At 68.1% G+C, this 115,343-nt stretch carries 100 protein-coding genes, 2 pseudogenes and 2 riboswitches (1 of these 104 running past the window's edge); of the genes and pseudogenes, 59 read left to right on the plus strand and 43 right to left on the minus strand.

Going from position 1 to position 115,343, the window contains the following annotated elements; translation table 11 throughout:
• The first annotated feature begins 457 nt into the window (after positions 1-457).
• The 3 genes from NS6_RS02895 to NS6_RS02905 all read left to right on the plus strand — a co-directional run bounded on the left by NS6_RS02895 (position 458) and on the right by NS6_RS02905 (position 3,063).
• Positions 458-1,006: an HNH endonuclease gene (locus NS6_RS02895; RefSeq protein ID WP_068036145.1), complete on the plus strand. Its 549-nt coding sequence runs from the start codon at positions 458-460 to the stop codon at positions 1,004-1,006.
• A gap of 27 nt (positions 1,007-1,033) precedes the next feature.
• Complete coding sequence (locus tag NS6_RS02900; protein ID WP_068036146.1) at positions 1,034-1,282, plus strand: WhiB family transcriptional regulator; 249 nt, start codon at positions 1,034-1,036, stop codon at positions 1,280-1,282.
• A 113-nt stretch (positions 1,283-1,395) separates the two neighbouring features.
• The gene (locus NS6_RS02905; protein ID WP_218024245.1) at positions 1,396-3,063 is read left to right on the plus strand and encodes a VWA domain-containing protein; all 1,668 of its coding nucleotides are present in this window, start codon (positions 1,396-1,398) and stop codon (positions 3,061-3,063) included.
• A gap of 434 nt (positions 3,064-3,497) precedes the next feature.
• Here NS6_RS02905 and gcvP read toward each other — a convergent pair whose 3' ends face one another.
• From gcvP to NS6_RS02940, 7 genes are all read right to left on the minus strand, one after another.
• On the minus strand, positions 3,498-6,314 hold the full coding sequence (gene gcvP / locus NS6_RS02910; RefSeq protein WP_068037748.1) for an aminomethyl-transferring glycine dehydrogenase: 2,817 nt from the start codon (positions 6,312-6,314) through the stop codon (positions 3,498-3,500).
• A 44-nt stretch (positions 6,315-6,358) separates the two neighbouring features.
• A riboswitch (glycine riboswitch) is annotated at positions 6,359-6,464 on the minus strand.
• A 1-nt stretch (position 6,465) separates the two neighbouring features.
• A riboswitch (glycine riboswitch) is annotated at positions 6,466-6,565 on the minus strand.
• 103 nt (positions 6,566-6,668) lie between these two features.
• Complete coding sequence (locus NS6_RS02915) at positions 6,669-7,247, minus strand: MerR family transcriptional regulator (protein ID WP_068036148.1); 579 nt, start codon at positions 7,245-7,247, stop codon at positions 6,669-6,671.
• Positions 7,248-7,422: 175 nt separating this feature from the next.
• On the minus strand, positions 7,423-7,896 hold the full coding sequence (locus tag NS6_RS02920) for a bifunctional nuclease family protein (RefSeq protein WP_068037750.1): 474 nt from the start codon (positions 7,894-7,896) through the stop codon (positions 7,423-7,425).
• Between the two features lie 199 nt (positions 7,897-8,095).
• Positions 8,096-8,899, minus strand: coding sequence for a transcriptional regulator FtsR (gene ftsR / locus NS6_RS02925; protein ID WP_068036151.1), 804 nt, complete (start codon positions 8,897-8,899; stop codon positions 8,096-8,098).
• 62 nt (positions 8,900-8,961) lie between these two features.
• Positions 8,962-9,447, minus strand: a complete 486-nt coding sequence (gene odhI / locus NS6_RS02930; protein WP_063058115.1) for an oxoglutarate dehydrogenase inhibitor Odhl — start codon at positions 9,445-9,447, stop codon at positions 8,962-8,964.
• 150 nt (positions 9,448-9,597) lie between these two features.
• Positions 9,598-9,996, minus strand: coding sequence for a glycine cleavage system protein GcvH (gcvH, locus tag NS6_RS02935; RefSeq protein ID WP_068036153.1), 399 nt, complete (start codon positions 9,994-9,996; stop codon positions 9,598-9,600).
• Positions 9,997-10,038: 42 nt separating this feature from the next.
• Positions 10,039-10,671, minus strand: coding sequence for a CDP-alcohol phosphatidyltransferase family protein (locus tag NS6_RS02940; protein ID WP_068037753.1), 633 nt, complete (start codon positions 10,669-10,671; stop codon positions 10,039-10,041).
• Positions 10,672-11,313: 642 nt separating this feature from the next.
• Here NS6_RS02940 and NS6_RS02950 point away from each other — a divergent pair.
• The 3 genes from NS6_RS02950 to NS6_RS02960 all read left to right on the plus strand — a co-directional run bounded on the left by NS6_RS02950 (position 11,314) and on the right by NS6_RS02960 (position 14,481).
• Complete coding sequence (locus tag NS6_RS02950) at positions 11,314-12,672, plus strand: DUF2252 domain-containing protein (RefSeq protein ID WP_174552567.1); 1,359 nt, start codon at positions 11,314-11,316, stop codon at positions 12,670-12,672.
• Between the two features lie 64 nt (positions 12,673-12,736).
• Complete coding sequence (locus NS6_RS02955; protein ID WP_068036160.1) at positions 12,737-13,627, plus strand: hypothetical protein; 891 nt, start codon at positions 12,737-12,739, stop codon at positions 13,625-13,627.
• An 86-nt stretch (positions 13,628-13,713) separates the two neighbouring features.
• Positions 13,714-14,481, plus strand: a complete 768-nt coding sequence (locus tag NS6_RS02960) for a phosphatase PAP2 family protein (protein WP_068036162.1) — start codon at positions 13,714-13,716, stop codon at positions 14,479-14,481.
• Between the two features lie 128 nt (positions 14,482-14,609).
• Here the strand turns inward: NS6_RS02960 and NS6_RS02965 are convergent, their stop codons facing one another.
• Positions 14,610-16,541: an acyl-CoA dehydrogenase family protein gene (locus NS6_RS02965; protein ID WP_068036164.1), complete on the minus strand. Its 1,932-nt coding sequence runs from the start codon at positions 16,539-16,541 to the stop codon at positions 14,610-14,612.
• 444 nt (positions 16,542-16,985) lie between these two features.
• Here NS6_RS02965 and NS6_RS02970 point away from each other — a divergent pair.
• From NS6_RS02970 to NS6_RS02980, 3 genes and pseudogenes are all read left to right on the plus strand, one after another.
• A pseudogene (locus tag NS6_RS02970) lies at positions 16,986-18,386 on the plus strand (threonine/serine exporter family protein); the annotation flags it as partial.
• A gap of 737 nt (positions 18,387-19,123) precedes the next feature.
• On the plus strand, positions 19,124-19,807 hold the full coding sequence (locus NS6_RS02975) for a biliverdin-producing heme oxygenase (RefSeq protein ID WP_068036165.1): 684 nt from the start codon (positions 19,124-19,126) through the stop codon (positions 19,805-19,807).
• A 69-nt stretch (positions 19,808-19,876) separates the two neighbouring features.
• Positions 19,877-21,574, plus strand: coding sequence for an FAD-binding dehydrogenase (locus NS6_RS02980; protein WP_068036167.1), 1,698 nt, complete (start codon positions 19,877-19,879; stop codon positions 21,572-21,574).
• 104 nt (positions 21,575-21,678) lie between these two features.
• On the opposite strand, the gene NS6_RS02985 is transcribed toward NS6_RS02980, so the two are convergent.
• The 3 genes from NS6_RS02985 to NS6_RS02995 all read right to left on the minus strand — a co-directional run bounded on the left by NS6_RS02985 (position 21,679) and on the right by NS6_RS02995 (position 24,481).
• Positions 21,679-22,500 carry an IclR family transcriptional regulator gene (locus tag NS6_RS02985; RefSeq protein WP_068036169.1) on the minus strand — a complete coding sequence of 274 codons (822 nt, stop codon included), beginning with the start codon at positions 22,498-22,500 and terminating at the stop codon, positions 21,679-21,681.
• Positions 22,501-22,598: 98 nt separating this feature from the next.
• Entirely contained in the window at positions 22,599-24,032 is a 1,434-nt protein-coding gene (locus NS6_RS02990; protein ID WP_068036171.1) for a serine/threonine-protein kinase, read from the minus strand.
• Positions 24,029-24,481: a thioredoxin family protein gene (locus tag NS6_RS02995; protein ID WP_068036173.1), complete on the minus strand. Its 453-nt coding sequence runs from the start codon at positions 24,479-24,481 to the stop codon at positions 24,029-24,031. Before NS6_RS02995 ends, NS6_RS02990 begins: the two co-directional genes overlap by 4 nt.
• 221 nt (positions 24,482-24,702) lie before the next feature.
• On the opposite strand from NS6_RS02995, the gene NS6_RS03000 reads away from it, so the two are divergent.
• Positions 24,703-25,371 (plus strand): PaaI family thioesterase, encoded by a 669-nt coding sequence (locus tag NS6_RS03000; RefSeq protein ID WP_068036174.1) that lies wholly within the window; start codon positions 24,703-24,705, stop codon positions 25,369-25,371.
• Positions 25,372-25,566: 195 nt separating this feature from the next.
• Here NS6_RS03000 and NS6_RS03005 read toward each other — a convergent pair whose 3' ends face one another.
• The 3 genes from NS6_RS03005 to NS6_RS03015 are packed head-to-tail and all read right to left on the minus strand — an operon-like array spanning position 25,567 to position 28,691.
• Positions 25,567-26,739 carry a sulfotransferase family protein gene (locus tag NS6_RS03005; protein ID WP_068036177.1) on the minus strand — a complete coding sequence of 391 codons (1,173 nt, stop codon included), beginning with the start codon at positions 26,737-26,739 and terminating at the stop codon, positions 25,567-25,569.
• 12 nt (positions 26,740-26,751) lie between these two features.
• Positions 26,752-27,528, minus strand: a complete 777-nt coding sequence (locus NS6_RS03010; RefSeq protein WP_068036178.1) for an SDR family oxidoreductase — start codon at positions 27,526-27,528, stop codon at positions 26,752-26,754.
• On the minus strand, positions 27,528-28,691 hold the full coding sequence (locus tag NS6_RS03015) for a hypothetical protein (protein ID WP_068036180.1): 1,164 nt from the start codon (positions 28,689-28,691) through the stop codon (positions 27,528-27,530). The genes NS6_RS03010 and NS6_RS03015 overlap by 1 nt, the downstream gene beginning before the upstream one ends.
• An 81-nt stretch (positions 28,692-28,772) precedes the next feature.
• Between NS6_RS03015 and NS6_RS03020 the strand changes: the two genes are divergently transcribed.
• The 5 genes from NS6_RS03020 to NS6_RS03040 all read left to right on the plus strand — a co-directional run bounded on the left by NS6_RS03020 (position 28,773) and on the right by NS6_RS03040 (position 35,003).
• Positions 28,773-29,684, plus strand: coding sequence for a helix-turn-helix domain-containing protein (locus NS6_RS03020; RefSeq protein ID WP_068036183.1), 912 nt, complete (start codon positions 28,773-28,775; stop codon positions 29,682-29,684).
• Between the two features lie 32 nt (positions 29,685-29,716).
• The gene (cysD, locus tag NS6_RS03025) at positions 29,717-30,649 is read left to right on the plus strand and encodes a sulfate adenylyltransferase subunit CysD (protein WP_068036184.1); all 933 of its coding nucleotides are present in this window, start codon (positions 29,717-29,719) and stop codon (positions 30,647-30,649) included.
• Positions 30,649-32,487 carry an adenylyl-sulfate kinase gene (gene cysC / locus NS6_RS03030; RefSeq protein WP_068036186.1) on the plus strand — a complete coding sequence of 613 codons (1,839 nt, stop codon included), beginning with the start codon at positions 30,649-30,651 and terminating at the stop codon, positions 32,485-32,487. The genes cysD and cysC overlap by 1 nt, the downstream gene beginning before the upstream one ends.
• An 86-nt stretch (positions 32,488-32,573) precedes the next feature.
• Entirely contained in the window at positions 32,574-34,439 is a 1,866-nt protein-coding gene (locus NS6_RS03035; protein WP_068036188.1) for an acyl-CoA dehydrogenase, read from the plus strand.
• A gap of 45 nt (positions 34,440-34,484) precedes the next feature.
• On the plus strand, positions 34,485-35,003 hold the full coding sequence (locus tag NS6_RS03040; RefSeq protein WP_068036190.1) for a DinB family protein: 519 nt from the start codon (positions 34,485-34,487) through the stop codon (positions 35,001-35,003).
• Between the two features lie 67 nt (positions 35,004-35,070).
• On the opposite strand, the gene NS6_RS03045 is transcribed toward NS6_RS03040, so the two are convergent.
• Positions 35,071-36,834: a 2-isopropylmalate synthase gene (locus tag NS6_RS03045; protein ID WP_068036192.1), complete on the minus strand. Its 1,764-nt coding sequence runs from the start codon at positions 36,832-36,834 to the stop codon at positions 35,071-35,073.
• Positions 36,835-37,010: 176 nt separating this feature from the next.
• Here NS6_RS03045 and NS6_RS03050 point away from each other — a divergent pair, with 176 nt between their 5' ends.
• The 4 genes from NS6_RS03050 (at position 37,011) to NS6_RS03065 (ending at position 39,865) form a co-directional block, all read left to right on the plus strand.
• Positions 37,011-37,682: a FadR/GntR family transcriptional regulator gene (locus NS6_RS03050; protein ID WP_068036194.1), complete on the plus strand. Its 672-nt coding sequence runs from the start codon at positions 37,011-37,013 to the stop codon at positions 37,680-37,682.
• Positions 37,683-37,797: 115 nt separating this feature from the next.
• On the plus strand, positions 37,798-38,598 hold the full coding sequence (locus NS6_RS03055; protein ID WP_068036196.1) for an ABC transporter ATP-binding protein: 801 nt from the start codon (positions 37,798-37,800) through the stop codon (positions 38,596-38,598).
• Positions 38,599-38,673: 75 nt separating this feature from the next.
• Positions 38,674-39,279, plus strand: coding sequence for a TetR/AcrR family transcriptional regulator (locus NS6_RS03060; RefSeq protein WP_245669109.1), 606 nt, complete (start codon positions 38,674-38,676; stop codon positions 39,277-39,279).
• A gap of 13 nt (positions 39,280-39,292) precedes the next feature.
• Complete coding sequence (locus NS6_RS03065; RefSeq protein WP_084470575.1) at positions 39,293-39,865, plus strand: nucleotidyltransferase family protein; 573 nt, start codon at positions 39,293-39,295, stop codon at positions 39,863-39,865.
• Here NS6_RS03065 and NS6_RS03070 read toward each other — a convergent pair.
• Positions 39,796-40,944: an XdhC family protein gene (locus NS6_RS03070; RefSeq protein ID WP_068036199.1), complete on the minus strand. Its 1,149-nt coding sequence runs from the start codon at positions 40,942-40,944 to the stop codon at positions 39,796-39,798. The genes NS6_RS03065 and NS6_RS03070 overlap by 70 nt on opposite strands.
• A gap of 336 nt (positions 40,945-41,280) precedes the next feature.
• On the opposite strand from NS6_RS03070, the gene NS6_RS03075 reads away from it, so the two are divergent.
• The 6 genes from NS6_RS03075 to NS6_RS03100 all read left to right on the plus strand — a co-directional run bounded on the left by NS6_RS03075 (position 41,281) and on the right by NS6_RS03100 (position 46,983).
• The gene (locus NS6_RS03075; RefSeq protein ID WP_068037761.1) at positions 41,281-43,626 is read left to right on the plus strand and encodes a xanthine dehydrogenase family protein molybdopterin-binding subunit; all 2,346 of its coding nucleotides are present in this window, start codon (positions 41,281-41,283) and stop codon (positions 43,624-43,626) included.
• The gene (locus tag NS6_RS03080) at positions 43,623-44,498 is read left to right on the plus strand and encodes an FAD binding domain-containing protein (RefSeq protein ID WP_068036201.1); all 876 of its coding nucleotides are present in this window, start codon (positions 43,623-43,625) and stop codon (positions 44,496-44,498) included. The genes NS6_RS03075 and NS6_RS03080 overlap by 4 nt, the downstream gene beginning before the upstream one ends.
• On the plus strand, positions 44,491-44,991 hold the full coding sequence (locus NS6_RS03085) for a (2Fe-2S)-binding protein (RefSeq protein ID WP_068036203.1): 501 nt from the start codon (positions 44,491-44,493) through the stop codon (positions 44,989-44,991). The genes NS6_RS03080 and NS6_RS03085 overlap by 8 nt, the downstream gene beginning before the upstream one ends.
• Positions 44,992-45,019: 28 nt before the next feature.
• Positions 45,020-45,769 carry an SRPBCC family protein gene (locus tag NS6_RS03090; protein ID WP_068036205.1) on the plus strand — a complete coding sequence of 250 codons (750 nt, stop codon included), beginning with the start codon at positions 45,020-45,022 and terminating at the stop codon, positions 45,767-45,769.
• Between the two features lie 339 nt (positions 45,770-46,108).
• Positions 46,109-46,432, plus strand: coding sequence for a DMT family transporter (locus NS6_RS03095; protein ID WP_068037764.1), 324 nt, complete (start codon positions 46,109-46,111; stop codon positions 46,430-46,432).
• On the plus strand, positions 46,429-46,983 hold the full coding sequence (locus NS6_RS03100) for a TetR/AcrR family transcriptional regulator (protein WP_068036207.1): 555 nt from the start codon (positions 46,429-46,431) through the stop codon (positions 46,981-46,983). The genes NS6_RS03095 and NS6_RS03100 overlap by 4 nt, the downstream gene beginning before the upstream one ends.
• 436 nt (positions 46,984-47,419) lie before the next feature.
• Here NS6_RS03100 and NS6_RS03105 read toward each other — a convergent pair whose 3' ends face one another.
• From NS6_RS03105 to NS6_RS03120, 4 genes are all read right to left on the minus strand, one after another.
• Positions 47,420-47,734 carry a hypothetical protein gene (locus NS6_RS03105; RefSeq protein WP_068036209.1) on the minus strand — a complete coding sequence of 105 codons (315 nt, stop codon included), beginning with the start codon at positions 47,732-47,734 and terminating at the stop codon, positions 47,420-47,422.
• Positions 47,735-48,092: 358 nt separating this feature from the next.
• On the minus strand, positions 48,093-48,341 hold the full coding sequence (locus NS6_RS03110; RefSeq protein WP_068036211.1) for an acyl carrier protein: 249 nt from the start codon (positions 48,339-48,341) through the stop codon (positions 48,093-48,095).
• A gap of 156 nt (positions 48,342-48,497) precedes the next feature.
• Positions 48,498-49,586 (minus strand): NAD(P)-dependent alcohol dehydrogenase, encoded by a 1,089-nt coding sequence (locus tag NS6_RS03115; RefSeq protein WP_068036213.1) that lies wholly within the window; start codon positions 49,584-49,586, stop codon positions 48,498-48,500.
• 2 nt (positions 49,587-49,588) lie between these two features.
• Positions 49,589-50,056, minus strand: a complete 468-nt coding sequence (locus tag NS6_RS03120; protein WP_068036215.1) for a DUF4334 domain-containing protein — start codon at positions 50,054-50,056, stop codon at positions 49,589-49,591.
• Positions 50,057-50,146: 90 nt separating this feature from the next.
• Between NS6_RS03120 and NS6_RS03125 the strand changes: the two genes are divergently transcribed.
• Positions 50,147-50,704 (plus strand): TetR/AcrR family transcriptional regulator, encoded by a 558-nt coding sequence (locus tag NS6_RS03125; protein ID WP_068036217.1) that lies wholly within the window; start codon positions 50,147-50,149, stop codon positions 50,702-50,704.
• A gap of 14 nt (positions 50,705-50,718) precedes the next feature.
• On the opposite strand, the gene NS6_RS03130 is transcribed toward NS6_RS03125, so the two are convergent.
• Positions 50,719-51,369: a TetR/AcrR family transcriptional regulator gene (locus NS6_RS03130; protein WP_068036218.1), complete on the minus strand. Its 651-nt coding sequence runs from the start codon at positions 51,367-51,369 to the stop codon at positions 50,719-50,721.
• 245 nt (positions 51,370-51,614) lie between these two features.
• On the opposite strand from NS6_RS03130, the gene NS6_RS03135 reads away from it, so the two are divergent.
• The 4 genes from NS6_RS03135 to NS6_RS03150 all read left to right on the plus strand — a co-directional run bounded on the left by NS6_RS03135 (position 51,615) and on the right by NS6_RS03150 (position 56,807).
• Positions 51,615-52,985, plus strand: a complete 1,371-nt coding sequence (locus NS6_RS03135) for an NAD(P)/FAD-dependent oxidoreductase (protein WP_084470689.1) — start codon at positions 51,615-51,617, stop codon at positions 52,983-52,985.
• A 13-nt stretch (positions 52,986-52,998) separates the two neighbouring features.
• Positions 52,999-54,792, plus strand: coding sequence for a hydroxysqualene dehydroxylase (locus NS6_RS03140; RefSeq protein ID WP_068036222.1), 1,794 nt, complete (start codon positions 52,999-53,001; stop codon positions 54,790-54,792).
• A gap of 221 nt (positions 54,793-55,013) precedes the next feature.
• Complete coding sequence (locus NS6_RS03145; RefSeq protein WP_068037767.1) at positions 55,014-55,565, plus strand: DUF8020 domain-containing protein; 552 nt, start codon at positions 55,014-55,016, stop codon at positions 55,563-55,565.
• Between the two features lie 255 nt (positions 55,566-55,820).
• On the plus strand, positions 55,821-56,807 hold the full coding sequence (locus NS6_RS03150; protein WP_157112602.1) for a hypothetical protein: 987 nt from the start codon (positions 55,821-55,823) through the stop codon (positions 56,805-56,807).
• 19 nt (positions 56,808-56,826) lie between these two features.
• Here the strand turns inward: NS6_RS03150 and NS6_RS03155 are convergent, their stop codons facing one another.
• Positions 56,827-58,239, minus strand: a complete 1,413-nt coding sequence (locus NS6_RS03155) for an MDR family MFS transporter (protein ID WP_068036226.1) — start codon at positions 58,237-58,239, stop codon at positions 56,827-56,829.
• Between the two features lie 411 nt (positions 58,240-58,650).
• On the opposite strand from NS6_RS03155, the gene NS6_RS34510 reads away from it, so the two are divergent.
• Positions 58,651-58,818, plus strand: coding sequence for a hypothetical protein (locus NS6_RS34510; protein WP_157112603.1), 168 nt, complete (start codon positions 58,651-58,653; stop codon positions 58,816-58,818).
• Positions 58,819-59,081: 263 nt separating this feature from the next.
• Positions 59,082-60,299 (plus strand): PucR family transcriptional regulator, encoded by a 1,218-nt coding sequence (locus tag NS6_RS03160; protein WP_068036228.1) that lies wholly within the window; start codon positions 59,082-59,084, stop codon positions 60,297-60,299.
• A 5-nt stretch (positions 60,300-60,304) separates the two neighbouring features.
• Here the strand turns inward: NS6_RS03160 and NS6_RS03165 are convergent, their stop codons facing one another.
• On the minus strand, positions 60,305-60,769 hold the full coding sequence (locus NS6_RS03165; protein ID WP_157112604.1) for an RsbRD N-terminal domain-containing protein: 465 nt from the start codon (positions 60,767-60,769) through the stop codon (positions 60,305-60,307).
• A 238-nt stretch (positions 60,770-61,007) separates the two neighbouring features.
• Here NS6_RS03165 and NS6_RS03170 point away from each other — a divergent pair, with 238 nt between their 5' ends.
• Entirely contained in the window at positions 61,008-61,784 is a 777-nt protein-coding gene (locus NS6_RS03170) for a M50 family metallopeptidase (RefSeq protein ID WP_068036231.1), read from the plus strand.
• Positions 61,785-61,796: 12 nt separating this feature from the next.
• Here the strand turns inward: NS6_RS03170 and NS6_RS03175 are convergent, their stop codons facing one another.
• Positions 61,797-62,573 (minus strand): siderophore-interacting protein, encoded by a 777-nt coding sequence (locus tag NS6_RS03175; RefSeq protein ID WP_068036234.1) that lies wholly within the window; start codon positions 62,571-62,573, stop codon positions 61,797-61,799.
• A 148-nt stretch (positions 62,574-62,721) separates the two neighbouring features.
• On the opposite strand from NS6_RS03175, the gene NS6_RS03180 reads away from it, so the two are divergent.
• On the plus strand, positions 62,722-63,963 hold the full coding sequence (locus tag NS6_RS03180) for a phthiocerol/phthiodiolone dimycocerosyl transferase family protein (protein WP_068036235.1): 1,242 nt from the start codon (positions 62,722-62,724) through the stop codon (positions 63,961-63,963).
• A gap of 27 nt (positions 63,964-63,990) precedes the next feature.
• On the opposite strand, the gene NS6_RS03185 is transcribed toward NS6_RS03180, so the two are convergent.
• Together NS6_RS03185 and NS6_RS03190 are read right to left on the minus strand one after the other, a co-directional pair.
• Positions 63,991-65,316, minus strand: a complete 1,326-nt coding sequence (locus NS6_RS03185) for a metallophosphoesterase (protein WP_068036236.1) — start codon at positions 65,314-65,316, stop codon at positions 63,991-63,993.
• A gap of 193 nt (positions 65,317-65,509) precedes the next feature.
• Complete coding sequence (locus NS6_RS03190; RefSeq protein ID WP_084470692.1) at positions 65,510-67,558, minus strand: AMP-binding protein; 2,049 nt, start codon at positions 67,556-67,558, stop codon at positions 65,510-65,512.
• Between the two features lie 380 nt (positions 67,559-67,938).
• Here NS6_RS03190 and NS6_RS03195 point away from each other — a divergent pair, with 380 nt between their 5' ends.
• Complete coding sequence (locus NS6_RS03195; protein ID WP_068036237.1) at positions 67,939-68,166, plus strand: hypothetical protein; 228 nt, start codon at positions 67,939-67,941, stop codon at positions 68,164-68,166.
• A gap of 69 nt (positions 68,167-68,235) precedes the next feature.
• The gene (locus NS6_RS03200; protein ID WP_068036238.1) at positions 68,236-69,156 is read left to right on the plus strand and encodes an LLM class F420-dependent oxidoreductase; all 921 of its coding nucleotides are present in this window, start codon (positions 68,236-68,238) and stop codon (positions 69,154-69,156) included.
• Positions 69,157-69,196: 40 nt separating this feature from the next.
• Here the strand turns inward: NS6_RS03200 and NS6_RS03205 are convergent, their stop codons facing one another.
• From NS6_RS03205 to NS6_RS03215, 3 genes are all read right to left on the minus strand, one after another.
• The gene (locus NS6_RS03205; RefSeq protein ID WP_245669110.1) at positions 69,197-70,645 is read right to left on the minus strand and encodes a three-helix bundle dimerization domain-containing protein; all 1,449 of its coding nucleotides are present in this window, start codon (positions 70,643-70,645) and stop codon (positions 69,197-69,199) included.
• 131 nt (positions 70,646-70,776) lie between these two features.
• Entirely contained in the window at positions 70,777-72,357 is a 1,581-nt protein-coding gene (locus NS6_RS03210) for a phytoene desaturase family protein (protein ID WP_068036239.1), read from the minus strand.
• Between the two features lie 333 nt (positions 72,358-72,690).
• The gene (locus tag NS6_RS03215) at positions 72,691-74,238 is read right to left on the minus strand and encodes an AIM24 family protein (RefSeq protein WP_068036240.1); all 1,548 of its coding nucleotides are present in this window, start codon (positions 74,236-74,238) and stop codon (positions 72,691-72,693) included.
• 284 nt (positions 74,239-74,522) lie between these two features.
• Between NS6_RS03215 and NS6_RS03220 the strand changes: the two genes are divergently transcribed.
• On the plus strand, positions 74,523-74,873 hold the full coding sequence (locus NS6_RS03220; RefSeq protein ID WP_068036242.1) for a hypothetical protein: 351 nt from the start codon (positions 74,523-74,525) through the stop codon (positions 74,871-74,873).
• Positions 74,874-75,016: 143 nt separating this feature from the next.
• On the opposite strand, the gene NS6_RS03225 is transcribed toward NS6_RS03220, so the two are convergent.
• From NS6_RS03225 to NS6_RS03235, 3 genes are all read right to left on the minus strand, one after another.
• Entirely contained in the window at positions 75,017-76,210 is a 1,194-nt protein-coding gene (locus tag NS6_RS03225; protein ID WP_068036244.1) for a cation:proton antiporter, read from the minus strand.
• 10 nt (positions 76,211-76,220) lie between these two features.
• Positions 76,221-76,703, minus strand: a complete 483-nt coding sequence (locus NS6_RS03230; protein WP_068036246.1) for a cation:proton antiporter regulatory subunit — start codon at positions 76,701-76,703, stop codon at positions 76,221-76,223.
• 110 nt (positions 76,704-76,813) lie between these two features.
• Entirely contained in the window at positions 76,814-77,689 is an 876-nt protein-coding gene (locus tag NS6_RS03235) for a bifunctional 5,10-methylenetetrahydrofolate dehydrogenase/5,10-methenyltetrahydrofolate cyclohydrolase (protein ID WP_068037772.1), read from the minus strand.
• 257 nt (positions 77,690-77,946) lie between these two features.
• Here NS6_RS03235 and NS6_RS03240 point away from each other — a divergent pair, with 257 nt between their 5' ends.
• Positions 77,947-78,822: a YdcF family protein gene (locus NS6_RS03240; RefSeq protein ID WP_245669111.1), complete on the plus strand. Its 876-nt coding sequence runs from the start codon at positions 77,947-77,949 to the stop codon at positions 78,820-78,822.
• Here the strand turns inward: NS6_RS03240 and galT are convergent.
• Complete coding sequence (galT, locus tag NS6_RS03245; protein WP_068036248.1) at positions 78,806-79,945, minus strand: galactose-1-phosphate uridylyltransferase; 1,140 nt, start codon at positions 79,943-79,945, stop codon at positions 78,806-78,808. The genes NS6_RS03240 and galT overlap by 17 nt on opposite strands.
• Positions 79,946-80,089: 144 nt before the next feature.
• Between galT and NS6_RS03250 the strand changes: the two genes are divergently transcribed.
• Complete coding sequence (locus tag NS6_RS03250) at positions 80,090-80,713, plus strand: DNA hydrolase (protein ID WP_084470697.1); 624 nt, start codon at positions 80,090-80,092, stop codon at positions 80,711-80,713.
• 143 nt (positions 80,714-80,856) lie between these two features.
• Here NS6_RS03250 and NS6_RS03255 read toward each other — a convergent pair whose 3' ends face one another.
• A complete protein-coding gene (locus tag NS6_RS03255; protein ID WP_068037778.1) occupies positions 80,857-81,678 on the minus strand; it encodes an SDR family NAD(P)-dependent oxidoreductase in 822 nt (273 codons plus the stop codon).
• Between the two features lie 117 nt (positions 81,679-81,795).
• On the opposite strand from NS6_RS03255, the gene NS6_RS03260 reads away from it, so the two are divergent.
• Entirely contained in the window at positions 81,796-82,395 is a 600-nt protein-coding gene (locus tag NS6_RS03260; RefSeq protein WP_068036251.1) for a TetR/AcrR family transcriptional regulator, read from the plus strand.
• A gap of 74 nt (positions 82,396-82,469) precedes the next feature.
• The gene (locus NS6_RS03265; protein ID WP_068036253.1) at positions 82,470-83,285 is read left to right on the plus strand and encodes a putative protein N(5)-glutamine methyltransferase; all 816 of its coding nucleotides are present in this window, start codon (positions 82,470-82,472) and stop codon (positions 83,283-83,285) included.
• Here the strand turns inward: NS6_RS03265 and NS6_RS03270 are convergent.
• Together NS6_RS03270 and NS6_RS03275 are read right to left on the minus strand one after the other, a co-directional pair.
• The gene (locus NS6_RS03270) at positions 83,269-84,096 is read right to left on the minus strand and encodes an SDR family NAD(P)-dependent oxidoreductase (protein WP_068036255.1); all 828 of its coding nucleotides are present in this window, start codon (positions 84,094-84,096) and stop codon (positions 83,269-83,271) included. The genes NS6_RS03265 and NS6_RS03270 overlap by 17 nt on opposite strands.
• A gap of 59 nt (positions 84,097-84,155) precedes the next feature.
• Entirely contained in the window at positions 84,156-85,727 is a 1,572-nt protein-coding gene (locus NS6_RS03275; protein ID WP_068037781.1) for a succinic semialdehyde dehydrogenase, read from the minus strand.
• 177 nt (positions 85,728-85,904) lie between these two features.
• On the opposite strand from NS6_RS03275, the gene NS6_RS03280 reads away from it, so the two are divergent.
• Positions 85,905-86,684, plus strand: coding sequence for a TetR/AcrR family transcriptional regulator (locus NS6_RS03280; RefSeq protein ID WP_307647159.1), 780 nt, complete (start codon positions 85,905-85,907; stop codon positions 86,682-86,684).
• On the opposite strand, the gene recD is transcribed toward NS6_RS03280, so the two are convergent.
• From recD to recC, 3 genes are read right to left on the minus strand one after another with little or no spacing between them, the layout of a single operon-like run.
• Positions 86,672-88,579, minus strand: a complete 1,908-nt coding sequence (gene recD, locus NS6_RS03285; RefSeq protein WP_068036257.1) for an exodeoxyribonuclease V subunit alpha — start codon at positions 88,577-88,579, stop codon at positions 86,672-86,674. The genes NS6_RS03280 and recD overlap by 13 nt on opposite strands.
• Positions 88,576-91,935: a UvrD-helicase domain-containing protein gene (locus NS6_RS03290; protein WP_084470577.1), complete on the minus strand. Its 3,360-nt coding sequence runs from the start codon at positions 91,933-91,935 to the stop codon at positions 88,576-88,578. The genes recD and NS6_RS03290 overlap by 4 nt, the downstream gene beginning before the upstream one ends.
• Before the next feature lie 34 nt (positions 91,936-91,969).
• Positions 91,970-95,458 (minus strand): exodeoxyribonuclease V subunit gamma, encoded by a 3,489-nt coding sequence (gene recC, locus NS6_RS03295; RefSeq protein ID WP_068036258.1) that lies wholly within the window; start codon positions 95,456-95,458, stop codon positions 91,970-91,972.
• Between the two features lie 327 nt (positions 95,459-95,785).
• On the opposite strand from recC, the gene NS6_RS03300 reads away from it, so the two are divergent.
• Both NS6_RS03300 and NS6_RS03305 read left to right on the plus strand, forming a co-directional pair.
• A complete protein-coding gene (locus NS6_RS03300; protein ID WP_068036261.1) occupies positions 95,786-95,998 on the plus strand; it encodes a hypothetical protein in 213 nt (70 codons plus the stop codon).
• 52 nt (positions 95,999-96,050) lie between these two features.
• Complete coding sequence (locus tag NS6_RS03305; RefSeq protein ID WP_245669112.1) at positions 96,051-96,929, plus strand: serine hydrolase; 879 nt, start codon at positions 96,051-96,053, stop codon at positions 96,927-96,929.
• A gap of 84 nt (positions 96,930-97,013) precedes the next feature.
• Here NS6_RS03305 and NS6_RS03310 read toward each other — a convergent pair whose 3' ends face one another.
• Positions 97,014-98,498, minus strand: a complete 1,485-nt coding sequence (locus tag NS6_RS03310; protein WP_068036262.1) for a cytochrome P450 — start codon at positions 98,496-98,498, stop codon at positions 97,014-97,016.
• Positions 98,499-98,748: 250 nt separating this feature from the next.
• On the opposite strand from NS6_RS03310, the gene NS6_RS03315 reads away from it, so the two are divergent.
• The 5 genes from NS6_RS03315 (at position 98,749) to ku (ending at position 105,071) form a co-directional block, all read left to right on the plus strand.
• Positions 98,749-100,218 carry an NAD(P)/FAD-dependent oxidoreductase gene (locus NS6_RS03315; protein WP_068036264.1) on the plus strand — a complete coding sequence of 490 codons (1,470 nt, stop codon included), beginning with the start codon at positions 98,749-98,751 and terminating at the stop codon, positions 100,216-100,218.
• A 76-nt stretch (positions 100,219-100,294) separates the two neighbouring features.
• Positions 100,295-101,398: a hypothetical protein gene (locus NS6_RS03320; protein ID WP_068036266.1), complete on the plus strand. Its 1,104-nt coding sequence runs from the start codon at positions 100,295-100,297 to the stop codon at positions 101,396-101,398.
• 442 nt (positions 101,399-101,840) lie between these two features.
• Positions 101,841-102,704, plus strand: a complete 864-nt coding sequence (locus tag NS6_RS33625) for a hypothetical protein (protein WP_157112605.1) — start codon at positions 101,841-101,843, stop codon at positions 102,702-102,704.
• 334 nt (positions 102,705-103,038) lie between these two features.
• Positions 103,039-104,145: a lycopene cyclase family protein gene (locus tag NS6_RS03330; protein ID WP_245669113.1), complete on the plus strand. Its 1,107-nt coding sequence runs from the start codon at positions 103,039-103,041 to the stop codon at positions 104,143-104,145.
• Complete coding sequence (gene ku / locus NS6_RS03335) at positions 104,145-105,071, plus strand: non-homologous end joining protein Ku (RefSeq protein WP_068036268.1); 927 nt, start codon at positions 104,145-104,147, stop codon at positions 105,069-105,071. The genes NS6_RS03330 and ku overlap by 1 nt, the downstream gene beginning before the upstream one ends.
• Positions 105,072-105,079: 8 nt before the next feature.
• Here the strand turns inward: ku and NS6_RS03340 are convergent, their stop codons facing one another.
• Complete coding sequence (locus tag NS6_RS03340) at positions 105,080-105,577, minus strand: GNAT family N-acetyltransferase (protein ID WP_068037797.1); 498 nt, start codon at positions 105,575-105,577, stop codon at positions 105,080-105,082.
• 176 nt (positions 105,578-105,753) lie between these two features.
• On the opposite strand from NS6_RS03340, the gene NS6_RS03345 reads away from it, so the two are divergent.
• On the plus strand, positions 105,754-106,659 hold the full coding sequence (locus NS6_RS03345) for a universal stress protein (RefSeq protein ID WP_068036270.1): 906 nt from the start codon (positions 105,754-105,756) through the stop codon (positions 106,657-106,659).
• 21 nt (positions 106,660-106,680) lie between these two features.
• Here the strand turns inward: NS6_RS03345 and NS6_RS03350 are convergent, their stop codons facing one another.
• On the minus strand, positions 106,681-107,592 hold the full coding sequence (locus tag NS6_RS03350; protein WP_068036272.1) for an LLM class F420-dependent oxidoreductase: 912 nt from the start codon (positions 107,590-107,592) through the stop codon (positions 106,681-106,683).
• A gap of 199 nt (positions 107,593-107,791) precedes the next feature.
• Between NS6_RS03350 and NS6_RS03355 the strand changes: the two genes are divergently transcribed.
• The 9 genes and pseudogenes from NS6_RS03355 to NS6_RS35600 form a co-directional block, all read left to right on the plus strand.
• The gene (locus tag NS6_RS03355) at positions 107,792-108,682 is read left to right on the plus strand and encodes an alpha/beta fold hydrolase (RefSeq protein ID WP_068036274.1); all 891 of its coding nucleotides are present in this window, start codon (positions 107,792-107,794) and stop codon (positions 108,680-108,682) included.
• A gap of 142 nt (positions 108,683-108,824) precedes the next feature.
• On the plus strand, positions 108,825-109,712 hold the full coding sequence (locus tag NS6_RS03360; protein WP_068036276.1) for an alpha/beta fold hydrolase: 888 nt from the start codon (positions 108,825-108,827) through the stop codon (positions 109,710-109,712).
• 174 nt (positions 109,713-109,886) lie between these two features.
• Positions 109,887-110,222 (plus strand): histone-like nucleoid-structuring protein Lsr2, encoded by a 336-nt coding sequence (locus NS6_RS03365; RefSeq protein ID WP_068036277.1) that lies wholly within the window; start codon positions 109,887-109,889, stop codon positions 110,220-110,222.
• Between the two features lie 238 nt (positions 110,223-110,460).
• Positions 110,461-111,528 (plus strand): alpha/beta hydrolase, encoded by a 1,068-nt coding sequence (locus NS6_RS03370; protein WP_084470579.1) that lies wholly within the window; start codon positions 110,461-110,463, stop codon positions 111,526-111,528.
• Between the two features lie 95 nt (positions 111,529-111,623).
• Positions 111,624-112,679, plus strand: a complete 1,056-nt coding sequence (locus NS6_RS03375; RefSeq protein ID WP_068036280.1) for a fused (3R)-hydroxyacyl-ACP dehydratase subunits HadA/HadB — start codon at positions 111,624-111,626, stop codon at positions 112,677-112,679.
• Positions 112,680-112,756: 77 nt separating this feature from the next.
• Entirely contained in the window at positions 112,757-113,206 is a 450-nt protein-coding gene (locus tag NS6_RS03380; RefSeq protein WP_068036282.1) for an SgcJ/EcaC family oxidoreductase, read from the plus strand.
• 62 nt (positions 113,207-113,268) lie between these two features.
• A complete protein-coding gene (locus NS6_RS03385) occupies positions 113,269-113,571 on the plus strand; it encodes a hypothetical protein (RefSeq protein ID WP_068036284.1) in 303 nt (100 codons plus the stop codon).
• On the plus strand, positions 113,561-113,890 hold the full coding sequence (locus tag NS6_RS35595; protein ID WP_068036286.1) for a hypothetical protein: 330 nt from the start codon (positions 113,561-113,563) through the stop codon (positions 113,888-113,890). Before NS6_RS03385 ends, NS6_RS35595 begins: the two co-directional genes overlap by 11 nt.
• Positions 113,891-113,994: 104 nt before the next feature.
• Positions 113,995-114,438: pseudogene (locus NS6_RS35600) on the plus strand (hypothetical protein); the annotation flags it as partial.
• A gap of 104 nt (positions 114,439-114,542) precedes the next feature.
• Here the strand turns inward: NS6_RS35600 and NS6_RS03395 are convergent.
• Positions 114,543-115,343, minus strand: partial view of a catalase gene (locus NS6_RS03395; protein ID WP_371859298.1) — the 3' portion only. It continues 1,353 nt past the right edge of the window; only the last 801 of its 2,154 coding nucleotides appear in the window; the start codon falls outside the window, past its right edge; its stop codon occupies positions 114,543-114,545.

The raw sequence follows: 115,343 nt of genomic DNA on the forward strand, positions 1-115,343 counted from the left end.
TCCGACCATGAAGGTCGGCCGAACAATAACGCCGGGCCCATCTGGCCTGTGCAGACCCACCAACCGGTAGGTCTGCGCACCAAGGCGGGGCGCCGAGGTCTGGTAACAGCGCCGATCCCCGAAAAATGAGCCGACAACCACTACTCCCCTGTGCCACCATGTATTCCACACGGCCACCACCGGGCGGCCGACGTTTCTCAGAAGGGAGGAGTGGTCTTGTATCCCATCGCACCGGCCGAGAACATCGGTTCGAGCACAGCGCCCGGGCGTTGCCCCCGGATGCCGTCGAGCCAATACGCCCGCGTAGCGGCCCGGCCGAGGAACGCCGAACAGTCACGTCGGCCGAAATACGTGAACGATTTCGTGATCGACCGTCTCCTCCCACGCCGGCGCTGAGTCGCCCGCACTCTCCCCTGTCGAATTCCGGGCCCCCGGCCGTCGAAACCTGGTGATTCCCATGCCGAATTCCGCTGTCGCCGTATCGGTGACCCTCACGCCGGACAATTGGATACACAGTCGCGTGCTGGTGCTCAATGCCAGCTACGAGGCACTGGACCAGGTCACCGCCGACCGGGCGGTAGTTCTGCTGACCGGCGGGACCGCCGAATCGGTCGTGGTCCGCCGGCCGCATTTCCCGATCCGCTCCCGGCATACCGAGATCCTGTTGCCCGAGACCATCCGGCTCGTACGCTACCGGCACCTGGCCCATATCACCGTCCGGTCGCCCGGCAGCCGGGCCACTCACGCCGCAGTGCTGCGGCGCGACGGTAACCGGTGCGGGTACTGCGGTGGCTGGGCCCCGACTGTCGATCACATCCGGCCGCGCAGCCGGGGCGGACCCAACACCTGGGAAAACCTGATCGCCTGCTGTGTGCCCTGCAATACCGGCAAGGCCGACCGCACTCCCGGAGAAGCGGGAATGCGGCTGCTCTGGGAACCCCGGGCACCGCAACCGCTGGCCCGTGAACAGCGGCGGGTGTGGAAGCACCTGGCTGCGACCCCCTGAGCCGATCCGCGAGAGGAGGGGATCGATATGACCGTCGAAGTGCTGGCAGATCTGCTGCCCATATCCGACAGCCACGGCTGGCATCGCGCCGCGTGCCGCGGCGACCCGAACCACGAGGCGTGGTTTCCGTATCCATCGCAGGACTTCGAGTACGCGCGTACGGTATGCGGCCGGTGCCCGATCCGGCCGGATTGCCTCGGCTTCGCCGAACGGACCGGCCAGTCCGGGGTGTGGGGCGGGCACGAATTCGACCGGGGAAAGATGATCCGCGAGTAGCCGGTGCGATGCCGGAGGTGGTGCCGAGTGCACCGCCTCCGGCATCGTCAGGTGGCGGCTCCCTCTCGGCTCGGTACTGCCAGTTCCCGGACACACTCTTAGACTGGCTGGCCGTGGGTACCCATCGCAGCACCGGCTCTTCCCGGGAAATCAGCAAGGGGCCGGTGATCACCGCGGTGGTGGTCGTGGCCCTGCTCGCAGTCGTTGCCGGCTGGTGGCAATTACGCCCGGATTCGGCGGGCGGCACCACGGCCGGTGGCACCTGCACGGAAGGCACGGCAATCCTCGACGTCACCGTCGACCCGGAGATCGCCGACCCGGTCCGCACCATCGCGGCCCGGTACAACGAGACCCGGCCGGTGGTCGTGGATCATTGTGCAGAAGTGGTGGTCACCGAACGGCCGGCCACGGATATGGTCGCCGCTTTCACGTCCGGCGTCACCTGGAATCCGGTGCTCGGACCCCGCCCGGCACTGTGGATTCCGGTGTCCAGCAGGCAGGTCGAGTCGATGCGGGTGCCCGGTCTCATCGAGGGCACGCCACGCTCCATCGCGTCGAGCCCGATCGTGCTGGCCGTCCCCGAAGTGCTGCGCCACGCACTCGAAGCCACCCAGACCTCCTGGGCAGATCTGCCCCGGCTGCAACAGGGTTCGCTCGAGGCCATCGGTCTACCGGGCTGGAACGGCCTACAGCTGGCACTACCACCGGGCGACACCACGCTCGCGGTGGCGGCTGCGGTCGCGGGCGCAATTTCCGGTACCGAGCCGCTGACCGAGGAGGCGGCGACCGGCGGGCAGGCCATCTCCGCGGTCTCTGCGCTGGCGGCCGCCGCACCGGAGGTCACCGACACCTCGGCAGCGATCACGGCACTATCGGCGGATGCCCCGGCCGAGGCCACGGTCCATGCGGTACCGGTGACTCAGCGAATGCTCGCAGCAAACCCCGGCGCCACGTACTACCTACCGGCCGGAGCGGCACCGGTGGCCGACTACCCGGCCGCGTTGATGTCCGGGACTTGGGTGGACAAGGCCGAGAACCTGATCGCCGGCCTGTTCGCCGAATACCTGCGTAAACCGGAACAGCAACGTGATCTGGTCGCGGCCGGCGTCGCCGCCCCACCGGCCGCCCCGGTCCCCGCCCCGCCACGGGCCGCGCTGGACCGGCTCCGCGCAGTCCTCGACAACCCGGTCCTCGGCGTGCACGCGACCGCCCTCGTGGATGTGTCGGCGTCGATGGCGACTTCCGACGGCGAACAGAGCCGGCTGACCAATGCCGTCGGCGCCCTCGCCTCCACCGTCAACGTGATGCCACCCGAATTCGGCCTGGGAATATGGACCTTCGGCACGAATACCGGCGGCAACCCGTACAACGTAGTCGTCGGCACCGCCCCGCTCACCGACGAGCACCGCGGGACTCTCATGGGTTCATTGGGCGATATACAGGCAGCGGACGCGGGCACCGGCGAGTGCTACCCGGCGCTGCTCGCTGCCTACCGCAACGCGATCGAGAACTATGCCGCCGACCGCACCAATTCGATCCTGCTCGTCACCGCCGGCCCAGAAGACGATTCCGCTCTCAGCGGCGCCGACCTGTTGTCCGCCGTCGAAGCTGCGGGCAACCCGCAGACTCCGATCCGCATCGATGTGATCGCGGTCGGCGGCGCGGGCACCGATACCTTGCGCACCCTCACCGAACGCACCGGAGGCACGTACAAGGTCCTGCCCACCAGCAACGACCTGGAATTCGGGACGGCCATGGTCGATGCGCTGACCACACCCTGACCCGCGCCGAGGTCACCGGATTCCGCTCGAACATCCCGGAGACCCGCCGCAGGGACGGGCCCGGGCTGCGTCGTCCGGGTCAGGTGCGGCTTCGGACGCGGATGGCTGTAGTCGCGGGGTTCGCCCACGGTCTGCACGCGGCATACAGGCGGCCGGACACACCGGACCCGTGGCAGGCGTGACAGCTGTGCCGCGGCCCGGTCACTGCCGGCGACGAGCGAATCGGTGCAGCGTTCGCGATACCCGTCGCGCCCCTGTTGTCTCTGCGGGGCGGTAACGAGCAGTCGCCCACATCCGGCGGCCGACGCCGGATGTGGGCGTTACTCACGTCCAGGCCGAGGCCACTGCCAGTCGCTGAATCCGCCGGTACGGCTATGCACCGCAGTCGAAGTCGGTCGCCGCGGCCGTCCTGCCGATGTCGCCGATCGAACCGCTCAGTCGCTGTAGGCGTCGAGCGGTGGGCAGGTGCATACGAGGTTGCGGTCACCGAACGCGCCGTCGATGCGCCGCACCGCCGGCCACACCTTCGCCCGGGTATGCGCGACTCCACGCGGGTACACCGCGACCTCTCGGCTGTACGGATAGTCCCAATCGCCTACGAGGCATTCCGCCGTATGCGGCGCGTTGCGCAGCGGGTTGTCGTCCACCGGCCATTTCCCCGCGGCGACGTGGTCGATCTCGCGCCGGATGGCGATCATCGCCTCGGCGAATTCGTCGAGTTCGGTGAGATCTTCGCTCTCGGTGGGCTCCACCATCAGTGTGCCCGCCACCGGGAAACTCATGGTGGGCGCGTGGAATCCGTAGTCGGCCAGCCGTTTGGCAACATCGTCGACGGTGACGCCGGTGCGTTTGGTGATCTCGCGCAGGTCCAGGATGCATTCGTGGGCGACCATACCGCCGGCACCGGTGTAGAGCACCGGAAAGTGCGCCCCCAGCCGGCGGGCCAGATAGTTCGCCGACGCGATCGCGGTGAGGGTGGCGCGGCGGAGCCCGTCCGCGCCCATCATCCGGATATAAGCCCAGGTGATCGGCAGGATCGACGCCGAACCGTAGTTCGCCGCCGATACGGCGTGCGAATCGGCGATCAGCGGATCCCCGGGCAGGTACGACGCCAGATGCGAACGCACCGCGACCGGGCCGACACCGGGGCCGCCGCCGCCGTGCGGAATGCAGAACGTCTTGTGCAGATTGAGATGGCTGACATCACCGCCGAACCGGCCCGGCCGGGCCAGCCCGACCAGCGCGTTCAGGTTCGCACCATCGACGTAGACCTGGCCGCCGGCGTCGTGGACCAGCGCGCACAGTTCGGCGATCTCGTGTTCGTATACGCCGTGCGTGGATGGGTAGGTGATCATGATGCAGGCCAGCCGGTCGGCGTGGTCGGCGATTTTGGCGCGGAGATCGTCGAGGTCGACGTCACCGTTGGCCCGGCATTTCACCACCTCCACGCGCAGACCTGCCATGGCTGCAGAGGCAGCGTTGGTGCCGTGGGCGCTGGACGGGATGAGGCAGGTATCGCGGCCGGTATCGCCGCGGTCGAGATGGTAGCGCCGGATGGCCAGCAGGCCCGCGTATTCGCCCTGGCTGCCGGCGTTCGGCTGCAGGCTCACCGAGTCGTATCCGGTGATCTCACCCAGCCAGCGCTCCAGGTCGTCGATCACCCGCCGCAGGCCGGGGACATCGCCGGCCGGCGCGTACGGGTGCAGCCGGGCGAAGCCGGGCCAGGTGATCGGCTCCATCTCCGCGGTGGCATTGAGCTTCATGGTGCAGGAGCCGAGCGGGATCATACTGCGGTCCAGCGCGATATCCTTGTCCGACAGTGCCCGCAGGTACCGCAGCATGGCTGTTTCGGTGTGGTAGCGGATGAACGCCGGGTGGGTGAGGAACTCCGAGGTGCGGTCGGCGATACCCGTGCCGCGCGATTCGCCGGGCGCGACGCCGAACGCGTCCAGTACCGCGGTGATATGGTCGCCGGTCGTCGCCTCGTCACAGGCGACGGCCACATGGTCGTCGTCCACCAGGCGCAGATTGATGCCGCGCGCCGCGGCTTTGGCGACCACGCTTTCGGCGTGCCCCGGCACACGAGCCAGCACGGTGTCGAAGTATTTGTCGTGTACGAGCGCCTCCCCCAGCGCGGCCGCGAGCTGCTCGGCATGCCCGTGTACCCGCCGCGCGATTGCTCGCAACCCGTCGGCGCCGTGGTAGCAGGCATACATCCCGGCGACGATCGCCAGCAGCACCTGCGCGGTGCAGATATTGGAGGTGGCCTTCTCCCGGCGAATATGCTGTTCCCGGGTCTGCAGTGCCAGCCGGTAGGCGGGAGCGCCGTCGGCGTCCTTGGACACCCCGACCAGGCGGCCGGGCAGCTGCCGGGCCTGGGCGGTGCGCACCGCGAGATAGCCGGCATGCGGGCCGCCGAAGCCCATCGGCACGCCGAACCGTTGCGTTGTCCCGAAACAGATATCCGCACCCTGTTCCCCGGGCGGGGTGATGAGGGTGAGGGCGAGCAGGTCCGCTCCGGCGGCGACCAGCGCACCGCGCTCATGGGCCTGCACGATGACGTCCGTCCAGTTCACCACGCGCCCGGACGCCCCCGGCACCTGGAGCAGCACGCCGAAGAACTCGCCGTCGGGCAGCCCGTCGCCGGCCAGATCGGCCTCGACGATTTCGATCCCGAGGGGTTCGGCGCGGGTGGTCAGCACCGTGCGGGTCTGCGGGAAGAGATCGCGGTCGACCACCAGCCGGGTACCGCGGCCGCGGCCGACCCGGTGCATCAACGTCATCGCCTCGGCCGCCGCGGTGGCCTCGTCCAGCATCGACGCGTTCGCCACGTCCATACCGGTCAGGTCGGTGACCATGGTCTGGAAATTGAGCAGCGCCTCGAGCCGGCCCTGGCTGATCTCGGGCTGATAGGGCGTGTAGGCGGTGTACCAGGCCGGATTCTCCAGTAGGTTGCGAACCAGCACGGGCGGGGTCAGGGTGTCGTAGTAGCCGAGACCGATCATCGAGGTGGCCACCGTATTGGTGGCCGCGAGGGCGGCCAGTTCGGCCAGCACCTCGTGCTCGCTCGCGGCGCGCGGTAGACCCGCGAGCGGGTCGGCATCTCCGGCGGGAGGGTAGGTGTCGAGGATTCCGGCGGGCAGCGCGGCCGCGGCGAGATCACCGGCGGAGGCGATACCGATCTCGGCGAGGATATGCGCGAACCCGGCGCCGTCGGGTCCGATATGCCGGTCTGCGAAGCTCTGGGTCACCACGACTCCCTGGTAGGGCGGCCGGCCGTACGGCCGACAGAGGGCCCTCCCCCTCTGTCGCGGCGCCTGAGAGCTTCGGCGACCGGGCCGGAGGACCGATCGCCTTTCACCTTGGGCGGGTGGCCCGCAGCCACCACTTTCCAGAGGCGCCGGTTCCCGCACGGTCCTGGTGCCTGAGAGATTGACGGGGAGGTGCTGCTCCTTCGGCGCCCGGATCCTCAGCGGATCCGGGGCTCTCCCGCACGGCTACGGCGCTCCGATATCTTAGCTCGGCGGCCGGACCGAGCGGGAACTCACCCGGTATGTTTCTTCGGCCGCACCGGTGCCCGCGGGCACCGGAACCTGCGGAACGCGTTACCCGGTTTTGCGGGTCATGCGCGCTTTGCGCCGGTAGGACAATTCGTCCTCGGCCCGCTCGCTGACCTCCGCCGCACGTTCCGCGGGAAAGGCCGCGATCGCGCCGGTGAGCTCACGCATCGCGCTGTTCACAGCGATACCGAATACGCCTTGGCCCCCCTGCAGTAAATCGACGACCTCTTCCGGCGAGGTGCACTCGTAGACCGAGGTGCCGTCGGAGAACAGGGTGATATCGGCCAGATCCTGGACGCCGCGGCTGCGCAGATGCTCGACCGCGATGCGGATGTTCTGTAGTGAAATACCGGCATCGAGCAGACGTTTCACGATTTTCAGGACCAGGATGTCCTTGAAAGAATACAACCGCTGGCTACCGGACCCCGCCGCACTACGAATAGAGGGTTTGACCAGGCCGGTCCGCGCCCAGTAGTCCAATTGCCGGTAGGTGATACCGGCAACCTGGCACGCCGTGGGAACCCGGTATCCGACCAGGTCGTCGGGGACCGAATCGTCGGGGAACAAACCGGGTTGTATTTCGTAGCGCCGAGGCGGGCCGACTTCCGACCGCATATCCCGCATATGCTCTGCCACTGAACTACTCCCTTGCTCCGCCGATCTGTGCCCATACCCGACGGCCCGGCGTCGAATACGAGGCTACTCTTCCCATTCTCTCGGCCGCAGAGGTGCCGATCCAAACGCGACGCGCGGTAACAGTCTCGACCTGTAGTTGAGGTCTAGAAAATAATCGGAAAACTCAACTGTCGGTCGCTTTGAAATCGTCCGGAGATACCGACTCGAGGAACTCCTTGAACTTTTCGACTTCGTCCTCGCGTTCGTCGGGCATCACCAGACCGGCTTCCTCGAGCACAGATTCCGCCGCATAGATCGGGCAACCCACACGCAACGCGATGGCCACCGAATCGGAGGGACGCGCCGATATCCGCACCTCGTTCTCGAACACCAGATCCGCGTAGAAGGTGCCCTCCTTGAGATCCACGATATGAACCTCTTCGAGGGTGTGCCCCAGATCGGCGATCAAAATCTTGATCAGATCGTGGGTGAGCGGCCGGACCGGAGTGACACCCTCCTGCTCGAGCACTATCGCTGTGGCCTCCGCCTGCCCTATCCAGATGGGCAGATACCGCTCACCGCTGGCCTCCCGCAGCAGCAGGACGGGCTGATTCTGTGGCTGCTCGACCCGGATGCCGATCACGCGCATTTCGCTCATCGCACTGCCTCCCATACTCCCCGGCCGCCCGCCCTCGCCGATGCAGGGCTCGCCGTACCACGAGTCTAGGCGAATTCCGGGCGCTGCCGCGATGGCACACGGACTCCGGAATCGGTGTGTTGCCACCGTCGTCGGCGTCGGCGATCCCGCCGCAGGTCAGGCCGATACCGCCCTCGGCGGCGGGATACGGCACGGCGATTCAGCCGCCCAATGAGTTGCGCACCGAGGCCTTCACCAGGCTCGCGTGCAATGTGAGCGAAAGTGCGGCGAGCTCCCGCACGGTCTCCTCGGCGCGGGCACGAGCGCCCGCATCGCGACTCTTCGCGATCGGTGCGGCGATCTGCGCAACCAGCGCCGCCTCCCGGTCCGCGGCGAGTTTGAACGCACGCAGATGCCGGGCCTCCAAACCGAATTCGGCCATCGCCTTGGCAGTAGTGGCCAAGGTCACCGCGTCGGCGTCGAAGAAACCGGCGGGGCCCGGAGTGATCAGATTCGCCCGGATCAGATCGGTGAGGAACTTATCGTCGATACCGGCCTGTTCGAGCAGATCCTCGCGGGTCACGCGGATCTCGTGATCGAACTCGAGCTCATCGGCGGTGATCCGGCCGGGCCGGACCGCCAACCGGCGCGGCGGCCGCGGTGTCGTCGCGTCCTCGTCCGCCATACCCTGCCCCGCATCCGGACGGGCGGTGCGCGCCCGCGCACGGGCCTCGCGCACCCCGAGCGTCGCGGCTCCGCTGTCGATCGCCTCGAGCTGTTCCTTGATCACCTTCAACGGCAGGTACTGATCACGCTGCGCGGTCAGCACGAACCGGAGCCGCTCACAATCGGCCACCGAGAATCGGCGGTAACCCGAGGGGGTTCGTTCCGGGCGGATCAGCCCCTCCGCTTCCAGGAAGCGGATCTTGGAGATGGTGATATCCGGAAAGTCCGGCCGCAGCAGATCCAGCACGGAGCCGATCGACATCCCTCCGTGCGCCCACTGCTGCGCCGCGCCTGTCATGACTTCGAGTCTTTCATGCCGAAGCGCCGATCACCCGGACCGGCGCACCGATCATCACTTGTTCACAAACTACCGGCCCCAGCGGCCGAACCGGTCTCCTGCGTCCGCGGGCCGGTGAGGAACACCAGCCGGAACTTCCCGATCTGCACCTCGTCACCGTTCTGCAGCTCCGAGGAGTCCACCGGCTCCCGGTTGACGTAGGTGCCGTTCAAGCTGCCCACATCCACGACCTGGAAGGAATCCTCATCCTGCCGGAACTCGGCATGACGGCGGCTGACGGTGACATCGTCGAGGAAGATATCGCTGTCGGGATGCCGGCCGGCCGAGGTGGTCGGCTGATCCAGCAGGAACCGCGAACCCGCGTTCGGACCGCGTTTGACCACCAGCAGCGCCGCTCCGACCGGAAGACCTTCGACACCCTGCACCGGCTGTTCGCCGGTCGGCTCGCCGGAGCGCGATGCGTCGACCTCGTTCAGGAAATCCGCGCGGAAGACCGACGTCGTCTCGGCCGCGGTCTCCCCGTAACCCGGGTCTTTGTTCTCGCTCACCGTTTCTCTCCTCCTCGAACCTCATAAACCATGCAGGCAGATGCCGCGGTGCGACGTGGCTCGGCGGCCCCGACTCCGGGCGGCACATCCGTTGGCATTGACCGTACCCTGCCGGGCCGCGCCCGTGCAGGTAGAACCGGGAAGGCTGAATCAGCCCCCGATAACTCCTTGATAACCTGCGGCATCGAGCAGTTCACCGAGACCCGAGTCCAGTGCCGAGGCACTGTCCACCTCGAGTTCGAACAACCACCCGTCACCGTAGGGATCGGTGTTCAGCGTTTCCGGCTTCGCCTCCAGTTCCTGGTTCACCGCAACGACTTTCGCGCTCAGGGGAGCGTAGATGTCGGAAACGCTCTTGGTCGATTCGACCTCACCGATACCGTCCCCGGCGGCAACGACGGCACCGGTTTCGGGCAACTGAACGAACACGACGTCACCGAGTTGCGACTGTGCGTAATCGGTGATCCCCACCCGGACCCGGGTGGGCTCGATCCGACGCACCCATTCGTGTTCGGCGGTGTAGCGCAGGTCCTCCGGAGCCCGGTTCACGTGGTGTCCTTTCCTCGTGTCGTCGTGCACGATGCAGCAACTCTATGCGAGCCCGTCACTGTTTGCCGCGCCGGTATCCCGGGCGGGTGCACCGCCGGGACGGCCCGGGGATCGGGGCACCGTCCGCGCGACGGCGATCGCGCGGCCCAGGTACAACAGTCCGGTCCAGACGTAGACCGCAGTGCCCCAGATCAGCAGCGCCGAACCGAAAGCCCAGCTGAACCCGTCACCCGGCCAGTCCATCTCACCGGCCAGCAGCCAGGGAAACGCGGACATGAGCGCGAAGGTGGCAGCCTTTCCCAAGTAGATGACCTCGGGGGGATCGAGGCCGCGACGGCGATAGATCGGCAGTGTGAGCATGAGCACCGCATCGCGGCCGATCAGCAGGACCGCCACCCACCAGGGGACGAGTCCCCGGGCTACGAATGCGGCCAGCGTGGTCACCAGGTACAGGCGATCGACAAACGGATCGAGCAGGGCACCCAACCGCGAGGACTGGTCCAGCAGGCGGGCGAGTTTGCCGTCCAGGAAGTCGGTCACCGGGCTCAGGATCAGCAGGACGAACGCCCAGCCGTCGGCATGCTGCACCAGCAACAGCCAGAGGAAGAGCGGGATGCTGAGCAAGCGCAGCACGCTCAGCACATTGGGGACGGTGAGCAGCCGATCCGACAGCACCGCCGTGAGGGCACCACCGGATCGCCGGTCCGCGGCCGCGGTCTCGGATCCGCCGGTTCCCGAATCACTCGTCACATGCCAGTGCTTACCGCACGACCCCCACCGGTGCCAGCACGACCCCCCGCACCGTCCGATGGGAGGTAACGAGCATCGAACACTCAGCGCCACCGCTAGGAGTGAGAGAAAGATCATGTCGGCCGGTGCCGCTTCGTTCCGGCCCGTCGATTCGGCCGCACCACCGCGCGAACTCGTTCCCGGCGCGGTGTCCGGGTGCGGCTGCCCGGCAGCATCCAGGTCCTCGCCCGGATGCTGCGCCGAGACTGCGGACCGGCGGGTGATCCAACCGGACCCCGACGACCGGCGTCACCGAGCCGTGGCAGTGCCCGGCGGCGAATCCGGACAAGCCGCCGCCGAGGTTCACCGTGACCGGCCGCGGACCGGCCTCCTTGAAGGGATACGCGCCTGAATCCACACCGAGAAGCCATATCGGTCGGCGTTGCGACCGAATTCTGCGCCGGCGGGAGTACGAGCCGGGTGCGGCGACCTCGCTGTGATGGCGCCGCGGACCCGGGTAGCCGTAGGTACGGTTACCCGGTGTCGAACAGTCGTATCCCCTTGCGTTCGTATATCCCCGCCGAGGACATGCTGGCCCGCGGCCGCGCGGTCCGCGACCGGGTATCGCGGACCGCACGCGACCGCGCGATCCGTACCGAGGGGCGACCGTCGATCGTCGAATTCGTCGAAGCCACCGACAAGGGCCGGCTCGAGCATCTGGTCCCGCTGCGGATCGGCCGGATGATGGCGTCGCCGTTCGCGTTCTACCGGGGAGCGGCCGGTCTGATGGCCCTCGATCTGGCGGGCAGCCCGGATACCGGATTCCACGCCCAGCTCTGCGGTGACGCACACGCGGGCAACTTCGGCCTGTACGGCACCTCGCGTAGCGAAATCGTCATGGATATCAATGATTTCGACGAAACCGTGCCCGGCCCGTGGGAATGGGACCTGGAGCGGCTGGCGGCCAGCCTGGTCCTCGCCGGGCGGGTCGGCGGCGCGGACGAGGACGAATGCCGGACCGCCGCGGCCGATGCCGCACGCAGCTACCGGCGCACGGCCGCAGCGCTGGCGCAGCGACCGTTCCTGACGTCGTGGTCGGCATTGGCCGACGAATCGATACTGGATCGCGTCGAAGCCGACGATCTGCTCGATAATTTCAAGAAGGCCGCCAAGAAAGCACGTAAAAACAACAGCGAGAAGGTCGTCCGCAAGTGGACCCATATCGACGACCACGAAACGGGCATCGAAAGTCATCGTTTCGTCAGCGATCCCCCGATCCTCACCACTGTGGCGCAGGAGGTGGAGGACGCGGCCATCGATGCGCTGGAACGCTACGGGTCGAGCCTGCGCGAATCCCGGCAGGGACTGCTGGGGCGGTTCGCGGTCGCCGATATCGCGTTCCGGATCGTCGGTACCGGCAGCGTCGGGCTGCACAGCTATGTCGCTCTGCTGCACGGGAATGCGGGTGAGGTGCTGGTACTACAGCTCAAACAAGCGGCACCCTCGGCCCTGGCACCCGTACTCGGGATCGCCGCACCGAAACACGAAGGTGAGCGAATCGTCCAGGGCGCCAGGTTGGTTCAGACCGAAACCGATATCCTTCTCGGCTGGACCACCATGGCAGTTCCACAACCCGGCGGCGGCAGCCGGGAGCTGCCGTTCATCGTCCGTCAGTTCCGCAATCTCAAGGGCGGCATAGCGCCGGAGGAACTCGAACCACACGATCTCGACGATTACGGCCGACTCGCCGGTGCCCTGCTGGCGCGGGCCCACGCACGCTCGCTCGATCCTCGGTTGATCAGCGGCTATCTCGGCGACGACGCCGACTTCGACGGGGCCGTGGCCGATTTCGCGGTGCGCTACGCCGATCGTACGGAAGCCGATCACGATGAACTCGTCACCGCGGTTCGGGCCGGGAAACTTCCGGCAGAGGAGCCGGACCGGTAGTTTCGAGAGGTGCGCCGCGCTCGGCGCCGCAGGAGTCTCGGTTCGGACGCGAAGGGCGGTCACCATGCTCGTGCAGGTTCAGGACAGCACCGACAGCTTTGCCGAGCGGTCCCTCATCGATTGGCTCAGTGGTTGGGGAACGGTCGACAGTCCGCACGGAGTCGCCACGGTCAACTGCGACCTCCTGTACGACGGGGCCACCTACCATTTCGACGCCGTGGTGTGGACGCCCACGAGCTGCGTTGTCATCGATGTGGCCGGTCTGCGCAGTGATCGCGGTGGCACCTTGCATGTTCCGCTCACCGGTAGGTCGACGCTCGACGGAGTACGGGCCCAACTGGAGGCCGCCGACGACCGCTCGCTGCTGGAACGTTCCCGCGAGCACACCTTCGCGATGCAGAGCTGGCTGGCCGCGCGTGGGCTGGGGCAGCGCGTGGTCCACGGTGTCGCCCTGATCGTGCCGTTCCAGCGGGTCCCGCTACAGATCGATCAGAAGGTGCAAGACCCCAGTTTCGATGTGATCGTCGCCGACGACGCCGAACAACTCCGTCACTACTTCGGCGTCCTCGCCGAACGGGAGTCGCATCGCTGGACTGCCAACGATGTGGCCACTGCCTTCCGCGGTCTGGGCATTCTGGCGTACTTGCCGGCTCCCCAGCTATTGATCGAGGAAGGCTTTCTGGGCCCGGTCGACGTCACGCTGTGGCACGGCAGCCCCGCCCAGGCCGAAGCCGAACAATATGCCGAGGACCTCGCCGAGCTCGAACGCACGGCCGGTGGGCGGCGGTTCCGAACACCCTGGTACAGCCCGTGGCAGCTGTACCCCCGCGAAGCGGGCGATATCGATTTCGGGCGGGCGTTGATGCGCGCGATATATGCGCTCGGCATATTCGTCGCCGTCGCCTGGGTCCTGTGGTTCGTGATTACGGCCTTCGTGACCTACGGTCCCGGCTGAGGCGGGGCTGCCCTGCATCGTTTTCGCCGAGCCGCCGCCACATAGTGGATTACCCCGTCACCGCCTGCGGTGGATAGGGTCGGCTCGTGAGCACCGCACCCGGCGCGCCGAACTCGTGTCCCGCGGACCGGCCTGCCGGAGAAGATCTCTGCCGGGCCGAGGACCGCCCGGATCCACCGGCACACCTCTCCCCGGTCCAGGGGAAACGACCGGCGGCTCCGCCTCCGGTCGCCGCCTCGATCCCGCAGACCGCCGGAGCAGCAACCACCGGCGTGGTCGCGGCGAGCGCGGGCATGGCGGCAGCGGCGTTACCGTGGTCGTTCCCGCCCGGCGGCGGGGCCACCACCTTCGATCTGGCGGTCGGGGCGCGCGTGGACCCACGGCTGGATCCGCGGCCCTGGGTGGCCGAGGTCCTCGCCCTGGCGACCAATACCGGAGTCGTACTCGCCTTGCTCTGCGGCAGCGCGGCGTGGTTTGCCTGGCAACGCCGGTGGTGGGAGACGGCAACCGTCGTCCTGGCGCCGGAGCTGGCGGTGGCTGTCAACACCTGGGCGTTGAAACCCTGGTGGGGGCGGCCGTTGCACGACTATCTCGCGTATCCGAGCGGGCATACCGTGCATCTCGTATCGGTGATCACGGCATTGGTCCTGCTGCTGCGCTCGACGCGGGCACGGGCGGTGATCGTCGCGCTAGCCACGGCCGGCTGGTGTGCGGGCGCGGCAGGCATGATCGCGCTCGATTACCACCACGCCACCGATATCGTCGGCGGGGCCGCTGCGGGGATCTCGCTGACCATCGCCCTCTATTGGGTATCGGTCTGGATCCGCCGGACTTTCGGGCCGCGGCCGCGCTGACATCAGTGGCCGGGGCAAATGTCGCGCTCGGCTCACCCGCGACACGGCCACACCACTCCTCACCGGCTGCGCCAACGGGTCCGGGACGCGGTACAGACCGAGTCCCGGGGTGCCCGTGCGGCGGCCCGCTACTTTCGTTCGTAGACGCTGGCGTCGTCCAGCATGGCGGCGTCCAGCATCGATTCCGGCACACCGAGCGCCTCCACAAGAGTGAGGGCATCCGGACGGAGGCGGTCGACCAGCTCGTTCACCCCGCGCCGGACGGCCTTCGCCCGTTCCACCGAGATGAATCGGTGGATGATGAACCAGGCCGAGTTCTCCTCCAGCACGGAGTACACGTACAGATCGCACATGGTTTCGGCGAGCGCCCGAGCCGTATCGTCCTCGATATCGGCGATTCCCTCGATGAACGCCTCGAGTACCAGCCGATCTATATGGGCGGATCCGGCGGACAGGATATGGTCCTGCGCATTGTTGAACGCCTCGAAGGGCCCGGTCTCCTCGGCACGGGCGCGCAGCCGGTGGGCGGCGGTGCGGGTGAGGTAGTCCTCGCGGTCGGCGAACAGCTGCAGCTGGGTGGCGCGTTTGCCGAGATCGCCCTCGTCGACGGTTTCGCCGCTGCGGTCGCGCAGGGTCTGGATCAGCTGGCGCACGCCGGAGCGTTTGCGCACCACATCACCGGCCATGGTCGCCGCGAAGCGGACCCAGCCGAGGGCGTCCAGGTCGCGCACCTCATCGGCGTAAGCGGTGAGGATCTCCTTGGCGACCAGCTGGGTGAGCACCACATTGTCACCCTCGAACGTGGTGAACACATCGGTATCGGCCTTCAATGTGACCAGGCGGTTCTCGGTGAGATAACCGGCACCGCCGCACGCTTCCCGGCATTCCTGGATGGCACGGGTCGCATGCCGGGTCTGCGCCACCTTCAGGCCCGCCGCGCGTTTCTCGAGCGCGCGCTGCGAATGCGGGTCGAGATCCTGGCCGGTCTGCACCAGATGCATCCGGCGGACCAGGTCGTTCTGCGCGAAGGCCAGCGCGTAGGAGCGGGCCAGCAGCGGTAGCAGCCTGCGCTGATGCATCCGATAGTCCAGCAGCAGGGTTTCCCCGCCGTCGTCGGGGTTGCCGAACTGGCGACGCTTCAATGCGTAGCGCAGCGCGATACTCAAGGCCACCCGGGCCCCGGCGGCCGCGGCGCCGCCGACACTCACCCGCCCACGCACCAGGGTGCCGAGGGTGGTGAAGAAACGCCGGCTCGGGTTGTCGATATCCGAGCTGTAGGTGCCATCGGGGGCGACGTCGCCGTAGCGGTTGAGCAGATTTTCCCGCGGCACCCGCACCTGGTCGAAAACGATCCGTCCGTTGTCCACGCCCGCGAGGCCACCTTTGCGGCCGCAGTCGGAGGTGGTGACGCCGGGCAGATCATTGCCCTCCTCGTCCCGGATCGGGACCAGCAGGCAGTGCACTCCGTGTTCGCCCGCCGGTGTCCGCAACTGCGCGAACACCGCTGCCATCCGGGCGTGCTCGGCGGCGCCGCCGATATAGTCCTTACGCGCCGAAGGCGTGGGGGTATGGATCACGAACTCTTCGGTGTCCGGATCGTAGGTGGCGGTGGTCTCCAGATTCGCGACATCGCTGCCGTGCCCGGATTCGGTCATCGCGAAACAGCCGAGCAGGTCCAGCGTGATCAGCCGCCGGATGTATTCGGTATGCCGTTCGGTGCCCAGGTTCTCGACGGCGCCGCCGAACAGGCCCCACTGCACACCGGACTTCACCCAGAGCGAGAGGTCGGCATAGGCGAGCATCTCCAATCCGACTACGGCGGCGCCGGGCTCACCGGTGCCCCCGTGCTCGCGCCGGAACCCGCGATCGGCGAGACCGAGTTTCGCGATCTCGCGCATCTGGTCCAGTACCCGGGCGCGGGCGGCGGAGAGATCCAGGTCGGGATCACCGGCGAAACGCCCGTCCGCGAGCTGGGTGCGGGCCTCTTCCCGAACTTCGCTCCACGGCCCGTCCAGTGCCTGCCGTAACTGGTGTGCTGTCGCAGTGCTGCCGGTGCTCATGCCCTCGACCCTAGTGGCCGCGGCGGGGCGAAGCCCGGCGACAAACCGCACACGATCGCGGTGTCGCCCGGCGTACATGGTCGCGGTGTGAGTGGGTACGCCCGATGCACAGGGTGAGGCCGGCGGCAGTCCGCACCGCGGCCGAAGCCCTCCGCCGGACGTCTCGGCGCGGAGTGCGTAACGCGGGCGCGGCGGCGGCCGACGCACACGTGAGACCTCGCCCAACTGGGCAAACGCGTCTCTTTTTCCATTCCAAACCTGAAATAAACCGGTACGTAACGAAGATCACATTCATCCGACCTATTTTCCGGTGGATAAGAGCCCCCTTCGGCCAGTACCTTCGCGGCTATGGCTGCGCAAGGAATCTCGGAAGGAGCGACCTCCACACCACAGATCTCTCCGGACCCGTCGGGTTATGCCGAACATCGGCGTACACCCCTGCGTTTGCCTGTGATCACCGGTGCCATCAAGAAACTGGTCGCCGACCGCCCCGCCACCGCCGATACGATCGTCTCCGCACCCGCTCCGCTGCAACCGATCGATCTCACCGACGACGCCACCGTGGCGGAGGTGATGGATCTGGCGATCCGGATGGGCGAAGTGGTGCTGGCTTCGGGCTCCGCCGTCACCGACACCGAGACCACGGTGCGCTTCATCGTCGCCACCTACGGTCTGTCGGAGTGCGATGTCGAGGTCACCTACAACGCCATCCGCATCTCGGTGCATCGCGGCCGGCGGCTGCCCCCGGTCAGTTCCATGCGGGTGGTGCAGTACCGCTCCCTGGACTTCACCCGGCTGGCCGCGGTGGACCGGCTCACCCGCCGGATCCGTCGCGAGATCGTGCCGCCGCACGAGGCACGCGCCGCCCTGGACGCCATCACCTCGGCGCCGCACCCCTACAAACGGTGGACCGCCACGTTCGGCTGGTCGCTGATGGCCGCGGCGATCTCCCTGCTGCTCGGCGGCGGAATCCTCGTCGTCCTGCTGAGCTTCATCACCACCGCCTTGATCGACCGGACCAATCGGGCACTCAACCGGTACGGGCTGCCGTTCTTCTTCCAGCATCTGGTGGGCGGCGCCATCGCCGCCACACCGGCGGTGGTACTGGCCGCCGTCGCCGAACCGCTGGGTATCTCGGTGAACCCGACGCTGATCATCGCAGCCGGGATCACGGTACTGCTCAGTGGGCTGAGCCTGGTGGGCTCGGTACAGGACGCGATCACCGGAGCACCGATCACCGCGGGCGCGCGGATGCTCGAACTGCTCATGATGACGGGCGGCATCATCGCCGGTATCGCGCTCACCCTCCGGGTGGGCGAGATGTTCGACGCGACGGTTCCCCTGGAACTCGGCGCCGGCCACGGGCTGACGAACCTGCCTGTCCAGGTCTTGGCGGGAGCCACCGCGGCACTGGCGTTCTGCCTCGCCTGCTACGCGGAGAAAAGGGCACTCGCCGCGGCCGCCGGGGGCGGCGCCATGGGCACCATCTGCTACCTGCTGGTGATGGCGGCCGGATTCGGGCCGGTGCTGGCCGCCGGTGCCGCGGCCGTAGTGATCGGCATGGCCGGTGGTCTGCTCGCCCGGCGGGCACTGACGCCGCCGCTGGTCGTAGCGCTCGCCGGTATCACCCCACTGCTGCCCGGCCTCAGCATCTACCGCGGCCTGTACGGCATGCTCAACGACGAGATCACCCGCGGCGCGGACCAGCTGCTGGCCGCGTTCGGCATCGGCTGCGCACTGGCCGGCGGGGTGACCCTGGGTGAATGGTTCGACCGGACCGTGCGCCGCCCGCCGATCCTGCGCAAGTTCGGCGCCCTGCGCCGCCCGGTGGTCACGCGCAAGCGGCTGCCGTCGGTGAACCTGGCCAAACGCCTGTACTCGGTGAACCTGGGCAAGCGGCGGGCCGCGGCGCTGGGCCGCACGCACAGCCCGGTGCTGGGCGCCGCGCCCGCCGCGGTGATGGCGTCACCGGATATGCCGCTGGGGTTTCCGATCGCCGGACAACTACCACAGGCACCCATCCCGGTGGCACCGCAGGCCCCGCGGCCCGCGACGCCACACGCCCCACGGCCCACCGCCCCACAGCTGCCGGTACCGTCCGCCCGCGGGCGAGCCACGGTTTCCGGTGTGGATTACAGCGTCTGGACCCACGACCTGGATCCGGCACCGTTGAGTTCGGTCGTATCGGCACAGCAGGTGGACCTGGCCGGCACCTCGGCAGCGTCGCCGGAGACGCGCGAGATGCCGGTGCTGCCCGCAGACCTGCTGGCCCTGCCCACCGCCGCACTGGGCATCGCCGAGGACATGCTGCCCACCGCGGCGATACCGTTCGCGCCGCCGGAGCCGGTCGGCGTCGGCTCCCCGGCCGAGCCGGTGAGTGCAGGCGAATCCGTCCTGGCGCGGACAGTGCCGCTACCGGCGTCCCGGCGTTCCGACGCCGGCTGACGGACCCGCACAGGTGGTGTCCGCCCGGTATCGTCGGGTTGCCGGCTGTCGGCGCCGGCGTGGTGAAATACCACGCCGGCGCCGGCCGCGTGTTGGTGCGGCGAATGGCCGCCGTCTTCGCAGGAAGGGTTTGTTGTATGCCGGAGACCACCGAGACCGCCGAACCGGCCGCCCCCTTCTCCACCCGGATCCGGGAGGCCACCGCGCGCGAACACGAGGAAGCGGAGAATTCCACTTTCATCACCGATATGCTCGCCGGCGTCCTCGGCATCGATTCCTACCGGCGCTACACCGCGCAACTCTGGTTCATCTACCGGGCGCTGGAGGAGCACAGCGCCGGCCTCGCCGACGACCCGGTGGCGGGCCCGTTCATCACACCGGAACTCGCGCGTACAGCGGAGCTGGAACGCGATCTGGCGCATCTGGCCGGGCCCGGCTGGCGCGAACAGCTGGACCCGCTACCCGCCACCACCGCCTACGCCGCGCGGATCGAGGAATGCGCCCGCACCTGGCCGGGCGGCTATATCGCGCATCACTACACGCGCTATCTGGGCGATCTGTCCGGCGGGCAGGTGATCCGCGGGCATGCCGAAAAGCTCTGGGATCTGCCGCATCGCGGGGATGGCGTTCGGTTCTACGTTTTCGACGGCATCGGTAATCCGGCGGCGTTCAAACGGGAATACCGCGCCCTGCTCGACCGTATCGGCGCCGACGAACTCGAACAGCGCCGCATTCTGGACGAGGGTAAACGGGCGTTCGTACTGAATCGCGCGGTGTTCACCGAACTGGCCGGCGAGTTCGCGGCCAGGCGACCCGGCTGAACACCGGCCGGTCGGCCCGCGGGTCTGATAAGTTTCCCGCCGGTAACTACCGTGAGCGAAGGGTGAACCGTGTCCGAAACCTCTCCCGGTGACCGGGTACCCGACGAATATCCCGCGATCGTCGTCGGCGCCGGATTGGCCGGTCTCGTCGCCACCTACGAACTGACCAGGGCCGGACACCGCGTTCTCGTCGTCGACCAGGAGAATCGCAACAATCTGGGCGGGCAGGCCTTCTGGTCGCTCGGCGGACTGTTCTTGGTCGACAGCCCGGAACAGCGGCGGCTCGGCATCCACGACTCGTACGAACTCGCGCTGCAGGACTGGCTGGGTTCGGCCGGATTCGACCGGGACGAAGAGGACCACTGGGCCCGGCAGTGGGCGCAGGCCTATGTGCGCTTCGCAGCCGGCGAGAAACGCGACTACCTCTACGATCTGGGGCTGCGGGTCACACCGCTGGTCGGCTGGGCCGAACGCGGTGGAGCCCTCGCCGACGGGCACGGCAATTCGGTCCCGCGATTCCACATCTCCTGGGGCACCGGCCCCGGCGTGCTCGAGGTCTTCCTCAACCCGGTCCTGGAAGCAGAACGCAACGGCCTGGTGCGGTTCGCGTTCCGCCATCGGGTCGACGAACTACTCGTCGACGACGGCGTGGTCACCGGGGTCCGCGGCAGCGTGCTGGAGCCCACGGAGCTTCCCCGCGGGGTCGCCACCTCGCGCACCGTGGTGGACGATTTCGAATTCCGGGCCGGCGCTGTCCTGGTCACCTCCGGCGGGATCGGCCACAACCACGACCTCATCCGCCGGAACTGGCCTGTCGACCGGCTGGGCCCCGCTCCGCGCACCATGATCTCCGGGGTTCCCGCGCATGTGGACGGCCGGATGCTCGGTATCACCGAATCCGCCGGCGCCGCCCTGGTGAACCGAGACCGCATGTGGCACTACACCGAAGGCATCAACAACTGGGACCCGATCTGGCCCGACCATGCGATCCGCATCATCCCCGGCCCGTCGTCGCTCTGGTTCGACGCGAACGGTAAACGGTTGCCGGCGCCGTGTTTCCCCGGTTTCGACACCAACACCACGATGAAAGCCATTCTGTCGACCGGTCACGACTATTCCTGGTTCGTGCTGACCCAGGCGATCATCGAGAAGGAGTTCGCCCTCTCGGGATCGGAGCAGAACCCGGATATCACCAGCAAAGACAAGCTCACCACGGTCCGCAGCAGGTTCACCAAGGGCGCGCCCGCCCCGGTGGAGGCGTTCAAGGAGCACGGCGCCGATTTCGTGGTGGCCGATACCCTCCGCGAACTGGTGGACGGAATGAACGCGATCACCCGCGGCCCGCAACTCGACTATGCGGATATGGAACGCCAGATCGTCGCGCGTGACCGGGAGATCACCAACAAGTTCAGCAAGGACGCCCAGGTGACCGCGATCCACAACGCGCGCACCTTCTTCGGCGACAAGACCGCCCGGGTCGCGAAACCGCATCGGATTCTCGATCCGGCGGCCGGTCCGCTCATCGCGGTCCGGCTCAACGTCCTCACTCGGAAAACGCTCGGCGGTCTGCAAACCGATCTGGATTCGCGGGTGATGCGTCCCGACGGCACCGCCTTCCCCGGGCTGTACGCCGCGGGCGAGGTCGCCGGATTCGGTGGCGGCGGTGTGCACGGCTACAACGCGCTGGAAGGGACGTTCCTCGGCGGCTGCATCTTCTCCGGCCGCGCCGCGGGCCGTGCGCTCGCGCGGTCATTGACACAACCCTGACCCGGCCCTCACCTCGGACAATTGTGGTAGGTCCACCAGAGGAATTGCTGCCCACATGCCCTGAATACGCGCTGGCGGCGGCTGTTCCGCATGGTTACCGGGCCTCACTCGCGGGAGAGCAACCGGCCCGCTTCGGCCGCCAGCGCACCCAGTTGACGTGCCTGAAGGCCGGTGTCGACGACGGGGCGGCCGGAACCGATCCGGGTGGCCAGTGACAGCGCGGCCACCGCCACTCCGCGGCGTCGCACCGGTACCGCTACGCAGCCGATTCCGGTGACCGCTTCCTCGTTGTCCACCGCGACCCCCTGGCGGCTACGGATCCGAGCCAGTTCCCGGTGCAGTTCCAGCCGGTCACCGATCGTGCGTGCGGTGAGCCGGGGAAGCTGTTCACGCAGCGATGTTTCCACGACGCCGGGATCCAGGCCCGCCAGCAGCGCTTTCCCCAGGGCGGTGCTGTGCGCGGGCAGCCGGCCACCGACCCGGGTGGGGACCCTGGCGCTGTTACGGCCACCGGTTTTGTCCAGGTACACCACATCGCGGCCGTCCAGGACACCGAGATGTCCCACCGAGGCGGTCCGCTGGCACAGTTCGTGTAGGAGCGGGCCGATCACCGCGCGCAGTTCGTTGTGCCCCGCGGCCAGTCCGCCCAGTTCCAGGGTCCGCAGACCGAGACGGTAGCCGCCGGGTGAATGCGCGAGCCAGCGCAACCGGATCATCTGGTCCAGGATCCGGTGCACCGTGGACCGGGGCAGGCCGGTGCGCTCCACCAGGTCTTGCAGCGTGAGCACCGGTGTGGCGGGCGCGAACGCGTCCAGGATCAATGTCATCCGCTCGATCATCGATACCGGTGGAGCCGGCCGAGCCGGCTGTTGCCCGCCCTGCCACGGCCCGCCCGGTTCCGGGTCGGCCAGTACCTCGACCGTCAAGACTTACCTCCATCGTGCAGCCCGGCCAGCTTATGCGTAGCGAACCGGACGCTATCGACGATGCCCCGTTCCGGCGGTGTGCAAACCCTCACAGCAGATCATCCCGGCATGAAGGGCGCATTGAACACACTGCACAGCCACCGGCCCTCGACGAGTTCCATCACGGTGGACACCGAGAGTTCCCGTGGTGTCTCGGTGGCGCCGGGTTCGGCGTTGAGGGTGGTGAGCTGTACCTGGACCTCGGCGCGGGTATCGTTCGCGCTCATCGTCGCCGTGCAGGTGGCCTCCTCGACCTTGGACCGCTCGGGGTCGGAGGAGATGAGGACTCGAGCCATCGGCAGGACGGTCTCTGCCTGCCCCTTCCACTGCCCCGTGGCGCCGGCCTGCACCTGCTGTTCCCAGCCCGCCGGATCCGCATAGTCGTAGGTGCCTACCAGTGCCGAGTACGCGCAGGCGGCTTGTTCGGCGGCGGCTTTCGTATTCGCGGGCGGTGCCGGTGGACCATCGGAGCCGGTGGTGCCGGTGCGCGATATCCCGGTGAGCCAGGCGGCCGTACCGAATATCGCCAGAGCGACCGCGGCGGCGAGCGCTGTCAGCACCCGCCCGCGGCGGCCGCGCGGCCCTCGGACCGGCGAAGCCGCCGCGGTCTGCGTGACCGGCGGCACAGGCAGGGTCGCCGGCATGGTGACCGTGGGTCGGGTGAGCGCCCGGCGGGCGGCCAGCGCCAGTTCACCGCAGCTCGTGAAACGGTCGTACGGGTTCTTCGCCATGGCTTTCGCGATCACCACGTCGAAACTGCGGGGCACTCGCGGATCGGCCTCGGACGGCTGCGGCACCGGGGCATTGAGATGGGCGTTGATCAGCGCGCCGGTGGTGGTTGCCGGGTACGGCAACCGGCCGGTCAGCAGGTAGTGCAGTGTGCAGCCCAGTGAGTACACATCGGCGCGGCGGTCGATATCGGACCGCATCCCGAAGTATTCGGGCGCGGCGTAGTGGAAACTCGCGTACAGCTCGCCGGTGCGGGTGAGCCCGTCGGAGCGGTCGAGCGCCTTGGCGATCCCGAAATCGGAGAGGTACACCCGCTGGTGCTCACCCCAGGCCAGCAGGATGTTCGCGGGTTTCACATCGCGGTGCAGGATCCCGGCGGTATGCGCATGGTCGAGGGCACGCGCCGTTTCCTCGGTGATCCTGACCGCGTGGTCGGGCCGGACGGGCCCGTCGCACAGGACCGCCGCGACATCGGTGCCCTCGATATATTGCATCGCCATCCAGAGGCGGTTCTGTTCCTCTCCGCGGGCGTACACGGCGACGATATTCGGGTGGGCGAGCCGCGCCACCATATCGGCCTCGCGCAGGAAGCGGGCCCGAACCTCCCGCTCGTCCCCGGCCATCGGGTTCAGCAGTTTCAGGGCGACCGGACGCGGTAGGTCACGGTCGCGGGCGAGATAGACCTGGCCCATGCCGCCCGTTCCGAGCAGCCGTTCGATGCGGTAGCCGGCGAATACCGCGCCGGGTTCGAGTGCGCCGTTCACGCGGGCCGCAGACCGGGCCAGCCGTAGGACTGCGGGCCGGGGGCGGGCCCGGCCCGGCCGGCCGGGGGTTCCGTGGGCGCTGTCGCCTCGGGGGACGACTGTCCGTGTTCGCGCCGGAAGGTCTCCATATCCATCCAGCGGATCTGCTGGACCAGTTCCTCGAGCTGATCGGCGGGTAGGAAGCCGGCCTGCGTATAGACCAGCATGCCCTCGCGGAACGCCATGATCCACGGGTAACGGTCCACCTGCCCGGCCGCTGCCAGCGCGGGTTCGGCCTCGGCTTCGACCGTGGCGTACACGATATCGCGATGCGTTTGCGAGGATGCCTCGTAGACCGGCGCGAACCGGGTGCACCAACCACACCAGGTCGCCCAGAAATCCACCAGCACAATGTGGTTGGTGGCCACGACCGTCCGAAAGTTCTGCTGGGTCAGTGGCGTCGTCGGCATCTGTCGTCCTCCCGGCGGCCCGAGCCGACCGCCCCGCGTGCATATCACCCCGTCCGGAAATCCTCGCACGAACGGGCACCGGCTGCCCGGCGAAAAGGTACTGCGGGCAGCCGCCGCCGGGCAGCCTACGCGTCCCGAGCAGCGCGGGGGCGGCCGGTGTGCGAGCGCGGGCGAGTGCCCCGGCCGGCCAGGACCCCGGACCCGAGCGATAACGTGTTCTCATGAGCGAAGACGAGGCCGGAAACGCACTCCCCAGCGCGGAGCATCACGAAGGCGGATTCCGGCCGATGTCGGAGCTGATGAATCAGATCCGGTCGGTGGACACCAGCCGCGGCGGACCCCACTACGGCGATTTCGTCGAACAGGTCCGCACACTCATGGACCGGGCGCGGCTGGCGGTACCGCCCGACGATCTGGTGCAGGAAGCGGCCGGCATCCTGGAGAAGCTCAACGACCGGCTCGGCGCCCACGTCCACGAGGAATGGGACGCACCCGGCTGGACCCGGTTCGATCTGCCGTCCCGGGGCAATGTGACCCTGCCGCCCTACCGTGTCGATCGCGCGAAGCCGGACGGTGTGGAAGCCCGGATCACTTACCGCACCTTCCACCTGGGCGGGAACGCCGCGGCGCACGGCGGGTACGTCTCGCTGGGTTTCGACGATCTGATGGGGCTGGCCGGTTCGCTGTATTCCGGGTCGGTCACCCGGACGGCCTCGCTCACCGTCGACTACCGGGCGATCACACCGCTGAACAAAGAACTGCAGCTGCGCGCCTGGGGCGAACGTCAGGAGGGCCGCAAGGTGTGGATCAAGGCCACCCTGCACGACGGTGACCTGCTCTGCGCCGAAGCCCACGGCCTGTTCATCGTGTTGAAACCCGGCCAGCCCTGAGACTCGATCCGATTGCGGCTGCCGCAACCCCGCTCCGGGGTGCCGGCCAGCGGCAGCCGCGGGCAATGGCCTGTAACACAGCACGCGCCGCCGGAAGCACCCGCGAAGCCGCGGGCGGCGAATTCGAGGTGAGAACGGCGCCGAAACGGCACGCCCGGACAGTGAGTGCCGGTGCCCCCACTGTCCGGCGCCCGGTTACTTGCGGTTTCCGCCCGGGTAGTGCTCGGCGAGGTACGGGGCGAAGGCCTCGTCGACCTGGTCGGTCGTGAGACCGAAATCGGCCAGCGAGTACTTGTGCGCGGGACGTGCGGCGCCCGAGGTGGATTCGCTGTGCAGGCCGGCCATCTGTGTCCGTGCCGCCTCGGTGAATCCGATCCCGAAGTGGTCGTAGATCCGCTCGACGGTGGCGAGCGGGTCGGTGACGAAATCCTCGTAGTACACATCGCAGAACTGCGCGGCGGGATGCTTTGCGCGATCGGCGAGGAATGTCCGCGCGCCGCGTGACCACAACTCCAGCTGCGCCTGCCCTACCACCGGACCGCGGAACTTCTCCGACCAGCCGTCCGTGGCCTGCTCGTTCAGGCTGCACACCGAGGCCACGATGGTGCGTGGCTGCCGATGCATCTGGATGACCAGCGCGTCGGGGTATACGGCGAGCAGGGCGTCGAGCGCGAACAGGTGGCTCGGGTTCTTCAGCACCCACCGGCGATCCGGATCGTTGAGCCCGATCAGTTGCAGGTTGCGCCGGTGGCGTTCGTAGGCGGGCGTCCAGTCCTGGTCGCGTAGCCATTCGGAGTAGCGCGGCAGGTAGGCCAGGCATTCGTAGGAGACCGACATCGCCGACTGCCGCAGCAGCTGCCAGCACTCCTCCACCTGGTCGGCCGAGATATGGTGCACGCCCATGAACTCCGGGTGCTCCACGTGATGTTTCTCGTAGGCTGCCTGGAGCTGCTGGAACACCGGGTTCTGTGCCCAGGTCTCGCGCGGCGGGCGCGGCTGCGGCATCTCGGTCAGCCACATCTCCAGGCCCTGATGGCCGGGATCTGCGGTGAGCAGGCGGTGCACGGCCGTCGTCCCCGAGCGCGGCAGGCCGGTGACGAAGATCGGGCGCCGGACGGGTACCTCGCCATGGTGCGGATACTGTTTCCAGCCGGCTTCGCTCAATGCCCTGGCGATGAGGGCACCGCGCAGGAACGCCCGGTTGACCTTGTTGCCGAACGGGGTGAGTTCGGCGTCGCGTTCGAACGATTCGAGCAGCACCGACAGTCCGGTGCGGTAGTCGTCGGCGCCGAAATCGTCCAGGCCGATCACCTTGGTGGCGGAGGCGTGCAGATCGTCGATCGTGCCGACGTCTTCCCTGCCGATCATGTCTGTTTCTCCTCAGTGGTGGAATTCGCCGCAGTTCACGTCCAGGCAGGTCCCGGTGATCGCCCGGGACATCTCGGAAGCGAAGAAGACGACGGCATCGGCAATTTCGTCGGGTTCGGGCAGCCGGCGCAGATCGATATCGGCGGCGGTCTCGGTGTAGACCTCCGCGGCCGTGACCCCGCGTTCCGTGGCCAGGTAGTCGAAATACCATTTCAAGGTGTCGGCCCAGATCCACCCCGGCGCCACCGAATTCACCCGGATGCCGCGCGGCCCGAGCTCGGTGGCCAGGCTCTGCGCCAGCGCCAGCAGCGTGGTTTTGGCCATCTTGTACGGACCGTAGGGTTGCCGGGAGTGCCGCAGGACGGCCGAGTTGATCATCACCACCGACCCGTTGCGTTCGGCGAGCGCCGGCGCAAACAGGCGGGTCAGGCGTAGTGCGGCGAAAACGTTGGTGTCGAAACTGGCGCGCAGATCGTCGATCGCGACATCGGCGAGGTCGGCCATCGGCGGCATCGCGAAGGCATTGTTCACCAGTGCGTCCACCCGGCCGAACTCCTCCTGGGTGGCGCGCACGAGTTCCTGTGCCGCCGCGTCATCGGTGATATCGGTGGGCACCACCAGCGCGCTCCCGCCGAGTTCTTCGATAACGGCGGCGACCTTGCGTAACCGTTTCTCGGTACGCGAGGCGAGGACGACCTTCGCGCCGGCCTTCGCACTCTGCACCGCGATGGCCTGGCCGAGCCCGGGGCCGATTCCCGAAACGACCACCACTTTGTCCCGCAACAGCATCAGCCCAGCATCCTTTCCGCCACCGCGGCTTGCCGGCCGGCGATCCGGGCCTTCCAGTCCTGCGGGGTTATCCGGGATTCCTGATAGTAGGGAAGCCGGTCGGGTAGTTCGTCGAATGACATCAGTTCCACTGTCGGCCCGTCCTCGGGTTTCAGTTCCCGGGACAGGCGCTGCCAGCGGAACTGCAGGTAGGCACGGTCGTGGCCGGTGCGTTCGATCCAGTTGGCCAGGCCGGGGTCGCGTTCGCTGATCACCAGCCGGATCATGCCGTCCGGGTCTGCTTTCGCTTGGTCGGCGTTGAGGCTGGTCTGATGATTGATGTAATCCAGCGACAGGTACCACATGCTGCCGAGCTGGAACCCCTGGTAGGGCGCGTCGGATTTCGGCACGGTCAGGACCATGACCTGGTCGTCGGTGAGTTCGTAGTGACCGACCGACGAGAACTGCGTGGACAGCCCGCCGGGGGTGCGCCGCGGTTCGGTCATGGTGTTGACCGGCAAGTTCAGGTAGAACCACTCGGGGAAAGCCAGGAAGGTTTTCAGCCGGGAGACCAGCATCTTGCCGGCGACTTCGTACCGTTTGGCCATCAGATCGGTGGTGACCGCAGGTGGGGCCGTGCCGGCGGTGTCGACCCGGCGGATCCGGACCGTACCGGCCTTCTCGTTCGCCCAGTCGCCGAAGACCTCGCGCACGGCGAGCATGGTCGAATCGTCGGCGAGCTGGATATGGTTGCGGTCGCCGGTTCCGGGGCCCAGCGTCAGTTCATAGGTGCCGTCGGCCGCGATATCGATGGAGCGGTCGTCGAAGGCGGTTTCCCCGCCGGGCACCTCGGTCGGCGAGTAGTTCCCGTTGAGTACCTGGAAGCTCAGGTCGCGGGTGGTGCCGCGGGTCCCGGCGACCACATATTCCGCGTCGGGGCGCAGATTGGCGTGCCAGTAGAGGGTGTCCGGGTTGTCCAGACCCATCTTCGTATAGGGCCCGGTGGAGGTCACGAAGAACGGGAAGTCCTTCTCGAAGGCCCACGACATCTGGATGGCGGCCCGGATACTGGCGGCCAGGTAGTCGTAGCCCTCGGCCAGATCCTGTTCGGTGCGGATATGGGGGGCGTCCTTGATGATTTCCTCGGCGGCGGCGATCGCGTCCGCGAACGGCTGAGTCAGCACGATACTCCCGGTGTTCCATATATGTACCGCCCTGGTACATTCTGATATCGAAAAGATTAGAACCTGTTCTAGGAGTGGTCAATGGCAGCGGGCCCGGCGGAGGTGCGCGAGGTGGGACGGCGGTCGGCGCCCACCCAGCGCGTGATCCAGGTGATCGACTACCTCACCGCGCGGCGCGGTCGCCGCGCGGGACTGTCGGAAATAGCGCGCGACCTGCACCTCGCCAAACCCACCTGCCTGGGCATCCTCACCGAACTCACCGCCGCCGGCTACCTCACCCGCGACCCGCGCACCCGCGACTACGGTCCGGGCCCCGCACTGATCGCCGCGGGCCGGGTCGCCCAGGACAGTTTCGCCATCGCCGGTCTCGCCCACCCGGAACTGGAACGGCTCAGCGCGAAATACGCCACCACCTGCACCGCGTCCGCCGTGGTCGGTGAACGGATCAGCGTCCTGGACAGTGCCGGCCCCGCCATGGTGCGGGTCGGGGCGACCTACCGTTTCGCGCCGCCGGTCGGCCTGATGTACGTACTGTGGGATACCGGCCCCGCCTTCGACGCCTGGCTCGCGACCCCGCCGACGGTTCCCCTGAATCAGGACGAGACCCGGCTGCGCCGCCTCGTCGCGGAATGCCGCGAACGCGGCTACCTGGTGGAGAGCATGACCGGCGCGGGCCGGCAGTTGTACTCCATGCTGGCGGGGGTCGGCGGCCACGAGATGCCCGATGAGCTGCGTACCGCCGTCGCAGAGCTGGTGACCACGCTCGGTGAGCGCGTGTATCTCGGTGCGGACCTGCGGCCACGTAAGGAGCATCCGGTGAGCCTGCTGGCCGCGCCCACCTACGACGCCGACGGCCGGCAACAGCTGGTGCTGACCATGTACGTGGGCACCTCGATCACCGGTGCCGAGATCGCCCGCCGTGGGACCGCTCTGGTCGCCGCGGCCGACGCGGTCACCGCGGCGGCGGGCGGGCGGCGGCCGCAACACCATTGACCGTTCATGGAAACGTGTTCTAGTTTTTAAGCGTGAGCCAGCATACGAAGTCGGCAGCGAGCACTTTCGAGCTCTCGCATCAGGCCGCACTCGAGGCCGAATCGGTCCACATCCTGCGGGAGGTGGCCGCAACCTTCGAACGTCCCGTTCTCCTGTTCTCCGGCGGCAAGGATTCGGTGGTGATGCTGCATCTGGCCACCAAAGCGTTCTGGCCGGCCCCGGTACCGTTCCCGATCCTGCATATCGATACCGGGCACAACTTCGACGAGGTGATCGCCTACCGCGACGAGGCCGTCTCGAAACACGGGTTACGGCTGCTCGTGGGCCGAGTCCAGGACGATATCGATGCCGGCCGGGCCATCGAGGACACCGGTCCCCGGGCCAGCCGCAACCGGCTGCAGACCACCACTCTGCTGCGCAGTGTGCGCGAGGGACGGTTCGATGCGGTGTTCGGCGGCGCCCGCCGGGACGAGGAAAAGGCGCGCGCCAAGGAACGGGTCTTCAGTTTCCGCGACGAGTACGGCCAGTGGGATCCGCGCCGGCAGCGCCCGGAACTGTGGAATCTCTACAACGGCAAACACCGGCCGGGCGAACATATCCGGGTCTTCCCACTGTCCAACTGGACCGAGCTGGATATCTGGAGCTACATCGCGGCCGAAGGTATCGACCTGCCGCCGCTGTACTACGCCCATCACCGGCCGGTGGTCCAGCGCGACGGGATGCTGCTGGCCCACACCCGATTCCTCACGCTGCTCGACGGCGAGGAACCGCGGGAGGCGCTGGTCCGGTTCCGCACCGTGGGCGATGCCACCTGCACCGGTTGCGTGGAATCCACCGCGGCCACACCGGCCGAGGTGGTTGCCGAAGTAGCGGCCGCCCGGGTCACCGAACGCGGCGCCACCCGCGCCGACGACCGGATCTCCGAGGCCGGTATGGAAGACCGCAAACGAGAGGGTTACTTCTGATGAGCTCCCTGCTACGCCTGGCCACGGCGGGCAGTGTCGACGACGGGAAATCGACCCTCATCGGCCGGCTGCTGTTCGATTCCAAAACCCTGTTCACCGATCAACTCGACGCGGTCGAACGCACCAGCCGCGATCGCGGCGAGGATTACCCGAACCTGGCATTGCTCACCGACGGGTTACGCGCGGAGCGGGAACAGGGCATCACCATCGATGTCGCGCACCGCTATTTCGCCACCCCGCGCCGTAAATTCATCATCGCCGACACCCCGGGGCATGTGCAGTACACCCGGAACATGGTGACCGGCGCCTCGACCGCCGATCTCGCACTGATCCTGGTGGACGCCCGCCACGGCGTGGTGGAACAGACCCGCCGCCACGCCTTCCTGGCCTCACTGCTCGGCGTACCGCATCTCGTGCTGTGTGTGAACAAGATGGATCTGGTGGACTGGTCGGCCCAGCGGTTCGCCGAAATCCGGGAGGAATTCGCGGGTTTCGCGTCCCGGCTGAACATCGCGGATCTGACCTTCATCCCGATGTCGGCCCTGCACGGCGACAATATCGTGCACCGCAGCGCCACCATGGACTGGTACGAGGGCACTCCCCTGCTGCACCATCTCGAAGAGGTGCATATCGCCTCCGACCGCAACCTGATCGATGCCCGATTGCCGGTGCAGTACGTGATCCGCAGCCACACACCGGATTTTCGCGGGTATGCGGGAACGATCGCCAGCGGCGTCTGGTCACCCGGTGACGAGATCACCGTCCTGCCGTCGGGGCTGTCCACCACGGTGACCGGGATCTGGGGGCCGGGCGGCGCTCCTCTCACCGAGGCGTTCCCGCCGCAGGCAGTGACTGTCGCACTGGCCGATCAGCTCGATATCGGCCGCGGGGATATGCTGTGCCGCCCCGCCAACCGGCCGCAGACCAGCCGAGATCTGGACACGATGGTCTGCTGGTTCAGCGACGAAGCCGAACTGCGGCCCGGCGCGTCGTACACGGTGCGGCACACCACCCGCAGCGTCGCGGCAGAGATCCGCGCCCTGGACTACCGGCTCGATGTGAACACCCTGCATCGCGACGAGAACGCGAACGCATTGGCGCTCAACCAGATCGGTCGCGTTCAGTTGCGGACCAGGCAGGCGCTGCAGTTCGATCCGTATCGCCGCAACCGCACCACCGGCAGCTTCCTGCTGATCGACGACACCACCGGCGATACCGTCGGCGCCGGCATGATCACCGGCCCCAGCCTGCCTGCCTCTCGGGTGGTCTGGCATTCGAGCGCGGTCGGCCGCGCGGAACGCCCGACTCGCGGTCGCACGGTCTGGCTCACCGGACTGTCCGGCTCCGGGAAATCGTCGGTGGCGGTGGAACTCGAACGCCGCCTGGTCGCGGCGGGGCGGCCGGCGTTCCTGCTCGACGGCGACAACCTGCGCCACGGTCTCAACTCCGATCTGGGTTTCTCTGCTGCGGACCGGACCGAGAACATCCGCCGGGTAGGTGAGGTCGCGCGGCTGTTCGCCGAATCGGGGACGGTCGCCATCGTCTCGCTCATCAGCCCCTACCGCGCCGATCGCGAGAGCGCACGGGCGGTGCACGACGCCGCCGGTATCCCGTTCCTGGAGATTTTCGTGGATACACCCCTGGAGATCTGTGAGGCCCGCGACCCGAAGGGCCTGTACGCCAAGGCTCGGACCGGAGAAATCCGCGGGTTCACCGGTATCGATGATCCCTATGAACCGCCCGCGGCCCCGGCACTGGTTCTGCGGCCGGAGGACGGCGACCCCGCCGCGATGGCCGCCGCGATCCTGGCGCTGCTGGCCAGGGATGACGACGCCTGACTCGAGCGGTGCGGCCGCCGGTTCCGGCCCGCGGCCCGCCGCTCACATTTGATACTCTGGCCGCAACTTGTACCGAAAGGGTGGTTATGCGGTCTACTCTGCTGTCCCGGCGTGACCTGGAGTTCCTGCTCTACGAATGGCTCGACGTCGAGAGCCTCACCCGGCGGGCCCGCTATGCCGAGCATTCGCGGGAGACCTTCGATGCCGTCCTCGACCTGAGCGAGCAACTGGCCACCAAGTATTTCGCCACCCACAACAAACTCAACGACACCCACGAACCCACGTTCGACGGCGACACGGTCACCCTCATCCCCGAGGTCGGGCAGGCGCTGGCCGCGTTCGCCGAGGCCGGAATGGTCGGTGCGACCATGGACGCCGAACTGGGCGGTGCGCAACTTCCCGCTGCGATCGCCCAGGCGGGTTTCGCCTGGTTCCACGCCGCCAACCCCGGCACCAGCGCCTATCCCCTGCTGACCATCGGCAATGCCAACCTGCTGGCCGCCCACGCAGACCCCCGCCTGGTGCAACGGTTCGTACCGCCGATGATCGAGGGGCGGTTCTTCGGCACGATGTGCCTGTCGGAACCGCAGGCCGGGTCCTCGCTCGCCGATATCGTCACCCGTGCCGAACCTTGTGACGACGGCACCGTCGGCGTGAGCGAGCCGGGCCCGGAGGCGGTAGCGAAGCGTCACCACGCAGGGCCCTCGCCCGATCAGTACCGATTGTTCGGCACCAAGATGTGGATCTCCGGCGGCGATCACGAACTCGGCGAGAATATCGTGCACCTGGTGCTGGCGAAGATCCCCGGCGGCCCGGCGGGCACCAAAGGGATCTCCCTGTTCGTGGTGCCACGGTTCCTGGTGCACGAAGACGGCTCGCTCGGAGAGCGCAACGATGTGGCATTGGCCGGGCTGAACCACAAGATGGGTTTCCGCGGCACGGTCAACACAGTCCTCAATTTGGGTGAGGGCCGCTGGACGCCGCAGGGCGCCGCAGGGGCGATCGGCTATCTGGTCGGCGAACCACACCAGGGCCTGAAATACATGTTCCACATGATGAACGAGGCGCGCAGCGGGGTCGGTCTGGTCGCCGCCGCTCTCGGCTACACCGGCTACCTCGAATCCCTCGACTACGCCCGGACCCGCCCCCAGGGCCGCACCAAAGGCGCTGCAGACCCGGCCGCCCCGCAGCGCCCGATCATCGAGCACACCGATGTGAAACGGATGCTGCTGGCGCAGAAGACCTACGCCGAGGGCGGGCTGGCGCTGGTGCTCTACTGCGCCCGCCTGATCGACGAACAGCACACCGCCGAATCCGAGGAAGAACGCCGCGCTCGCACGCTGCTGCTGGATATCCTCACCCCGATCGCCAAGAGCTGGCCCTCGCAGTGGTGCCTGACCGCCAACGATCTCGCCATCCAGGTTCTCGGCGGCTACGGCTACACCCGCGAATACAACGTCGAACAGCACTATCGCGACAACCGCCTCAACCCCATCCACGAGGGCACACACGGCATCCAGGGCCTGGATCTACTGGGCCGCAAGGTCACCCAGCACGGCGGGGCGAGCCTGCACGAACTCGACGGCCGTGTCCGGGCCACCCTGGCGGCCGCGCAGGAACTCGGCGGTGAGCCCGCCGAACTCGCCGACCGGCTGGAGAATTCCTGGACCCGCCTGATCGCAGTTACCGGCAGCTTGTTCGCCACCGGGGATATCGAGGTCGCATTGGCCAACAGTTCTGTCTACCTGGAAGCCTTCGGCCACCACGTGGTTGCCTGGATCTGGCTGGACCAGATGCTCGCCACCCACGGCCGTACCGGCGACTTCTACGATGGCAAACGGCACGCGGCACGCTACTTTTTCCGCCACGAACTGCCCCGCACCGGACCGCAGCTGGATCTGCTGGCCGGTCTCGACACCACCACCGTGGACATGGCCGAGAACTGGTTCTGATAAACCGGGCGACAGGTGTATGCGGGTGCCGATAGGTTCGGTGGGATGACCTGGATCGCACCCGATACCGACCGGATCGAGACCGTGCCCACCGGCCCCGAAAGGCCGATGCTGCAGTCCTGGCTGGACTTCCACCGGCAGACCCTGCTCGCCAAATGTTCCGGCCTCGGTACCGCGCAGCTGAAACAGTGCGCGGTACCGCCTTCGTCGCTGTCGTTGCACGGTTTGGTGCGACATATGTCCGAGGTGGAGCGCGGCTGGTTGCGGATCACCGCGGCCGGGCAGCGGCTCGCGTACCTCTATTGCGCCGACACCGATCCGAACGGCGACTTCGACAGTATCGGCACGGCCGATCCCGCCGCCGATTTCGCCGTGTACCGGCGGGAGACGGAACTGGCGGATGCCGCGGTGGCCGAGCTTCCGCTCGACCACCGCTGCCGCCATCCGGCCGGCCCCGAGTACAGCCTCCGCTGGGTGTATCTGCATCTCATCGAGGAGTACGCCCGGCACAACGGTCACGCGGATCTGCTGCGCGAGCAGATCGACGGCAGCACCGGAGACTGAGCCCCGGGCCACCGGGGCTACGTGGGCCCGAGCGCGACCACGACGACAACCGGACCCCACACCCGGCTCACTCGAGCTCGGCGATCCCGGCGGCCCGGACCACCGCTGCCACTTCGGCCGCCGACGCCGAATCGGCTCGGGCACACGACCATCCGATCCGGCCTGCACGCCGATACTCCAGGTAGGCGATCGCATGTCCGGCGACAGGGTGACCGGACAGGCTCAGCACCTCGATCGGACGGCCCGCTTGCCGGAGCGCAGCCACCACCGCAGCGACCTGGTTGTTCTCCTCATGGGCACTCCGATGTAGCCGGCCGCCGACCACGAGCCCCACGGTGATCACCGGAGACTCGTCCGGACCGGACACGCGCAGGTCCTTCAGTTCTACGGCGGGCGGTTCCGGGGTACCGAGATAAGCCGTATCGAACAGCGCACGCAATTCGGCGGCGCTCACCTCCGCCCCGGAACCGTCGGTATGCCGCTGCACCTGCCGAGCGAAATCGATCTGTAACCGCCGGGGCAGCTCCAAACCGTGTTCGGCGTCGAGCAAATAGGCGATCCCACCTTTTCCGGACTGCGAATTCACCCGGACCACAGCGTCGTAGCCGCGCCCGATATCGGCCGGGTCGATAGGCAGGTACGGCACCCGCCATTCGATCTCGCGTTCTGGACGAGCTGTGCGCGCGGCCCGCTGCCGATGCTCGGCGAACCCTTTCTTGATGGCGTCCTGGTGGGTCCCGGAGAAGGCCGTGTGCACGAGATCCCCGACATAAGGATGCCGTGGATGGACGGGCAGGCGGGTGCAGTATTCGACGGTGCGCCGGATCTCGTCGATATCGGAGAAATCGATCATCGGATCTACGCCCTGGGCATGCAGATTCAAGGCCAGCGTCGCGATATCGACATTGCCGGTGCGTTCGCCGTTGCCGAATACGCAGCCCTCCACTCGTTGCGCGCCGGCCAGTACCGCGAGTTCGGCGCAGGCCACCCCGGTGCCGCGGTCGTTGTGCGGATGCACCGACAGGACGATGCTGTCGCGACGGGCCAGGTTGCGGTGCATGTACTCGATCTGGTCCGCGTACACATTGGGCGTCGCGATCTCCACCGTCGCCGGCAGATTCAGCGTGACCGGCCGCTGGGGGCTCGCCTGCCACAGGTCGGTGACGCTGTCACAGATGTCCAGGACGTATCCGGGTTCGGTCTGGTTGAAAACCTCCGGGGAGAACTGGAAACGTACCCGTGGCAGATCACCGGCGAGTTCGAGAACATCGCGGGCGCCGGCCAGGATCAGTTCGCGGACCTTGCGGGAGTCCTTGCCCAGCACGGTGTCTCGCCAGACCGGTGCGGTCGCGGTATACAGGTGAATCACCACCTCGTTGGCCAGCCCGCGTACCGATTCCACCGTCCGGGCGATCAGATCCCGCCGCGCGGGCGTGAATACCACCACGGTGACGTCCGGCGGCACGATCCGGGTATCGGCCAGTACTCGCACGAAATCGAAGTCGGCTTGTGAGGCCGAGGGGTAGCCGACCTCGATCTCCTTGTACCCCATAGCGGCAAGCAGGCCGAAGAACCGGAGCTTGCGGCCGGGGTCCATGGGTTCGGCCAGAGCCTGGTTACCGTCGCGCAGGTCCACCGGCACCCACAGCGGGGCCTGCCGGATCCGGGCACCCGGCCAGTGCCGCTCCTGCTCGGGCATCTGCACACGATCGTGGATATCGCGGTACCGGTGCGACGGCATCTGTGAGCGCCGCTGCCGGAACCAGTCCGGCGCGGTCTCGGGGACAGCGCCGGCGGGGGTATCGATGGTGGGGTATGTCTGCATGGCCATGGGGATTCGCCCCGGCCCTTCCTGTTCGTTCGGCCGCACGGAGACGGTGATCGGCCGACGACAAGACCCCACGACGGGGTGGCCGATCGTTCAGGCCCCGCCGTGGCGGCCGAGGAGAAGCTGCTGCGACATATGGCAGACTGTACACAACTCCTCAGACAAGTAGCGAGGTTCGGATGGTTATCCAGGTGCGACGCCACCCCTTGGCCGAGCAAGCAGCCGATCTACTGCTGGCGCGGATCCGCGCCGGCGAATGGCCGCTCGGGCATAAGCTGCCCGGCGAGACGACGCTCGCCGCTCAGCTCGGCGTAGGCCGTTCGACACTGCGCGAGGCCGTACGCGTCCTCGCCGGTAAGGGCGTCCTCGCCAGCCGGCAGGGTGCGGGCGTCTTCGTCACGGCGCTCGATATCCCCGAAGACTGGGATATCGTGCTGCGCCGGGCCACCATCGCCTCGGTGCTCGAAGCCCGGATCGCCATCGAGGCCGAGGCCGCCGCGTTGGCCGCGCAACGACGCACTCCGGCCGATCTGCGAGCCATCCGGCGGGCGCTGTCGGCACGAGCCGCCGAGAACCGCACGATCGCCGACCTCGTCGATGCCGATACCGGGTTCCACCGCGCGGTCATCGTGGCCGCCCACAACGACATCCTGACCCAGCTCTTCGATACCTTCCTCCCCCGATCCCGCGCCGCGATGATCGATATGCTGCAACTCCGCCCGATGCCCGCCCCGGACGAGGATCACGCCGCACACGAACGGCTCGCCACGGCGATCGCCGCACACGATCCCGCGGCCGCGGCCACGTACAGCCGCGCTCACCTCCACACCATCAAGGAAGCCTTTACCTGAGCGCGTCTCCCGAACGGTCACGGTGGTGATTGCCGAAGAGTACGGAGGAGGCGACCGTCGAGCCACCAGCGACGCCTCACAGACAGAACCCTGCCCCGGCCCCGAAGGAAGAACAGTGAGCAAAACCGTTCTGGAACTGACCGACGTCACCTTCCGGCGCGACGGCATTCCGATCATCGACGGCATTTCGCTGACGGTCCGCACAGGAGAACACTGGGCACTGCTCGGCCCGAACGGGGCAGGTAAGAGCACACTGCTCGGTTTCTGCGGCGCGCTCACCCATCCCACCAGTGGTACGGTTCGCATCCTCGGGGAACAACTCGGGCGAGTGGAACTGCAGAAACTGCGACGCTCCATCGGGCATGTGAATCCGCGTCATCCGCTGCGGTCGCCGCTGACGGCGCAGCAGGTCGTCCTCACCGGGCTCACCGGCACGGTCGACATACCGATGCGCTGGACACCGCACCCGGGGGAAATCGATGCGGCGACCGATGCGCTCGAGGCGGTCGGGATGGCCGCGAAGGCCGAACGAACCTGGCCCGCACTCTCCCAGGGCGAGCGGGGCCGGACACTGATCGCCCGCGCGCTGATCACCACACCACGGCTGCTGCTACTCGACGAACCGACCACCGGTCTCGATGTGGCCGCGCGCGAACAGCTGCTACACACCATCGACACCCTGGACCGGACCTTGCCCGACCTCGCGTCCATCCTGGTGACCCACCATCTGGAGGAACTGCCGACGAGCACCTCCCATGCGCTGCTGATCGCCGAGGGCCGTTCGGTCGCCGCCGGGGGCGCCGACCGAACCATCACCACGGCAACGATTTCCGCGACGTTCGACCATCCTGTCCGGGTCGACCGGCAGGGCGGCCGCTGGTCCGCCCGGTCCCCGCTGACCCAGCCGGTGGCCTGAGCCCTACACTCGGAGCCCGGTGCCCACCGAAATCCCCCTTTAGATACACAAGGCATCGTGTGTATCGTAATGAGGGTGACCACAGCCAGCCGCACCTCCCGACCACCCGGCCGCCCCGCCTCGGCCACCCGAGAAGAAGTCGTCGCCCTGGCCCGGCAGGCCTTTCTGACAGGCGAACGGGTCGATGTCCAGGCGATCGCCGCCCAGCTCAAGTTGAGCCGCGCCTCGATCTACCGCTGGTTCGGCTCCCGCGACGGCGTCCTGGGCGCGGTCCTTTCCGGAGAGTTCGAATCACTCATCGAACGCGCGGACGACCGGCGCAAGGATACGGGTGCCCGGCGCATCCTCACGGTGCTCGACCGGGTCAACCGCTGGATGGCCGGAAACGAACCCTTCCGTCGTTATTTCGAGAACGAACCGCTGGCCGGGCTGCGCATCCTGACCTCCAGCGACGGCCCGGTCCAGCCGCGCGTCCTGAGGGCGGTGGAACAGCTCATCACCCGCGCCGAGGAACAAGATGGATACATACCGCAGCTGGAACGTCCCCTACTCGCCTACTCGCTGGTGCGACTGGGTGAGGCATTCCTCTACCACGACAACGTGACCGGTCTGCGCGGCGATGTCGACCGGCTGCACCAGGTGCAGGCCGCGCTGCTGGGCATCGACCTCCCACGGAAATAGGCCGCGCAGAGGCATGAGTACCGACAGCATGCGCCCGGGTCCGCACACGGAAGCCGCGGGGGTTGTGCTCGCCGCCGGCGCCGGCCGCCGGTTCGGCGGGCCGAAAGCCGAGGTGTGGTTCGACGGGGAGCGGCTGGTGGACCGCGCCGTCCGGTTGCTGCGCGACGGCGGTTGCGCGCGCGTGGTCGTGGTGTCGGGGGCGGTGACGTTGCGGGTCGGGAATGCCACGGTGGTGCACAACCGCGACTGGGCTACCGGTATGGGTTCGTCACTGGTGGCCGGATTACGGGCGGTCCACGAAAGCGCGGCGGTGGTGGTGCCGGTCGATATGCCCTGGCTGGGGTCGGGTGCCGTACGCCGGCTTCTCGACAGCCGGGCACGCCTCGCCGTGGCGACCTACGGCGACCGCACCGGACACCCGGTACTGCTCGGATCCGAATACTTCCCCGCAGTGACGGCCACGGCGGTCGGCGATATCGGCGCACGTCAGTTCCTGACCGCCAATCGTGAATCGGTTCAGTATGTTCCGTGCGACGACACCGGCTCACCCGACGACGTCGACACCCCACAGGACCTGATCCGCTGATCCCCGGACCGCTCCGCCGCGCCGGGCGCGTGGATCGGCCGGCCGGTCGCCGACAGAGACTTCGCCGAACCACCGTGCCGGTGCGCGATGATCTCCGCGCCGATGGCAACCGCCGTCTCCTCCGGGGTGCGGCCACCCAATTCGAGTCCGATCGGGGAATGCAGCCGAGCAAGTTCGGTCGCGGTGACACCGGCCTCGAGCAACCGGGCCCGGCGCTCGGTATCGGCCCGGCGCGACCCCATCGCGCCCACATACGCGACCGGCAACCGGAGCGCTTCGATCAGAACCGGGATATCGAATTTCGGATCGTGGGTGAGCACGCACAGCACGGTCCGCGAATCCACCTCGGTGGTGCGCAGATACCGGTCCGGCCATTCGGTGACCACCTCGTCGGCATCCGGGTACCCGGCGCGGCCGGCGAAAACCGGCCGGGCCTCGCAGATCGTGATGTGATATCCCAGCAGGCGCCCCACCCGGGCGAGCGCGCCGGCGAACACATTCGCGCCGAAAACGATCATCCGCGGCGGGGCGGCGAAGGATTCGACGAACAGCTCCCGGGCCGATGCACCGCATCCGACGGTCCGCATTCCGCAGGAGCCCTGGAGCAGCACGGTGCGGGCGAGGGCCACCGTCGAATGCGGTGGGCCGCCCGCTGATCCGATCGCCCGATCCGCCGCGACGGCGACCGTCTCACCGGTCGCGAGATCGCGAGCCAGGGCGGTGGGACCGGGCGCATTCAGCGCCGCGTCGAGCACCGGCCGCTCGGCCGCGCCGACCCGCTGAACGAAAACCTCGAGTTCACCGCCGCAGGTGAGTCCGACGGCGAAGGCGCCGGAATCGCTGTACCCGAAGCTCTGCCGGACGGGCGTTCCCGAGGCCAGCACCGCGGTGCACAGATCGTAGACGGCGCCCTCGACGCATCCGCCGGACAGGCTTCCCCGGACCGCTCCGGCGGCGTCCACTGCCATGCTGGCCCCGAGCGGCAGTGGCGCACTCCCGCGGATATTCACCACCGTCGCCAGGGCGTAATCGACCCCCTCGGCATGCCAGCCGGCAAGATGCACAGCCAATTCGCGCATACGTCACCTCCTCGCCGTAGCGGTAGCCGGAAACCTCGGACCACATGCGAGAATATCACTTCCCTAAATCGACATTGTAATTCTTACATCCGGCATATCCTGTATTGACACTGCGGAGAGGCCGATGCTAAACAAGTGCTCAGCATCAGTGTGCAGAACTCGCAACACCGGACCGCCGACAGGGCCGGACCGGCCGAATCGGGGACCGCACAGCGGTTCCGGGCGCCCGCACGCCGATACCCGCGATATCCCGCGAACGGAGGAACGCACCGGATGGGTCGACACAAGCTGTTCCGCAGCGCCACACCCCCCCACCCCGACGCGACGGAGCCGACGATGAGCACAACCGAGAAAACGACGGCGGTCGGCGCACGCGTCCCCCGGATCGAGGATCTGCGCCTGCTCACCGGCGCCGGCACCTTCGTCGACGACATCACCCGCCCCGGCATGGTCCACGCCTGTTTCGTCCGCAGCCCGCTGGCCCGGGCCCGGATCACGGCGATCGACATCACCGAGGCCGCCGCGCTCGACGGTGTCGTGGCGGTCTACACAGCCGCCGACCTGAACCCCCTGGTCACCGAGATCTCCTACGCCCTGGACACTCCGGGCTTCCCGGAGGTGCCCCGGCCGCCGCTGGCCGAGGGCGAGGTGCGTTTCGTCGGCGACCCGGTCGTCCTGGTGGTCGCCGCCGACCGCTACATCGCCGAGGACGCCGCCGAACTCGTGGTAGTCGACTACGACCCGCTCGAACCCGTCGTCGACTACGAAACTGCCGGTGCCGCCGCCGAACTCGTTCACGCGCAGCATCCGGGCAACTCCGCCGGCGGTCTGGCCGGCCGGGCCCCCGCCGATCTCGCCCCGGTCTTCGACGCGGCCCCCCACGTGGTGCGCCAGACGGTGCACCAGCAGGCCTACGCGCCGGTCCCGCTGGAAACGCGCGGTATCGTCGCGGAATGGACCGCCCCCACCGGTGAGATGACCATCTGGACTTCCACCCAGTCGCCACACGAGGTACGCGGCTTCTGCTCCCGGCTGCTCGGTGTCGACGAGCACCGGGTCCGGGTGATCGTGCGCGATACCGGTGGCGGATTCGGCCAGAAAGTGGCACCGCAGCGTGAGGAAACCTGCGTGATGCTGGCCGCCCGTACCCTGCGACATGCCGTGAAATGGATCGAGGACCGGCAGGAGAACCTGATGGCCGCCGGGGCCGCCCGCCACGAACACGGCGAGGTCGCCATGGCCTTCGACGACGACGGCCGCATCCTGGCCGCCACCATCGAGCATGTACAGAACGTGGGGGCCTACCCGATCCCCTCGCCCCTCACCGCCTCGATCGCGGTCGGGATGCTGTTCCCCGGCCCGTACCGCATACCGGAAGCCGGATTCAGCACCGCCTCGTACTACTCGAACACCGTCGGCCGGGTCGCCTACCGCGGTCCCTGGCAGTTCGAATCGGTATCCCGCGAATTGCTGCTGGATACCGCCGCCCGCCGGCTCGGCCTGGACCCCGTGGAGCTGCGCCGTCGGAATATGCTCAGTCACAAAGAGATGCCGGTCGCCAACCCGAACGGCATGCCCTACTCCGACGCCTCCCCGCTGGAGACCTTCGAACAAGCGCTCCGGATCCTCGACTACGACGCCTTCCGTGCCGAACAGGCCCGGGCCCGCACCGAAGGCCGCTATCTGGGCGTCGGAACGTGCACCTATGTGGAACCGACCACCGGCAGCACCCCCTTCCTGAGCACCGAGGGCGCGACCATCCGGATCTCGGCCACCGGCAAGGTGAACGTCTACCTCTCGGGCGGTTCGGCGGGTAACAGCTTGGAGACCACCGCGATCCAGCTCACCGCCGACGCGCTCGGCGTGGATATCGCCGAGGTGCAGACCGTCCAGGGCGATACCGCAGTGGCCCCGCAGGGTGGCGGCACCAACGGGAGCCGGTCCGGTTCCATGGTCGCCGGCGCGATCGCGCAGACTGCGGAAGTACTGCGCGAGCGAATCATCGCGATAGCGGCACATCAGCTGGGCGCCGAAGTCGAGGACGTGGAGTTCGCGCACGGCCGCGCCGGAGTCGCGGGGACCGGGAAATCATTGTCGCTGGCCGAGATCGCACAGATCGCCTACTTCCGGACCGAACTCCTACCGGTGGGCGTCCCACCCGGTCTCGAGGCCACCGGACGGCACCGCGCCGATCAGATGATGATCTGGGCCAACGCCACCCACGTCTGCACCTGTGAAGTCGATATCGCCACCGGGGCGGTGCAGCTGCTGCGGTTCGTCGTGAGCGAGGACGTCGGGCCGATGATCAATCCGAATGTGGTGGAGGGCCAGATCTACGGCGGCACCGTGCAGGGTATCGGCGGCGCACTCTACGAGCATCTGGCCTACGACGATGACGGGAACCCGGTCGCCACCACCTTCCTGGACTACCTGCTGCCCACCGCGGCCGAGGTCCCGGTGATCGAACTCGGCCATACCGAAACACCGAGTTCCGGGCCGGGCGGGTTCAAAGGTGTCGGCGAGGGCGGTGCGATCGGCTCGACACCCGCGGTTCTCAATGCCGTCGCCGACGCGCTGGCGCCGTTCGGCGTGCAGATCGACCGGCTCCCCCTCTCCCCGGCCCGGATCATGACCATGATCGACGCGGCCCGCACGAACGGGAACACGGAGGTGACAGCATGAAACCGGCGGCCTTCGAGTATCACGCCCCCGCCACCGCGGACGAGACAGTGGCCCTGCTGGCGGATCTCGGCGAAGAAGCCAAGATCATCGCCGGCGGGCAGAGCCTGGTTCCGATGCTGGCGTTGCGGCTGGCCGTTTTCGACCACCTGGTCGACCTGCGCCGCCTGCACGACCTCCGGGGCATCGAAACCCGTGGCGATTCGGTATGGGCCGGGGCCGGCACCACGCATGCCGCGGTGGGCCGGTCCGCCGAGATCCGCCGAGACGTGCCACTGCTGCACCGCGCGACCCCACTGATCGGCCACTTCCAGATCCGCAATCGCGGCACCCTCGGCGGCGCTGTCGCCCACGCCGACGCCGCCGGCGAATATCCCGTGGTGGCGCTGACACTCGATGCGCGGATGCACACCTTGTCACCGCGCGGCACCCGCGATATCGCAGCGGCGGACTACTTCACCGGAATGTGGAGCACCGCGATGGAACCCGACGAACTACTCACCGGGATCACCTTCCCGGTGTGGCGGGGACGCACCGGATTCGCGATCGAGGAATTCGCCCGCCGCGCCGGTGATTTCGCCATGGCCGGCGCGACGATCGCGATCCGGCTGGACGCGGACTCCCGGATCGAGCGGGTCGCGCTGGGACTGTTCGGCCTGGCACCGACCCCGTTGCGGGCCACCACCACCGAATCCGAGGTAGTCGGGCGCCCGGCGGCCGAGATCGATCCGGCGGAGGTCGGGCGGTCCGCCACCGCGGCACTGAACGCTGTACCCGCCGATATCCACGGGTCTGCCGAATTCCGGCGCCGGATCGGGGCGGTCATGGTCGCGCGGGCCTGGGCCCGCGCGGTAGAGGAGGCGAGTAATGACTGATATCGAGATCTCGGTGGTGGTCAACGGGATCCGGCGCCGGGACCGGATCCCGCCCCGGCGCACCCTGGCCGACTACCTGCGCGAGACCTGCGGACTCACCGGCACCCATCTCGGCTGCGAGCACGGTGTCTGCGGCGCCTGTTCGGTCCTGCTCGACGGGGCGGCGGTGCGCGCCTGCCTCGTTTTCGCGGTCCAGGCCGACGGCGCCGAAGTGACCACGGTCGAAGGCCTGGCCGAACCGGACGGCCGGCTCTCATCGGTGCAGCAGGCGTTCCGCGACCACCACGGCCTGCAATGCGGGTTCTGTACACCGGGATTCGTCGTCTCCGCCACCGCCTTCCTCGCGGAGAACCCCGACCCCGGCGACGACGAGATCCGCGAGGCACTGTCCGGGAACATCTGCCGGTGCACCGGCTATCAGGGCATCATCCGGGCCGTCCGGGACGCCGCCACCGGGCTCGACGCCGAAACCCCCGCGACCCCGCAGGCCTGAACCGGCCCGCCGAAGCCAAGGACCGCGTATGAAACTCGAGAACACTTTCCAGATCCCCGTCCCCGCCGACGACGCCTGGCCTGTTCTGCTCGACCTCGAGCGGCTCGCGCCCTGCGTTCCAGGAGCTACCCTCACCTCTCGGGACGGCGACGACTTCCACGGCAAGATCAAGGTGAAACTCGGGCCGGTGGGACTCACCTACAACGGTGTCATCAAGATCCTGTCCCAGGACGCGGACGCCAAAGTCGCGGTCCTCGAGGGCGGCGGTCGCGAAACCCGCGGCAACGGCACTGCGAAAGCGGTGATCACCTGCCGCCTGGTCGAGTCGGGTGGGATCACCGATGTTTTCGTCGACACCGATCTGGCGATCACCGGGAAACCCGCCCAGTTCGGCCGGGGTGCGCTGGCCGATGTGGCGGGCACGCTGATCGGTACCTTCGCCGACAACCTCGCCGCGGAGATCACCTCGTCGGCGGGCGGGGTCGCCGACGAGGCGAGCACCTCCACCCCCGCCAGCGCACCTACCGAGGTTGCCGGCGCCAAGCCGTCTGCCACTGCCACTGGCGCCGGCGCCGGCGCCGGGGCCGGGGCCGGGGCCACCGGGTCGGCATCGACGCCCCGACCGGCGCCTATCGCCGCGCGACCCGCCGCCGAGCCCATCGACCTGATGGCGGTTGCCGGACTCTCTACCAACCGTCAACTCGTGATCGCGTTGGCCGCGGCCTTACTGGTGATCCTGTTCCTGCTGGCTCGGAACCGCCGGGACTGCTCCGGGTAGAGGCGCCCCGAACGAGCTCCTGCACGGTTCGCACCGGACCTCGGGTGGTCCGCATCCGGGCCGGGCGATATGGGTTTTCCATGACCGTCGACAGGGTCGAGCGCGAGCACGCCCCCCTTGCTCCCAGCCGATACCGAGGTCGATTTCGTCGTGTTCGTCCGCGCAGGCGCCGATTACAGGCTCCGGGTCCAGCACTGCGTCGGTTCTCGCTCCGGGTTGCGGCGGCACGATCCGCAGAGCTACGTCCGGCCGGCTGCAGACCGGTCAATCGTGTGTACAGACATGGCCGTATGTGTACGTTTGTCCATGGACAAACGTACACATACGGAGGGACCGGCCATGGCACTGGTAATGCTCGGGCTGGCGATCGTCGCCGAAATCGTGGGGACCAGCCTGCTCAAGGCCACCGAAGGCTTCACCAGACTCTGGCCGACCGTAGCCTCGCTGGCCGCGTACACCGTCGCCTTCGTTCTCCTGGCCCAGGCCATCGCCCGCGGAATGCAGGTCGGTTTCGCCTATGCGGTGTGGTCGGGCCTGGGCACGATCCTGATCGTCATCGTCGGCGCAGTGTTCCTGGGCGAATCGCTGGGCCCCGCCAAAATCGCCGGGGTGGCGCTGGTGGTCGCCGGCGTGATCACCCTCAACTTGGCAGGCGCGCATTGACACCCCGGGATCCGCACCGGCGCCGGCGCATCCTCGACGCCACCCGCGCCCTGATCCCCCGCCACGGAATCGCTGGGATCACCCACCGTCTGGTGGCAGCCGAGGCCGGGGTGCCGGTCGGCTCGACGACCTACTACTTCGCCGACCTCGCCGATCTCACCGAAACGGCGCTCACCGAAACCGCCGCGGCCACCCGCGCGGCCCTGGCGGAATGGGCCGGGGAACTGGCCGCCGGCGCCGACCTGCCTGCGACCCTGGCGGCGCTCACCACCGGCTATCTCGACCACCCCGAGCAGTTGCTCACCGTGAACGAGCTCTATCTCGCCGCGACCCGCCATCCCGAACTACGTCCGTTGGCCCGGGTCTGGTTCGACGGACTCGTCGATGTCCTCACCCCACATATCAGCCCCACGGCGGCCCGGGCGATCGCGATGTATCTGGACGGGGTACTGCTGCACGCCCAGTCCGGTGATACCGAGATCGACACCACCTCGCTCACCGCGCCCCTCGCCGCGCTCGCCGCCCTCGGCGACGCGCCGCCGGCCGCCTGACCAGGACGCACGCACCCGGCTCGGGCCGACGCCCCGGCTGGATCAGAACCCGTCGAAGAGCAACCGCACCGGCCGATGCGGACAGGACGGCCGGGCACAGATGCAACAGATCCTGACCCGCGCCGTGAACGCCGGGGCTGTCGTGCGCGTGAGCACGGCCGCCGGCGTACAACAGTGCGCCGGGCCGGGCGAGGTACCGGACCCGGCGCCGGCGGACCGGCTTCCGGCTCGACAGACCGGAACTGCTCGTGCTGCACGAATGGGGCCGTGGGCTGGCCGGCGGCGGGACGACGACGTATGCCGGCAAGGCCGCAGTCCGGCAGCAACCACCGAACGACTGCTTTCGGCGACGCCGGAGTGCACGAATCCGAATCCGGCAACCGCTTCGCACCCGGTCGGCACGGGCAGTACCGTGACCTCGAGCCGGGGAGAGCCGTCAGCCGCCCATGATGGCGTTCATGATCGTTCCCGCGCTGGTGGCGACAGCACCGCCCATCATGGCGCCGGCGATCTGCTTCGGCGCCGTCAGCGCGCCGCCGTTCCATTTCTCCCAGGCGAACTTACCGCCGCCGAACGTGATCGCGGTGACGCCGGAGAGCAGGACGAACCAGGTCAGATACCGGGTCATCTGGGTGATCTTGTCGGACAGTGGTGGTGCTTCGGGGGTGGGATTGCCGACTTGGGCGAGTGTCGTGTAGCTCTCGTGCAGCGCGGGAAGGCCGTCGTGCAGTGCGGTGAGGATCATGCTCATTCTGGTCTTGCCCCTCTCGGATGCCGGTGTATCCGGTGGCGGACGAATGCCGTTTCCGTAAAGCCGAACCCGATCGGTTATTGAAGCGCAATCGCGGCCTCTGTGGGGAGAGACTCGCCGATTTCTTCTGGTCAGCGCCGTAAATCCCGCGTGTCGCGGACGCGACACGCGGGGAGCGCTTCGAGACAGCACTCGATCAGCATCCGATTCTCCCGGTGGCCGCACGTGGTCGCCGCAGCGTTGCGGTTTCACAACAACCGCGTCACAGGCTCCCTGCGGCGGCGGACGCGTCCCCGGAGCCGCGTCTGCTGCCGGAGAACGGTGCCGCGGTCACATGCGGTGGCTCGCGGAGGCCGCTTCAGGAGGCCGGCGCCGCGGATACCCCGAGCAGCTCCATCAGTTCGGCGAAGGTCCGCGCGGAGGCCACCTGCCGGTCGGGCAGTTCGACACCATACTTCTTCTCGACCAGCACGATGATCGACAACACCGTGAGCGAATCGAGGCCCAGATCGGCCAGGGTCGCCTGAGCCGCGATGGCGTCGAACTGCAGATCGCAGTGGGTACGCAGGAATTCGGCGATGTAGTCGCGGATCGGCACTTCGGGCACGGCGGCCGGCCTTTCCCGGCACCCGGAACCGGTCGAGGAGGTGGGCAGTGGTCGGCCCGGTGGCCGACCCGTACAGGGTCTCGCGCCGAGACGACCGCCGGATGACCGCTACGCAAACAGAATTCATCCGCCGGTTGTCGGGCTCCGGAGAGCGCTTCACCAGGTGAGTACTGGTTTGATCACCGAACCCGCATGCTGGGCAGCGAGCGCCGCTTCGATTTCGGTATGGGGGAAGCGGGTCACCAGCCGGTCCACCGGCAGCTCTCCCTTGCCGTACAAGTCGAGCAGGTGCGGGATGAACACGGCCGGGTCCGCATCGCCCTCGAGACAGCCGCGAACCGTTTTGCCCTGCAGCACCATATCGCGCACGTCGATCGGCGGCACGCCGGCACCGAGGCCCACCGCGACTACCGTCGCCCCGGTCGTGAGGGCCGCGAATGCATCGGCCAGCACGGCGGGAACCCCAGTGGTGTCCAGGGCGTGTGTGGCCCCGCCACCGGTGATCTCCCGGACTGCGTCCGCGGTACCCGCGCCGCCCGGATCCAGGACGATTTCGGCGCCCAGATCGGCGGCCAGATCGCGCCGCGCCGCGGAGGTTTCCACCACGACGGTCCGCACACCGGGAACGGTGCCCGCGGCCAGCAGTGCGGCCGAGCCGACCGCTCCCCCACCGTAGATCGCCAGCCAGGCACCGGATTCCGGTCGCAGGGCGTTGAGTACCGCGCCCGCACCGGTCTGGAACCCACATCCGAAGGAGGCCACGACGGCCGGGTCGGCCGCCGGGTCGACGACGACGGTGTTGTCCGCGGTGGCCAATGCGTATCCGGCGAAACTGGATTGCCCGAAGAAACCGTCCCGCACCGGAGCACCGTCGACGGTGACGCGCGGCGATCGGTCGGCGCGGCGTCCGAAATGGTTGAGCACGGTCGAGTTCCGGCAGTAGGCGGGCCGCCCGGACGCGCAGTTCGGGCAGGCGCCGCAGTGCCGGAAGGTGAGGACCACGTGGTCGCCGGGGGCCACCGAAGTCACCGACGCACCGACCGCGGCGACGACTCCGGCGCCTTCGTGTCCCAGCAGCACCGGCCGGTCGGGTTTGCCCAGCACCCGGTTGACCAGATCGGTATGGCAGATGCCCGAGGCGAGGATGCGCACCAGGATCTCGTCGTCGCGGGGACCGTCGAGATCGACCGTTTCCGCGGTGAACGGTGCAGCCGGGTCCCGGGACAGGAGCGCCGTGGTCCGCATCGCTACACCCGTTCCAACAGGAAGTAGAAGTATTCGCCGCCGGCCAGGACCAGTTCCGGGCGGCCGTTCATGATGCCCATCAAGGTGGTGTCGTCGAGCCATTTGAAATGGTCGAAAACGGCGCGACCGTCGTAGACCATGGTGGCGGTGACCTCGCCGCGGAATTCGATATTCCACAGGGTTGCCTCGCCCCCGCCGAGTTCCACATCGGAGAACAGCGTGCCGTCTTCGGCCCGGCAGATCAACGGTTTCGCGTCGTCGAGCGCATGGAAGGTCTTGCCGTGCCAACGGCTCTTGGGCAGGGCCCGGCACAGTGGATGCCCGGTCCGGAACGCGTCACCGCGCCATTCGCCGAGAATGTCCTCCGCGCGCGCGGGCCGCAGCCGCGCCCAGAGGTCGTCGAGTTCGGCGACCGATACGCCCTCGGTCTGCTTCCGCAACTGCTGCCACCGTGGCGTGTCCACGCTCATATCTGTCCCATCGACCGGTTCGGCGAACCATTTGGTTCGGCAACGACCTTAGTTCCGAACCGGATGGTTCGGCAAGCTACGATTCCTCGTATGCGTGCGGCAGGCCAGGCGACCCGGGATCGGATACTCGCGGCGGCCAAAGCGGAATTCGCCGAATACGGCACCGCCGGTGCCCGGATCAATCGGATCGCCACGGCCGCGCAGGCGAGCAAGGATCGCCTCTACGCCTACTTCCCGGGCAAATCGGAACTGTACGCCGCGGTGACCGAACAGTGGACCGCGCAGACCACCGCCGAAACCGCCCTGCGCGCCGATGATCTCCCCGGTTACGTGGGCCGGCTGTTCGACCACTTTCGCGCCCACCCGGAGAACGCGCGATTACAGGCCTGGGCGGATCTGGAACCCGCCGACGAGCGGGGCGCACAAGTATTGCGCCGCACGGTGGACCTCAAACTGGCCGAGATCGAGCGCGGGCAGCACGCGGGGTCGGTCACCACCGACATCGCGGCGCCGACACTGTTGCGCATGCTCACCGAACTGGCCCGGAGTACCGCGGTCCACAGCGGCCGAGGGCCGGCCCGCCGGATCGCCGAGCAGCGCGCCGCCGTTGTACTGGCCGCCCGCCGACTGGTCGAACCCGCCGCCTGACAACGCCGGGGAGATCAGGCCGGACCGGCCGGGGCGTCACCATAGACCACCAGCCAGATCGAACGGCCCAGCGCCCGCGCCAGTTCCGCATCGGATATGCCGGTACGTACCGCGAACGCCGTGCTGATGGACCGCTCCACCATGGCCGCCAGCACGAGTGCTGTCGCGGCCGGATCCAGTTCGGGCGCCACGCGGCCCGCGGCACGGTCGACCTCGAGGCGATGGCGCACCAGATCGACGAATCCGGCGACCCGGCCGCGCCAGTAGGCACCGACATCACGGTCGTAGGCGGCAAGTTCGCTCAGTGCGAGCAGCAGGTACCGGTGCCGGCGAAAACCCGCGATCATGGCGCTCATCGCGTTCCGCACCCCCACCTCGCGATCGGTGTGTTCGGCGTTCCACCAGCGCTCGGCGGCGGCGAACAGATCGCTGGTCGCCAATTCCGCCATTCGGATCAGCAATCGGCTCTTGTCCGGGAAGTAGCGATAGAAGGTGGATCGCGCCACCTCGGCGGTCGCGGCGATCTTCTGCACCGCGATCTCGGTGTACGGTGTGCCGTCGGCGAGCAGATCCTCGACCGCGCGCAGAACCCGCTGCTCGAACTCGGCCCGGCGATCGTCGGCCGGTTTCCGGGCGGGCCGGGGGGCGCGGGTCAGCGAGGGCATCCGAGGACCGCCGTTTCGCTCGACCATTGTGGTGGATATCCGCTCGCAAGGTCCATGGATCCATTGTGCCCGCCGTCCGGCGCAGGCCGCGGTCGCCGGGCGGACTCGGATCACTACCACCGGCGCGCACCGCCATCGCGGAAAACTGTGCGGGACAGTGCGGCCCGGATGGTTGACAATGCCGCCACCGCACCGCACCATCAATCGGACATAGTGTCCGAGACTCGATGACCGAGGCGGTTCGTATGACTGACTCCCCCGCCGCGGTCGAACAAGCCGATGTCGTGGTCGTAGGTGCCCGCTGCGCGGGCTCCGCCACCGCGGCCACACTGGCCCGGGCCGGACGCCGGGTCGTCGTCCTGGAGAGCACCCGTTTTCCGTCGGACACTCTGTCCACCCATCTGTTGTGGCCGGCCGGGGTCGCCGAACTGTCCCGGCTGGGCGCGCTCGACGCGGTATCCGGACTCGGCGCTCCCCCACTGACCCATGCCTTCGCAGCGGGCTCCGGGCATACGATCGCGACACCGTTTCCCGCGGTGGAAGGCATCGACTACACACTGTGCGTCCGCCGGACCGGCCTCGATCACGCGCTCGTCCGCACAGCCACCGATGCCGGGGCCGACGTACGGCAGCGCTGCCGGGTGACCGAACTGGTCTGGGATGGTGCACGATGCACGGGCGTCCGCTACACGGGACCCAGGGAACGCACCGTCGAACTCCGCGCCGCCTTGGTGGTCGGAGCAGACGGCCGGCACAGTACCGTCGCGCGACTGGCGGGCGTGGAGACACCGTACGAAGCCGAACCCAGCGGTCGCGACTGCTATTTCGCGTACTGGCGCGACACCTCCAGCGAATGGCGTTCCACCGCCGCGCAATGGCGAGTGGGGTCCGATCTCGGCACCGCTTTCCCCTGCGACGGCGGCCTGCTGCTCTGTCTGGTCCAGCCACCCGCTGCCACCGGCAGGCTCCGGCCCGGTGACGCCGAACGCCGCTACACCGCGGCCCTGGAGCGGATCCCGCCACTGCGCGAACGTCTCCGTGGCTGTGAACGGACCGGGCGGGTGCGATCGGCCACCGGAATCATCTCCTATTTCCGGCGGTCGACCGGGCCCGGCTGGGCGTTACCCGGCGACTCCGGGCATTTCAAGGATCCGGTGACCGCCCAGGGCATTCGCGACGCCCTGCACTACGGCCGCCTGCTGGCCGAACAGGTGGCCCCGGTGCTCGACGATCCTGCGCAACTGGACCACACGCTCGCCGCCTGGGAAAAGCGCCGCGTCCGCGAATGCCGGGAGATCTATCACTGGACCAACCGGCTCGCTCGCGGTACGGCGATGAGCCCGCTCGAGGTCGAGCTGTATCGCGCCGCGACAGCCGACCCCGAGCTCGCGGCAGTCACCACCGGAATCTTCTCCCGCACCAGACGTCCCGCCGAGCTCTATACACCGGCCCGGATGGCCCGGCTCACGACCGGCGCCCTGTGGCGGCACCGCCGCCACCCCGCGCCGGTACTCCGCGATATAGCGCACGAGATCGCCGCTTCCGCCCACGAATTCCGTACGTCGTGCACCACCCTGCGCGGCGCCCCATCCGTCACCGGAACCTCGACCGTTTGACCAGGAGAGCACCATGTCGGATCAGCTGCCGAAGACGTCAGCATCGATCGACCGCCGCACCGCGCTACGCGGAGCACTCGCCGGCGCAGCGATACTCGCGTCCGGCCCGGCGGCCGCCACCGCGGCCCCGGGCCGGCACCGAACTCCCGGGCTACGCACCGGCGGTAAGGAGGTCGCGATCTTCGGCGGCGGAGTGGCCGGATTGTCGGCCGCCCACGAGCTCGCCGAACGCGGCTTCCGGGTGACCGTCTACGAACCGTCCTATCTGGGCGGAAAGGCCCGCAGTATGGGAGTTCCCGGCACCGGGTCCGGCGGACGCGCCGATCTTCCCGGTGAGCACGGGTTCCGGTTCTTCCCGGGCTGCTATCAGAACATTCCCGACACAATGCGCCGGATCCCGTTCCCCGGCAATCCGAACGGTGTCCTGGACAATCTGATCCGCGTCGAGGGGACCGTTGCCGGCTTCCGCGACCGGCCGCCGATTTTCGCGCCCGTGGAGATCGCCGGGCTCGACCAGCTCACGCCGGAACTTCTGCAGCACAGCATCGTCAGTGCATTCGGCTTCATCCCGGAACTGCCGCCGCACGAACTCGCCTTCTTCGGCAAACAGATGCTCATGTGGTTCACCTCGAGTACCGAACGGCGGTTCGGGCAATGGGAGTACCTGACCTGGGAGCAGATCATGCGGGCCGACGGAAAATCCGCGGCCTACCGGGCATATCTCGTCAACGCGCTCACCCGCATCACGGTGGCCGCCAAACCGCATCTGAGTTCGGCACGCACCATCGGCACCATCGGCGAGGCGCTGGTCCTCGCCGGGACCGGACTGATTCCGCAGTTCTCCGGTGGTGTGGACCGAATCCTGAACCGACCCACGAACGCGGCGTGGATCGACCCGTGGGTGGTCTATCTGCAGTCGCGCGGCGTGCAATTCGTCATGGGGCAGCGGGCGAGCCGGCTGTCCTGTGCCGGCGGCCGGATCGACTCGGCCACCGTCACCGACGCGCAGGGCACCGCGACTTCTGTGATCGCGGACCACTACGTCTGCGCCATGCCGGTGGAGAAAACAGTGCCGTTGCTGACCGGCCAGATCCTGGACGCCGATCCGCACCTGGCCGGGATGCGGGAACTGCTCACCGACTGGATGGTCGGCATCCAGTTCTATCTGCGCCGTCCCACCGAGATCCCGGAGGGGCATATCGCCGCCTTGGGCTCACCGTGGGCGCTCACCGCGCTGCGCCAGGCACCGATGTGGGTCGGCGATTTCGCCGGCCAGTACGGCGACGGGTCGGTGCAGGAATGCTTCTCGGTGGATATTTCCGATTGGGACACCCCGGGGATCCTGCACCAGCGTCCGGCCAAACAGTGCACCGCCGCGGAGATCGCGGCCGAGGTGTGGGCCCAGCTGAAAATATGGCTGAACACCGGCACCGGCTGGCTGCGCGACGAGGATATCCATTCCTGGCATCTGGACCCGGGTATCAGCTGGTCCGGCGGCACCATTCACAACGAGACACCGTTGCTGGTCAATACGGTCGGCTCCTACGATCACCGACCGCATGCACATTGCGCCGTTCCGAACCTGTTCTTCGGCGGCGATCATGTGCGCAGTCATATCGACCTGGCGACCATGGAGAGTGCCAACGAATCCGGCCGTAACGCCGCCAATGCCATCATCGACGCCACCGGCGACCCCGCCCCGCATGCCTCCGTGTTTCCACTGGTCGCGTTGCCGGCGTTCGAGGCGGCCAAGAAGCTCGACGCCGACCGGTTCCGGGCGGGACTTCCGCACATACTGGATATCTGACGGCCGATTCGGCTCGGTGCGCAAGCACGAACGCAGCACCGGTGCGGCATATGCAGGGTTACGCCGGCGGCAGACGGCACCGCGCCGCGGCGTGTCTGCGTCGATTCGCCCGAAAGCATTCTCTATCGTATCCGGTTCTTCGAGAATGGGTTCCGGGCCGAAATCCGGCCGCTGGGGACCAGCCGGCGTCACCCCGCCGGCAGAACATGTGGGGAAATATCATGAGAATCAAGCACATCGCCGCAACTGCGCTCATCTCCATCGGCGCTCTCGGTGCGGCCACGGGCACCGCGCAGGCCGATCCGCAGGCCGCCCAGGTGGCCGTGCGCGGCACCGAGCAGGGGGTCGGCTATGTCGTCGCGCCGAACGAGGCGGGCACAGCAATCGTCACGACGCTGGACACCGGCAGTTTCCGGCTCACCGCGGACGGGGCCGCGGTCCTGCTGGCCGACGCGTCGGGGCATCCGCTCACCACTCTGCCGCTCGGGGTCTCCGCCGCGGGCGGCACCGCGCCGTTGGCGGCCGCAGTCTCCGCGGACGGCCGGGCCCTCACCCTCACCCCGGAGGCCGCCACACCGGCGGGTAAACATATCGCGCAGCTGGTCGCCGATCCGGGCACCGAAGCCCGCAAAATGCACAATGCCGGGATCGGCGCACTGGTCGGCGGCGGTATCGGCGCGGTACTCGGCTTCTTCCTCGGCGGTGTCGGCGCATTGATCACCATCCCGATCGGCGCGGGTATCGGTGCGCTGATCGGCTATTCCACTCCATGACATCGGAACTCGGCCGTGCACTGTCGGTGGGACAGCGCACGGCCGGGTCGATTCCGCACCGCGGCGCCGCCGATTCTGTTGCCGCCGAACCGATATGAACCGGTCCGTCGCCGGCACACCGCCGCTTCGCGGCGCAGTTTCTGTCAGACCCCCGCAGTAAAATAATGCAGGTAGGACACAGTCGGAGGGTGAGTCGTGATCGGCCGAACGATCACGGCGGATAGCCTCCGGCGCATCGGAACCGGGGGTTCTGTGATGAGTGAATTCGGACAACAACAACGACTGCTGCCGCCGCGTCAGCACGGCACCTCGTGGCGTGAATCGGAGTATCGGACCATCGTGTCGGAACTACGAGCCGGCAAGGACCTGACCGCGATAGCCGACGATCTCGGCCGCACACCGTCGGCTGTGCGGGCCGCACTACGAAATTTCATCCCCCCGCAGGAGCGGGTCCGCACCGCCGAACGCGCGGGATGGATCCGGGATCGGCTGGCCGCCGAACCGGAATGGGACTGGTGGGCGACAGTCGTGGACAACCACCGCCACGGGCCGTCCGCACTGTGGCTCACCGAACACGAGCACCTCACCCGGCAGGCGTGGCGCGAGCGTACACCGATGCCGGTACTCGCGCAGCGGCTCGGCACCGCGGAGATCGAGGTGGCCGGATTCCTGCGTGCGCTGGGGCTCGCCGAGAGCCTGGCCGAAGTGGCCGACCGGCTCGGCGCCACCCCCGGGCAGGCGCTGGCCAAACGGGTGAACGCGGCTCGGGACCAGGATCTGTCCGGTGGCTGGGTTCTGGTCGTCGACGGTGCGGCGGGAACCGTGCAGCATCGCAGCGCGCCGATCCGGCGGCATGTCTCGGTGCACGAGAGCCGGGCCGCCGCCGAGGACGGTCGCGATCGAGTGCTGTACCGGCACCGCCGGAATGTCGGTGACAGTTCCGCGCCGGTGTGGTGGACCATCGCCCACCGCGGCGTCGGCGATACGGCCGGGCGAACCTACTGCGGGGTGTACGCCCCCCAGGCGGCCCCCAGCGGTGTCCGCGCGGAGGCCCTCGAGGTCGGCGATCGCCTCCGTATCGCGGGATCGGACGGTCACCCGGTGGATGCGATCGTCGAATCGCTGACCCGGCGCGGTGAGGTAGTGCTCGCCGATCTCGGTCCGGTCGGCGACTCCCGGGTCCACCAGGTGATCGAGTTCGAGGCCGGAGAACGGGTGGAGGTTCTCGGCCGCGAGGCGTAGCCGGCGCGCCGCCGGGCCGCTACCGGCCTGTCCCGGAGCGGCCCGGCATGAGGGCGCCGGCGGCGACGATGGCCACCGTCATCACCAGTACCGCCACGAAAACCAGATGTACTCCTTCGGCCAGGGCAACGGGTGCGGGTACGGCCTCGTCACCGACCCGTGAGTTGACCAGCGCCCCGAACACGGCGACCCCCACCGCGCTGCCGATGGACCTGGCGAACATATTCGCCGAGGTCACCACGCCGCGCTCGTGCCACGCGGTGGCGGTTTGCGCGGCGATCAGGGTCGGGCTGGCCACCAGGCCCATCCCGAGACCGATCAGGAAACAGGTGGCCGCGATCTGTCCGATCGACGATCCGGTGTCGATGAACAGTGTCGCGCCAGCGCCGATCGTGGCGAGTGCACCGCCGAGGAGGGCGGTGAACCGGAAACCGATCCGCAGGTACACCCGGCCGGATTGAGAGGCCGAGATCGGCCACCCGAGCGTCAGTGCGCCCACGGTCAGGCCGCCGACGAGCGCACTCGCGCCCAGCACACCCTGGGTGAAGGTGGGAACGTAGGAGGTGAGGCCGAGCAGTAGCGCCCCGACCAGCAGCGAGATCGCCGAACTGGCCACCACCACCCGCCGCGTGAAAAGCCACAACGGCAGGATCGGGTTCGGCGCTCGGCGTTCCACGAGAACGAATGCCACCAGCGCGGCCACGCCGCCGGCAAAAATCCCGATACCGGCCGGCGAATCCCATGCCCACGACCGGCCACCTTCGAGCAGGCCGAGGATCACCGCGCCCGCCCCGGAAGTCAGCAGGATCGCGCCGGGATAGTCGAGGCGAGCCCGTTGCCGGGGGACGGTCTCGGTGAAATGGCGGGACAGCATCCAGGCCGCCCAGGCCGACAGCGGCAGATTGATCAGGAATATCCACCGCCAGCCGAGGTAGTCGGCGAAAACCCCGCCCAGCAGGGGGCCGGCCACCGAGGACAGGGCCCAGACTCCGGCGATATATCCCTGCGCCTTCGCGCGTTCGGCAAGGGTGTAGATATCCCCGGCGATGGTCATGGTCATCGGTTGAATAGCGCCCGCGCCGATTCCCTGAATACCCCGGAACACGATGAGCCACATCATATTCCCGGCCAGTCCGCAGAGCAGCGAGCCGAGGGCGAATACCGCGATCCCGAAGAGGATCACCGGTTTGCGGCCCACCATATCCGCGGCCTTACCGTAGATGGGCACGGTGACCGCCTGGGCCAGCAGATAGATGGAGAACAGCCAGGGGAACTGGGCGAAACCACCGAGGCTTGCGGTGATGGAGAGTACCGCGGTCGCGATGATCGTCGAATCCAGCGCGATCAGCCCGGTGCTCAGCATCAGCGAGCCCAGTATCGCACCACGATCGGAACGCAGCCCTACGCCGGCCTTTGCGGTATCCGCCACCACCGGCGCACCCCTCTCCGTACACAACAGACTCACCAACACGCCCGTTCGCTCACGCTATTCCCGGTGCGGCCGGTCGAGCGCCCGGATTTCCACATAGTGGGAGGGCCGTTGTCCACGGCACCGGCCTGAACCGGCTTGTACCGCGGAGCAGCCCTCCGGTGGCCCCTGTGCGGCCCCACAGCGGTACTGTGCCGCAATGTAACCCGCGGCCGGCATCCGCGGAATGACGGAATTCGGCAGTTCCCCCGCACTCCCGTCCGCCACCGTGCGCTGTGGGACCCGTGCGACCTACCCGCCGATCCGCTCGCCGAGGCCGGCTTCCCGGCCGGGTCGCAGCGGCGGATGTTGCCGCCGAGCCGAGCCGGGGCTGGTTGCGGCTGGGCTGGTTGCGGCTGGAGCAGCGGCGAGGCCGTGGTTCGAGTGCTGTTCACCATCGCCGGGCCTCCGGAGACCGTGGGCGGCGCCGAGGCCACTCGCACCGCGATCACCGTGGCGAACAGGACCGGCCGGCGGGTGCGGCCGCGGGCCGATGCCGTGGCCGACTGCACCGTTGTCCTGCCTATCGAGGCGGCGGGCTGATCCGGGTCCGGCTGGACAGGGCCGGTCCGGAAACCGGTGCAGAAGTCTGCGGCCGGACCGAGCGGGTGACAAGTGTCCTTACGCCTGCACTACCGGCCTGATCAGCGGATTTCGACCATAGTCCACACCACTGTGACCAGTCACAATGTGATCGGCGCGGCCCTTCACGGTCGTCCAGTCCAGTTCGCAAAGCGGTATCCGGTTCGATATGCACTCGTTACTGTGTAGCCGCAGTCTCACCATCCGGGGCAGAAGGAGTCAGCATGACCGTCGACACGACCAGATCCAAGCTGACGCTGTCCGGGCAGCCCATGTCCGCCCCGCTGCAGGATGTTCGCAAACTGTCCCGCCGGATGGTGGGCCATTTCGTGGAGAACGTGGTGCCGTGCGGGACCCTGCCCGGCGATGCCATCTACGGCGATGTCACCACCATCACCCGCACCTGCTTGGAACTGGCAGTCAGCATGCTCGACGGCAAGGACATCCCCGAGAAGACCCGAAGACTGGAGAGTGCCGCCGCCGGCTGGGCGCGGGAAGGGGTGCCGATCGACACCATCCACCACGCCGTCCACGAAGGGTTCCGGCTCGGCCTGGACCTGGTGGTGTCGCAGGCGACGGTCACCGACTATTCGGCTCTGGTCGACGGGGCGAAACTCGTCGTCGAAATGCTCGACAAGATGACGGTCTGTATTTCGATGGCCTATGTGCGGGAACTGCGTTCGGTGGTCAACGAACACCATACGGCGGTGCATACGCTCACCTCGGCTCTGCTGGGTGGGCACAGTACCTCGACCATGGCCCGCGAATGCGGTATCGAGATCGCCCCCGCGTATATCGTGCTGGCCGTGGCGATTCCGGCGCATCCCGACGAATCCGTTCCCGCGCTCGACGGGAAAGTGGTGGCCCGCCGCAAACTGCGCCGGGTGCAGGCGGAACTGGCAACCCGCTGTACCGACGCGGCGCTGTCGCTACTGAGCGTGGACGGCGGCACCGTGCTGCTACCGGCCGAAGCCCTCGGCGCCGAGGAGCTCGACGAATTGATTCCGTACCTGTCGCGGGCGGCGCAGGTGCCGATCAGTGCCGCCATTGTGGAAACGCCCACCGCGGATATCCCCGCGGCCGCCGACCAGGCCCACGAGCTGCTGGATATGGTGCAGCGGCTCGAATGCGTTCCCGGGCTCTACCGGTTCGACGATATGGCACTGGAATACCAGCTCACCCGTCCCGGGCCGGGCCGGGAATATCTCGGTTCGCTGCTCGAGCCGCTCGACGATCACCCGGAGTTGCTGGAAACGCTGCAGCGCCATATCTCCAACAATCTCAATCGCCAGCGCACGGCCCGGCTCATGCATATTCACACCAACACCATCGACTACCGGCTCAAGCGTGTGGCACAGCTGACCGGTTTCGACCCGACCCAGCCGTCGGGCCTGTGGTATCTGCGCTCCGCGCTCGTCGCCCGCAGTTATCGGGCGAGGTGAGAGCGTCAGGCGGGCGCCTGACCGCTGCGCACCTGCGCCACATAGGCTCGGGACACCGCGGCGGTCAGCGTATCGAGCACATCCACCACGAACGAGCCGTCGACACCACCGGATGCCGGGTCCGAACCTCGCAGTAGTGGCGAATCACGCAGCCCCAGCCCGCTTTTTACCCCCTCGTGCAAGGCATGCTGAATCACCTCGAGGGGAACCTCCTCGCCGGCCCAGCGCGCGGCCGCCACCTCGAGCCGGGCCAGCACCTGCCGGCCCGAGGGATCGGAATCGTCGAGCAGCGCCAGCGCCAGCCCCAACCCCACCCGGAATGCCGTCCCGAAATCCGCCACCGGCTGCGGCGCGCTCGCCGCGCCTGGGCTACGCACGGACCAGATCCGCAGCAACTCGGTGAGTTCCGGCACATCGAAGACGCCGTGGGGGTCCTCCGGTTCGGGGTCGTACTGCCCACTCGTGCACATCCGTGCTCCCTCCGCCAGCGACCGGCTACCGATATGGACAAACGTATAGTTATTCATGGTTCCGTGTACGACCCAACGCCCGGACTTCGGTTCACCTCGGAATACAATCGGCCAAAGATAGTGAAACGTCCCATCAACAGATATCCCGGCACCGTGGGACCGCCCACCCCGGCCGGAACGGAGTGACCGCGCTCCCGGCGCCGCGCGCCGCGGTGCCCTCCCCGGTTATGGTGCGGCAGTGGATACCGGTGATCTGATAGACCGCAGCAGTTCCATCGCGGAACGGCTCACGACGACCCAGGCGGCCCCACCGTCCTGGTTGGTACTGGCGACCGCGGTGGCGGCCCTGATCCTCGTCGGCTACGGCCCGCTGTGGCGGGTGACTCGTAATGTTGTCACCATTGCGCACGAGGGCGGGCACGCGTTGGTCGCGCTACTGAGCGGCCGGCGGCTCAATGCGATCACCCTGCATTCCGATACCTCCGGGCTCACCGTCTCCAGCGGAAAACCCTACGGGTTCGGCATGATCCTGACCGCGCTCGCCGGTTATCCGGCGCCACCGCTGGTCGGCCTGGGTTTCGCCGCCCTGCTCGGTGCCGGGCGGATCACCTTGATGTTGTGGATCGCGATCGCCGCCCTGGCCGTCATGCTGGTGATGATCCGCAATGTGTACGGCGTGGTATCCGTGCTGACCACGGGAGCCTTGGTTTTCGGGGTGTCCTGGTTCGGTTCCGATGCACTGCAAGCGGGTTTCGCATACCTGGCGACCTGGCTGCTACTGCTCGCCGGCAGCCGTCCGGTGCTGGAGTTGCAGCGCACCCGTTCCCGGATGCGCGACGGCACCACCGATGCCGATCAGCTGGCTCGGCTGACCCGGCTACCCGGCCTGCTGTGGGTAGGGGTGTTCCTCGCCGTCGCCCTCGGTGCGCTGGTGGCCGGCGCCGGGCTCCTGCTCTCGGCCACGGCCGGAATCTGCCTGCCGATTCCGGGCGGCACCGACTGCCCGGCCGGCTGATCGCGGTCCGGGTTATCGGGCGGTCTCGGCCTCGGCGAGGTCCTTCTTCCAGACCCGGAACCCCTCCTCGGTGCGGCCGCGCCGCCAATATCCGGAGATCGACGCGAATTCAGCGGGGATCTCGCGCTCCCGGCGAATATAGGGGCGCAGATTGTGCATCACGGCCTGCGCCTCACCGTGGATGAACACCTGAGCCTGCCCCGGCAACCATTGTGCGTCGCGCACCGCGGCGATCAGCGGCGCATTGTCCCCCGCCCGGTCGTCACCGACCTCGTGTGCCGCCCCACCACGATGTACCCAGGTGATATCGACCAGCGCCTTGGACGGTAGCGCGATCTCGTCGGACGCATCGGCGACCTCGACGAAAACCTTCGCGGGGGCACCCTCGGGCAGGGCTTCCACCGCGGCCGAGATCGCGGGCAACGCGGCCTCGTCGCCGGCCAGCAGATGCCAATCGGCGTCCGCACGCGGCGCGTAGGCCCCGGACGGACCGAAGAAGGTGATCTGCTCGCCGGGCCGGACGGTCGCCGCCCACGGTCCGGCGATTCCCTCGTCACCGTGCACCACGAAATCGATGGCGATCTCGCGGGCCACGGTATCCACCGAGCGGACGGTGTAGGTGCGCATCACCTCGCCGTCGGGCCGGTCGAACAGCAGCTTCACATAGGCGTCGGTGAATTCGTTCGCGGTGAAATCGTCGAATCCGGGATCGCCCAGATGGACGCGGACGAGATGTGAGCTGAGTTGCTCGGTCCGGGCCACGGTCATGGTCGTGCGTTTCCTGGCCATCCGGCCTCCTCACTAATTAGGTATACCTAAGCAACGTACCAGCCTCATCGGAGCCGCTGTGTAGCATCCGTCTCGTCCGGACCGAAATATGAGGCAATGAAGCCATTTCGGGCTAATCTCTCACCAACATCCGGACAGAGGCACCACCATGACCGCGGCTACCGTCATCCGAGCGCTGGCTCCCAGCGAACAGATCTTCGCCTTCAGCGAGGTTTTCGTCGGATATTGCGCGCGCCTATCCGGCCGATTGGACACCACCGCCCTGGCCGCCGCGTACGAGGCACTGGTCACCGCTCACCCGATGCTGGGCGCTCAGCTCGTCTCCAGTGAACCCTTCGGGCATACGCTGGTGGCCTCCGGCCCACCCGAGATCGTGCTCACCGTGGCCGACGGCGATCCGGAACTCCTGCTCACCGGCGCCGAACCCGACCAGCGGCGCGCCCTGGGCTCCGTCCATGTGGTGCGGTCGGCGACCGGCGCGAGCGTCACCCTGCTCGTCCATCACAGTATCGCCGACGCGACGCACGCGCTCCACCTCTACGAACAGCTGTGGCGGTGCTACTCGACCGCCACCACCGGCCGCGCGCCGTCCCTGCCACCGACCCGGCAGCCGCAGCCGGTCGAAGATCTGCTCGCCGCCCGCGGGATCATCCGCCGCCCCGTCCCCGGCCGGGCGGAACCGCCCCGCCACGAACCCCCGCTTCCCCCTCTCGACGCCCTCGCCACGAACGACCACGAATACCCACCGCTGATCACCACCCGGTGCCGTCTCAGCCGAGAGCACACCGGTGCGCTGGTGTCCCACGGGCACCGCACCGGGGTAACGGTGCACAGTCTGGTGGCCGCGGCGCTGCTGCTCACCGAAGCCGAGGCCCGCCGGCGTCCGGTGTCCGGCCTGCAGTGTTCGTATTCGGTAGATCTGCGGCGCCGCGTCCGGCCTGCGATCGAGCCGACCGAGGGCACCAATGTGCTGGGTTTCGCCGGTTACCGACCCGCGCCCGGCAGGACACATACCCTCACCTCGCTGGCGCGGGGTGTCTTCGGCGCGTTGCGGGACGGTCTCGCCACCGGCTACGTCCAGCAGACTCCGTTACAGCTGCCCGACACCCTGGCGGCACCGCCGGCGAACCCGTTCGACACGGTGATGACCACGAATTGGGGGCGATTACCCGGACTGTCCGGGCCTGCGGCCGAAATCGACGATTTCCGCACCACCATGATCGCCAAACCCGATCCCACCGGCCGCCGGCCCCCGCAGCCCGGTGGAGGAACCAGCATCGTCACCACCTACGACGATCGGCTCAGTATCGAGATCCACCACCCGCCGGAATTCGCCCCGGTCCAGCGTCCGCGCATCGAACGCCTGCGCGCGCTGCTCACCCGGCTCTGAGGCAGGTACCGACCCTTCGCGGTGCGGTCAGACTGCCTGCAGCGAAGCGAGTTCCAGCACGGTGATATCCGACGGTGCCGCGACCCGGACCGGCGGCCCCCAGGCCCCGGCACCCCGAGTGACGTACAGCGCCGTAGCACCGTAGAGTTCCAGCCCTGCCACGGTCGGGTTGGCCAATCGCGCCAGCAGGTTTCCCGGCCACAACTGCCCTCCGTGGGTGTGGCCGGACAGTTGCAGGTCCACGCCGTAACGCACCGAATCGTGCACCACCACCGGCTGGTGGGCAAGGAGAACACAGGCACGTTCGCTGTCCCGGCCGTCCAGTGCCGCCGCGAAATCGGGGCCGCGGCCGATGGTGCTGCCCGCGGGATCGTCGACCCCGGCGAGATCGAAATCGGGCAGGCCCACCCGTTCGTTGAGCAGGACCCGCATCCCGAGTTCCCCGACCCGGTCCAGCCAGGCGTCGGCATCGGAGTAGTACTCGTGGTTGCCCGGGACGAAGTAGGTGCCTAACCGGGCACTGAACCCGGCGAGCGGTTCGGTCTCCGCGCGCAGATCCGCAACGCTGCCGTCGGCGAGGTCGCCCACCAGGACGATGAGGTCGGGGCGGGTGTCGTTCACCGTACGGACAACCCGTTCGCAGAATCCACGGCCGAGCGCCGGGCCGAGATGCAGATCACTGACCAGCGCGATCCGCAGGCCGTGTGCCTGGGCGGGAAGTTTGGCCAGCGGTACGGTGACCCGCCGCACCATCGGCCCGTCGAGCACCCCGTAGGTACCGGTACCCACCACCGCTCCCGCCGTGAGAACCGTCGCGCCGGCCGCTATCCGGGAGATGAGCATCCGCCGCGACAGTGGCCCCCGTACCGGTGCCGGCGACACCGGAGATACATCCGGCGGCGGCACCTGGGAGGCCGCCGGCGCCGGCCGGGGCGGCTCCCCGCCGTCTCCGACCGCCGCCCGCACGGGCTCCGGCGCCTGCGCCGCAAGTGCGGGGGCGGCCGCCGGCCGGGGCGCGGCGGTTCCGGCGTCGCGAGTCTCGAGCCCACGCAACAGCAGCGGGCGGATGAGCTCTCCTGCCAGCACACCGATCAGCAGGTAGATGAACAGGGCAGCCCAGATGAAACCCGGCCACGCCGCGAGCCGCCAGAAATCCCAGGTCGCTCCGGCGAACACCGCACCGAACGCACCGCCCATCAGCACCACACCGAGGCCGAGCACCCCGGCGCCGATCGGCCGCCAACTCGAACCCGCTCGCGTGGTGTCGCGGACCAGCCGTCGCCACAGGTACCAGTGCAACCCGGCGAGCACTACCGCCGCGGCGAGCCCTGCGAGCACGGAAACTACTACCACGGAGGATGCCTCTCCCTGACCGATGACCTATGCGGATGCTGAATCTACCCGTGCCCGCTCGGCGGTCCGTGGCCCCCGTTCCCCTTGCCCGCCGCCGCGGCACCGGCGCGCACCGGGTAGACCCGATAGCAACCATGGATTGAACCATGTCAGCGCAACTATCGTCGGTGCCGGCTTCTTCTCGGCATCCGGCTCACGCCGAGCCGCTGATCCCCAGCCCGCCCATACCCGGCGGAAACTCACCGTTGTGCCCGCCCGCCAGTAGCCATTTCAAGATTTTCCCGGTTTCCCCGCGCGGCAGGGCCGGCAGGAAAGTGACGTCCCTGGGCACCGAGAACCGGCTCAGTCGATGCCGAATATAGGTGCGCACCATATCCGGGTCCAGTCCGGACCCTTCGTGTTTCACCACGAAGGCGGCCAGCCGCTGACCGAATTCCGGGTCCGGAACACCGACCACCGCGACCTCACTCACCTGCGGCAGATGCGCGAGGGCCTCTTCCACCGGTCGCGGAAAAACGTTCTCACCGCCGGAGATGATCATCTCGTCGTCGCGGCCGGCGATGAACAATCGCTCGTTGACATCGAAATACCCGATATCACCGGTATCGAGCATGCCGTGTGCCTCGTCCGGCGGCGCGGCGTTCACGTAGCCGTCGAACAGCATGTGATTACCCACGAATATATGTCCGGTGGCGCCGACCGGCACCGGTTTGTGGTCCGGGCCCAATACCGCGACCCGGGTTCCGAGCGGCGGACGGCCCGCGGTGGTGGGTGCGAAACGCAGATCCGCAGGAGTCGCGATGGTGGCCCAGGACACCTCGGTCGATCCGTAGACGTTGTAGAGGATATCGCCGTAGGCGTCCATGAATCGCAGGACCGTGGCTCCGGCCAGCGGTGCCCCGCAACTGATCACATGCCGCAGGCTCGAGGTGTCGTACCGGGCGCGCACCGCAGGCGGGAGATCGAGGATGCGGTTGACCATGGTCGGCACCACGATCATCGTGGTGATCCCGTATTCGGCGACCAGGTGCAGGCAGTCCTCGGCGTCGAAACGTTCCGGCAGGATCACCGTGGACCGCAAGGCCGTGCTGAGCTGCAGACCGGCCAGCCCCCAGGTATGGAAAAGCGGTGCCGGAATGAGCATTGCCGATTCCATTTCGAGCGGAATCCGGGACAACAGCGCCGCGATGGTGGCGAACCCCTTGGGGTGCGGGCGCCGCGCCCCTTTGGGAACCCCGCTCGTTCCGGAGGTGAGAACGATCAGGCGGCCGGGATGGGCCGGTATGCGGAAGTCCTTCTCCCCCATATCGATCAGATCGTCGACGGTGTATCGATCCGGGAACGGTGGCAGTAGATCGGTGGTGAACCGGGGCAGGTCGGCGTGCAGATACTGCACCAGCTCCTCCAGGTCACCATCGACGAACAGGGCCGACAACCGGTGCCGCTGGACGATCTGCTCGATGGTGCGCGCGGCCAGGCCGGCATTGAGCAGGGCCACGTCCACACCGAGTTTCCCGGACGCGACCATGGTTTCGATCATGCCGGCATGGTTGCGCGACAGGAGGCCGACGGCATCGCCGGCTCCGAGACCTACCGCTGCCATGGCCCCGGCGAGCGCGGTGGTGCGTTCGTCCATCTCAGCGAAGGTCCGGGCGCCCCGCTCATCGATCACGGCCGGCCGGTGCGGCGAGTAGGCGGCTCCGGCGGCATAGCCACCCGCCAGGTTGAATCCCCATTTATTCAGTGACAGCAGCTGTTTGACCGCAACCTGCGCGTTGGTTCGCACCACGCCGCTGGCGGTGACCTGCCGCATCACTCCGAAGCTGCGGCGTACCGGCGATGCCTCCCCGTTGGCCACGACCGAGGTGGGGACGCCGCGCACGATATCGGCGATCCGGCGTAAACCCTTGACTGCCCACTCCTGGACGGCGGAATTCGACAGGCCGGCCACGTGCCGGTGCACCCGCCCAGGAGTGAAGAAGGTGACCGCGATCCGGCTGCGATCTCCCTCCCCGGTCAACCGCAGCGCAGCGAAGCTACCGATCTCCGGCACGTGCAGTTCACAACTTTCGTACCAGCGGCCGGTGACCACCCGCACCCGCAGCACCCGGATACCCGCGCCGGGGGTGCCGATACGGAACTCGAAGACCGGCTGGGCTCCTGGAATGTCGAGCCTGGAGCAAGCGCCGATCCCGGTGAATACGCGCGGATAGGTCTGCGGGTCCAGCAGCAGATCCCACATCGCGGCGCGTGCCGCGGGCAGATCCGCGACCACATCGATGACGTCGGTAACCAACTCGTACAACTTCTCGTCGGCCCGCAACGGACAACTGGGTCGGCGGGGAAACCCATCTGTAACGTCGCTCACAATAGCCCGGCGCCCCCGTTATTACCAGCGAGTAGCACCCGCGGCGGGGAGGCTCTGTGACAGGTCACGAAGCGAATTGCCGGATATTCACCACAAAGCCCCGAAAGCCCGCCGACCCCATAATTGGAGGTTGCCCAAAGCTTTCTGCGACAGCAGTGTGAGTGCTCCCAGCCACGGCCCACTCCGGCCACACACCCACTGTGCGCGAATTACATTCGGCGCCGTACAAGCAATGGCGACCCCGGAGGAAGACCATGCCCGAGACCCGGCGCCGAGTGGTCCGCAACCACACCGACGAGATCCTCAACTACTTCGGCAAATGCAAATCATGCGGCTATCCGGCGCATGCGGAGTCCAATCGCCGCATCTACGACACCGGCGAAATCGAAACCCTGGTCATTGCCAGCTGTGATCTGCCGTGCGGCTGGTCCGACCAGGTCTCGCCCACCACGATGACCGGCCCGGCCGCACGCCGGGGCTGACAGTGGTGGTCACCGCCACCGCAGCAGGGCGGCCAGGGCCGCCACCCGGCCGTACGGCACGATAGGCCCATGGAACTGCGTATCTTCACCGAACCGCAGCAGGGCGCGGACTACACGACACTGCTGCGGGTGGCCAGGACCGCGGAGGAACTCGGCTTCGGAGGCTTCTTCCGTTCCGATCACTATCTGCATATGGGATCGGTGGACGGCCTGCCCGGCCCGACCGATGCGTGGATCACCCTGGCCGGCCTGGCCCGCGAGACCAGCAGGATCCGGCTCGGCACATTGGTCACCGCCGCCACCTTCCGGCTGCCGGGACCACTGGCGATCCAGGTCGCGCAGGTGGACCAGATGTCGGGCGGTCGCGTAGAGCTGGGGCTGGGCACCGGCTGGTTCGCCGAGGAACACGCGGCATACGGTATTCCTTTCCCGGACAACAAATTCGACCGATTCGAAGAACAATTGGCGGTGATCACCGGACTCTGGGAGACCGCGCTCGGCGAAACCTTCGATTTCACCGGGAAGTACTACGAACTTCGCCGCTCACCGGCGCTGCCCAAACCGGTTCAGCAGCCCGTTCCGGTGATCGTCGGCGGCCAGGGCCCGAAGCGGACACCGCGGCTGGCGGCACAGTACGCGAGCGAGTTCAATATCCCGTTCCTCTCCGCCGACGAGAGCGCCGCCCAGTTCGAGCGGGTCCGGGCGGCGGTGGCGGCGCAGGGCAGGGCCGCGGACAGCATGGTGTACTCCAACGCGCTCATCGCCTGTGTGGGTACGAGCGAGGCCGAGATCGCCCGCCGGGCCGCCGCGATCGGGCGCGAGGTGGACGAATTGCGCACCAACGGGCTGGCTGGCTCCCCCGCGGAGGTCGTCGACAAGATCGGCCGCTACCGCGAGATCGGCACCGAGCGGATCTATCTGCAGATCCTCGACCTCACCGATCTCGAACACCTGGCGCTCATCGCCAACGAGGTCGCCACCCAATTGTGAAGTCGCCGGTGGGGGACCGTCCGGGCCCCCACCGGCTCCGTCAGTAGGCGCCCGCGACCCCACCGAGCAGATGTTCGAGAGTTTCGTAGGCCGGAATATCGACCACATCGACGAGATCCGGGCTGACCTGCACATCGTGCTCGGTCACCACCTCGTCGAACCGGGCCGCGTCGCCGGTGCGGAACCCGTGTTCGGCGGCCAGCGCCTGCAGATCGGGGTCGGTGTGCAGCAGAGTCCCGATCTCCTCCCCTTCCGGGGCCAGCGGAACCAGGGCGTGCCGGGACAACACCGTCGGTGACGGGTACAGCAGGACCATCTCGTCGCGCAGGCGGCCCGCGACCGCCGCGGCGACGTATTGCGCCTCGTAGATCCAGGTCATCGGAGTCGCACCCATCCCCGCGGTGAGATACTCCTCGAACGGACCTGTGCTCGAGCCCTCGGTGTACCCCTGGGCCAGGAAGAGCCGCTGCAACGTAGGCAGAACATGCCGTTCGGCGGCTGCACCGCGCACCACTGCATGGTCGTTGACCACATAGCCGGCGACCGCCAGATACATGGCCGCCGAATTCGAGGTGCGGATATCGGTCGTGCCGATCAGGATATTCTTCGCGACCGGATAGGTCCGGTTCCCCGCCAGTTCGTCCCACTGCACACCGCGCTGGACCATATCGATATAGGCGGCGAAGTCGAGTGCCGGGACGGGGCCGTCGTATTTCACCGCTCCGGCCGCGTCGAGAAGTTCCACGATGGGCGTGAACGTGGCGATCGCCATCGGCGAATAGAACGGTGTGAACTGGGTCCGCACACCCACTTCGCGCTTCAGTTTCTCGGCCGCCGGCAGGCTGGACGGAAAGGCGAAGGCCTGCCCGGTGAGATCGATCGAGGTGGCGATCTCCCGTGATCCGGCCGCGTTCACCCGGACCTCGAATCCGTGGGCGGCAAAGACGTCCGCGACCCGCGAATCGCCGAAGAACGCAATCTTCTCCGATCCGACGATTCCGGTGACGGCCGTCAGCGACGCCCCCGCAACCGGCGCCGCCGGACGGGTCGCATCGGAGCCTGATCTCGTCCCCGCCCAGGCGGCCGCACCCGCCGCCACCACACCGGCCCCGGCAAGTACGAACAGCCCGCGCCGGCCGGTGGCCGGCGCACGGCCGCGTTCCGTGGAATCGATCCCGCCGGAGCCCATCGCGAGCTCATCGGCCGGCGCCGTGGCGTTGTCCGCCCCGATCGGTGTCGCACTCCCCGGATCTTGCTCGGGCTCCAGCTCGCGGCGCACCGCGCGTTCCACCAGAATGGGTACGAAATCGCGGACGGCGCTGCCGGAGAAACGATCGTGTGTCGTCCGCACCGCGACGCCCACCTCCGCCGCCGAGCGGTCCGGTGAATAGGCGGCGGCCAGCCGGTTCTCCAGTTCGTGAATCGCCTTCAGCTCACGCACAGCCTTGTCGTCGGGGGCCTCACCCTTGGGTGCGGTATCGAGTGCCACGTCATCTCCTCGGCGCCGGACAGCGAAATCGAAACGACCCGCCGGGCCGATCCACAGCCGACAACCCTACCGCCACACCGTATTCGAACACTCCCATGAGCGGGCACGGCAGCCGATTCTCCGACCAGAATTCACCGTGCATTTCCCGGCCGCTGGGCGGCGGTTTCCTCGAGGATCGCCATGGCGGCATTATGCCCGCCGATACCGCTCACGCCACCACCGCGAACGGTTCCGGCACCGCAGCGCAAGATATTGCGGTGCGCGGTATCCACCCCCCAGCGCTGCGCCGGTGTCTCGGCGACGCCGCTGCGATAGGGGAAAGACAGGTCACCGTGGAAGATATGCCCGCCGGGCAGGCGCAGGGTCCGCTGCAGATCGACCGGTGTGGCCACGTCCAGACACGGTGCGCCGCGGGCGTCGCGGGCCAGACAGTCCTGCACCGGTTCGGCCAATACCATGTTCAGCTCGGCCAGAGTGGCGGCGACGGCAGCCTCCTTCGCTGCCTCTGGATCGTCGGCAAAAAGTCTTGCGGGGGTGTGCAAACCGAACAGGGTGAGCGTATGGCGGGTGTCGGGCGCGCCAGGGCCGGCGATACCGGGGTCGGTCAGTGTATGGCAGTAGATCTCCGACGGCGGCGCAGCGGGCATGCGTCCAGCGGCGGCCTCACGATAGGCGCGGTCCAGTTGTTCGTAGGACTCGGCGATATGCAAGGTCCCCGCGAATGCGTCCCGTGGGTCGGTCCCGGAATCCCGCAGACGCGGCAGCCGGTCCAGCACCATATTGATCTTCAGCTGGGCACCTTCGGGTTTCGCATCCACCGGCTCGCCGAGTAACCGTGCCAGTTCGGCCGGCGCCGCGTTCACCAGGACGTACCGGGCGTCGACGCCGGCGGCCGCCGCACCGTCGGTCACGAAACGAACCTGTGCTGTCGCACCGTCGGTGTTCACCTCCACGACCTCGGCGCCCGTCACTACATCCGTCCCGGCCGAACGCGCGCAGGTGAGGAGGGCATCGGTCAGCGCGCCCATACCCCCCACAGGCACGTCCCAGTCGCCGGTGCCCCCGCCGATCACGTGATAGAGAAAGCACCGGTTCTGGGCCAGCGACGGATCATGGGCGTGGCTGAACGTACCGATCAGCGCATCGGTGAACACCACACCGCGCACCAGATCGTCGGTGAAATACTCCTCTATCACCTCGCCCAGCGGTCGCTCGAACAATGCCGCCCAATGCCGCGCACCGACGCGCTGCCGGAGCTCGTCCCGCGTGGGCAGTGGTTCGGTGAGGGTCGGGAACACGGCGCGGGCGACTTCACCGGTCATCGCATAGAACCGCTCCCAGGCCGCGAATTCCCGGTCCGATCCGGTGACGCGGGCGAAACTCTCCCGGGTCGCCGCCGCCGAGTTGTTGTCCACCAGCAGGCCGGTGTTCCCGGTCGGTGTGTAGGACGATATCCGCCGCTTCCGGGTGCGGAATCGTAAACCCAAATCGCGCACGATACGGTCCGGCAGCAGGCTGACCAGGTACGAGTAGCGCGATACCCGGATATCGATCCCCGCGAACAGCTGCGCGGAAACCGCAGCGCCCCCGGTGGTGGCCGCCTGTTCCAGCACGAGTACCGAATGCCCCGCCCGGCCGAGATAGGCAGCCGCGACGAGCCCGTTGTGCCCACCACCCACGATCACCACGTCGTACCGAGCGCTCATCACCATGGGTTGTCGATACCACACTCCGGCGGGCGACGTTGCCGACAGTGTTCAGGGCCGGCCGATACAGCCCACGACCTGCGGCGCTCCGTGTAGTTGGGCGCGCCTGCGCCGGTCCCCCGCAGTCGGTCGCCCGGTTATCCGTCGGCCGACCCCGCCCCCACACCCTCGCGGGCGATCCGGAAACGAACTCCGTTCATCCCCGGCAACTCAGCGCGGTGGCCGTCGCGAAGGCCGAGACCGACCGGCACCGGACAAGCCGCTGCGCGCTCGATCGGTGCCGGGTCGGAGTCACGTTCGTGACACCGTGCACCGCCGGATCCGCACGCAAGCCGAGCGCTAGCCGAGCAGACCGCCCAGCAGACCGCCGCTCTGACCTGCCTCCTGCCCACCACCGGTACCGCCGAGGAGGCCGCCGGGCGGAAGCTCGGACGGCTGCACGATGACGAAACCGCGGCCGGAGAACGAGAGCGTGATTCCCTCGCCGGTGCTGCGGCCGATGAGGCGGCCCAGCCCGAAGGAATCGTTGCGTTTGACCCCGGTCTGCAGGCTCGACGACCAGGCGATGGCCGCCTGCGGATCGGCGAAAGTCGGCTGGTCGACATTCAGCACGACCGGTGTGCCGTGACTGGTGATGGCGATCCGGCCGCGACCGGAGAACACACAGTTGAACAGTCCGGCGTTGCCGGCGACCCCGGCCGCGCCCTGCACCATCCGGATGTCATAGCCCAGGGTCGGATCGAAGGCCAGCACGTTCGACCCGTTGATGGTGAGCCCGTCGGTCCCGTCCAGGTCGATGATGTGTACCTCGGCGGCGCCGTTGGCGAGGAAGAGGTCGCCGCGGCCGGAGACCTTCATCAGCGGCACCCCTTCCCCCGTGAGCCGCTGCTGGATAGCGCGGCCGATGCCGCCGGATCCGAGCGCCTGGAAATGCAGGTCGCCCTGGTAGGCGACCATCGAGCCGGAGCGGACCAGCGTTTCGCCGTTCACCCCGACCTTGATCATCTTGCCGCCTTGTTTCTGGATGCCCATCCCAGAGACTTCGGCATGACGCGGGTCGAACAGCTCGCTGTGCATCGGCTGAGCTCCTTGCTGAGGAAAGTGTGCTGGATTGTGCGGCAGTGCCGCAGGATACGGCTGCTGCGGCGGATAGGGCTGCTGCGGTGGGTGTCCGGGCGCCGGTTGATGCCCCGAAGGATAGGGCGCAGGGTTCGCCGGCGGTAGTACCGGCGGATAGGGAGCCGCCGGCGGCGGATACGCCGGTGCGGGCGGCATACTCGGCGCCGGCGGGGGCGAATACCGTGGCGTCGCCACGGGGTTGGCGACCATGGTCGGATCGGTACGGGACGCCGGAGGCTGTTCCGGTGGTGCGGGCGACGGCGGTACCGGATCGTCGTCCACATTGACCCCGAACTCGGTGGCTATACCGGCCAGGCCGTTGTCATAGCCCTGTCCCACCGCGCGCACCTTCCATGCGCCGGACCGGCGATAGATCTCCACGCACACCACCGCGGTTTCGGTGCTCAACCCGGAGACCGGGAAGGTGAGCGTGCCCTGCGGGCCGGCGATCGTGGCCGTCAGCGATCCCACCGCACCGAAGGCCGGCGGTCCAGTACCGTCCAGGCTCGCGGTGACCACCACCTTCTCGATATCGGCCGGAAGCATCGGCATCTGCACGTCGACCGCGTCCCCGGCTCCCCGGCCGTGACGGTAAATGACACCTGGGCCGACGGGTTGATTGAAGAAGACGAAGTCCCCATCCGACCGGACCTTGCCGTTACCGGCAAGCAGCAGTGCCGAAACATCGACCGCCGCCGAACATGTCACTGTGACGGTCAAGCGGTCACCCGGCGCGGGCCGGTTCTCCCCCGGAGCGAGTGCGGTCACCTCGTATCACCTCGACTCGACGCGTACCGGCACAGTCCGGTCCGCCGAGTTCCCCGGCGCGGGGCCGGGCACTCGTTCGATTTCTGTTCCACACCGACGAGTCTGACCGATTCCGCCCGCGCCGCGCTACCGCAAGACCGGGCTACCTGCCCACGGTCGCCGCTACCTGCGGTGACCCAGAAAACAGCGAAACTGAGAACATTCACAGCAGCAGCACAGCCAACCGACAGATCCCGGCGGCATTCTGGTAGCAGACGAGCGGAACTCGGCCCCGGGAGGAACCCATGGTGGATATCGAGATCACCGGCACCACCGTCACTGTCCAGGTCCGCGGCGCGCACCGGGTGCTGTCGCTGTGCGACCGGATCACCTTCGATCTGGCGAATATCGCGGCGGTGGCCCCCGCCGAACCCGACCTGCGCCCGCCCTGGGTTCGCGCACCCGGCACCTTCTTCCCCGGCGCCATCGCTGCCGGAACCTTCCGGGGCAAGGGCCGGAAGGAATTCTGGGACACACTCTTCGGTGGTAAGGCGGTACGTATCGAGCTCCGCGGCACCGATTACACCCGGCTCGTCGTCGATGTCGAGGACCCGGCTACCGTGCTGCGGTCCCTGTATTCGGCCGCCGCCGCCTGACCGGCGGCCTCCGGTTCGCCGATCGGCCTCCCTCGCCGCGGAGGCCGATCGGCGGATCTCTGGGTACCTCACTGCCGGCCATGTCGCGCGGGGCCGGCGCCGGTCATCTGGTCGACGGCGCTCGTACCCAGCTGTTCGATGGACTATTCATCCGCGGTGTCGGGGGTCGGCTTGGGCTGCCGTGTGACGATCCGCATTACCGGTTCCACCACCCGGGCCGCGACCGGGCCGGCTATGGCCATCAACAAGACGTAGGTCGTGGCCAATGCGGCGAATTCGTTCGGTACGGCTCCGGCGTCCACGGCCAGGCCCGCGATGACGATGGAGAACTCGCCGCGGGCCACGAGTGCGGCGCCGGCGCGAGCGCGCCCCAGCCGCGACGAACCCGCATGACCGGCCGCCCACCAGCCGGTCGCGACCTTGGTCGCGATCGTGATCACCGCGAGCACGACCGCCCACGCCAGTACCGGCGGGATACTCTGTGGATCGGTTTTCAACCCGAACAGCACGAAGAACATGGCAGCGAACAGGTCCCGGAGTGGTTCCAGGATCTTCGTGGCATTGTGCGCGGTGGTACCAGAGATCGCAATACCCAGCAGGAAGGCGCCGACGGCGGCAGATACCTGCAGTTCGGAGGCCACACCGGCCACCAACAGGGCCGAACCGAGCAGTTTCAGCAAGAAGATCTCGTTGTCCTCGCTGGACACGACCGCCGAAACATACTTGCCGAACCGCAACGCCACCACGAGTACGACGGTGACCGCCACCAGGGCAATTGCCAGCGATTTCAGGCCGGCGGCAAAACCCAGGCCGGCCAGGACCGCAGTGAGTACCGGAAGGTAGGCGGCCATCGCCAGGTCTTCGAACACCAGGATCGACAGGATCACCGGAGTCTCGCGGTTACCGAGCCGTCCCAGATCGTTGAGGACTTTGGCGATGATCCCGGACGAGGAGATGTAAGTGACACCGGCCATGGCCAGCGCGCCGGTAGGCCCCAGGCCCAGCAGCAATGCCACGATCACCCCGGGTGTCGTGTTCAAGACGAGATCGAGCAGACCCGCCATCCAGGATCTTCGCATGCCTGTGAAGAGTTCGGCCGCACTGTATTCCAGGCCGAGCAACAGCAGCAGCAGTACGACACCGATCTCACTTGCGAGATGGATGAACCCGTCGGCCTCGTGTAGTTCGAGGAACCCCCCTTCCCCGAATACGAGTCCACCCACCAGATACAAAGGAATCGGAGACATACCGATCCGGGCCGCGATGCGTCCGAGCACTCCGAGCCCGAAAAACACCGCCCCCAGCTGGATTATTGCCAGCGTGGTTGCATGATCCATCGTCTGAAGATCAGCCGTCTTTCAGAATGCTCGCGGCGCTGTCGAGCCCCTCGGAAGTCCCCACCACCACCAGCATATCGCCGCCGGTGAACACGAAATCGGGACCGGGCGACGGCATCGTCTGCCCCGCCCGCAGCACCGCCACGATGGAGACCTTGGTGCGGGTTCGCATCCGCGTCTCCCCCAGTGTCCGCCCATCGTAGGGGGAGTTCTCCCCGACCGGCAACTGCCGTGTGTTCACGCCGTCCATATCGCGGTACTCATTTCGGAGCTGGCCCACCAGCTGCGGTGCCCCGAGGAGATTCGCGAGAGTCCCGGCCTCGGCCTCGGTCATCGGGATCTGCGTGGTGGCATCGGGATCGCCGATCTTGGTGAAGATCAGGTCGATCGCCCCGTCCTTGTGGTCCACCACCCCGATTCGCCGGCGCACGGTGGTGAGTGGAAAATCCTTGCGTACGCCTATCCCAGGCAAGGGGGTCACTTCGACGTTCACAGTGTCACCTTAACTCGACTGTACGACGGTCCGATGGACCGTACTCCCTAGCCCTACCCGAACCGGGCCCGTCGCGAAACCCACGGGCCACAACCCCGGTGGACGGGCCGTCACGCGGGCGCAGTGTCGGCGGTCCGACCGGCCTGTTCTGCCGCGATCACCACATGCCGCATGAGCAGCGCCGTGGTCACCGGCCCGACCCCGCCCGGTACCGGGCTCAGCCCGGCTGCCGTGCCCCGGACCGATTCCGGATCTACATCCCCGACGATCGACCCGTCGGCCGATTCGTTGGTACCCACGTCGATCACCACTGCGCCTGGACCGAGATTCGCGCCGGTCACCAGTCCGATCCGGCCGGCGGCGGCGACAACGATATCGGCGGCGGCGGTCACCGCTGGAAGATCGGTGGTGCGGGAGTGGCAGACGGTGACCGTCGCGTTCTCGGCCAGCAACAGCTGCGCCAGCGGTTTGCCGACGACATTCGAGCGGCCGACAACGGCGACGTGACGGCCTTCGAGCGTGATCCCGTGATGTTTCAGCAGTTCGACCACGGCCTCGGCGGTAGCGGGCGCGAATCCGGCCGATCCGGCGGTGAGCAGGCCCAGCGACAGTGGGCTCACCCCATCCACATCTTTGGTGGCGGCGATGGCCGGGGAGACGTCGTCGAGGCTCACCCCGGCCGGGAGCGGGGTCTGCAGCATGATCGCATCGGTGGCCGGGTCGGCGCTGCGGACGGACAGTTCGGTCCGCAACGTATCGGCCGAGGCATCGGCACCCAGATCGACTGTGTCGCAGTCTATACCGCGGTTGGCGGCAGATTTCTTCAACGAGTTGACGTACCAGGCGCTGGCCGGATCGTCGTTGGCGACGATCAGCGCCAGACGCGGTGCCCGGCCGATCTGTTCGGTGAGGGCCTGCGCCCGTGCGGTCGTCTCCACGTTGAGAGCGGCGGCGAGATCTTTCCCGGTCAGCGATGCGGTATCCACGAGCATCCACCCTAGTGCCGCGACCGGACGCGGCACGCGAGGGCGCCATCCGACACGGCACAGCGGCCGCGAGGGTACCGCCGGATCGACGGTTTGCGGACGCTGCCGGGTTTGAGACATGTCACGTGTCGGACAGCCGCAAATCCGCGGTCGCGGCCCTGTTCGGCCCTATGGTGAATTTCCACGTACCGCAAATCCGTCAGTTCCGACCCGATCACCTACGAGATCCAGCTCCCCCGTGGAAAGGTGTCGCCGTAGTGCACAATCGCAGAGGTCTGCAATATCTGGTGGCGGTCGCCGCCGCCGCAAGTGTGTCTCTCGCCGGTCTTTTCGGCGCGCCCGCTCAGGCAAGCCCTGAAACGGATGCCCTCTACAATTCCGCCCAGCGTCACTTCACCGAAGGTGATTCGAATGCCGGTCGCGCCGTATTGCGTGATCTCATCGGCCGCGACCCGGCCGATGCCGAAGCCCTGTCACTGCAAGCAATCTGGTCCCATTACGCCGGTGACATCCCGGCCATGAACGACGCCATGGGGCGCCTGCGGGCCGTCGACCCGGAGATGGCCGCGGGCACCGACCGCGTCCTGCACGGGATCGGGGCCGGGATCGCCACTCTCCCCAATCCGCTACCGGCCCTGGTCGGACCGCAGACCGGCATCGTGGTCTTCGGTTTCGGATTGCTGCCCGACGGCACGCCCCGGCCCGAACTGGCCGACCGGCTGCAGGCCGCCTGGTTTCAGGCCATCGCCTCACCCTTCTCACCCATCGTCGTGAGCGGATACAACCCCAGCAACGGGATCACCGAGGCCGAGGCCATGCGTAATTGGCTGGTGGGCCGGGGGATTCCGGCCAGCCGGATCCACGTGGAGAACCGGGCCGGTTCCACTGTGCAGAACGCGCTGTACAGTGCGGAAATCCTGCACGGTCTCGGCGCTCACAGCGCGGTAGCGGTCACCTCGCCGAACCATATCCGGCGGGCGGTCGCCGATCTCTACGTCGCCGGAATCCCGGTGGTGGGTGCCACGACCTCGCTGAACCAGCTGGTCTCGCAATTGCCGCCGCCGAGCAAGCAGGCGCAGTACAGCATCTATCTGGACGCGACCCGCACGTTCCAGCTCAGCACCAGTCGCTGATCACCGGCGTGGCGACGGCCGCCCGGATCCGGGCGGCCGTCTCCTCCGGGACGACATCGGCGACGAAGGCACCCATCGCCGCCTCGGACCCGGCCAGATATTTGATCTTGTCCACGTCGCGCCGGATCGAGGTCAGCTGCAGATGTAGCCGGACGGTATCGCGCCCGGTGTGCACCGGCGCCTGATGCCAAGCCGCGATATACGGCGTCGGATCCTCGTACAGGGCATCGATCCCGCGGAGCAATCGCAGATAGAGCGTGACCAGTTCGTCGCGCTCCGCATCGGTCGCCGCGGCAAGATCCGGAATATGCCGGTGCGGCAACAGATGGACCTTGAGCGGCCAGCGCGCCGCGAACGGGACGAACGCCGTCCACATCTCCCCCGCCAGCACCACCCGGTCACCGGCACGTTCGGTCTCCAGGATGCGCGCGAACAGGTCGGGCCCGAGCCTGCGCACGGATTCGAGTACCCGCACGGTCCGCGGCGTCACATAGGGGTAGGCGTAGATCTGGCCGTGCGGATGCGGCAGCGTGACACCGATCGCCTGCCCGCGATTCTCGAAAACGAAAACCTGCTCGATTCCCGGCAGTTCCGACAGCACGGCGGTGCGGTCGGCCCACGCCTCGATCACGGTGCGCGCCCGGCTCGGGGTGAGATCGCCGAAGGACCCTTCGTGTTCGGGGCTGAAACAGACCACCTCGCAGCGTCCGACCGCCACACGTTCCCGGCCGAACCCGAGGTCGCTGATATCGGCGAGGCCGCCCGGCGCCGCCACCGCTCCCGTGCCGTCGCCGGGCAGTGCGGGCCCGAAGGACGGCGAACGATTCTCGAAAACAGCCACATCGTAGAGATCCGGGATCTCCGACGGATTGTCCGCGGTCTGCGGAGCCAAGGGGTCGCGGTCGGCCGGGGGAAGTACCACGCGGCCCTGCCGAGCGGCGGCGATCGAGATCCACTCCCCGTTCAACACGTCCTGGCGCATGATGGCGGTCGGCGGCCGGGGTTCCAGCGGCCGGGTGTCGATCCGGCGTTCGGGTCCGAGCCGGGTATCTGCGTCGTCGTAGTAGATGAGCTCCCGGCCGTCGGCCAGGGTCGCACTGCGCTTCACGATACGGTTCGGCACGCCTTCACGATAACCAGCTGAACAGGCCCCGGCCCTATCTCCGCGACCGGCGGGTCCCCGGCCGTGGCGTGGTGACGACACCCCGGCGTACTGCCCGGCGGCGGACCCGTGGGGCGCGGGGCCCGGATGCGGCAGTATGGGGTCGTGGACCAATCGGCGGTATCGGTGGATGTCGTGGCGTTGCGGTTCTGGACCGCGGACACCGCGGTCGGGTTCGGCATCGCGGCACGCGGCCACGAACCGTTCACGGGCCGGCTCGCGCTCCCGGGGGTGCTGCTGGGCCGGGGCGAACGCCTGGCCGATGCCGCGGCTCGTGCGGTGTCCGCGAAACTCGGTGTCCCGCGCGCGGCCCTCGGGCCGGTCGGGCAGCTGGTGACCTTCGACGAACCGCATCGGGATCCGCGCGGACCCACCCTGTCCATCGTCATGTGGGCGGTGACCGGACCGCACGAGGGGCCGGCACAGTGGGTCTCGTTCGACGAGCCACCGGCCCTGCCCTTCGACCACAACAGCATCGTAGCCACCGCGCGCGGCCTGCTCGCGGGGTTGCTGTGGAAGGATCTCCCGCTCACCCGCGCCCTTCTGGGCGCTCGGTTTCCGGCGACCCGCGCGGTCGATCTCGCCGCCTCACTGGTGGGTGCCCGGCCGGATGCGGCCAATCTCAACCGCACCCTGGCCGGAATCCCCGGACTGGTGAAAACCGGGGAACGGCTCCGTACCAGGGCCACCGGCCGCCCGGCCGCTGTCTGGGCGTTCCGCGACCCGTGACCGTGACGCGACGGTACGCGTAGTCCCCTTCCCCCGGAAGGCAAGCCCGGGTCCGGGACGGCCCGCAGCGAAAGGATCGCCGGAGCAGCCGCTGACGGTGGAGCCGAAGGTGCCGGCCCGCGGCGCCACCTCATCCGGTCCGATCAGCCCGGGGCCGAGCGGCTGAGCTCCTCCCACTCCTGACGCAGCCCGGCCCCGTCCCGTTCCATCTCCTCGACCAGGTCGTAGGACCGGCTGCCGACGATGAGCGCGACGGGCGGATTCGGTACGTCCACCAACCGCATGATTGTTGCCGCGGCGGTGGCCGGATCCGGTCCGGCGTCCTCACCCCACATCGCGGCCATCTCCGCCCGGAGCGCCTCGTACTCCGGGAGGGGATCGGTCGCAGTGGTGCCGGTGGTGAACAGCCCGGTGTCGTAACCTCCCATTTGCAGGCTGGTGACCTTGATCCCGAACGCCGCCACTTCCATCGCCAACGCCTGGCCGAACGAGTCCAGGGCCGCTTTTCCCGCTCCGTAGAATCCGACGGACGCCATTCCCCCACCACTTCCCATCGAGCTCACCTGCAGGATCCGGCCGCCGCCCTGGGCTCGCAGCAGGGGCACCACCGCTTGCGAAACCCATACGGCGCCGAAGAAATTCACCTCGAAATGGGCGCGGATCTGCTCCTCGGTGGACTCTTCCACCATGCCGTACAGCATCCCGCCCGCATTGTTGACCACGATATCGACGCGGCCGAACGCGGCGAAGGCCCGCTCGACCCCGGCGAATACGGCGCTCCGATCCGAGACGTCCAGCGAGAACCGGACGAGGGTGCCGGGGTGGGTGGCGCTCAGGTCGTCCAGCGGACCGGTATCGCGGGCCACCGCGACAACCCGATCGCCCGCAGCCAGTGCGGCTTCCGTGAAAGCCCGGCCCAAGCCGCGCGTGGCGCCGGTGATGAACCAAGTTCGTGCGGTTGCCACGATACCCACCTCCTATTACGAGACGAACCGTCTCGGTTCGTGCCACCGAGTATGCAGCCACGAGCGCCGAAAAGTCAAACGAACCGTTTCGTCTCGTCGGGTTGATACGCTGTCCGCATGACCACCGACCGGACTCCTGATCGCTCCCGCCGCAGCGAACGGTCTCGGCAGGCCATCCTCGCCGCAACCCGGGAGCTGATCGCCGAATCGGGATACGCGAAGGTCTCCATCGAGGCGATCGCCGCACGGGCCGGCGTCGGGAAACAGACGATCTACCGGTGGTGGCCGTCGAAGGGCGCGGTCATCTTCGATTCCTTTCTGGCACTGAGCGAATCCGCCGACGGCGCCGGCATAGCACTACCGGATTCCGGCGATCTCGCCGCCGACCTCACACTGGTCCTGCGTGCCACCGCCGCCGAATTTTCCGACCCCGAATTCGAGCGGCCCATCAGGGCACTCAATTCCGCGCTCATCCACGATCCGGAACTCGCGGCAAGGTACCGCGAAACGCTGGCCGCCCCGATCGACGAAGCCAAGAAGGCACGGCTGCGCAGCGGTCAGGAAGCAGGTCAGCTCGACCCCACCGCCGATCTCGACCTTGTACTGGAGATGCTCTACGCGCCCCTTTTCCAGCGATGGCTGCTACGCACCGGGCCGCTCACCGACGAGTACGCCGATGCCTTGGTCGAGAACACGCTGCGCGCTTTCCGTCCTTGACGCACAGCGATCACCGCCCATGGCGCGCGCGATAATCCTGTGCACCGGACCGGTTGACCCGACAGACTGTGTCCATGCCCGCTTTCGATATCGAGGCCGTCACCAGGGAGCTCCGCGCCGCGGGATGCGTTTTCGCCGAGGACGAGGCACGGTTGCTGGTGCACACTGCCCGATCCACCGGCGAACTGGCCGGACTCGTGGCACGGCGGGTCGCGGGGAACCCGCTGGAGTACGTCCTCGGCTGGGCCGAATTCAAAGGGCTGCGGGTGGGCGTGCGGGCCGGTGTCTTCGTCCCGCGGCGGCGGTCGGCGCTATTGGTGGACGAGGCGCTCGCCCTGGCCGAAGCCGATCCACCGCGGACGGTATTGGACCTGTGCTGCGGTTCGGGCGCACTGGGATTGGCCCTGATCAGCGAACTCTGCGGCCACCGCGACCCACTACCGGACCTGTACGCCGCCGATATCGACCCCGTGGCGGCCGACTGCGCACGCTGGAACCTCGCGGGCGTCGGTGGCCGGGTCTACCAGGGCGATCTGTTCGACGCGCTGCCCGCGCGGCTACGCGGGCGGATCGATATCCTGCTGGCGAACACTCCGTACGTACCGTCGGAGTTCCTTGCGCGGATGCCGCCGGAGGCCCGCGACCACGAACCGGCGGCCGCCCTGGACGGTGGCCCGGACGGGCTGGACCTCGCTCGTCGCACCGCCGCAGCCGCACCTGCCTGGCTTGCGCCCGGCGGCTGTCTGCTGATCGAGATCGGCACCGATCAGATCCCCGCCGCCACCGCGCTGCTCACCGGCAGCGGTTTCGCCGCGCGGATCGCCCGGTCCGCCGAGCTCGGCGCCACCGTGGCGATCGGCCTGCCGGCGACTGCTACTTCCGGCCCTTGAACTCATCCATCGAGTGATACACCCCGACGGTGTTCAGGAACAGATCCCGCAGTTTCAGCGGCAGCACACCGGAGAGGACCTTGTTGAGGCGGGAGGTCCACGGCATGATCACCACGGGGGTGCCCTTCTTCATCTCCGCCCACGCGGTCGCCACCACTGTGTGACGGTCGAGAATCGGCGTGAACCAGAACCCCGTGGCGCCCTCGAACATGCCCGTATCGATGTAGGTCGGGCAGAAAGTGGTGACCTTGACATGATCGTGTCCGGCCTGGCCCAATTCGATACGCACCGAATCGGACCAGCCCAGCGCAGCCCATTTCGACGCGGCATAGACGCTCATCCGCGGGTTGTGCACCAGACCGGCAGAGGAAGCGATGGTGAGAACGCGGGCCTCGGTGGTTCCCGCGACCATGGCCGGCAGGAATTCCAGCGTCACATACATCGGCGCCAGGGCGTTGATGGCCATGGTCCGTTCGATATCGTCGCGGTCCTTCGTTTCCCAGAAGTACGTGTTCCCCCGCACGATTCCGGCATTGTTCACCAGTACGTCGATATCACCCACATCCACCCGCACCGATTCGGCGGCCGCCGCGACGGCGTCCCGATCGGAGATATCGACGGTGTAGGTGTGGATCGCACCGGAGGCTGCGGTGAGTTCGGCCGCGGTTGCGCGCAGAGCGGTTTCGTTGACATCCCAGAGGACCACCGCGGCGGCGCCTTCACGTACCGCCTGTTCGGCAAACAGTTTACCCAGGCCCATGGCGGCGCCGGTGATCAGCACTTTCTTACCGGCCACCGTGTCCAGTTTCATCGATTCGGATCCTTGTTCATCGCAGAGAAATCGGGGATAACGGCCTGTTTCCGGCCGGCCTATTTCTGGCGCAGAGCTTTCATGACCCGGAAGTACAGTGTCATGGTTTTCGCCCACATCGCCTCCGACATCCCCGGCAAGGGCGCGATCGGCAGCATCCGCTGGACCGCGATGGTCTGGGTGTCGACATACTTCAGCAGGCCCTCGGGACCGTGCCGGCGTCCGGTACCGGAAATTCCCACACCGCCGGACGGTGCGTCCGCACTCCCCCAGGCCGCGATGAAACCCTCGTTCACATTGACCGAGCCGGCGTTGATGCGGGCCGCGAACTCGCGCCCCCGGGCGGCGCTGCGCGACCACACACTGGCGTTGAGACCGTACGGGGTGTCGTTGGCCCGGGCGACCGCCTCATCGTCGTCGGCGACCTTGTACACCGAGACGACGGGGCCGAAGGTCTCCTCCCGGTACACCGTCATCTCGGCGGTGACATCGGTGAGCACAGTGGGTTCGTAGAAGTACGGGCCGAGGTCGGGCCGGTGTACGCCGCCGGCCAGCACGGTGGCACCCTTGGCCACCGCGTCGTCGACATGCGCGCGAACAGTGTCGAGCTGACGAGAAAACGTCAGCGAACCCATGTCGGTGGTGTAGTCCAGTGGGGCCCCCAGCTTCATGTCTTTTACCGCCGTGACGAATTCACCGATGAACCGGTCGTAGACCGATTCGTGCACATAGATACGTTCCATCGATTCGCACAACTGCCCGGCCGAGGCGAAACTCGCCCGCACGGCGGTTTTGGCGGCGGCCACCGGATCGGCGTCGGAAAGGACGAGCAGCGGGTTCTTCCCGCCCAGTTCGAGTGAACAACCGATCAGCCGCTCCCCCGCCTGGCGGCCGATGGTCCGGCCGGTGGCGCTGGAACCGGTGTAGTCGACGTAGTCGGCGCGGTCGATCATCTCGCCGCCGATCACCGAGCCGCGGCCGAGCACGATCTGCCACAGCCCCTCGGGCAGACCGGCCCGGACCGCCATGTCGACCGCCCACAGTGCGGTCAGCGCGGTCTGGTTATCCGGACGGCCCACCACCGCGTTCCCGGCGACCAGAGCCGGCAGGGCATCCGAAACCGCCAGTGCCAGCGGGTAGTTCCACGGCGAGATCACCGCGACCACACCTTTGGGCCGCTGCCGCACCTGCACATCGGTGAGCACCGGCAGCACTCCGCGCGGATTACGGCGGGCCAGCAATTTGGGGGCGGTGGCAGCGTAGTACCGGGAATTCACCGCCACATCGCCGACCTCGTCGAACGCGTGCACCCGGGACTTACCGGTTTCGGTCTGCACGATATCGAGAATGGCGCCCTGCTCGGCCAGCACCAGATCGTGGAAGCGGCGCAACACCGCGGCACGCTCCCGGACCGGCACCTTCGCCCACTGCCGCTGGGCCGCGCGGGCCCGCTCGAAGGCGGCCTCGATATCGGCGGCCGACGATTGTGGCAGTTCGGCGATGGCCTCGCCGGTGACCGGTGCGTGGACCGTGACGGCGGGCGCACCACCGGCCGCGGCCCGCGCGAGCAGCCGTTCGACCACGTCCGGGGTGAGTGCGCCGGTGGCAGCGGGACGCTGGGCGGTCGTCATCGTCGGCATTCTCCTGGAGCGAGGATGTGCCGCGATCGGTCCGCGGCACGGCGATTAATTGAACAGTAGTGTTAATGTAATGCTCGTGCGGTGTGGAGTGTCAAGAGGCACGGTGCGGAAAACAGCCGGGCACCGGTACCGGCTGTGGGATGTCACAGCGGTCCGGGCAGGCACAACGTGAGCGCACCGGCCCCGGGCCATGACGGCACGGCAGGTGTCACCGAGCGCCTGCAACGGCCGGATGCCGACCCGCCACCTCGGCGTGGCCGGCCACCGCAGACCCGGGCACAGGCCGAACAAGTACGCGCCCGGATCGTCGACGCCACCGCCGAGGTATTCGCTCGCGCCGGTTCCCGCGGTCTGAGCGTGGCCCAGATCATCGACCACGCCGGTCTCTCGCGGCCCACCTTCTACCGCTATTTCGCCAACGCCACCGAACCGCTGCATGTGCTGCTGGAGGTATCGAACGCGGAACTGGTCGGCGGGATCGCGGCCGCGCTCGAAGCGACCGGCGAGGGTGTGGAACTCGGTATCCGGCTCATCGACGCCTACCTGGACTGGGCCCGCGGGCACGGCGTGATGCTGCGACCGCTGTTCGCCGAACTCCACGATCCGGCCTCACCGGTCTCGGCGTACCGCAATGCCGCGCTCGACGGCATCCGCGAGAACGTAAGCGCCAAGTTCACAGAACTGGGCCGCACGGTGCCCGGACCGCTGGACCTCGATGCCGCCCTCCACGTCTGCGAGTACGTGGTGTACCGGATCTCGGCTGCCTCCGGACCCGGCGGCGAACCCGATCCGGCCACGGTCGCCGAGGCCCGGCTCACCATGATCCGAGTGGTACTGGCAACACTGGGCAATACCGCCGACTTCCGGTACGCCATGGGACTGCCCGGGCTGTTCCCCGCCGCCCCGCAGGACGCGGCCGGAGCCGTCACCGCAGGTCAGGAAAATTGATCGGTCTGATCGAGGCTCAGTCCGCTGGCACGCAACACATGCCGGTCGATCGCCGCCCGGATGGCTTCCTCGGTTCCCAGGATGCGTACGTGCCGGCGGGCCCGAGTGATAGCGGTGTACAAGAGTTCCCGGGTCAGCAGGCTCGACCCCGGCTCCGGTAGGACGATGGTCACCGCATCGTATTGACTGCCCTGACTGCGGTGGATCGTCATCGCGAAAACCGTCACCACGGCGGGGAACCGGGTGGGATGGATCAGCAGCGGTTCCTCGCCTCGCTGCAATGCCACCCGCAGCGATCCGTCCGGGCGGCTCACGACCACCCCGGTATCGCCGTTGTAGATCCGCGCCTCGTGATCGTTGGCCGTCACCAGTAGGGGTTGCCCCGGATACCAGGTGCCGGTCCGGTGCTCCGGGCTCGCGGCCCATTCGGCCGCCGTCCGATCCCAGTGCTCCACCCCGTACGGGCCACGACGATGAGCACAGAGCAGGCGATGTGATTCGAACGCGCTCAGCGCCGTCGCCGCATCCCCGGTCACCGCTGCGGCGGTGACCCGCTGCGAAGTGGTGACGATATCGGCCCGGACAGCGACGATATCCTCGGGGCCGCGCAGTTCGAGGGTATCGCCACCGGACCGCAACAGTTCCAGCGCAGCGTCGGTATCCCCGGCGCGGACAGCGACCGCCAGATCGGCGATCCGGCCGCCGAACCGGCGTCCGCGGGTGAGCCGGACGATTCCGCCACGCAACCGTTTACGCTCGGGCTCGGTGAGCGCCTCGGCTACTTCCGATGTCCCGGCCCGGGAGGACGCACCGGCGAATCCGGGGTCGGCGGCGAGAATCGTCTCGAATGCCGGATCGGGTGCGCCCAGGAACGGCGCGGCCACCAGATCCGCGAGAACCGCCCCCGCGTCCACCGAGGCGAGCTGATCCGGGTCTCCGGCCAGTACGAGCCGCGTATCCGGGCGCAGCGCGCTGAGCAACCGGCTCATCATGGTCAGCGAAACCATCGAGGTCTCGTCCACGACGACCACGTCGTAGGGCAGGCGATTGTGCTCGTGATAGCGGAACCGGGTGGTGCGGCCGCGCTGCCAGCCCAGCAGGCGGTGCAATGTCGCCGCCGAGAGTTCCGGGAGGCCGAGCGGCCCGGCCTGATCGCGGACGGCCTCCTGCAATCGTGCCGCCGCCTTACCGGTGGGTGCAGCCAGCGCGATCCGCAGCGGTGCACCCCCGGGTTCGGCGGCGCGGTGCGCGACCAGCAGCGCGAGAATCCGGGCGATGGTATGCGTTTTTCCGGTACCGGGTCCGCCGGCGACGACGGTGGTCCACGCAGTGGCGGCCAGGGCCGCGGCCAGACGCTGCCGGTCGGGAGTATCGCCCGCCGGGCCGAAAAGCCGGTCGAGTTCGCGGCACACCACGGCCGGGTCGGCAGCCGGATGACCGGATGCCCGTGCGGTGAGCACCCGGCGAATGATTTGCTCCTGCCGGTAGTACCGGTCCAGGTAGAGCAGCGGACCGGCCCCCGGCCGGGCCGGTTCGGTGAGGCGCAGTGGCCGCAGCGGCCCGGCCGGGCCGCCGCACACGAGCGGACTGTCACGGACCGCGTCGATCACCGTTTCCTCGTCGGGCCAGGGCAATTCGGTGAGGTCGAGCTGATCGGGGTGTTCGTCGTCGGTGTCCACACCGATATCCCGCATCCTGGTCAGGTCCAGGCAGACCGATCCCGACCGCACGGCACGTACCGCCAGCGCCGCCGCGAACAACACCGGTTCACGGTCCTCTCCCGCGAGTCGGCCCAACCGGGCGGCCACATGCACATCCGCGGCCGACAACACGCCGGCCTCGTTGAACTCCCGCAGTATCCCGCGCCCGCGCTGCGCCACCCGGATCGGTATCACGACCCGCCTCCTGCCAACAGGTCGGACAGCTCGGTGATCAGGGCGGGCGGCGCCGTCCAGTCGAACACCCCCGCACCGTCGGGGGTCTCCGGTCCGATCATGCCGCGGACGAACAGGTAGCGGATACCGCCGAGATGTGCGCCAGGGTCGTAACCGGGCAGCCGCCAGCGCAGATACCGGTGCAATGCCACCGAGTACAACAGGGCCTGGAGCGGGTAGTGCGAGCGGATCATCTCGGCAGCCATCCGGTCGCGGGTGTAATGCGCGACGGTGAGATCGCCGGTGCCCAGCCGGTTCGTCTTGTAGTCGACGACGACGAACCGTCCATCGGTGGTGCGCAGCACGGCATCGATACTGCCGGTGAGATAGCCCCGTAACGGGGTGGCGTCGAGGGCGCCGAGTTCGTCGGCGTAGGTGTGGAAGACATCGCCGGGAGCCAGCCGGGACCGCACCAGCGCCGCTATCCGGTGCAGTGTGGCCGATACGGCGGCGGGTGTGTCCCCGCCGGCCAGCGGCAGTTCGAATTCGAGCTCGCACAACCGGTCCCGGTCGGGTATATCGGCGAGGGCGCCGAACCCGATCGGGGTGCGCAGGACGGCGAGCAGCGCCTCCGCAAGCAGGTCCGGATCCGCCTCGGACAGCATTTCCCCCACCGCTTCGGCGCAGCGGGCCGCCACCTCGGCGGCCGGGTCGGCGGAATCGGTGCTCACCCGCTCCAGCACCGCATGCACCAGGGTGCCGAATTCCGCGCCGTAGGGCAGCGCGTTCATGAGCGAGGCGGCACCCGGCTCGGGTTCGGCCAGCGGCGCCGGCGCCTCGGGTTCGTCGTCGGGGCCGAGCCCCGCCTCCGGTTCGGTATCGGGCACCACATTGTGCGCCGTGGCGGTGAGCGCCGAGTAGGAGGTCCGCCGCCACTGCTCGTCCAGCTCCCGGTCGAAGGCCGCCACGGCCAGCGCGCCCTCGGCGGCTCCGGCGGGCGCGCGATACACCGGTACCTCCGGGCTCGGATCCGCCGCCGTGACCGAGATGGTCTCCGCCGCCTCCGCGGCCCAGGCGCGGATCCGGTCCACCACCGCCGCGTCCTCTTCGACCGGCGCGCGAGGTTTCGGCTGTGCCGAATCCGGTGTCCGGCCGAACAGCAACCGGTGCAGTGGAGCTACCGCGGTCCCGAACGACGGCGCCCACCAGGCGACCACCTGGCAGCACGCACGGGTCAGCGCCACGTAGCACAGCCGCAGTTCCTCACCCGCCGATTCGGTGTCCGCACGCTCTTTCCGGGCGTTGTAGCCCGGCGCGTCGGGGCCGCCGATATCGAGCACCCGGGCCCCGCCTTCGTGCATCAGCAGGGTGGCGGGCTTCGGATCGGCCGAACTGTCCCAGGCGAACGGCAGGTACACGATCGGGAATTCGAGTCCCTTGCTGGCATGCACGGTGGCCAGTTGCACCGCGGCCAGATCCCGGTCCAGCCGCCGGCTGCGCCCGGCGACCGAGCCCGAACCGGGCTCCCGGATACGGTCGGCGAGCCATCTGGTGAGGGCGGTGAGCCCGAGCCCCTCGGTGGCCGAGACCTCGTCGAGCAGTTGGGCGAGCTGGCGGATATCGGTGAGCCGGCGCTCGCCGTGCTCGACGGCCAGCAGCCGCGGCACCAGCCGGGTCGCTGCCGCGAGTTCCTCGAAAACGGCCGCGAACCCGGCACGGGCGAACAGGCGGGCCCCATCGCGCAATTCGGCACTGACCCGCCCCACCAAATCTGCCCCGCCGGTATCCATCTCGGCGCTCGTGTACCCGAATATCGGAGTGAGTGCGGCCAGCCGCACCCGGTCTGCGCGATGCGGCTGTTCGAGCGCCGACAGTATCCACAACCAATCGGTAGCGCTCGGGGTACCGAAAACACTGCTCCCACTGGTCAATACGACAGGCACGCCCGCGCGTTCGAGCGCCTCCCGGACCACCTCCAGCTGGGTGTGGGTGCGTACGAGCACCGCGATATCGCCGGGTCCCAGGGGATGCCCCGCCTCCGCCGGCTCCCCGCCGGAGCCACCGGTGTGCGCCGCCGGCCGCCGGCCGGTCGCCTCGGTGAGGACCGTGCCCGACTCCAACAGGGCGACGATATCGGCCGCCAGATCCGCCGCGACACGGGCGCGCTGCCGGTGGATATTCGGAAATCCCGACATACCCCGCGGTCCGGCCCCGGTGCGCGGCAGGCACCGTAACCGCAGCGCCGTGACCAGTTCGGCGGGGCCTCGCAATCGGGACCACGGCCGGGTCGCGGTCACCGGGGGCACGACGATCTCGTCGTGCCCCAGCGCGGCCCCGCCGAGCAGCTGTTCCAGCGCCCGCAGCAGACCGGCGTCACTGCGGCGGTTGGTGGTGAGTTCGCGGCGGGCGCTCGCATGCCCCACGGCATCGAGATAGCTGAGCACTTCGGCGCCACGGAACGCATAGATCGCCTGCTTGGGATCGCCCACCAGCACGAGTGTGTTGTGACCGTGGAATGCCCGGTACAGGATCTCCCATTGCAGCGGATCGGTGTCCTGGAATTCGTCCACCAGCACCACCGGATACCCGTCGCGGATGCGGCGGCCCGCGCCGGGGCCACGGACCGGGTCGGCCAGGATATCGCGCAGCAAGACCAGCAGGTCGTCGAAATCGCGGACACTCGCAAGCCGCTTCCGCCGTTCGGTTTCCGCCCGCACCGCAGCGGCGAAGGCGACCCGCTGCGCCGATACCTCGTCGGTATCCGGGGCGAGAACCGCCTGCCGGTCGCGCACAGCGGCGGTCGCGAACCGGTGGGCCTGTTTGACCGTGAACGGCGCGGGAGTGCGCGCATAGCGGCTCAGATACAGGTCGTCGATCACCGCACGGGTGAGATCGTCGGCCTCCTCCACCAGCCGCACCCCGGGGTCGAGATCGCCTGCGACCCCCAGTTCTGCCAGCATGCGGCGGCAGAAACTGTGCGTGGTGGCGATCACCCCGGCATCGAAATCGGAAAGCGCGGTGAGTAACCGGCCCCGGCGGGCAGCCACCTCGCCGTGATCCGCGGACGCGAGATGGCGCACCAATTCATCGGTCGCCGCGCGCGCGGCCACCGGGTCGGCCAGCGCCGCGGCGACAGTGACGAACCGGTCGCGCGTCCGTTCGCGCAGTTCCTGGGTGGCTGCGCGGCTGAACGTCACCAGCAGCAGCCGGGATATCGGGATCGCGGCCTCGGCGACATAGCGGACGGCCAGCCCGACGATCGCATAGGTTTTCCCGGTTCCCGCACTGGCCTCCAGCACGGTGGTACCTGTCGGCAGGGCATCGCAGAGCGCGAACGTATCGCCGGTTGCGGGGGGTGTGGTGGCGGTCGCTGTCACGGGTACCACCTGAGGTATCCGCTACGCGCCGTGCTCATGGCGCCCCCTGTTGTTCGGCCCGCAGAAGTGGCACCCAGAGGCGGCGGGCGATGGAACCGAACCGCGTACTTTCCACGGGTTCGCCGGCGGGCGCCCCGGCGGCAGCCAGACGGCTCAGGTCCGGTGCAGGGCCCCATACATAGCGCAGATTCCGGTCGGTGTGCTCGGCGAAATCACGTTTCTTGTCCCCGCCACCGAATTCGCGATCGGCGGCGACCATGGCCTCCTCCGGCGGGAGGCGCCGGAAACGTGCCTCGGCGTAGGCGGCGGTGGTCACGGTCGGGATCGGCAGCGGTTCGGCCAGGCCTGCCTCACGCATTGCGACCAGTGTCCGCAGAATTCCGCTCGCTTCGTCCGCGGCCGGCGCAGTGAGTTCGGCGCGCCAGGCAGGGGTCGGGAAGCGTCCGCGCCCGGTGACCGCGGCCCGCCAGGCCCGATCCTCGGTCACGGCCAGGGCAAGCACCGAAACCCACGCTGCGAGCCGGTGTTTCGGCGCGACCCGGGAGTACGTGGTGCGCACCACGCGGTCACCGCGCACCTCGGCCACGGTCCCCGTCAGGCGCCGGCCGCCACCGAGATCGACGGCGATATCGATATCGCGGGGCGGTTGCTCGTAATCCGGTGCGGCGGCCCGGAACAGCGTATCGACCGTCCGTTCCACCCGGTCCAGCACCACACGGCCCAGTTCGGCCGGCGGTAAGGTGCCGCGCCGCCATTCCGCCGCCCGCAGCTCGGCGGGATCGGCTCCGGCCAGCCGGGCGGTCAGCATCCGCTCCCCGAGCGACCAGGTGTCGAGACCACCCAATTCGATCGGCAGCCGATCGGCGATCTCCTCTTCCTGGTCGGGGATCCGCAAACCCAGCCGCTGCCAGAGGAATCCGCGCACCGGATGCTCCAGGAAGGCAATCAGCTCGGCCAAACCGATTTCGGTGGTCTCGGCTGCGGGCAGGGTCCGGGTGAAGGGGTTCTCCGCGGGTTCCGCGGTACGCAGCGTCGCTTGTGCCCCGGCGTACGCGGCGGTATCGAAGGAGAATGGCGCCGCGGCGGCGAAATTGCGCCGGTCGTGCGGTTGCAGTGGGTGGCGGGTGAGGACCGCGGACATCCCTTCCGGTCCGACATGGGCCCGCACGGTATCGAGTAGCTCCGCAACGGGTACCGCGGGCGGACGGTACGCACCGGTCACCGGGTCGGCGCCCGTATGCACCACCACCAGGGTGTCGCGGGCGGCCATGATCGCATCCAGCAGCAGTTGCCGATCCTCCGACCGCGGATCGCGCTCTCCCAACAGCGGATCACGCGCGGGGATATCGTCGCCGTCGAGCCCCGGGCCGCGGGGAAACACCTCGTCGTCCACGCCGAGCAGGACCACCACCCGGTGCGGGACCGAGCGCATCGGGGTCATGGTGCAGACAGTCAGCTCGCCCGTGCGGAAATTCGCGCGCGTCGGGGTGGCGGCCAGCCGGCTCTGCAACAGTTCGGTGATATCGGCGAGCCGCAGCACGGTATCCCCGGCGTGCGCCGTGGCCGCCGCCAGTTCCCGGCGCGCCTCGGTACGAATCCACTCCTGTGACGGGGCCACATCGGTGAGGAGGTCCAGGGCGCGGCCCAGTATCGCCGACCACTCCGCGGCCGGTGCAGGTCCCTGGAGGTCGCGCAGGATCGAGGCGAGACGGTCGATGTATTCGGCGAACCGGCCCGCCAGGTCGATATCGTTGCTGTCCACATCGTCGAGTGGCAGGACCCGGTCCAGCCAGTCCTGTGAACTCTCGTCGGCGGTGACACCCAGCAGGATCCGGTCCAGCGCGGCGTTGAGGGTGTTCTGCTCGAATTCGCCGAGGCCGAAAGCATGCCGTTGCCGGCGGCCGATCCCCCAGCGGGCACCGGCCTCGACGGCCCATTCCCGCATCCGCTCGATATCGTCGTCGTCGAATCCGCAGGCCCGGCGCACGGGTTCGCAGGCGGCCAGATCCAGGACCTCGGTAACGGTGACCCGCCCCCGCGCGAGTTCCAGAAGCAGCGCCACCAGACCCAGCAGCGGATTGGTGACGCCGCGACCCCGGTCGGCGAGTCGCACCCGCAACCGGTGGCCGGGATGCGCCACGGCGTCCGGTGGCTCTGTTCCGGCCGGTCCGGGTTGGCCGAACGCCGCCCGCACCAGCGGGGCAAAAGATTCGACCTCCGGACACATGATCACGACATCGCGTGGTTCCAAGGTCGAGTCCGCGGCGAACAGCCCGAGCAGGCATTCCCGCAGAACCTCCACTTGACGAACGGGGCCGTGACAGGCATGGATCTGTACGCTCCCGTCACCGCTGTGCAGACCGCCACCCGGCGGCCGGTCGTCGTCGCGGATATGCGCCTGTAGCGCCTGCAGCAGAGTCTCCGGTTGCGGCCGGCCGGCGACGGAACCTTCCGTACGCCGGAGTCCTTCGCCGAGAGGTCGTTCCGATGCCCCCGCTTCGGCCGACACGGCACCCGGCGTCACCGGGTGGCGGGTATCGGTCTCGGCGGCCGGCAACCGCAGTTGCAATTCCCGGATATCGCGGCTCAGCCCCGCAAGCAGTGGATGCCGCACCAGCGTGACCGAATCGTCGTCCACCCGCGCGACTTCCACGGAGTCGCGGGGGCCGGGGACTGTGCGCGGAGCCCGCCGGTGCAGGTCCAGCGAGTTCCACATCGCCGGACTCGGATGTGTCAGCCACAGGTGGAGGTCCCGATGTTCGGCCAGGGCGGCGAGTACCGCCAGATGCCCCGCGGGCAACCTGGTCGCTCCGAAGAGCGACAGCCGGTCGGGCAGCGTGACAGCACCCCGTGCCGCCCGCAGACGCGCGCACGCGATGGGTAGCCGCTCCGCCGGGCCGGGGGCACCGACGGCCGCGCGTAACCGGCGCCACAGGGCGGGCTGCCAGACCAGATCATCCGGGAGCGGACGGCCGGTGCCGTCGGTATCGGCCCCGTCCGCCCATTCGGTGATCAGGTGGGGACGCTGGACCGCGTACCCGTCGAACAGCATGGCGAGGCGGGCTGCCGTGGCGTACCGCCGTCCGAGCCGATGCGCCCCCGCCGCCGGTTCGGAATCGGTTTCTGTCCCGGAGGCGCGGGCGGGATCCAGCCCGAGGTGGTGCGCCAGTACCGCGCACCACGGTTCGTGCACCGCATCGTCGATCACCCGCAGCAGTGTCCAGACCACCCGGTCGTGGCCCCACGGATCCGTGTGCGCGCCGACACCGGTGACCTGGGCCAGTACCTCCTCGACCAGGGCGGCCGGGGCGGGGAAGCGGATATTGGCCGCGATCCCGTCGCCCACGCCGGGCGCAGCACCGAGCACACCCGAGAGTTGTTGCGCCAGCCAGCGCTCCACACCTTTGGCGGGTACCGCGATCACTTCCGTGGCGAACGGGTCCGGCAGCGGATCGGCGAGCAGCACCGCAAGCGCGCCGGCGAGCGCGTCCGCGCGTTCGGCACGATGGATGTGCAGCGCCATCTCTGCCCTTCCGCTCGGTCCGGTCGCCGGTGTTCGCCCGCATCCGCACAGCTCGGGCGACTCTCTCGTCCACCCGTTTATACGCCCCGCTACCGACAGCGCCGGGTGACCCCCCACGACGACAGAGGACAACCCCCGGACAGGTGGTCATCATCCGAATGTCCCTAGCGCCGAACGCTTCTACCGGATATCAAGCCGTTTCGCACAGTGATTTAGCGCACACGAGTCACCGACACGCGGCCGGATGGCCGGGATCCGGCGGAGGCGCTGTGTCACAGTGCAACCCCGGGAGGAACGGGTTACCGCACGAAAGGCTGGTTCGCGTCGATGAAAGCGCTGGTTGTTCCCCTGATACCGAGAGACGGATTCACCGTCCGCCGCTCCGGGAACCGATGGGAGCTGGTCAACTCCCGGCACTACGGGCGGACCGTCGTTCTGCATTCGTGGCCACGGGATCGGCACACCGAGGCGTTCGAACACTGCTATCGCCTCAACGGCCGCCCGGTGGCCGATCTGAAGGCCACGGCCCGGGTCCACTAGCGGAACACGGAAAACGTGCGCTCCGGTCGCCGATGTGACAAGGTGTGTCCTCGTGCGTTACCCCCTGATCACCGGTGCTGCGCCCCGCGTGGCCGCACCCGCCACAGTCCTGGCCGCCGCCGCGATCATGTTCGCCGGTGTGCCTGCGGGCCTGCCCGCGGCCGATGCCGTTCCACTCGCGCACACCCAGGGTTGCGCGCACGGTTTCGACTGCGATCTCGCAAGCCGTATCGAAACCGTCAATTCGTATCTCGGTTCGCGACCGGGCGTCACCGGCTATGTGATCCGGGACCGGAACACCGGTGCCGTCTACTCCAGTCCGCACGCCGAGGAGATGGTGTGGACCGCGTCGACGATCAAACTCGCCATCGCACAGGATCTGCTCAACCGGGCCCGCGTCGGCGCGATCGCCCTGCCGCCGGAGGATCGTGGGCTCATCGAGCAGATGATGTCGACCTCCAACGACCAGGCCACAGATATCCTCTGGAACAAGTACGCGGGTCTGGACCGGATGGCTTTCAACAACGCCTTCCGCGCCAACGGGATGACCGGCCTGGCTCCGCAGCCCTCACCCAACCCCGGACCGCACTGGGCATTCCAGAAGGCCACCGCAGCCGATCTCGACCGGCTCATGTCCAATGTCCTGGACCGGATGCATCCCGACGACCGCTCCTACCTCCTGGACCTCATGCGCCGCGTCGATTCCAATCAGCACTGGGGCGTCTGGGGCGCCGGGTCGGCGATGCGGCCCGGCCTGAAGAACGGCTGGTCCGACGAGCAGGGCGGCTGGGTGGTGAACTCGGTCGGTTTCGCCGGGCCCGGGGAGCGCTACACCCTGGCGATCATGACGGCCATGAACGGTGAAGGCGGCTACCGAGAAGGCTCCGAAACCGATACCACCGTTGCCGAATACCTGCTGTCCGGCCGCTGAACCTCCGCGCCCGAACCGTTTCCGGAGTGCCCGGCACCGATTCCCCGCTTCGGACGGGGTACCGGTGCCGGGCGCTCCGGTGTCTCAGGTGAGACGTCGCAACCGCATCGGAGCGTCGTCGCGCGGGAACGGAATCGTGGTGAAACCCCAAGGCATGCGGTAGTTCTTCGGGAAGCTCCACGCGTAGTCGCGTACCAGGGCGGAGATGATCGTCTTCACCTCGAACGTGCCGAAATGCATCCCGATGCATTTGTGCGACCCCGCACCGAACGGCATCCACGCAAGCCGGTGGGATTTGTCCTCGCGGCGCTCGTCGGAGAACCGCAACGGATCGAAAACCTCGGGATCGGTCCACAATTCGGTGAGCAGATGGTTGACCTGATAGCCGAGGTCGACCGGGGTTCCGGCAGGGATGTAGTGCCCGCAGATCTCGGTGTCGCGGACGGCGCGGCGCACCATACCGGGCACCGGCGGCATCAGCCGCAGGCTTTCCTTCACTACCAGGTCCAGGTTGCGCAGGCTGTCCAGATCGGTGATGGCAGGCGAATCGTTCGTCAGATCCAGCGCCAGGACCTCCTCGCGCACCTTCTGCTGCCACTCCGGGTGTTTACCCAGGTAGTAGGCGACCGCGGTGGCGGTGGTGGTCGTGGTGTCGTGCGCGGCCATGATCAGGAAGATCATATGGTTCACCACGTCGTCGTCGCTGAACACCGAACCGTCCTCGGCGCGCGCGTGGCACAGACCGGAGAAGAAATCCGGCGCATCACTACGCCGCTTCTGCGGCAGCATCGCGCGGAAGTACTCCTCGAGTACCTTGCGGCCGCGTAACCCGGCCCGCCATTTGCCGCCGGGCACATTGTGCCGGACCAGCGCGAGCCCGGCGTGCGTGCAGGCCACGAACGCGTCGGTGAGTTTCGTGCGTTCCTCGCCCACCTCGAGTGCCATGAAGGTTTCGCCCGCGATATCGAGCGCCAACTCCTTGATGGCGGGAAACAACTGCACGGTCCGGCTCGCGCCCGCTCCCTCGGGCACCCAGCGGCCGATGGCCGCCCGGACGACCGGTGTCAGTTCGGCCAGATGCGCCGCCAGGCGTTCCCGGGTGAATGCCTGCTGCATGATGCGCCGATGGAACATATGTTCGTCGAATTCGAGCAGCAGCAGACCGCGCCGGAAGAACGGGCCGATGAAATAGTCCCAGCCCTGCCCGAAATCACGGCGGCGGCGGCCGACGACTTCGTCGAGCGCTTCCGGACCCGCGGCGAACACCCGCTCCATCCCCATCGAGCTGTTGAGCGTAACCGGGCCGAACCGGCGGTACCGGTCCAGCATCTCGGCCGGACCCCAGCGCATGTAATGGAGAGTCCGTCCGAGGTAGGGCAGGCCCCCGTCGCCGCGCACCGCGACGGTACGGTGCCGGCTCGGCGGGGTGGCCAGGGTTCGCGGCCGCTCGGGGACCTGCAGCAGCAGCCGGTCGAGTACCTGGCGCCGGGGTATTTCGATGAGCGCCGAATTCTCGGTATCGGTGCGCGCCCGCGAGCCTCGCGTGACGGCACGGTCGACGGTGACCATGGCAGAACCTCCTGAGAGATAGCACCTACCCTATTCTCTTTGTTGCAACCAGCTGGACGGTTTCGACCGAATCGGTACACGCTCGCCTCCCCCGAGACCGCCACGCGATCGCTATCGTGGTGAGTTGCCACACCACCACGAGTGAACAACGGCGTCGGACTGTGCCCTCGACGAGTACTGCCACTACCGTGTGCGTTGTCGGACATGATCATCACGGGCAGCACCGGCCCACCGCTGGCGAGGAGCGACCATGAGCACGCAACCTGTTGGGGACGGCCGACACCGCGTCGTAGTGATCGGATCCGGATTCGGCGGCCTGTTCGGGACCAAACACCTCAAGCGAGCCGACGTCGACGTCACGCTCATCTCCAAGAGCACAACCCACCTGTTCCAGCCGCTGCTCTACCAGGTCGCCACCGGAATCCTGTCGGTCGGCGAGATCGCGCCCGCGACCCGGCTGGTACTCCGGAAACAGAAGAACGCCCGGGTGCTGCTGGGCGAGGTCACCGATATCGACCTGACGCAACGCACTGTCACCTCGGTGCTACTCGGCGAATCGACCGTGACCCCCTACGACAGCCTGATCGTCGCGACCGGCGCACAGCAGTCGTATTTCGGCAACGACCAGTTCGCCACCTTCGCCCCCGGCATGAAAACCATCGACGACGCCCTCGAACTACGCGGCCGTATCCTCGGTTCCTTCGAACAGGCCGAGGTCGCGCGGACGCAGGAGGAACGCGACCGGCTGCTCACCTTCGTGGTGGTGGGCGCCGGCCCCACCGGGGTCGAGCTGGCAGGCCAGATCGCCGAACTGTCCGACCGCACACTCGAGGGCACATTCCACAACATCGACCCGCGCGATGCCCGGGTGATCCTGGTCGAAGGCGCGGGTGCGGTCCTCGGCCCCATGGGGCCGAAGCTGGGCGGCAAGGCGCAGCGCCGGCTCGAATCCATGGGTGTGGAGATCCAGTTGAACGCCCTGGTGACCGATGTCGACGCGCACGGTGTGACGGTGAAGGACAAGGACGGCACCACCCGGCGGATCGAATCCGCCTGCAAGGTGTGGTCCGCCGGGGTGCAGGCCAGCCCGCTGGGCAAGATGCTGGCCGACCGTTCCGCCGGGACCGAAGTGGACCGCGCGGGCCGGGTGGTGGTGGAACCGGACCTCACCATCAAGGGACACCCCCACGTCTTCGTCGTCGGCGATCTGATGTCGGTACCCGACGTCCCCGGGCAGGCCCAGGGCGCGATCCAGGGCGCCACCTACGCCGCGAAGCAGATCAAGGCCGAGGTTGCCGGTAACCAGACCCCGCAGGACCGGCGGCAGTTCAAGTACTTCAACAAGGGCAGTATGGCGACGATCTCGCGGTTCAGCGCGGTGTGCCAGGTGGGGAAGCTGGAATTCGGCGGATTCATCGCCTGGCTGGCCTGGCTGGCGCTGCACCTGTACTACCTCGTCGGCTACCGGAGCCGGATCATCACGATCATCCAGTGGTTCGTGACCTTCCTCGGCCGCGGCCGCGGCCAGATGGCGGCCACCGAACAATGGATCTTCGCGCGCCTCGCACTGGAGGCGGTGTACGGGGACAGCGAGGAGGGCGAGGAGATCGTGCGCGGTGCGGCGGGCCGCCGGCCGCCCGGCTCGTCACAGGCCAACCCCACCGGCAACGGGGTCCCGGCCACTGCCGAGAAGTCCGGGGGCGATCGTAAGGTCGGCTGACCGGCCGACATCCCAGGCGCCACCCCCCTCCGAAGCTAATATCGGGCAAACCGATAATTTCCGGAGAAAGGCGACCATGGGTAAGCACAGAGCTCCCGGTGTCACCCGGCGCGCTACCGGATCGGTCGTCGCGGCGGGCGCGGTACCGCTCATCGCGACACTGATCGGCGCCGGTACAGCCAATGCCGAAGCACTCCCCGCTCCACCCTCGATCCCGGCACTCCCTTCTCTGCCCGCGCTCCCGGCGGGCCTCTTCCCCCCGGCTCCCGCGCCGGCCGTGGAAAATGCGGCAATCCCCACCACACCCGGCCCGGCGCCGCTCACTACACCCGACGCCCCGGCGCCCACCGCTATGGCCACGAATGTTTTCACCAGACCGGCCGCGCCGGTGCCGGCCCGGCCGGTAACACCTCCGCTCTCCGCACCGCTCGCGGACCTGTTCACCGTGCCTGCCGACTCGGCACCGGAATCGGCCGATGCCGGCGCACCGGCTCCCGCTGCTCAGCCGCCGGCAACACCGGCCGCGCCGGACCCGGTCACGGCGGCAACCACCGCCGTCCAGGATGCTGTCCATTCGGTGACCGATACGATCAGCGCGGCTGCGGCACCGCTGATTCGGCCCGTCCCCGCCATCGCACCGCCTGCCGCGCTCGCCGATCCGGGCGCGGCGCTGCTGTCCGCACCTGCTTTTCGCACGCCCCGAGGCTCCCTGCCGGCGGCGCAGCCGGGCGTCCCCGAGGCGCCGATCGACGCACCGCCCGGCACACTGCGGATCGGTGATTTCGTGATCGCCGTGCCGTTCGATGCCGCCCCGGTCAACCAGGGCGCCGCGCAGGCCGAGGACCAGGTGTCGACCTACCTCGATTCGATGGGAGTGGAGCCCGGCCGGTCGGATCGGCTCGCCGCCCAGACCCTGGGTAACGCCGTCATCGGCGCCGGCATCGGCAACGCCGTCGCCGCGCCGGTCGCCATACCGTTCGCAATGCTCGGCGCCGCACTGGGATTCGTGGCGGGGATACCGTTCCTGCCGACCGGCCTCGTCGTCGGCCCGGTCCTCGGCGCCGCGGTCGGGTACGGCATCGTCGCGGTGCCCGCCACGATCGCCGGGGCCGCACTCGGGGCGGCGTACGGCGTGACCGACGGTTTCACCACACCACTACTCGGCGGGGCCCAGCCGTGAGCACAGTCCGGTAGGCGGCTCGAGTCCCGCAGCCGGGCACCGGGGAGTGCGGCCTGTGCGTCCACAAGAACAGCGGTTCTGGTGTGGGTACCCGAGCCGGTATCTCGGGTCGATACCGCGTGCCCGTAGTCGTTCCGAATTCCGATGAGTAGCCTGCCGAATCCGGCCCGGCTCGGCCGGATTCCGATCTGCCACGGCCGGGCGCCGGGTTCCCGGGTCATCGTTCGCCGGCATGAGGAATCGAGTCCGTCCGATCGATCACACAACCAGCGGAGCGGTCACTGCCGACCGGTACCGCAAACCGACCGCTATCGATGTGCTGCGCAGTCTCGCTACCTGTTCAGGAACGCATTGCCCAGCAGTTTGAACAGGACGATCCCATCCGTCGCGCGTTCCGGTCCGAATGTCTGGCAAACCGACAATTTCCCGGAGAAAGGCGACCATGGGTAAGCACAGAGCTACCGGTCCGGCTCGGCGGGCTGCGGGATCGGTGGTAGCGGCGGGCGCGGTACCGCTCATCGCGACACTGATCGGCGCCGGTACGGCCAATGCCGAAGCACTCCCCGCTCCACCCGCGTCACCCCCGATTCCCGCTCTACCGGCGAATCCGCTCCAGCCGGCATCCGCCACACCCGATCCGGTCCGCGATCTCACCACCGTTGTACACGATGCGACCCAGGTGGCAGTACGGTCCGCTACCGATACGTTCGGGATGGTGGCGGCACCGTTGCTTCCCGCCCCGCCGGCTCCGGCGCCGGCGGCGGTCGCCGAACCGGTCCCGACGCCGGCGACCCGGCAGTTGCCCACACATGCCTACCTCGCTCCGCAGGGCGAGTTGCACGCGCCGATGCCGGTGGCACCGGTAGCACCGATCGAGGCGCCGCCCGGCAAACTCCGGATCGGCAACGTCGTCATGGATGCGCCGCCGTTCGATGTCCGGGAGATCAATACCGGCGCCGCGCAGGCGGAAGCGCAGGTGGCGACCTTCTATGATTCGGTGGGCGTGGAGCGCAGCCGGTCGGACCGGATGGCCGCACAGACCGTGGGTTCGGCGGCCATCGGCGCATCGGTCGCCAATACGCTGGCTTCCCCGATCGCGACCACCTCTGCGATGGTGGGGGCGGTCGCCGGGCTGATCTCCGGTGTTCCGTTCCTGCCGATCGGTCTCGTCGTGGGCCCGGTGCTCGGCGCCGCCATCGGCTACGCGGTGATCGCGGCACCCGCGATGGCCGTCGGGGCGGCGGTCGGCGGGGCGGTCGGCGCGGCCGAAGGGTACACCGCCGCACCGTTCGGCGCGGCCCCGTAGTGATCGCCGGGTGTCCGGCGGCATGCGCCGCCGGACACCCGCTTACCCCGGTCGAGCAGTTCCTGCAAAAGGACCGCGCGAATCAGCGGTGCGCGGACAGGCGAGGGCCGGCCACAGACGGCCGGAAACCCGCCGCGCCATGCTCGACAGCGCCCCCGAATATCAGCACCACAGCCGCACCGGCCCGACCGCACGGATGACCGCTCGTCACGTTGGTCGAATCGCCGTTATCCGGTCCCGGCACGATGAGCGCGCGACCGGCCCCACCGAGACGCACCACGATGCCCGGTACCCCGCCGAGACCGAATCCTCCCGGCCGTGTTTCGATCCTCGCGTGCGCGCCGATATCGTGATCTGCGGTCTGGGCCCGGCCGGCCGAGCGCTCGCCTACCGATGCCTGGTGCGGGGTATGTCGGTGATCGTGGTCGATCCGAATCCACGGCGGCACTGGCGGGCGACCTACGCCGCCTGGACCGACGAACTCCCGGCCTGGCTGGCCGGCACCACCCTCGCGGCAACGGTCGCCCTGCCGCGCGCCTACGGCCTGCGCGCGCACACGATCCCCCGCTCGTACTCGGTGCTCGACACGGGGCGCCTCCAGCGCAGCCTCGACATCACCGGAGCCACCGTGCTCACCGGCCGGGCCACCAGGCTCGACCGGCACATCGTCACCCTGGATACCGGCCGGACGTTGCAGGCCGAGCGTGTGATCGACGCGCGCGGCCTGCGACGCCGGCCCGGCCGGGCCGAACAGACGGCCTACGGCCTGATCCTCGACGATCCCGGACCCGACGAGCCGGCGCTGTTCATGGACTGGCGTGCCGATAACGGCGCTGACCCCGGCTCGCCACGGTCGTTTCTGTACAGGATCCCGATCGGCGGCGACCGCGTCCTTTTCGAGGAGACCTGCCTGGTGGGGGCACCACCGATCGACCTCGGTGAACTCGCCCGCCGATTGCGCTGTCGATTACGAGCTCGCGGCATACCGGTACGCGGCGACGAACCGGTCGAACGGGTCCGCTTTCCGGTCGTGGGCGGCGCCCCGCGGCCGGGCCGATTCGGTGCCGCCGGCGGGTACTTGCATCCGGCCACCGGATACAGCGTGGGGGCGGCTCTGGCCGCGGCCGGCGATATTGCGGACGGTCACACGCGCGTGCCGAATGCGGCCCGAGCCGTATATCGCCTGCGCCGCGCCGGGCTCCGGGCCTTGCTCGCGCTGCCGCCGAGTGAACTTCCCGGCTTTTTCGACGCGTTCTTCGAGCTCGATATCAACCTGCAATACGCCTATCTGTCCGGACGCGCCGACTTCGCAGGCACCGTCGCCGCGATGACCAGGCTGTTCGCGGGAGTACCTCCCGGTACCCGCGCGCGGCTGGCCGCTGCGACACTCCATCTCCCGCCGCTCTCGCCCCCGGGGTCCGGTTCGGTCATCATGGAGTGATGCGGTCAATCTGGAAAGGCTCGATCGCGTTCGGGCTGGTGAACGTCCCCGTGAAGGTCTACACCGCCACCGAGGACCACGACATCCGGTTCCACCAGGTCCACGCCAAGGACGGCGGCCGGATCAAATACGACCGCGTCTGCACCGTCTGCGGGCAATCGGTGAAATTCGCCGATATCGATAAACAGTACGAATCACCGGAAGGCGAGAAGGTCGTGCTCACCGACGACGATTTCGCCAAACTACCGGTGGCCGAGAAACACGAGATCCCGGTTCTGCAATTCGTCCCGTCGGAGCAGATCGATCCGATCCTCTACGACAAGACCTACTATCTGGAGCCGGATTCGACCACACCCAAGGCCTATGTGCTGCTGGCCGCCACACTCGAACGTATCGACCGCACCGCCCTCGTCCATTTCACGCTGCGTCAGAAGACCCGGCTTGCCGCGATGCGAGTGCGCGACGGGATGCTGGTGCTGCAGACGCTGCTGTGGCCGGACGAGGTGCGCTCGGTATCGTTCGAATCGCTGGAGGAGGCCACGGCGCCCCGGCCGCAGGAAATAAAAATGGCCGAAACCCTTGTCGAGTCGATGTCCGACGATTTCGATCCCGATCAATTCACCGACGAATACCAGGTCGAACTGAAACGGTTGCTGGAGGAAGCGATCGCCAGCGGTGACGGAAAGGTTGCCGAACGCACCGAGGAACCGGCCGAGGAATCCGATGCCGAGGTGGTCGATCTGGTCGCTGCGCTGCAGCGCAGCCTGGAGGCCAGCGGTGCCCGCGGCGGCGAGCAGTCCGGTACCCGTGGTGGTGGGAAATCCGGCGGTACGAAATCCGCCGGTGAGAAGAGTTCCGGCGCCGCGAAAACCCGCAAGACCTCCCCGCGTAAAACTGCCCAGAAGCGAACCCGTAAAGGCGCGTGAGCCCCCGGTTACAGGGCTTGGATGAACCAGTCCAGGAAGCCCTCGGACTCGGTACTGCTGCGGTGGTAGTGGAATCCGAGCTGATGAGCGAGTGCGATGTCCGATTTGTGGTCCGTATCGATTCGAAGCACCGCCTCATCCGCCGAATCATTGCGGGCCAGATACCGGCAGGCCAGCACAATCGTCCGGCCGGGCACTCCACTGCCGCGCCACGGCGGGTGGATTCCGTAGCTGATATCGGCCTGGCGTTTCGCCAGGAATTCCGGTTCCAGCGTCACATCCAGCGTCCCCGCCAGCGCATACGACGATACGTCCACCACGGTAAATGTTTTCCGAGGCCCGTCGGTGGCCCACTCCGCGGCGCACCGTTCGAATTCCGCCATCGTCTTCGGTGGGCCGGGCCCGGCCGTCCGGCGCACCGACTCCCGATCCAGGGCGGCCAGGTGCGCGGCGGCGTCGGCGACCTCGATCGGCCGTAGCCCGATCACCCCATCCGATATCAGCACGTGATCATGATCTGCATATTTCACGGCATTCGACAAGCCCCATGGACGGCGAGCCGCCGAAGAGAATTACAGGGCGCACCGGAAAAGCCGGCGAGCAACAATTCCGCGACACGCAATCGTGCGGACACGCCCGCAGTACAGGACCGGCACCGTTTGCCGGGTGGATACTCGGGACTATGACCGATAACCAGGAGGATCCGCATCGGCTCGTATCCGCTGCCGTGGTGGTGGGCGTGGACGGCACCCCCGCCTCTCATTCGGCCATCCGCTGGGGCGCCACGGTGGCCGCCCGGCGAGGGCGGCGGCTCATCCTGGCCTACGGGATGAATTCCACCCCGGCCAAAACCTGGCTGGTCGCCTATAAGCCGATGGTCGACGAGGCCGTGCAGACCCTGCGCACGCACGGCGAACAGGCATTGGCCACCGGCGTGCAGGTCGTCCACGAGGCCGCGCCGGAACTGGCACCGGACACCCTGCTCTCCGAACACAGCCCCGCCAAAATGCTGATCGAATTGTCCAAATCCGCGCATATGGTGGTGCTGGGGTCGCGCCGCGGCGGCGCGATCGCGCATCTGGGGTCGACCATTCTGGCGGTCGCTTCGCACGGGCAGGGCACCATCGTCGCGGTCCGCGAGGACAACGAGGACATCACGGACGGCCCCGTGGTGGTCGGGGTCGACGGCAGCCCGGTCAGCGATACCGCCGTCGCCGCCGCATTCGCCGAGGCTGCCGAACGGGGAGCCGAACTGGTCGCGGTGCACACGTGGAGCGACCTCACCTTCACCGAATTCGCCAGTACCGGTTACATCGAGATCCCGGCCGAGGATCTGCAGACCGCCGAACAGGCCGTGCTCGCCGAGCGGCTGGCCGGATGGCAGCAGCGCTACCCGGAGGTCACCGTGCGGCGCGAGGTGTATCCCTCGACCCCGGCAATGCATCTGCGCGAATGGTCCGAACGCGCCCAACTGGTGGTGGTGGGCAGCCGCGGCCGGGGCGGATTCCGTGGACTGTTGCTCGGCTCGACCAGTCAGTCGCTGATCCAGCGGGCCGCCTGCCCGGTCATGATCACCCGGCCGGGCTGAGCGATACGGCCGGGCTCCGGTTCAGCCGAGCAGGCCGGCGAGCAGCGCCCGGGTGCGCTGTGCCTCCGCGCCGCCGGCGAAGACCGAGGCGACGAATTCGGTGGCACCGGCGTCGAATACCTCCCGCACCCGGGCGGCGACCTGATCCTCGGTGCCGATGATCGCGAGATCCGCCGGTCCGGCAGCGCCCTCACGGTCCATCATCGCGCGGTAGGACGGCAGGGTGCCGTAGGTGGCGAAGGTGCGGGCGGCCCGTTCTCGCGCGGCGTCGGCATCGTCGGTCACCAGCACCGGTAGTGCGCAGACGATACGGGCCGGGGACCGGCCGGCGTCCGTGGCCGCCGCGGTGATGGTCGGGGCGATATGCTCCCGGATCGTGGCCGGGCCGGTCATCCACAACACGGTGCCGTCGGCGCGGCGCCCGGCGAGTTGCAACATCCGGGTGCCCATGGCGGCCAGCAGGACCGGGATCCGGCCCTCGTCCGGGATTGCGAGCTCCAGATTCCCGGCCAGGGTTTCACCGGTATAGGACACGGGCTGCCGTTGCAGCAAGGGATCGAGAATCGAGAGGTATTCGCGCATATGGCGGGCGGGCCGCTCGAATCCGTACCCGAACATGTTCTCGATGACGACGCGATGGGACAGCCCGATACCGAGGGTCAGGCGATCGGGGCCCACCGCCAGTGCGGTCGTGCGGGCTTGCTGGGCCAGCGCGCCCGGATGCCGGGGGTAGGTCGGCACCACGGCCGTCCCGAGCTCGATCTCCGGTACCCGGCTGCCCGCCACCGCCAGCGCGGTGAGCGCGTCGACGCCGAAGATATGCGACATCCAGGCCGATACGAACCCTTCGTCGGCGGTCCGGTGCAGGTCGTCGGTGAGCGCGCGCAGGGCGTCGCTTCCGGATCGTTCACTGAGCAGAATACCGATCCGCACTGCGGGCCTCCTGGACGGTTCGTAGGGGTCTGGACCTCGATGGTTGCGGCCCCGACCCTAATGGACGCGGGACGGCGGAGCGCGGCGCCGGACCGTGTGGCCGCAGCCGTGCCCATACCGCCGCGGTACGGATACCCGAGCCGACCGACGCGCCCGTGATTTCCTCGACCCCGGGGCCGCGGCGGGGCATGCTGTGAGCATGGACGAGTTTGCGAGCTGGCGGTCGAACGGACAGCGTTTCACCCATCGCGGACACCAGATCTTCTGGCGGTCCGGCGGAACCGGTTCCGCGGGAACCTTGTTGTGCCTGCACGGCTTCCCCACCGCGTCCTGGGATTGGCACCGGATCTGGCCGGATCTGTGCGCGCAGTTCGCCCGCGTCCTGGCCCCGGATCTGATCGGGTTCGGCTGGTCGGCCAAACCGCAGCACTACGACTACACGATCGCCGATCAGGCCGATCTGTGCGAGCAGTTGCTGCGCGAACAGGGCGTCGAGCGCTACCACATCCTGGCTCACGACTACGGCGATACCGTCGCCCAGGAACTTCTGGCCCGTGACGCCGAACGCCGGGCCGCCGGTGATACGTCGCTGATCATCGAATCGGTATGCCTGCTCAACGGCGGACTCTTCCCGGAGGCCCACCGGCCGCGACCCATCCAGCGGCTCCTGGCCGGCCCGCTCGGCCCGCTGGTCGGCCGGTTCGGCACCGAGGGCACCTTCGCGCACAGCCTGGCCGCGGTGTTCGGCCCCGACAGCAAACCCGACGCCGACGAAATGCATCGTTTCTGGCTGCTGTGGTGCAGTAAGCACGGGAAACGCAACGGCCACAAGCTGATGGGTTATCTGGCCGAACGGCGGACACAACGGCAACGCTGGGTGGGTGCCCTCGTCCGGCCGCAGGTACCGGTCCGGTTGATCGACGGTTTACGCGATCCGGTGTCCGGGGAGCGGATGGCGCGCCGCTACCGCCGCGTCGTCGACGAGCCCGATGTGGTGGAACTGCCCGCTGCCGGCCACTACCCGCAGTTGGAAGCACCGCAGGAGACGTTGCGCGCATTTCACGAGTTCCACACGACCCGGGTCGGATAGGTCCGGGCGCGGACCGGAACGACGGGGCCCCGGCATGTGCTGCGGAGTGCTACCGTACGGCCGGATGCCGGTGTGGTGATCGGGCTCCGCACCGCTACCGCTCCCCGGGGGTCGGGTGAAGCACAGAACGAGGGGACACCGCATGCTCGACCGCGACAGCGTATCCGGGCCGGATCAGCACATCCAAGGGGTCTCCGAGTGGGTGACCACCCGCGACGGCCGCCGGTTGCATGCCATGGCCCTGCCGGGCCCGCAGCCCGCCTCATCTCCGGTCGTCGTCTTCGAAGCAGGTGCGGCGGCCACTCGTTCCTCGTGGGGGTTGGTGCAACCCGAAGTGGGCCGTTTCGCGCCCGCCGTGGTCTACGACCGCGCGGGCTTGGGTCGCAGTCCCGCCGACCCGGCCGGTCGCCGTCTGGAGCGGATGGCCGATGATCTCGTCGATGTGCTCGATCATTTCGGGTCCGGGCCGTTCGTGCTGGCCGGTCACAGCGCCGGCGGTGTGATCGCCCGGCTCGCCGCCGCCCGCCGGCTCGACCGGATGGCCGGAATCGTGCTCGTCGATCCCACCGACGAGGCCGCGGATATGTTGTTCGCTCCTGCTTTCCGGCGCATGGAACGCGTGGCGATCACGGTGAACGGAGGGCTTGCCCGCTTGGGGCTGCTGCGCCGGATGTTCGGCCGCATGCTCGACGCGGTACCGGCGGATGTCCGCGCAGATATGGAGCGCGAGGCGTTCACCCCGGGCGTCGTCCGTACGCAGGCGGTACAGGCCCGGACCTTTCTCGACGATCTCGCGGCCTGGCGCGACCATCCGCCCGCCCGGGGCGATATCCCGGTCACTGTCATATCGGGCGCACGCGCGGGCGACGGTATGAATACGCGAGTCCGGGCCGCCGTCAACACCGCGCACGCGCACCGCGCGGCCGTCGCCGACGGGCGCCATGTCCTGGCGCACAATTCGAGCCACTATCCCCCGATCACCGACCCAGGGGTCGTGGTCGCGGAGATCCGCCGCCTCGCGGCGCCGTAATAGGCCACGTGGCGGCATCTCCGTGACAGCAGGCGCTGGTCGTCGCCCCCCGCCGTGCAGATCTGCGCCGCCACCGCGGTACCCGTGCACCGACCGCGGCCGCCGCCGGTTCCGGTGCGCCGTAAGGACATCGCTACGATTGTCGGGACAATCTGCCCACTTTCGGAGGAATGCATGGCGCGCAAGGTCATCGTTGAGCTGGTCGACGACTACGACGGAACTTCGCCGGCGGAGGAGACCGTCACCTTGGCTCTGGACGGTGTCACCTACGAGATAGATCTCTCGGCACGCAACGCCGGGCACCTGCGCGACATCGTCGGGGGGTGGGCTGTGCACGCGCGCCGGGTCGGCGGCCGGGTCACGAAGAGTAAACGTCCCGCCCAGTCCGCGACGGACACCCGGCAGACCCAGGCCATCCGCGAATGGGCCCGTTCGAACGGTATCGAGGTCTCGAACCGCGGTCGTATCTCGGCCGAGGTGCTCGAGGCGTACAAGAAGGCGCACAAATAACGGAGAAGGGACGGCCGGGGTCCTGAAGCCGGCCGGAACCGGTCATAGGCGGCCCGGCCCGGGCGCGTGACACATCACAAAAAGGTAACAGCACAGTCTCCGGAGACGACACAGAAACCGGTATGCCGATGCCGTGGCAGGGCCACGCGTTGTTCGGCACCGGTCGGAAAGCGTACGGACGGCGGGAGCCGGTCATGCGCACGATGTGTTCACACCGGACGAAAGGCCCTGTTCCCTCATGCGATTATCACCGGCGACCCTCGCCCTCCGTAGCCGCCGCAGATTCTGGCTGGCCACCGCCGTGCTCGCCGTGATGATCCAATCCGTATCACTGGTCAGCGGTGGCGCTCCCGCCGCGCGGGCCGCCTTCGACCCCACGGGTATGGATTTCTGGGTCGACTCCGCCATGGGCCCCATCAAATCCCGGGTGTTCCGCGCCGCCGACGGCAATACCTCGCGGGTGGTGTACGCGCTGGACGGTATGCGCGCCCGGGAGGACCTCAGCGGCTGGGAAATCGATACCGATATCGCCCGGGAATTCACCGAATGGAATATCAATGTGGTGATGCCGGTCGGCGGGCAGTCCAGCTTCTACACCGACTGGAACGCACCCAGCAACTTCCTCGGGGTGCCGCCGGGAACCGGATCCGGGAACGGATCGTCGTCGGGATCGGCGTCGGGATCCGGCGGCCTGCAAGCCCTGGCGGAAGGCCCGGGGAAGTCCTACACCTACCAGTGGGAGACCTTCCTGTCTCGCGACCTGCCCGCCGCACTGCGCGACCGCCTGGGTTTCGCGAGCCAACGCAACGGCGTTTTCGGCCTCTCGATGGGCGGTAGTGCCGCGCTCACCCTCGCCGCGCACTACCCCGGCCAGTTCAGCTTCGCCGGTTCCTATTCCGGTTACCTGAACATCTCCGCGCCCGGTATGCGGGAGGCGATCCGGGTCGCGATGGTCGACGCCGGCGGGTACAACGTGGATTCGATGGCCGCCCCGTGGGATCCGAAGTGGCTGCATATCGACCCGTTCGTCGCCGCGCCCAGCCTGGTCGCGCACAACACACGCTTATGGGTCTCGGCCGCCAGTGGGCTGCCCACCGCGACCGACGGGCCGAGTATCGGCACGGTCAACGGGATGGGCCTCGAGGCACTCGCGCTGGTGAACACCCGGGCATTCCAGGTGCGGATGGCGACACTGGGGGCGCAGAACGTGCACTACGACTTCCCCGCCCACGGTATTCACGCCTGGAACAACTGGGCCGATCAGGCGCTGCGGATGTTGCCGGACCTCTCGGCGAATATCGGGTGACATCCGTCGGCGGGCACCCGGATGACGGTGTCCCCGGCCCAGGTGCAAGGCAGTCGCTCAGCACTATCGATATCGACTCGGTAAGGTTTGCGTTCATGGGGAATGAGGATGTAATCGATTCCACCGGCGGCACTTTCATCGCCGGCGAACTCCCGGTGGGATTGCATTACCGCGCCCGCGACCACTATGTCGTGGGCCGGGAGAAGATCCGTGAGTTCGCCCGCGCCGTCCAGGATCACCATCCGGTGCACTGGTCCGAGGGCGCCGGTATCGACTACGGATACGACGGCCTGATCGCCCCACCGACGTTCTTCTCCGTGCCCGGATTCCTGGCGCAGGCCGAAATGTTCGAATCGGTGATGACCGGCTACGACCTGAGCCAGATCATGCAGACCGATCAGGTGATCCGCTATCACCGGCCGATTCGGCCCGGCGACGCCTTGTCCTTCGAGGTCCATCTCCACTCGGTGCGCCACGCTTTCGGTGGCGACCTCATGTCGTTCGAAACGGCGGTCACCGATCAGGACGGCGCGCTGGTTCTGGTGTCACGGACCGATGTGGTCGGGCGCAGGGGTGCCGGACCGGATCTCGGCGAGCTGGGCGCCGGTGTTCTCATGCACGGTTTCCGCCCCGGCGCCGATCGCGCAACCCCTGTCCCGCGTGCAGGTTCGGCCGCCCGCACGGCGGGCCGGCCACTCGTTCTGGCCGGCGCGGAGCCGCCGGCCGGACCCTGTGCCCGCGATTTCGATACCGTCCGAGTCGGCGACGAACTACCTACCAGGACGGCGCGGTTCACCATCGGAGATCTGGTGAATTACGCCGGAGTTTCCGGAGATCCCAACCCGATCCATTGGAGCGCCGAGGTCGCCGATCGCGTGGATCTCGAGGCCCCGGTCGCTCACGGCATGTTGACGATCGGATCCGCCGCCGGCTTCGTCACCTCCTGGCTCGGCGACCCGGGTGCACTCCGGGAGTACGCGGTCCGGCTGACCAGTCCGGTTTTCGTCACCCGGGAAGGTGCCGAGATCGAGTTCGGCGGCCGGGTGAAGGCGACCGATCCGTCCGCCCGGACCGCCACGATCGCGCTCACCGCCCGGCACCAGGGCCGCCGGGTATTCGGCCGCGCGACTGCTGTGGTCCAGCTGCGCTGACCCGGACCGAGTTCGTGACGGTTGCCACTCTCCGCCGGACTTGACCACAACCTATATTGAGGTACCAAGCTGTCGATATGAGCGCAACAGCATTCGAACGGCCCACAGTCGAGGACAGCACGGCCGACCACACCTCCGATATCGCGGCGATCCGGGAGTTGGTCAGCGATGTCGAAACCGGGTACAACACCAACGACGCGGAGTTGATGGTCAGCGGATTCATCGCCAATGCCGCTGCGGGCAACGCGGTGGGCGCGATCATCTCCGGATACGACACCCTCCTGGATTCCGCCCGGCGCGGCCTGGCCGGTTTCCTGGCCGACGAGTACGTGCGCTACGCGGTGACCGATATCGTTTTCCTGCGCCCGGATATCGCGATCGCCCACAAGACGGCCCGCGCGGTCACCGCCCACGGCGAACTCATCGACCGCGATCCTGCGATGGTCGCGCTGTACGTCCTGGTCCGGGAGGACGAGCGCTGGTGGGTCGCAGCGCGGCATAACACCCCGGTGCCCGCGAAAGCCTGACCGCAGTCGCCCGGCAGGCTCTGGGCGGCGGAGGTAATACCGGGGTATTATCGTGGTTGTCCGTGGAACACGGGCAATACGAATGGTGGGCCGGAGCATACGACCTGCTCCACCGCAGCGGAATCGAGCCCTGGGAAGTATTGGAGGTGCTGTATTCACCGCGGCGGTGGCCCCGGGCGGCGACGAGCCGCGAGGGACTACCCACCGCGACCGTCTGGGGTCGTACCGACGACGGCCGCGCCCTGATCGTGTTGCTGCGGTGGCTCCGCGCCGATACCCGCTGGCAGATTCTGCTGGCGAGCAGGATGCGGCCCCACCAGCTCGCCGAGTACACCGCATGGGAGGCGACCCGAGATGATCGATAACGAACCCGACCCCGGCTACCCCCGAACTCCCGAGGCGGCCGAGGATTTCCTGAACACACTCACCTACGACGACACCGCGGGCCTGCCGCCGCTGCCGCCGACCACGGACCGGATCGAACAGGGAATGGTCACCACTTCCTTCAAATGGACACCGGACATGCGCGACCGGGTCCGGCGCAAGGCCGCCGAACACGGAGTGACACCGTCCATCCTGATCCGTCAGTACATAGAAATGGGCCTGCTGGCCGAACAGTCCGAGCGGATGATCCCGCTGGCCGACGCAGTCCGGGCACTCACCAGCCTGCCGCATTCGGCCTGATCCCGGCCGGGGTACGACCCTGGCCGGAGCGGTATCAGCTCACGAGCGCTGTCGGCTGGGCGGCCATCGGCGCAGGCCCCGCGGCCCGCGACGGTGCGCTGAGGGACTATCTCGTCGAGGTCGATGTCGCGAACCAGCTGCCGAACGCGCTGGATCGCGCTTTGCGGACCGCAATGGCCCGGCGTGCGCCGACAGTGGTGATTCTGCCCGCCGACCTGCAAGAAGAGCCTTACGAGCCGCCGTTCGTCACCGGCTCCATCGGACTGCTCGGCACCCGGCCCAGCTACGAACTGATGCGGGATTGCGACACCTTGCTCATCGTGGGATCCGATTTCCTCTACAGCCAGTTCCTGCCGGATTTCGATCAGGCCCGCGGGGTGCAGATCGATATCGACGGCGCGCTCATCGGGATGCGCTACCCCACCGAAGTGAACTTGGTGGGCGACGCGAAAGCCACCCTGCGGCAGTTGATTCCTATGCTCGAGCGGAGTGCGGACCGCGGGTGGCGTGACACTGTCGAGCAGAATGTGGCCCGCTGGTGGGAGACGACTCACCCGAGCCTCATCGCTACTCGCTGTCGTGGCATCGGGCCCGGCCGACATGTGGTCTCGTGCCGGCCGGGCCCAGATCTCCTGGTGACGACGCCGACGCTTCAGGCGGGTATCGCCGTGGTCTCGCGCTCCCAGATGCGGTGGCCGGCGAGCACCGTCGCAAAAGATTCGACGAAGCCGTCGGATACTGCATCGCCGGTCTGGAGCACACCCTCGACCGGAGTATCCGGCTCTGGTGGGACCGCGATACCACCGGCCCGGAACACCTCGGCCCCTGCACCCAGCGCCGCCACCGGTTTGGCGTGCTTGTATGCCTCGGTCACGAAATGCACCGCGGGTCCCGCGGCGGCAAGGCTGCGGGCGGAGGTTTCGCCCCCGGCCACGACCACCGCGTCGTAGAGAACCGATGCCACTGTTGCCAGGGTTTTGTCCACGGTCACGCTGCCGTCGGTGGCACCGCTCAGTTCGCCGCCGTGTTCGGCCAGTACCTCGGTTTCGGCGCCGCGTTCGCGCAGCGCCGTGCGCAACCGTTCGACGCCCGCTACATCGACCCCGTCCGCCGCGAGGACGGCGATCTTACGGGTGGCGATGGTGGGCGGTGGGTCCTTCACCTGCGACAGCGCCGGCGACAACGGGACGTCCTCCACCGGGCCGGCTTCAGGGGTAGGCAGCCCGAGCCGACCGGCGACACGGCCGGCCAGGTCGGGGTCGATCCGGACCAGCTGTTCGAGCGCATGCGAGCGGATCTCGACCCGCTTACATTTCCCCAGTTCGAAAGCGAACGCGGAGACGATGTGCTCGGCTTCGGGCGCGGTCATACTGCGCCAGAACATGCGGGGCTGCCGGTAGTACTCCTTGAAGGTTTCGCTGCGGACCCGCAGCGTCTCCCCCTCCTCCCGCCG

The organism is Nocardia speluncae NBRC 108251, assembly GCF_001613245.1.
Taxonomy (GTDB): domain Bacteria; phylum Actinomycetota; class Actinomycetes; order Mycobacteriales; family Mycobacteriaceae; genus Nocardia; species Nocardia speluncae.

What these genes read in the sequence shown, in the direction of transcription:
- NS6_RS03165 (WP_157112604.1), bottom strand. Translation starts at nt 60,769, where the DNA reads ATGTGCACGAGTGGGCAGTACGACCCCGAACCGGAGGACCCCCACGGC.
- NS6_RS03370 (WP_084470579.1), top strand. Translation starts at nt 110,461, where the DNA reads ATGCGATTATCACCGGCGACCCTCGCCCTCCGTAGCCGCCGCAGATTC.
- NS6_RS03045 (WP_068036192.1), bottom strand. Translation starts at nt 36,834, where the DNA reads ATGGCCATGCAGACATACCCCACCATCGATACCCCCGCCGGCGCTGTC.
- NS6_RS03135 (WP_084470689.1), top strand. Translation starts at nt 51,615, where the DNA reads ATGACTGACTCCCCCGCCGCGGTCGAACAAGCCGATGTCGTGGTCGTA.
- NS6_RS35595 (WP_068036286.1), top strand. Translation starts at nt 113,561, where the DNA reads ATGATCGATAACGAACCCGACCCCGGCTACCCCCGAACTCCCGAGGCG.
- NS6_RS03190 (WP_084470692.1), bottom strand. Translation starts at nt 67,558, where the DNA reads ATGTGGGATCTGCTGCTGGACCCGCAGACCTATCCGCGCGTATTCACC.
- NS6_RS03220 (WP_068036242.1), top strand. Translation starts at nt 74,523, where the DNA reads ATGGTGGATATCGAGATCACCGGCACCACCGTCACTGTCCAGGTCCGC.
- NS6_RS03225 (WP_068036244.1), bottom strand. Translation starts at nt 76,210, where the DNA reads ATGGATCATGCAACCACGCTGGCAATAATCCAGCTGGGGGCGGTGTTT.
- NS6_RS03040 (WP_068036190.1), top strand. Translation starts at nt 34,485, where the DNA reads ATGACCTGGATCGCACCCGATACCGACCGGATCGAGACCGTGCCCACC.
- NS6_RS03265 (WP_068036253.1), top strand. Translation starts at nt 82,470, where the DNA reads ATGCCCGCTTTCGATATCGAGGCCGTCACCAGGGAGCTCCGCGCCGCG.
- NS6_RS03145 (WP_068037767.1), top strand. Translation starts at nt 55,014, where the DNA reads ATGAGAATCAAGCACATCGCCGCAACTGCGCTCATCTCCATCGGCGCT.
- NS6_RS03210 (WP_068036239.1), bottom strand. Translation starts at nt 72,357, where the DNA reads ATGGTGATGAGCGCTCGGTACGACGTGGTGATCGTGGGTGGTGGGCAC.
- NS6_RS03180 (WP_068036235.1), top strand. Translation starts at nt 62,722, where the DNA reads ATGACCGCGGCTACCGTCATCCGAGCGCTGGCTCCCAGCGAACAGATC.
- NS6_RS03000 (WP_068036174.1), top strand. Translation starts at nt 24,703, where the DNA reads ATGAGCGAAGACGAGGCCGGAAACGCACTCCCCAGCGCGGAGCATCAC.
- NS6_RS03080 (WP_068036201.1), top strand. Translation starts at nt 43,623, where the DNA reads ATGAAACCGGCGGCCTTCGAGTATCACGCCCCCGCCACCGCGGACGAG.
- NS6_RS03085 (WP_068036203.1), top strand. Translation starts at nt 44,491, where the DNA reads ATGACTGATATCGAGATCTCGGTGGTGGTCAACGGGATCCGGCGCCGG.
- NS6_RS03020 (WP_068036183.1), top strand. Translation starts at nt 28,773, where the DNA reads ATGGCAGCGGGCCCGGCGGAGGTGCGCGAGGTGGGACGGCGGTCGGCG.
- NS6_RS03315 (WP_068036264.1), top strand. Translation starts at nt 98,749, where the DNA reads ATGAGCACGCAACCTGTTGGGGACGGCCGACACCGCGTCGTAGTGATC.
- NS6_RS02900 (WP_068036146.1), top strand. Translation starts at nt 1,034, where the DNA reads ATGACCGTCGAAGTGCTGGCAGATCTGCTGCCCATATCCGACAGCCAC.
- NS6_RS03300 (WP_068036261.1), top strand. Translation starts at nt 95,786, where the DNA reads ATGAAAGCGCTGGTTGTTCCCCTGATACCGAGAGACGGATTCACCGTC.
- NS6_RS03355 (WP_068036274.1), top strand. Translation starts at nt 107,792, where the DNA reads ATGGACGAGTTTGCGAGCTGGCGGTCGAACGGACAGCGTTTCACCCAT.
- NS6_RS03010 (WP_068036178.1), bottom strand. Translation starts at nt 27,528, where the DNA reads ATGCTGTTGCGGGACAAAGTGGTGGTCGTTTCGGGAATCGGCCCCGGG.
- NS6_RS03260 (WP_068036251.1), top strand. Translation starts at nt 81,796, where the DNA reads ATGACCACCGACCGGACTCCTGATCGCTCCCGCCGCAGCGAACGGTCT.
- NS6_RS02965 (WP_068036164.1), bottom strand. Translation starts at nt 16,541, where the DNA reads ATGAGCACCGGCAGCACTGCGACAGCACACCAGTTACGGCAGGCACTG.
- NS6_RS03200 (WP_068036238.1), top strand. Translation starts at nt 68,236, where the DNA reads ATGGAACTGCGTATCTTCACCGAACCGCAGCAGGGCGCGGACTACACG.
- NS6_RS03365 (WP_068036277.1), top strand. Translation starts at nt 109,887, where the DNA reads ATGGCGCGCAAGGTCATCGTTGAGCTGGTCGACGACTACGACGGAACT.
- NS6_RS02955 (WP_068036160.1), top strand. Translation starts at nt 12,737, where the DNA reads ATGCTCGTGCAGGTTCAGGACAGCACCGACAGCTTTGCCGAGCGGTCC.
- NS6_RS03130 (WP_068036218.1), bottom strand. Translation starts at nt 51,369, where the DNA reads ATGCCCTCGCTGACCCGCGCCCCCCGGCCCGCCCGGAAACCGGCCGAC.
- NS6_RS03075 (WP_068037761.1), top strand. Translation starts at nt 41,281, where the DNA reads ATGAGCACAACCGAGAAAACGACGGCGGTCGGCGCACGCGTCCCCCGG.
- NS6_RS03115 (WP_068036213.1), bottom strand. Translation starts at nt 49,586, where the DNA reads ATGCGGACCACGGCGCTCCTGTCCCGGGACCCGGCTGCACCGTTCACC.
- NS6_RS03310 (WP_068036262.1), bottom strand. Translation starts at nt 98,498, where the DNA reads ATGGTCACCGTCGACCGTGCCGTCACGCGAGGCTCGCGGGCGCGCACC.
- NS6_RS03195 (WP_068036237.1), top strand. Translation starts at nt 67,939, where the DNA reads ATGCCCGAGACCCGGCGCCGAGTGGTCCGCAACCACACCGACGAGATC.
- ftsR (WP_068036151.1), bottom strand. Translation starts at nt 8,899, where the DNA reads ATGACAGGCGCGGCGCAGCAGTGGGCGCACGGAGGGATGTCGATCGGC.
- NS6_RS03360 (WP_068036276.1), top strand. Translation starts at nt 108,825, where the DNA reads ATGCTCGACCGCGACAGCGTATCCGGGCCGGATCAGCACATCCAAGGG.
- NS6_RS02915 (WP_068036148.1), bottom strand. Translation starts at nt 7,247, where the DNA reads ATGCGGGATATGCGGTCGGAAGTCGGCCCGCCTCGGCGCTACGAAATA.
- NS6_RS03150 (WP_157112602.1), top strand. Translation starts at nt 55,821, where the DNA reads ATGAGTGAATTCGGACAACAACAACGACTGCTGCCGCCGCGTCAGCAC.
- NS6_RS03070 (WP_068036199.1), bottom strand. Translation starts at nt 40,944, where the DNA reads ATGCGCGAATTGGCTGTGCATCTTGCCGGCTGGCATGCCGAGGGGGTC.
- NS6_RS03125 (WP_068036217.1), top strand. Translation starts at nt 50,147, where the DNA reads ATGCGTGCGGCAGGCCAGGCGACCCGGGATCGGATACTCGCGGCGGCC.
- cysC (WP_068036186.1), top strand. Translation starts at nt 30,649, where the DNA reads ATGAGCTCCCTGCTACGCCTGGCCACGGCGGGCAGTGTCGACGACGGG.
- NS6_RS03345 (WP_068036270.1), top strand. Translation starts at nt 105,754, where the DNA reads ATGACCGATAACCAGGAGGATCCGCATCGGCTCGTATCCGCTGCCGTG.
- NS6_RS03095 (WP_068037764.1), top strand. Translation starts at nt 46,109, where the DNA reads ATGGCACTGGTAATGCTCGGGCTGGCGATCGTCGCCGAAATCGTGGGG.
- NS6_RS03050 (WP_068036194.1), top strand. Translation starts at nt 37,011, where the DNA reads ATGGTTATCCAGGTGCGACGCCACCCCTTGGCCGAGCAAGCAGCCGAT.
- NS6_RS02995 (WP_068036173.1), bottom strand. Translation starts at nt 24,481, where the DNA reads ATGCCGACGACGCCACTGACCCAGCAGAACTTTCGGACGGTCGTGGCC.
- NS6_RS03375 (WP_068036280.1), top strand. Translation starts at nt 111,624, where the DNA reads ATGGGGAATGAGGATGTAATCGATTCCACCGGCGGCACTTTCATCGCC.
- NS6_RS02950 (WP_174552567.1), top strand. Translation starts at nt 11,314, where the DNA reads ATGCTGGCCCGCGGCCGCGCGGTCCGCGACCGGGTATCGCGGACCGCA.
- NS6_RS03065 (WP_084470575.1), top strand. Translation starts at nt 39,293, where the DNA reads ATGAGTACCGACAGCATGCGCCCGGGTCCGCACACGGAAGCCGCGGGG.
- NS6_RS03320 (WP_068036266.1), top strand. Translation starts at nt 100,295, where the DNA reads ATGGGTAAGCACAGAGCTCCCGGTGTCACCCGGCGCGCTACCGGATCG.
- ku (WP_068036268.1), top strand. Translation starts at nt 104,145, where the DNA reads ATGCGGTCAATCTGGAAAGGCTCGATCGCGTTCGGGCTGGTGAACGTC.
- NS6_RS03175 (WP_068036234.1), bottom strand. Translation starts at nt 62,573, where the DNA reads ATGGCCAGGAAACGCACGACCATGACCGTGGCCCGGACCGAGCAACTC.
- NS6_RS03090 (WP_068036205.1), top strand. Translation starts at nt 45,020, where the DNA reads ATGAAACTCGAGAACACTTTCCAGATCCCCGTCCCCGCCGACGACGCC.
- NS6_RS03380 (WP_068036282.1), top strand. Translation starts at nt 112,757, where the DNA reads ATGAGCGCAACAGCATTCGAACGGCCCACAGTCGAGGACAGCACGGCC.
- NS6_RS02920 (WP_068037750.1), bottom strand. Translation starts at nt 7,896, where the DNA reads ATGAGCGAAATGCGCGTGATCGGCATCCGGGTCGAGCAGCCACAGAAT.
- NS6_RS03160 (WP_068036228.1), top strand. Translation starts at nt 59,082, where the DNA reads ATGACCGTCGACACGACCAGATCCAAGCTGACGCTGTCCGGGCAGCCC.
- NS6_RS03005 (WP_068036177.1), bottom strand. Translation starts at nt 26,739, where the DNA reads ATGATCGGCAGGGAAGACGTCGGCACGATCGACGATCTGCACGCCTCC.
- NS6_RS03035 (WP_068036188.1), top strand. Translation starts at nt 32,574, where the DNA reads ATGCGGTCTACTCTGCTGTCCCGGCGTGACCTGGAGTTCCTGCTCTAC.
- NS6_RS03270 (WP_068036255.1), bottom strand. Translation starts at nt 84,096, where the DNA reads ATGAAACTGGACACGGTGGCCGGTAAGAAAGTGCTGATCACCGGCGCC.
- NS6_RS33625 (WP_157112605.1), top strand. Translation starts at nt 101,841, where the DNA reads ATGGGTAAGCACAGAGCTACCGGTCCGGCTCGGCGGGCTGCGGGATCG.
- NS6_RS03120 (WP_068036215.1), bottom strand. Translation starts at nt 50,056, where the DNA reads ATGAGCGTGGACACGCCACGGTGGCAGCAGTTGCGGAAGCAGACCGAG.
- recC (WP_068036258.1), bottom strand. Translation starts at nt 95,458, where the DNA reads ATGGCGCTGCACATCCATCGTGCCGAACGCGCGGACGCGCTCGCCGGC.
- NS6_RS02975 (WP_068036165.1), top strand. Translation starts at nt 19,124, where the DNA reads ATGCCGGAGACCACCGAGACCGCCGAACCGGCCGCCCCCTTCTCCACC.
- NS6_RS03275 (WP_068037781.1), bottom strand. Translation starts at nt 85,727, where the DNA reads ATGACGACCGCCCAGCGTCCCGCTGCCACCGGCGCACTCACCCCGGAC.
- NS6_RS02895 (WP_068036145.1), top strand. Translation starts at nt 458, where the DNA reads ATGCCGAATTCCGCTGTCGCCGTATCGGTGACCCTCACGCCGGACAAT.
- NS6_RS03105 (WP_068036209.1), bottom strand. Translation starts at nt 47,734, where the DNA reads ATGAGCATGATCCTCACCGCACTGCACGACGGCCTTCCCGCGCTGCAC.
- NS6_RS03140 (WP_068036222.1), top strand. Translation starts at nt 52,999, where the DNA reads ATGTCGGATCAGCTGCCGAAGACGTCAGCATCGATCGACCGCCGCACC.